111 protein-coding genes and 1 other annotated feature (1 of these 112 running past the window's edge) are annotated in these 115,343 nt (G+C 27.8%); of the genes, 10 read left to right on the forward strand and 101 right to left on the reverse strand.

Annotation, left to right across the window (positions count from 1 at the left end; all coding sequences use genetic code 11):
* Positions 1 to 75: 75 nt before the first annotated feature.
* The 58 genes from spoIVA to NG918_RS14590 all read right to left on the reverse strand — a co-directional run bounded on the left by spoIVA (position 76) and on the right by NG918_RS14590 (position 57,635).
* Positions 76 to 1,554 carry a stage IV sporulation protein A gene (spoIVA, locus tag NG918_RS14305; protein ID WP_252212911.1) on the reverse strand — a complete coding sequence of 493 codons (1,479 nt, stop codon included), beginning with the start codon at positions 1,552 to 1,554 and terminating at the stop codon, positions 76 to 78.
* Positions 1,555 to 1,702: 148 nt separating this feature from the next.
* A complete protein-coding gene (locus tag NG918_RS14310) occupies positions 1,703 to 2,695 on the reverse strand; it encodes an NAD(P)H-dependent glycerol-3-phosphate dehydrogenase (RefSeq protein ID WP_252212912.1) in 993 nt (330 codons plus the stop codon).
* Between the two features lie 2 nt (positions 2,696 to 2,697).
* On the reverse strand, positions 2,698 to 4,014 hold the full coding sequence (gene der / locus NG918_RS14315) for a ribosome biogenesis GTPase Der (RefSeq protein ID WP_252212913.1): 1,317 nt from the start codon (positions 4,012 to 4,014) through the stop codon (positions 2,698 to 2,700).
* Positions 4,014 to 5,348 carry a DUF512 domain-containing protein gene (locus NG918_RS14320; RefSeq protein ID WP_252212915.1) on the reverse strand — a complete coding sequence of 445 codons (1,335 nt, stop codon included), beginning with the start codon at positions 5,346 to 5,348 and terminating at the stop codon, positions 4,014 to 4,016. Before NG918_RS14320 ends, der begins: the two co-directional genes overlap by 1 nt.
* A 194-nt stretch (positions 5,349 to 5,542) precedes the next feature.
* Positions 5,543 to 6,199 (reverse strand): phosphate signaling complex protein PhoU, encoded by a 657-nt coding sequence (gene phoU, locus NG918_RS14325; protein WP_252212917.1) that lies wholly within the window; start codon positions 6,197 to 6,199, stop codon positions 5,543 to 5,545.
* Between the two features lie 18 nt (positions 6,200 to 6,217).
* Positions 6,218 to 6,967 carry a phosphate ABC transporter ATP-binding protein PstB gene (pstB, locus tag NG918_RS14330; protein ID WP_252212918.1) on the reverse strand — a complete coding sequence of 250 codons (750 nt, stop codon included), beginning with the start codon at positions 6,965 to 6,967 and terminating at the stop codon, positions 6,218 to 6,220.
* 13 nt (positions 6,968 to 6,980) lie between these two features.
* Entirely contained in the window at positions 6,981 to 7,865 is an 885-nt protein-coding gene (gene pstA / locus NG918_RS14335; RefSeq protein ID WP_252212920.1) for a phosphate ABC transporter permease PstA, read from the reverse strand.
* Entirely contained in the window at positions 7,865 to 8,755 is an 891-nt protein-coding gene (gene pstC, locus NG918_RS14340; protein WP_252212921.1) for a phosphate ABC transporter permease subunit PstC, read from the reverse strand. The genes pstA and pstC overlap by 1 nt, the downstream gene beginning before the upstream one ends.
* Before the next feature lie 22 nt (positions 8,756 to 8,777).
* Positions 8,778 to 9,668: a phosphate ABC transporter substrate-binding protein gene (locus tag NG918_RS14345; protein ID WP_252212923.1), complete on the reverse strand. Its 891-nt coding sequence runs from the start codon at positions 9,666 to 9,668 to the stop codon at positions 8,778 to 8,780.
* Positions 9,669 to 9,990: 322 nt separating this feature from the next.
* Positions 9,991 to 11,685, reverse strand: coding sequence for a HAMP domain-containing sensor histidine kinase (locus tag NG918_RS14350; protein WP_252212924.1), 1,695 nt, complete (start codon positions 11,683 to 11,685; stop codon positions 9,991 to 9,993).
* Positions 11,685 to 12,389, reverse strand: a complete 705-nt coding sequence (locus NG918_RS14355; protein ID WP_252212925.1) for a winged helix-turn-helix domain-containing protein — start codon at positions 12,387 to 12,389, stop codon at positions 11,685 to 11,687. Before NG918_RS14355 ends, NG918_RS14350 begins: the two co-directional genes overlap by 1 nt.
* Positions 12,390 to 12,400: 11 nt before the next feature.
* Positions 12,401 to 13,093 carry a peptidoglycan editing factor PgeF gene (gene pgeF / locus NG918_RS14360; RefSeq protein ID WP_252213067.1) on the reverse strand — a complete coding sequence of 231 codons (693 nt, stop codon included), beginning with the start codon at positions 13,091 to 13,093 and terminating at the stop codon, positions 12,401 to 12,403.
* 228 nt (positions 13,094 to 13,321) lie between these two features.
* Positions 13,322 to 13,774 carry a transcriptional regulator NrdR gene (nrdR, locus tag NG918_RS14365; RefSeq protein WP_252212927.1) on the reverse strand — a complete coding sequence of 151 codons (453 nt, stop codon included), beginning with the start codon at positions 13,772 to 13,774 and terminating at the stop codon, positions 13,322 to 13,324.
* 69 nt (positions 13,775 to 13,843) lie between these two features.
* On the reverse strand, positions 13,844 to 14,116 hold the full coding sequence (locus NG918_RS14370; RefSeq protein ID WP_012424744.1) for a YlmC/YmxH family sporulation protein: 273 nt from the start codon (positions 14,114 to 14,116) through the stop codon (positions 13,844 to 13,846).
* Between the two features lie 303 nt (positions 14,117 to 14,419).
* A complete protein-coding gene (sigG, locus tag NG918_RS14375) occupies positions 14,420 to 15,193 on the reverse strand; it encodes an RNA polymerase sporulation sigma factor SigG (RefSeq protein WP_012425713.1) in 774 nt (257 codons plus the stop codon).
* An 81-nt stretch (positions 15,194 to 15,274) separates the two neighbouring features.
* Positions 15,275 to 15,982: an RNA polymerase sporulation sigma factor SigE gene (sigE, locus tag NG918_RS14380; protein WP_252212928.1), complete on the reverse strand. Its 708-nt coding sequence runs from the start codon at positions 15,980 to 15,982 to the stop codon at positions 15,275 to 15,277.
* 12 nt (positions 15,983 to 15,994) lie between these two features.
* Entirely contained in the window at positions 15,995 to 16,795 is an 801-nt protein-coding gene (locus NG918_RS14385; RefSeq protein WP_252212930.1) for a sigma-E processing peptidase SpoIIGA, read from the reverse strand.
* A gap of 300 nt (positions 16,796 to 17,095) precedes the next feature.
* The gene (gene ftsZ / locus NG918_RS14390) at positions 17,096 to 18,238 is read right to left on the reverse strand and encodes a cell division protein FtsZ (protein ID WP_252212932.1); all 1,143 of its coding nucleotides are present in this window, start codon (positions 18,236 to 18,238) and stop codon (positions 17,096 to 17,098) included.
* 13 nt (positions 18,239 to 18,251) lie between these two features.
* Positions 18,252 to 19,505, reverse strand: a complete 1,254-nt coding sequence (locus NG918_RS14395; protein ID WP_252226763.1) for a cell division protein FtsA — start codon at positions 19,503 to 19,505, stop codon at positions 18,252 to 18,254.
* 93 nt (positions 19,506 to 19,598) lie between these two features.
* On the reverse strand, positions 19,599 to 20,630 hold the full coding sequence (locus NG918_RS14400; RefSeq protein ID WP_252212936.1) for a type IV pilus twitching motility protein PilT: 1,032 nt from the start codon (positions 20,628 to 20,630) through the stop codon (positions 19,599 to 19,601).
* Positions 20,631 to 20,795: 165 nt separating this feature from the next.
* The gene (gene sigK / locus NG918_RS14405) at positions 20,796 to 21,494 is read right to left on the reverse strand and encodes an RNA polymerase sporulation sigma factor SigK (protein ID WP_252212938.1); all 699 of its coding nucleotides are present in this window, start codon (positions 21,492 to 21,494) and stop codon (positions 20,796 to 20,798) included.
* A gap of 82 nt (positions 21,495 to 21,576) precedes the next feature.
* Entirely contained in the window at positions 21,577 to 23,091 is a 1,515-nt protein-coding gene (locus NG918_RS14410) for a penicillin-binding transpeptidase domain-containing protein (RefSeq protein ID WP_252213069.1), read from the reverse strand.
* A gap of 169 nt (positions 23,092 to 23,260) precedes the next feature.
* A complete protein-coding gene (locus NG918_RS14415) occupies positions 23,261 to 24,496 on the reverse strand; it encodes a peptidase U32 family protein (RefSeq protein WP_252212940.1) in 1,236 nt (411 codons plus the stop codon).
* Positions 24,497 to 24,502: 6 nt separating this feature from the next.
* Entirely contained in the window at positions 24,503 to 25,147 is a 645-nt protein-coding gene (locus tag NG918_RS14420; RefSeq protein WP_252212942.1) for an O-methyltransferase, read from the reverse strand.
* A gap of 19 nt (positions 25,148 to 25,166) precedes the next feature.
* Positions 25,167 to 26,195, reverse strand: a complete 1,029-nt coding sequence (gene mltG / locus NG918_RS14425) for an endolytic transglycosylase MltG (RefSeq protein ID WP_252212944.1) — start codon at positions 26,193 to 26,195, stop codon at positions 25,167 to 25,169.
* 96 nt (positions 26,196 to 26,291) lie between these two features.
* Positions 26,292 to 28,118, reverse strand: coding sequence for a translational GTPase TypA (typA, locus tag NG918_RS14430; RefSeq protein WP_252212946.1), 1,827 nt, complete (start codon positions 28,116 to 28,118; stop codon positions 26,292 to 26,294).
* Positions 28,119 to 28,313: 195 nt separating this feature from the next.
* Positions 28,314 to 29,981: a ribonuclease J gene (locus NG918_RS14435; RefSeq protein ID WP_252212948.1), complete on the reverse strand. Its 1,668-nt coding sequence runs from the start codon at positions 29,979 to 29,981 to the stop codon at positions 28,314 to 28,316.
* A gap of 64 nt (positions 29,982 to 30,045) precedes the next feature.
* Positions 30,046 to 30,510 (reverse strand): Fur family transcriptional regulator, encoded by a 465-nt coding sequence (locus NG918_RS14440; protein WP_252212950.1) that lies wholly within the window; start codon positions 30,508 to 30,510, stop codon positions 30,046 to 30,048.
* Positions 30,511 to 30,553: 43 nt separating this feature from the next.
* Positions 30,554 to 30,820, reverse strand: a complete 267-nt coding sequence (locus NG918_RS14445; protein WP_252212952.1) for a DUF1292 domain-containing protein — start codon at positions 30,818 to 30,820, stop codon at positions 30,554 to 30,556.
* A 209-nt stretch (positions 30,821 to 31,029) separates the two neighbouring features.
* Entirely contained in the window at positions 31,030 to 31,443 is a 414-nt protein-coding gene (gene ruvX / locus NG918_RS14450; protein ID WP_003373859.1) for a Holliday junction resolvase RuvX, read from the reverse strand.
* Between the two features lie 49 nt (positions 31,444 to 31,492).
* Entirely contained in the window at positions 31,493 to 31,750 is a 258-nt protein-coding gene (locus NG918_RS14455) for an IreB family regulatory phosphoprotein (protein WP_003372947.1), read from the reverse strand.
* Positions 31,751 to 31,942: 192 nt separating this feature from the next.
* Positions 31,943 to 34,582, reverse strand: a complete 2,640-nt coding sequence (gene alaS / locus NG918_RS14460) for an alanine--tRNA ligase (protein ID WP_252226767.1) — start codon at positions 34,580 to 34,582, stop codon at positions 31,943 to 31,945.
* A 105-nt stretch (positions 34,583 to 34,687) separates the two neighbouring features.
* Positions 34,688 to 34,869 (reverse strand) — a binding site (T-box leader).
* An 84-nt stretch (positions 34,870 to 34,953) separates the two neighbouring features.
* Entirely contained in the window at positions 34,954 to 35,985 is a 1,032-nt protein-coding gene (locus NG918_RS14465; RefSeq protein WP_252212955.1) for an AI-2E family transporter, read from the reverse strand.
* On the reverse strand, positions 35,963 to 36,463 hold the full coding sequence (locus NG918_RS14470; RefSeq protein ID WP_252212957.1) for a PRC-barrel domain-containing protein: 501 nt from the start codon (positions 36,461 to 36,463) through the stop codon (positions 35,963 to 35,965). Before NG918_RS14470 ends, NG918_RS14465 begins: the two co-directional genes overlap by 23 nt.
* Before the next feature lie 287 nt (positions 36,464 to 36,750).
* A complete protein-coding gene (gene mnmA, locus NG918_RS14475; protein ID WP_252212959.1) occupies positions 36,751 to 37,836 on the reverse strand; it encodes a tRNA 2-thiouridine(34) synthase MnmA in 1,086 nt (361 codons plus the stop codon).
* Complete coding sequence (gene nifU, locus NG918_RS14480; RefSeq protein ID WP_252212961.1) at positions 37,837 to 38,274, reverse strand: Fe-S cluster assembly scaffold protein NifU; 438 nt, start codon at positions 38,272 to 38,274, stop codon at positions 37,837 to 37,839.
* 1 nt (position 38,275) lies between these two features.
* Complete coding sequence (gene nifS, locus NG918_RS14485; protein WP_252212963.1) at positions 38,276 to 39,457, reverse strand: cysteine desulfurase NifS; 1,182 nt, start codon at positions 39,455 to 39,457, stop codon at positions 38,276 to 38,278.
* Positions 39,458 to 39,460: 3 nt separating this feature from the next.
* Positions 39,461 to 39,904 carry an RrF2 family transcriptional regulator gene (locus tag NG918_RS14490; protein ID WP_252212965.1) on the reverse strand — a complete coding sequence of 148 codons (444 nt, stop codon included), beginning with the start codon at positions 39,902 to 39,904 and terminating at the stop codon, positions 39,461 to 39,463.
* A gap of 36 nt (positions 39,905 to 39,940) precedes the next feature.
* Entirely contained in the window at positions 39,941 to 41,227 is a 1,287-nt protein-coding gene (locus NG918_RS14495) for a replication-associated recombination protein A (RefSeq protein ID WP_252212966.1), read from the reverse strand.
* A 176-nt stretch (positions 41,228 to 41,403) separates the two neighbouring features.
* On the reverse strand, positions 41,404 to 41,853 hold the full coding sequence (locus NG918_RS14500) for an MOSC domain-containing protein (RefSeq protein ID WP_252226770.1): 450 nt from the start codon (positions 41,851 to 41,853) through the stop codon (positions 41,404 to 41,406).
* 2 nt (positions 41,854 to 41,855) lie between these two features.
* Positions 41,856 to 42,836 carry a GTP 3',8-cyclase MoaA gene (gene moaA, locus NG918_RS14505; RefSeq protein WP_252212970.1) on the reverse strand — a complete coding sequence of 327 codons (981 nt, stop codon included), beginning with the start codon at positions 42,834 to 42,836 and terminating at the stop codon, positions 41,856 to 41,858.
* Positions 42,837 to 42,896: 60 nt separating this feature from the next.
* Positions 42,897 to 43,376 carry a cyclic pyranopterin monophosphate synthase MoaC gene (gene moaC, locus NG918_RS14510; protein WP_035791073.1) on the reverse strand — a complete coding sequence of 160 codons (480 nt, stop codon included), beginning with the start codon at positions 43,374 to 43,376 and terminating at the stop codon, positions 42,897 to 42,899.
* A gap of 13 nt (positions 43,377 to 43,389) precedes the next feature.
* A complete protein-coding gene (locus NG918_RS14515; RefSeq protein WP_252226772.1) occupies positions 43,390 to 44,412 on the reverse strand; it encodes a molybdopterin-binding protein in 1,023 nt (340 codons plus the stop codon).
* Between the two features lie 605 nt (positions 44,413 to 45,017).
* The gene (locus tag NG918_RS14520; RefSeq protein WP_252212973.1) at positions 45,018 to 45,818 is read right to left on the reverse strand and encodes an SDR family NAD(P)-dependent oxidoreductase; all 801 of its coding nucleotides are present in this window, start codon (positions 45,816 to 45,818) and stop codon (positions 45,018 to 45,020) included.
* Between the two features lie 469 nt (positions 45,819 to 46,287).
* Positions 46,288 to 46,701 carry a HutP family protein gene (locus NG918_RS14525; protein ID WP_252212974.1) on the reverse strand — a complete coding sequence of 138 codons (414 nt, stop codon included), beginning with the start codon at positions 46,699 to 46,701 and terminating at the stop codon, positions 46,288 to 46,290.
* Between the two features lie 33 nt (positions 46,702 to 46,734).
* Positions 46,735 to 47,676 (reverse strand): DUF4003 family protein, encoded by a 942-nt coding sequence (locus NG918_RS14530; RefSeq protein ID WP_252226774.1) that lies wholly within the window; start codon positions 47,674 to 47,676, stop codon positions 46,735 to 46,737.
* A 181-nt stretch (positions 47,677 to 47,857) separates the two neighbouring features.
* Positions 47,858 to 48,682: an acetyl-CoA carboxylase carboxyltransferase subunit alpha gene (locus tag NG918_RS14535; RefSeq protein ID WP_252212976.1), complete on the reverse strand. Its 825-nt coding sequence runs from the start codon at positions 48,680 to 48,682 to the stop codon at positions 47,858 to 47,860.
* Positions 48,675 to 49,550, reverse strand: a complete 876-nt coding sequence (gene accD, locus NG918_RS14540) for an acetyl-CoA carboxylase, carboxyltransferase subunit beta (protein ID WP_252226776.1) — start codon at positions 49,548 to 49,550, stop codon at positions 48,675 to 48,677. The genes NG918_RS14535 and accD overlap by 8 nt, the downstream gene beginning before the upstream one ends.
* The gene (locus NG918_RS14545) at positions 49,543 to 50,895 is read right to left on the reverse strand and encodes an acetyl-CoA carboxylase biotin carboxylase subunit (protein ID WP_012449815.1); all 1,353 of its coding nucleotides are present in this window, start codon (positions 50,893 to 50,895) and stop codon (positions 49,543 to 49,545) included. Before NG918_RS14545 ends, accD begins: the two co-directional genes overlap by 8 nt.
* 9 nt (positions 50,896 to 50,904) lie before the next feature.
* A complete protein-coding gene (gene fabZ, locus NG918_RS14550; RefSeq protein WP_003370298.1) occupies positions 50,905 to 51,333 on the reverse strand; it encodes a 3-hydroxyacyl-ACP dehydratase FabZ in 429 nt (142 codons plus the stop codon).
* A gap of 5 nt (positions 51,334 to 51,338) precedes the next feature.
* Positions 51,339 to 51,836: an acetyl-CoA carboxylase biotin carboxyl carrier protein gene (gene accB, locus NG918_RS14555; protein ID WP_252226777.1), complete on the reverse strand. Its 498-nt coding sequence runs from the start codon at positions 51,834 to 51,836 to the stop codon at positions 51,339 to 51,341.
* Between the two features lie 11 nt (positions 51,837 to 51,847).
* Entirely contained in the window at positions 51,848 to 53,089 is a 1,242-nt protein-coding gene (gene fabF / locus NG918_RS14560; RefSeq protein WP_252226778.1) for a beta-ketoacyl-ACP synthase II, read from the reverse strand.
* 17 nt (positions 53,090 to 53,106) lie between these two features.
* A complete protein-coding gene (gene fabG / locus NG918_RS14565; RefSeq protein ID WP_252212983.1) occupies positions 53,107 to 53,847 on the reverse strand; it encodes a 3-oxoacyl-[acyl-carrier-protein] reductase in 741 nt (246 codons plus the stop codon).
* Between the two features lie 20 nt (positions 53,848 to 53,867).
* Entirely contained in the window at positions 53,868 to 54,809 is a 942-nt protein-coding gene (fabD, locus tag NG918_RS14570; RefSeq protein WP_252226779.1) for an ACP S-malonyltransferase, read from the reverse strand.
* Positions 54,802 to 55,743: an enoyl-[acyl-carrier-protein] reductase FabK gene (gene fabK / locus NG918_RS14575; RefSeq protein WP_252212986.1), complete on the reverse strand. Its 942-nt coding sequence runs from the start codon at positions 55,741 to 55,743 to the stop codon at positions 54,802 to 54,804. Before fabK ends, fabD begins: the two co-directional genes overlap by 8 nt.
* A gap of 108 nt (positions 55,744 to 55,851) precedes the next feature.
* Positions 55,852 to 56,076 (reverse strand): acyl carrier protein, encoded by a 225-nt coding sequence (locus tag NG918_RS14580; protein WP_252212987.1) that lies wholly within the window; start codon positions 56,074 to 56,076, stop codon positions 55,852 to 55,854.
* 126 nt (positions 56,077 to 56,202) lie between these two features.
* Positions 56,203 to 57,171, reverse strand: coding sequence for a beta-ketoacyl-ACP synthase III (locus NG918_RS14585; RefSeq protein ID WP_252212988.1), 969 nt, complete (start codon positions 57,169 to 57,171; stop codon positions 56,203 to 56,205).
* A gap of 14 nt (positions 57,172 to 57,185) precedes the next feature.
* Positions 57,186 to 57,635, reverse strand: coding sequence for a MarR family winged helix-turn-helix transcriptional regulator (locus NG918_RS14590; RefSeq protein ID WP_252212989.1), 450 nt, complete (start codon positions 57,633 to 57,635; stop codon positions 57,186 to 57,188).
* Positions 57,636 to 57,881: 246 nt separating this feature from the next.
* Between NG918_RS14590 and NG918_RS14595 the strand changes: the two genes are divergently transcribed.
* Positions 57,882 to 58,532: a hypothetical protein gene (locus NG918_RS14595; protein ID WP_252212991.1), complete on the forward strand. Its 651-nt coding sequence runs from the start codon at positions 57,882 to 57,884 to the stop codon at positions 58,530 to 58,532.
* 107 nt (positions 58,533 to 58,639) lie between these two features.
* Here the strand turns inward: NG918_RS14595 and NG918_RS14600 are convergent, their stop codons facing one another.
* The 5 genes from NG918_RS14600 to NG918_RS14620 form a co-directional block, all read right to left on the reverse strand.
* The gene (locus NG918_RS14600) at positions 58,640 to 59,143 is read right to left on the reverse strand and encodes a flavin reductase (protein WP_252212993.1); all 504 of its coding nucleotides are present in this window, start codon (positions 59,141 to 59,143) and stop codon (positions 58,640 to 58,642) included.
* A 192-nt stretch (positions 59,144 to 59,335) separates the two neighbouring features.
* Positions 59,336 to 60,259: a tetratricopeptide repeat protein gene (locus NG918_RS14605; protein ID WP_252212995.1), complete on the reverse strand. Its 924-nt coding sequence runs from the start codon at positions 60,257 to 60,259 to the stop codon at positions 59,336 to 59,338.
* A 150-nt stretch (positions 60,260 to 60,409) separates the two neighbouring features.
* Entirely contained in the window at positions 60,410 to 60,832 is a 423-nt protein-coding gene (locus NG918_RS14610) for a TVP38/TMEM64 family protein (protein WP_252212997.1), read from the reverse strand.
* Positions 60,759 to 61,094, reverse strand: a complete 336-nt coding sequence (locus tag NG918_RS14615) for a MarR family winged helix-turn-helix transcriptional regulator (RefSeq protein WP_252212999.1) — start codon at positions 61,092 to 61,094, stop codon at positions 60,759 to 60,761. Before NG918_RS14615 ends, NG918_RS14610 begins: the two co-directional genes overlap by 74 nt.
* Complete coding sequence (locus NG918_RS14620; protein WP_252213001.1) at positions 61,063 to 61,665, reverse strand: acyl-CoA thioesterase/BAAT N-terminal domain-containing protein; 603 nt, start codon at positions 61,663 to 61,665, stop codon at positions 61,063 to 61,065. Before NG918_RS14620 ends, NG918_RS14615 begins: the two co-directional genes overlap by 32 nt.
* 183 nt (positions 61,666 to 61,848) lie before the next feature.
* Between NG918_RS14620 and NG918_RS14625 the strand changes: the two genes are divergently transcribed.
* The 4 genes from NG918_RS14625 (at position 61,849) to NG918_RS14640 (ending at position 64,260) form a co-directional block, all read left to right on the forward strand.
* Positions 61,849 to 62,211 carry a DUF2089 domain-containing protein gene (locus NG918_RS14625; protein WP_090093900.1) on the forward strand — a complete coding sequence of 121 codons (363 nt, stop codon included), beginning with the start codon at positions 61,849 to 61,851 and terminating at the stop codon, positions 62,209 to 62,211.
* A 91-nt stretch (positions 62,212 to 62,302) separates the two neighbouring features.
* Positions 62,303 to 62,692 carry an SHOCT-like domain-containing protein gene (locus NG918_RS14630; protein ID WP_252213003.1) on the forward strand — a complete coding sequence of 130 codons (390 nt, stop codon included), beginning with the start codon at positions 62,303 to 62,305 and terminating at the stop codon, positions 62,690 to 62,692.
* 12 nt (positions 62,693 to 62,704) lie between these two features.
* Positions 62,705 to 62,956 (forward strand): hypothetical protein, encoded by a 252-nt coding sequence (locus tag NG918_RS14635; protein ID WP_252213005.1) that lies wholly within the window; start codon positions 62,705 to 62,707, stop codon positions 62,954 to 62,956.
* A 38-nt stretch (positions 62,957 to 62,994) separates the two neighbouring features.
* Positions 62,995 to 64,260 (forward strand): MFS transporter, encoded by a 1,266-nt coding sequence (locus tag NG918_RS14640; RefSeq protein WP_252226783.1) that lies wholly within the window; start codon positions 62,995 to 62,997, stop codon positions 64,258 to 64,260.
* Positions 64,261 to 64,384: 124 nt separating this feature from the next.
* On the opposite strand, the gene NG918_RS14645 is transcribed toward NG918_RS14640, so the two are convergent.
* The 20 genes from NG918_RS14645 to NG918_RS14735 form a co-directional block, all read right to left on the reverse strand.
* A complete protein-coding gene (locus NG918_RS14645; protein WP_252213071.1) occupies positions 64,385 to 65,944 on the reverse strand; it encodes an AAA family ATPase in 1,560 nt (519 codons plus the stop codon).
* 180 nt (positions 65,945 to 66,124) lie between these two features.
* Positions 66,125 to 67,153 carry a sensor histidine kinase gene (locus tag NG918_RS14650; protein ID WP_252213009.1) on the reverse strand — a complete coding sequence of 343 codons (1,029 nt, stop codon included), beginning with the start codon at positions 67,151 to 67,153 and terminating at the stop codon, positions 66,125 to 66,127.
* Positions 67,146 to 67,832: a response regulator transcription factor gene (locus tag NG918_RS14655; RefSeq protein WP_252213011.1), complete on the reverse strand. Its 687-nt coding sequence runs from the start codon at positions 67,830 to 67,832 to the stop codon at positions 67,146 to 67,148. The genes NG918_RS14650 and NG918_RS14655 overlap by 8 nt, the downstream gene beginning before the upstream one ends.
* A gap of 44 nt (positions 67,833 to 67,876) precedes the next feature.
* Complete coding sequence (locus tag NG918_RS14660; RefSeq protein ID WP_252226786.1) at positions 67,877 to 69,925, reverse strand: FtsX-like permease family protein; 2,049 nt, start codon at positions 69,923 to 69,925, stop codon at positions 67,877 to 67,879.
* Positions 69,915 to 70,691: an ABC transporter ATP-binding protein gene (locus NG918_RS14665; protein WP_252226788.1), complete on the reverse strand. Its 777-nt coding sequence runs from the start codon at positions 70,689 to 70,691 to the stop codon at positions 69,915 to 69,917. Before NG918_RS14665 ends, NG918_RS14660 begins: the two co-directional genes overlap by 11 nt.
* Positions 70,692 to 70,995: 304 nt before the next feature.
* Positions 70,996 to 72,513 carry a GxxExxY protein gene (locus NG918_RS14670; protein WP_252213017.1) on the reverse strand — a complete coding sequence of 506 codons (1,518 nt, stop codon included), beginning with the start codon at positions 72,511 to 72,513 and terminating at the stop codon, positions 70,996 to 70,998.
* 128 nt (positions 72,514 to 72,641) lie between these two features.
* Positions 72,642 to 73,712, reverse strand: coding sequence for a DUF4179 domain-containing protein (locus NG918_RS14675; RefSeq protein WP_252213018.1), 1,071 nt, complete (start codon positions 73,710 to 73,712; stop codon positions 72,642 to 72,644).
* Entirely contained in the window at positions 73,705 to 74,271 is a 567-nt protein-coding gene (locus tag NG918_RS14680; RefSeq protein WP_252213019.1) for a sigma-70 family RNA polymerase sigma factor, read from the reverse strand. The genes NG918_RS14675 and NG918_RS14680 overlap by 8 nt, the downstream gene beginning before the upstream one ends.
* Positions 74,272 to 74,548: 277 nt before the next feature.
* A complete protein-coding gene (locus tag NG918_RS14685; RefSeq protein WP_252213020.1) occupies positions 74,549 to 74,971 on the reverse strand; it encodes a MarR family winged helix-turn-helix transcriptional regulator in 423 nt (140 codons plus the stop codon).
* A gap of 215 nt (positions 74,972 to 75,186) precedes the next feature.
* Positions 75,187 to 76,116 (reverse strand): 2-dehydropantoate 2-reductase, encoded by a 930-nt coding sequence (locus NG918_RS14690; protein ID WP_252213021.1) that lies wholly within the window; start codon positions 76,114 to 76,116, stop codon positions 75,187 to 75,189.
* A gap of 35 nt (positions 76,117 to 76,151) precedes the next feature.
* Entirely contained in the window at positions 76,152 to 77,198 is a 1,047-nt protein-coding gene (locus NG918_RS14695; RefSeq protein WP_252213022.1) for a PTS sugar transporter subunit IIC, read from the reverse strand.
* Positions 77,199 to 77,681: 483 nt separating this feature from the next.
* The gene (gene uhpT / locus NG918_RS14700; RefSeq protein ID WP_252213023.1) at positions 77,682 to 79,100 is read right to left on the reverse strand and encodes a hexose-6-phosphate:phosphate antiporter UhpT; all 1,419 of its coding nucleotides are present in this window, start codon (positions 79,098 to 79,100) and stop codon (positions 77,682 to 77,684) included.
* A 226-nt stretch (positions 79,101 to 79,326) separates the two neighbouring features.
* Positions 79,327 to 80,376 (reverse strand): ABC transporter substrate-binding protein, encoded by a 1,050-nt coding sequence (locus NG918_RS14705; protein ID WP_252213025.1) that lies wholly within the window; start codon positions 80,374 to 80,376, stop codon positions 79,327 to 79,329.
* 31 nt (positions 80,377 to 80,407) lie between these two features.
* Complete coding sequence (locus tag NG918_RS14710; protein WP_252213027.1) at positions 80,408 to 81,241, reverse strand: DUF3919 family protein; 834 nt, start codon at positions 81,239 to 81,241, stop codon at positions 80,408 to 80,410.
* Positions 81,242 to 81,331: 90 nt separating this feature from the next.
* The gene (locus NG918_RS14715; RefSeq protein WP_252213029.1) at positions 81,332 to 82,753 is read right to left on the reverse strand and encodes a sensor histidine kinase; all 1,422 of its coding nucleotides are present in this window, start codon (positions 82,751 to 82,753) and stop codon (positions 81,332 to 81,334) included.
* Between the two features lie 35 nt (positions 82,754 to 82,788).
* Complete coding sequence (locus NG918_RS14720) at positions 82,789 to 83,478, reverse strand: response regulator transcription factor (RefSeq protein WP_252213031.1); 690 nt, start codon at positions 83,476 to 83,478, stop codon at positions 82,789 to 82,791.
* A 177-nt stretch (positions 83,479 to 83,655) separates the two neighbouring features.
* Complete coding sequence (locus NG918_RS17115) at positions 83,656 to 83,730, reverse strand: zinc-ribbon domain containing protein (protein ID WP_350339621.1); 75 nt, start codon at positions 83,728 to 83,730, stop codon at positions 83,656 to 83,658.
* Between the two features lie 90 nt (positions 83,731 to 83,820).
* On the reverse strand, positions 83,821 to 84,615 hold the full coding sequence (locus NG918_RS14725) for a hypothetical protein (protein ID WP_252213033.1): 795 nt from the start codon (positions 84,613 to 84,615) through the stop codon (positions 83,821 to 83,823).
* A 16-nt stretch (positions 84,616 to 84,631) separates the two neighbouring features.
* Complete coding sequence (locus tag NG918_RS14730) at positions 84,632 to 85,621, reverse strand: anti sigma factor C-terminal domain-containing protein (RefSeq protein ID WP_252213034.1); 990 nt, start codon at positions 85,619 to 85,621, stop codon at positions 84,632 to 84,634.
* A complete protein-coding gene (locus tag NG918_RS14735; RefSeq protein ID WP_252213035.1) occupies positions 85,605 to 86,120 on the reverse strand; it encodes an RNA polymerase sigma factor in 516 nt (171 codons plus the stop codon). The genes NG918_RS14730 and NG918_RS14735 overlap by 17 nt, the downstream gene beginning before the upstream one ends.
* 300 nt (positions 86,121 to 86,420) lie before the next feature.
* Between NG918_RS14735 and NG918_RS14740 the strand changes: the two genes are divergently transcribed.
* Positions 86,421 to 87,770, forward strand: coding sequence for a DUF4317 domain-containing protein (locus NG918_RS14740; protein WP_252213036.1), 1,350 nt, complete (start codon positions 86,421 to 86,423; stop codon positions 87,768 to 87,770).
* Positions 87,771 to 87,919: 149 nt separating this feature from the next.
* Here the strand turns inward: NG918_RS14740 and NG918_RS14745 are convergent, their stop codons facing one another.
* From NG918_RS14745 to NG918_RS14755, 3 genes are all read right to left on the reverse strand, one after another.
* Positions 87,920 to 88,741, reverse strand: a complete 822-nt coding sequence (locus NG918_RS14745; RefSeq protein WP_252213037.1) for a hypothetical protein — start codon at positions 88,739 to 88,741, stop codon at positions 87,920 to 87,922.
* A 134-nt stretch (positions 88,742 to 88,875) separates the two neighbouring features.
* The gene (locus NG918_RS17120; RefSeq protein WP_252213038.1) at positions 88,876 to 89,790 is read right to left on the reverse strand and encodes an AEC family transporter; all 915 of its coding nucleotides are present in this window, start codon (positions 89,788 to 89,790) and stop codon (positions 88,876 to 88,878) included.
* Between the two features lie 24 nt (positions 89,791 to 89,814).
* Positions 89,815 to 90,393 carry a TetR/AcrR family transcriptional regulator gene (locus tag NG918_RS14755; RefSeq protein WP_252213039.1) on the reverse strand — a complete coding sequence of 193 codons (579 nt, stop codon included), beginning with the start codon at positions 90,391 to 90,393 and terminating at the stop codon, positions 89,815 to 89,817.
* A gap of 135 nt (positions 90,394 to 90,528) precedes the next feature.
* Between NG918_RS14755 and NG918_RS14760 the strand changes: the two genes are divergently transcribed.
* A complete protein-coding gene (locus NG918_RS14760; RefSeq protein WP_252226795.1) occupies positions 90,529 to 91,371 on the forward strand; it encodes a DegV family protein in 843 nt (280 codons plus the stop codon).
* 226 nt (positions 91,372 to 91,597) lie between these two features.
* Here NG918_RS14760 and NG918_RS14765 read toward each other — a convergent pair whose 3' ends face one another.
* On the reverse strand, positions 91,598 to 92,494 hold the full coding sequence (locus NG918_RS14765; RefSeq protein WP_252213041.1) for a LysR family transcriptional regulator: 897 nt from the start codon (positions 92,492 to 92,494) through the stop codon (positions 91,598 to 91,600).
* Positions 92,495 to 92,627: 133 nt separating this feature from the next.
* Between NG918_RS14765 and NG918_RS14770 the strand changes: the two genes are divergently transcribed.
* A complete protein-coding gene (locus NG918_RS14770) occupies positions 92,628 to 93,245 on the forward strand; it encodes a histidine phosphatase family protein (protein WP_252226797.1) in 618 nt (205 codons plus the stop codon).
* Between the two features lie 234 nt (positions 93,246 to 93,479).
* Here the strand turns inward: NG918_RS14770 and sstT are convergent, their stop codons facing one another.
* From sstT to NG918_RS14795, 5 genes are all read right to left on the reverse strand, one after another.
* A complete protein-coding gene (gene sstT / locus NG918_RS14775) occupies positions 93,480 to 94,694 on the reverse strand; it encodes a serine/threonine transporter SstT (protein ID WP_252226799.1) in 1,215 nt (404 codons plus the stop codon).
* Positions 94,695 to 94,926: 232 nt separating this feature from the next.
* Positions 94,927 to 96,366 carry an FAD-dependent oxidoreductase gene (locus NG918_RS14780; RefSeq protein ID WP_252226801.1) on the reverse strand — a complete coding sequence of 480 codons (1,440 nt, stop codon included), beginning with the start codon at positions 96,364 to 96,366 and terminating at the stop codon, positions 94,927 to 94,929.
* Positions 96,367 to 96,659: 293 nt separating this feature from the next.
* The gene (locus NG918_RS14785; protein WP_252226804.1) at positions 96,660 to 98,075 is read right to left on the reverse strand and encodes an acetate--CoA ligase family protein; all 1,416 of its coding nucleotides are present in this window, start codon (positions 98,073 to 98,075) and stop codon (positions 96,660 to 96,662) included.
* The gene (locus NG918_RS14790) at positions 98,076 to 99,290 is read right to left on the reverse strand and encodes an AsnC family transcriptional regulator (protein WP_012423588.1); all 1,215 of its coding nucleotides are present in this window, start codon (positions 99,288 to 99,290) and stop codon (positions 98,076 to 98,078) included. It abuts the gene before it with no gap.
* Between the two features lie 679 nt (positions 99,291 to 99,969).
* Positions 99,970 to 101,151: an SAM-dependent methyltransferase gene (locus NG918_RS14795; protein ID WP_252226805.1), complete on the reverse strand. Its 1,182-nt coding sequence runs from the start codon at positions 101,149 to 101,151 to the stop codon at positions 99,970 to 99,972.
* 423 nt (positions 101,152 to 101,574) lie between these two features.
* Between NG918_RS14795 and NG918_RS14800 the strand changes: the two genes are divergently transcribed.
* On the forward strand, positions 101,575 to 102,048 hold the full coding sequence (locus NG918_RS14800; protein ID WP_252226806.1) for a hypothetical protein: 474 nt from the start codon (positions 101,575 to 101,577) through the stop codon (positions 102,046 to 102,048).
* Between the two features lie 242 nt (positions 102,049 to 102,290).
* A complete protein-coding gene (locus NG918_RS14805; protein ID WP_252226808.1) occupies positions 102,291 to 102,731 on the forward strand; it encodes a hypothetical protein in 441 nt (146 codons plus the stop codon).
* Between the two features lie 97 nt (positions 102,732 to 102,828).
* Here NG918_RS14805 and purD read toward each other — a convergent pair whose 3' ends face one another.
* The 9 genes from purD to NG918_RS14850 all read right to left on the reverse strand — a co-directional run.
* Entirely contained in the window at positions 102,829 to 104,079 is a 1,251-nt protein-coding gene (gene purD / locus NG918_RS14810; protein ID WP_252226810.1) for a phosphoribosylamine--glycine ligase, read from the reverse strand.
* A gap of 187 nt (positions 104,080 to 104,266) precedes the next feature.
* Positions 104,267 to 105,772, reverse strand: coding sequence for a bifunctional phosphoribosylaminoimidazolecarboxamide formyltransferase/IMP cyclohydrolase (gene purH, locus NG918_RS14815; protein WP_252226812.1), 1,506 nt, complete (start codon positions 105,770 to 105,772; stop codon positions 104,267 to 104,269).
* A 234-nt stretch (positions 105,773 to 106,006) separates the two neighbouring features.
* Positions 106,007 to 106,621, reverse strand: coding sequence for a phosphoribosylglycinamide formyltransferase (purN, locus tag NG918_RS14820; RefSeq protein ID WP_252226819.1), 615 nt, complete (start codon positions 106,619 to 106,621; stop codon positions 106,007 to 106,009).
* On the reverse strand, positions 106,609 to 107,610 hold the full coding sequence (gene purM / locus NG918_RS14825; RefSeq protein WP_252216909.1) for a phosphoribosylformylglycinamidine cyclo-ligase: 1,002 nt from the start codon (positions 107,608 to 107,610) through the stop codon (positions 106,609 to 106,611). The genes purN and purM overlap by 13 nt, the downstream gene beginning before the upstream one ends.
* 8 nt (positions 107,611 to 107,618) lie before the next feature.
* Positions 107,619 to 109,046, reverse strand: a complete 1,428-nt coding sequence (gene purF / locus NG918_RS14830) for an amidophosphoribosyltransferase (protein WP_252226821.1) — start codon at positions 109,044 to 109,046, stop codon at positions 107,619 to 107,621.
* Between the two features lie 66 nt (positions 109,047 to 109,112).
* Positions 109,113 to 109,820 carry a phosphoribosylaminoimidazolesuccinocarboxamide synthase gene (gene purC, locus NG918_RS14835; RefSeq protein WP_252226823.1) on the reverse strand — a complete coding sequence of 236 codons (708 nt, stop codon included), beginning with the start codon at positions 109,818 to 109,820 and terminating at the stop codon, positions 109,113 to 109,115.
* On the reverse strand, positions 109,820 to 110,299 hold the full coding sequence (gene purE, locus NG918_RS14840) for a 5-(carboxyamino)imidazole ribonucleotide mutase (RefSeq protein WP_252226825.1): 480 nt from the start codon (positions 110,297 to 110,299) through the stop codon (positions 109,820 to 109,822). The genes purC and purE overlap by 1 nt, the downstream gene beginning before the upstream one ends.
* 266 nt (positions 110,300 to 110,565) lie before the next feature.
* Positions 110,566 to 114,312: a phosphoribosylformylglycinamidine synthase gene (locus NG918_RS14845; protein WP_252226827.1), complete on the reverse strand. Its 3,747-nt coding sequence runs from the start codon at positions 114,310 to 114,312 to the stop codon at positions 110,566 to 110,568.
* Positions 114,313 to 114,864: 552 nt separating this feature from the next.
* Positions 114,865 to 115,343: the final stretch of a chloride channel protein gene (locus NG918_RS14850; RefSeq protein WP_252216920.1), read on the reverse strand. The gene runs 778 nt beyond the window's last position; 479 of the gene's 1,257 nt are visible here — the last part of the coding sequence; its start codon lies beyond the right edge, outside the window; its stop codon occupies positions 114,865 to 114,867.

Raw genomic sequence — 115,343 nt, forward strand, 5'->3', positions numbered from 1 at the left:
AATTCCTAAAGAATTAAAAAGGAGTTCAAAGACTCTTTCTCTTTAAACTCCTTTTAAATTATTAATCCCTTAAAGTTAAAGAATTATACAAATCAAACCGCCATTACCTTCATTAATAATTTTTTGAAGTGTCTTTTGAATTTTAACTTGTACATCTTCTGGCATCTTATATAATTTGTTTTGAAGTCCTTCTTTAACTAGTACTTCTAAAGATTTTCCAAACATGTTGCTTTGCCATAGTTGTGCTGGGTCTGTTTCAAATTGTTCTAGTAACCCCTTTACAAGTTCTTCTGATTCCTTTTCAGATCCCATTATTGGGCTAATCTCTGTCTTTATGTCACACTTTATAAAATGTAAGCTTGGAGCACTTGCTTTTAATTTAACACCAAATTTACTTCCTTGTTTTACAATCTCTGGTTCCTCGAATTTCATTTCTGATAGTTGTGGTGCTACCAATCCATAACCAGCTTCCCTAACATCCTCCAAGGCATCTTTAACCTTATCATACTCTAATTTTGCATAAGTTAAATCTTTTATTATACTTAAAAGATCACTTTCTGAATTTACTTCTAAATCACATATTTCACTAAGTATTTTATAAAATATACCATCTTTAGGTTTCATAAGTATATTTGCTGTTCCATTGCCTAAATCAACTTCTTTAATAGATGTTGTGCCCATAAATTCTTTTTCTTCAAAACTATTTAATATATGTTTAACATCTCTAACTTTTGAAATTTCATTACTCATAGTTAAAATGACATCGAAGAAGTTCTTTTTCAACCAATGATTACAGTCTAATTTTTCTAACCATTCTGGCATATCTATATTAACTTCTTTTACTGGGAATTCTCTAAGTACATACTCAAATAAGTCTTCTATATCTTCTTCATCCATATTGTATATATCCATTACTTTTACTGCTACATTATATTTTGCTTCTAATTCATTTTTTAATGCTTTTGTTTCTTGAGAATTGGGTTTATTAGTATTAAGTACAACCACAAATGGTTTATTTATTGATTGAAGCTCATATATAACTCTTTCTTCTGCCTCCATATAATCTTCTCTTGGTATTCCTGTAATACTTCCATCTGTTGTAATTACAAGTCCTATGGTTGAATGATCACTGATAACCTTTCTAGTGCCTATTTCTGCTGCATCTTCAAAAGGAATTTCATACTCATACCATGGTGTATGTACCATCTTACTTTCTTCACCTTCTAAATATCCCAATGCACTTTTTACAATATATCCTACACAATCTACCATTCTAACTTTAAATTTTGTTTCATCTCCTAAATTTATCTCTACCGCCTCATTTGGTACGAATTTAGGTTCTGTTGTGTGAATACTTTTACCTGAACCACTTTGTGGTAACTCATCTTTCGCTCTTTCTTTCTTATAAGTATTATCAATCTTTGGTATTACCATAAGGTCCATAAACCTTTTTATAAAAGTTGATTTACCAGTTCTTACCGGTCCAACTACTCCTACATATATGTCCCCTTGGGTTCTTTCAGCTATATCTTTGTATATGTTAAAGCTGTCCACATTATTCCCTCCTTATTCTTTTTACCAATATATATATATTCTTAAAAAACTAAAAATATACAGATTAAATAAAATTTTAAATAGAAAAGTCCTAAAAAGACTTTATTAACACAGTTATATGGTTAAAAAATTCTTTTTAGGACTAATATTAAAATATTTCACTTTTCTTTTCGCGAAGCATAAGTTCTTCAATCCCTAATTTAGGATCCTTTTTCTCAAATAAAACTTTATACAAAATGTCAGTTATAGGCATAGATACTCCTATTTTTTCTTTCAATTCATAAAAGGCTTTACAAGCTTTTACACCCTCAACTACCATTCCTATTTCTTCAATTGCTTTATCTGCATTCATACCACTTCCAATTAATAAACCTGCTTTTCTGTTCCTAGAATGATTAGAAGTACATGTTACTATCAAATCTCCCATTCCAGTCAAACCATAAAAAGTTTCTTCTCTTCCACCAAGAGCTAAACCTATTCTAGAAATTTCTTTCATTCCTCTGGTCATTAATGCAGCTTTAGTGTTATCTCCATAACCTAAACCATCTAAAATTCCAGCAGCTAGTGCAATTATGTTTTTAACAGCACCTCCAACTTCTACTCCTATCAAATCTTCATTTGTATATACCCTAAAGAAAGAGGTCATAAATAAATTTTGAACTTCACTAGCAGAATTCATATTTTCTGAAGAAACTACAAGTGTTGTTGGCAGTTTCAATACTACTTCTTCAGCATGACTAGGTCCCGATAAAACAACAATTGGATTATTTAACTCTTCCTTAATAACGGCAGATAATCTTTTATCAGTATGTTCTTCGATTCCTTTGGCAATTGAAATTATAATAGTTTCTTGTTTTATTTTATTTTTTAACTGTTTGCAAATACTGCGTATTGTATGAGATGGTATTGCTAAAACAATATATTCAGCATTTTCAGTTGCTTTTTCTAAATTATCAAATGCTTTAATATTACTAGGAATTTCTAAATTTTTTATATATTTATCATTTCTTCTATTAATATTTATGTCATCAACAACTTTTTTATCTCTATTGTATATACTTACAGTATTCCCCTTCTCCGCAAGCAGTATAGCTAAAGCTGTTCCAAAACTTCCTCCACCTATAAAACTTACTTTATTCATTACTATTCCTTCCTTTGTCTATACTCGATTTGTATACCAGTACCTTTAAAATCAAAACTATTTCTTAATTGATTTTCTAAATATCTTTCATAAGAAAAATGTGAAGCACTAGCATCGTTAACGAAAAATACAAACTTAGGTGGTTTAGTAGCAACTTGAGTTGCATAATATATCTTCATTCTCTTAAGGCTAACTATTGGTGGTTCTTTCATTAGTATCGCCTTACTTATTACATCATTTAATATTCCTGTAGATACTCTCTTGTTATAATTGTTATAACATTTTTTAGCTAATTCTAAAATTTTATGAGTTCTTTGTCCTGTTAATGCTGAAATAAATAGATATTCAGCATATGGCATAAATTTCAAACTACCTTGTAAGTCTTTTTTAAACTTCTCCATAGTTTTGTCATCTTTCTCAACAAGATCCCATTTATTTACAAGAACTATAATAGCTTTATTTAACTCATGAGCATAACCTATTATTTTTTCATCTTGTTCTGTTACACCATCTTGAGCATCTATCATAAGTATACATACATCTGCTTTTTCTATTGATGCATATGTTCTTATAACACTATATCTTTCTATTTCTTCTTTAACTTTGCTTTTTCTTCTAAGTCCAGCTGTATCGATTAAAATGAATTTTCCTTGTTCTGTTTCTAAATAACTATCTATAGCATCTCTAGTTGTTCCTGCTATATCAGAAACAATAAGTCTTTCTTCTCCTAACAACTTATTTATCAATGATGATTTTCCTACATTAGGCTTTCCAATCATAGCTATTCTGATATATTCATCCTCTTCAGCATCAGCATCAAATCTATCAAAATGTTCTACTACTCTATCAAGCATATCACCAAGACCTAATGCTTGTGATGCTGATATTGTTATAGGATCACCAATTCCTAAGTTATAAAATTCCCAACTGTTTTCTTCATATTTTAAAGAATCAATTTTATTTACTACTAATACTACTGGCTTTTTACTTTTTCTTAACATATTAGCTACTTCTTGATCCGCAGCAGTTAAACCTTCTTTACCATCAACTATAAATACTATTACATCAGCAGTTTCTATAGCAATATTCGCTTGTCTTCTCATTTGTTTCATTATTATATCGTCATTTGTAGGTTCTATACCACCAGTATCTATCATAGTAAAGTTATAATTTAACCATTCAGCCTCAGCATAAACTCTATCTCTTGTCACTCCCGGTGTATCTTGTACTATGGAAATTCTCTTCCCTGCTAATTTATTAAATAATGTTGACTTACCAACATTTGGTCTTCCTACTATTGCAACTATCGGTTTTCCCATTAAAATTCCTCCTTATATTCGTTTAATATACTAATTAAATTTTCTCCTGTGTAATCTGTTACTATAACTTTTACATCTAATGCCTCTTCAATATCTCTAATTTTCAAATCATCTAGCATAATTTGTTCACTAGAGTCAGCTAATTCATATCCTTTTCTAAACATACAATCAGCCATTAATAAATATTTCGTATTTATTTTTCCTTTTAATTGATTTATTATATCAGTTCCAGTTAAAAGTCCTGTTATAGTTATTGTTTCTCCAAAATAATTGTTTATTACTTTGTATACATCTAATTTTATATTAGGATTTTTTTTCAAAATCTTATCTCTAGCTTTTATAATTTCTTCATAAGCTAAAGCACCTGTTGCGATTGAAAAACTCCCCTTAGAATTTTTATCTAGATCATTTAATGTTTCATCTATAACATCATTAAAGTATCTTACAACCCCTACGCCATCTTCTAGTTGTTCATATCCTCTATAGAAGTCATTACCTGGAACTTCCTTGCCTGAAACTATATAAAATTCATCTGATAGCCTTACAAAAGGTTCATTTACTTCTTTCATAAATTTATCTTGAAGTTCTTTAACCATTTCGATTTCTTTTGCAGATTGCTCCTTAGTAAATGTCTTTACATGTTGAAGTTTTTCTCTAAATTTAGTTATTCCTATTGGAACAACAGCCACACTAGCTACAAATGGATGAAGCTTATATAAATCTTCTATAGTTCTCTTTAATTCATCTCCACTATTTATGCCTGGTATACATACTATTTGAGCATTTATTGTAATTCCTGAATCTGTTAATCTTTTTAATCTCTCTAATATATTTCCTGCAAATCTATTATTCAACATTTTAACCCTAAGTTCTGGGTTTGTTGTATGTACTGATACATTAATTGGACTTATGTGATATTTTATTATTCTATCAATATCTTCTTCCTTCATATTAGTTAATGTAACAAAGTTTCCTTGAAGAAAAGATAATCTAGAATCATCATCTTTAAAATATAAAGTATCTCTCATTCCAGGTGGTAATTGATCTATAAAACAAAAAATGCATTTATTACTACATCTTTTTGCTTTATCCATTATGCCACCGCCAAATTCAAGACCTATATCTTCTCCGTATTCTTTTTCTATTTCTATTTCCCAAATTTCGCCATTTGTTTTTTCTATTTCTAAAACTATTTCTTCATCTGCTGATAAAAATTTATAATCCATAATATCGCCTATTGGAGTTTGATTAATAGATATTAGACTATCATTTATTTCTATTCCAACTTCTTCAGCAATACTGTATTCTTCTACTTTTGTTATAATATTTTTCATTTTTTCACTCCTAATTATAACATCCCATCTTCATTATAGTACGTTTAATTATATAATAACTAACTAGTTATTGCAAACACTATATTTAAAACCATTTTTTATTCATTTTTCCCTAAAATAAACTTTAAGTTTAAACCTTTTTTTTATAAGTAAAGGCTAGGAATAATTTACTTCCTAGCCTCTACTTTATTCTTTTATTCATTTAAATCCACATAAGTTCCGTTCTTTGAAAAAATTGTCCATTCACATATATTAGTAACATGATCTGCAATTCTTTCTAAATACTTTATTACAAATAATAGTTGTGTTCCTTGATTAATTAAATTCTCATTCTTTTTAATTTCATTTATGCAAACACCAAATAATCTTTTATATAAATCATCTATTGCATCATCCATTTTACATATTTTATATGCAAATTTAACATCATCCCTTATATATGAATCTATTGCTAATCCAATCATTTCTCTAACTCTTATTTCCATATCCCACAATTCACTAATATTTTCTTTAAATACTACTCTATCTAATCTTTTAGTTATTTTGCATATATCCACTGCATGATCTGCCATTCTTTCTAGATCTGTTACTATTTTTGATGCTGTAAACACTCTTCTTAAATCTGTTGCAAGTGGTTGCTCCATTGCAATAAATTTTATACAATCTTCTTCTATTATTTTTTGCAACTCATCTACTTTATCATCGTATTTTATAACCTTATCTGCCATATCTGAATCATGATTTTTCAATGAAACCATACTATCATGTATTTGTTTTTCTACTAAACTTGTCATTTTTAATAATTGTCTATTAATTTCTTTAACTCTAGCATCTTGAGATTCTCTTGTCATTAATCCTCACCCTTTCATTTAACCAAATCTACCAGTTATATAGTCTTCTGTTCTTTTATCTCTAGGATTATAGAATATATCCTCAGTTTTTCCAAATTCTATAACTTCTCCACTTAAAAAGAAAGCTGTTTTATCTGCTATTCTTCCTGCTTGTTGCATATTATGAGTTACTATAACTACTGTATAATCTTTTTTTAGTTGCTCTATTAATTCTTCTGTTTTATTCGTTGAAATTGGATCTAAAGCCGATGTTGGTTCATCCATTAAAATAACTTCTGGAGATACTGCTAAAGTTCTTGCAATGCATAATCTTTGTTGTTGCCCTCCAGAAAGTCCCATTGCACTTTTTTTTAATCTATCCTTTGTTTCATCCCAAAGCGCTGCACCTTTTAAACTATTTTCAACAATTTCATCTAATATTTTTTTATCTTTAGTTCCATGAATTCTTGGGCCATATGCTATATTATCATAAATAGACATAGGAAATGGATTAGGTCTTTGAAATACCATCCCAACTCTTTTCCTTAAATATATCTCATCATAATCTTTATATATATCTTTATCTTCAAATAAAACCTCTCCAGTTATTCTAACTATTTCAATCAAATCATTCATTCTATTTAAAGTTCTTAAAAAAGTTGATTTACCACATCCCGATGGTCCTATTAATGCTGTAACTTCATTTTTATTTATATTCATATTTATATCTTTTAACGCTTGATTTTCAGCATAATATAAATTTAAATTCTTAGTTTTTATAATACTCATTCCTTATACTCCCCTACTTTCCACCATAAGATTTCATTAATCTATTTCCTATTAACCTTGCTAAAATATTAAATAAAAGAACTGCTATAATTAATACTGCTGCTGTCCCATTAGCAATTTGAGCTGCATCTACTACTATTCCTTCAGAATTTAATTTCCAAATATGAACAGCCAAAGTTTCTGCTGGTCTAAAAAGAGAAAATGCCGATTTATTTCCAACCAAACTTATTTGATTAAAATTTAAAGCTCCTGAACTTAATCCTGCTGTATACAGGAAAGCTGCTGCCTCTCCAAAAATTCTACCTGCTGATAATATTATTCCAGTTAAAATCTCGCTCATGGCTGTTGGCACTGTAAGTTTAGATATTGTTTGCCACTTACTTGCACCAAGTCCTAATGAAGCTTCCTTTACCTTCTTGCTAGCTGCTTTTATTGCATTTTCTGAAATTCTAGTCATAGATGGTATATTTAATATACTGACTGATATAGCTCCAGCGAGTATTGAATATCCCCAACCTGCCATATTAACAAACACTAATAGTCCAAACATACCTATAACTATAGATGGTAATGAAGAAATTGTTTCAAGAGACATTCTTATTATGTTTAAAAACTTTCCTTCTTTTGCATACTCAGCTAAGTATATTCCTGCACCTATTCCTATTGGTACTGTTATTATTAATGAAACAATAAGCATATAAAATGAATTAAATAATTGTGGTCCTATTCCTCCACCAGCTCCTGTTAATTTAGGTTTTCCAAATAAGAAAGAAGGTTTTATCATATTTCCACCTTTATATAATATATAAGCAATAAATGCACCTAACAAACCTACTATAAATATGCTTATTATATAAAACACTACAGTGGCCATTTTATCAACTTTTTTAGCATCCATTATACTGCACTCCTTTTTTCTATCTTTCTAACTATTACTATAAAAATAAATGAAATAACAAGTAATATTAATGCTAATGTCCATAATGCGTCATTCCACATTGTTCCACCTACTGTATTAGCCATATCCATTGTTATAATACTAGTTAATGTAGACATCGAAGAAAGAAGTCCTTCTGGCAATTTAACAGTATTACCAATTACCATTTGTACTGCAAGTGCTTCTCCAAACGCTCTTGCTATACCCAATACCACACCTGTCAAAATTCCTGATTTCGCTCCTGGTACTATTACTCTGCTTATTGTCTGCCATCTTGTCGCTCCTAATCCATAAGAAGCTTCTATATGATCATTAGGTATATTTTTTATTGCATCTATAGCTAAAGTAGCAATTGTAGGTAATATCATTAATGATAAAACTAATATTCCTGATAAAAGTGAGAATCCCATTCCTCCAACATTGTTTTTTATAAATGGTACCAATACTGATATTCCAACCCACCCATAAACAACTGATGGTATTCCAACTAATATTTCTAATGATGGTTTTATTACATTATTACCAAACTTACTAGAAATAATGTTAGTAAAAATAGCTAGTGCAACTGCAATAGGAGCACTTAAAATTACAGCTCCTATTGATACACATGTAGAACCTAAGATGAATGCTAAAGCTCCAAAGGAAGGCTGCTCTTGATTTGGCTTCCAATCATTTTTAAATAAAAATTCAGTTATGCTATATCCATTTTGGGTAAATGATTTAATTCCTTTTGAAGCTATAAATAATAATATCAAGCCTGTAATTACTATTATTAGTATTCCACATAGAGTTGCAAAGCCCTGACCCAAATATTCATTTTTAAGCCTTTCCTTAAAACTTCTCTTTTTCATCTTTTAATCATCCTTTAAATTATTATTTTTCTTTTATTTCAGCTCCTGAAATAAATCCTAAACTTTCTATGCTTTCCTTATTATCTTCACTTGTTATAAAATTTATAAATTCTTGACTTAATCCTTCTGCTTCACCTTTTGTATACATATGACCCCATGACCAAAAAGAATAACTTCCGTCTTTTATATTTTCATTATGTGCAGATACTCCATCAATACTCGTAACTTGTAATATTTCTTTAGCATCAGCTGTATTCATATAAGAAAGAGCTAAATAACTTATTGCTCCATCATTTTGTTTCATCGCAGTAAGAACTGCACCATTTGAATCTTGAACTGCCCCTAAAGAATCATTTTCTAATGACTTATTTCCATCTAATATTTTATTTTCAAATGTACCTCTTGTTCCAGATCCTGATTTTCTATGAATTAAGAATATTTCTTTATCTGGGCCTCCAACGTCCTTCCAATTTGTTATTTTTCCTGAAAATATTCCTTTTAATTGTTCTTTACTTAAATTTGTAACTCCTAATGATTTATTTACAACAATTCCAAAACCTTGACCTATAACTTTATGATCTACTAATTCTTTAGATTGCGCTTCATCTAATTTTTCTTCTGCAAATATATCTGAATTTCCAATATCAACTGTCCCTTCTAATACTTGAGTAAGACCTGTTCCTGAACCACCTGCTTGCGCACTTACTGCAGCATTAGGATTTATTTCATTAAATTTTTCAATTGATTGCTCCATTAATGGTAATAATGCCGATGATCCGCTTACCGTTATTGATCCACTTATTCCATTTCCTGCCTCACTTGCACTATCTTCAGATCCACATCCGACCATGCTTCCTCCAATCATAGTTATTAATAATGCGCTGACTATAAGTTTTAAAGTATTTTTTTTCATATAAAATTCCTCCATCAACTTTTTTTACATTAATTAATTCTTTTATACTTATAATATAACCAGTAAGTTAAGCTATTATTAGATTAAAGTTAACTTTTATTAGGACTACGTTAAATGAATTTAACATTGGAAAATATCAATACCTTACTACAGCATATCCTAAAATTTAAATTAATTTTATAAAATCTATGCAAAATAAAATAAGCTGAAAATTTTACTTTTCAGCTTATTTTAATAATTGGCTATGTTTTAAATATGTGTTTATCTATGCAATATGTAAAGTGACGTATATCAACACAACACTAAAACATACTCTAATAATTTATATATATTTTATCCTCACTTTAAATGTGCTACCTTCACCTAATGTACTTTTAACATTTATATCTCCATTAAATGTTTTAACTATATGTTTTACAATAGCTAGTCCTAATCCTGTTCCACCCTTTTTTCGTGATTTATCCACTCTATAAAATCTTTCAAATATTCTTGGCAAGTCTTCTTTAGGTATACCTATTCCATTATCACTAACTTCTAAATAATAATATCCTCGTTTACTATAACTTATCACTTTAACATTTGAGCCATTCTCTGAATATTTTATAGCATTTTCAACTAAATTTAATGTTAGCTGATAAAATTTGTCCTTATCTCCTAATATAAGTTCTTGATTATCATCATAAAATTCCAAATTTATTTCTTTATTATTAGCAAGTTTTCTTATCATATTTACAACATCTTCTATTATAGTTTTAGGTAAAAATTCATCATTTTGAATTGATATATTACTCTCAATACTAGAAAGTACTAAAATATCATTTATTAATCTTGATAATCTTTCTGATTCCTTGTCTATTATATTTAAAAATTTTTCTCTAGTTTCATCATCTTCTACATATCTTAATGTTTCTGCAAAACCTTTAATAGATGTTAATGGTGTTTTTAACTCATGAGACACATTTGCAACAAATTGAGTTCTCATAAGTTCAAGTTTTTTTATATCAGTTATATCCTGTATCGTTATAACTTTACCTATCATCTCTATTCCGTTTATTATATTTGATTTTTTTATCTTTAAATCACGTTCTATTGGATGAAGTATTTTTATTTCTTTATCTATTTCATAATCCTCTTCTAAAAAAGTATTTATATCATAATCTGAAATATACTCAATTATGGATTCACCTAAAATATTTTTCTTTATACCAAATATTCTTTCTGCATAAGGATTAATAGATATTACAATATTATTATTATCTACTGCAATAACACCACTTTCCATACTTCTTAAAATAGATTCTATTCTAGTTTGTTTGTCAACTATCTCATGCATTTTCATTTGAAGCTGATCTGCCATATTATTAAAACTTTCTCCTAAATTTCCAAGTTCATCTTTACTATTTATTTTAGCTCTTATTTTATAATCTCCATTAGCCATCTTGTGAGTCACTGATTCTAAATCTTTAATTGGCTCAATAATCATCTTTATCAATTTTAAACATAATGATATAGAAAAAAACATTACAACAGTTATTATCCCTATACAATATTTTATATTTTTATTTTGGAACGTTTTTACCATATTAACAGGAACTGAACTTACCACCATTAAATTATTATTTAATTTTGTAGCATAATATATTAAATTAATATTACCATCTTCACTATACTTAGTTGATGATCCTTCTCCACTTTCTATAGCTTGTTGAAATTCTTTATTATTCTTATAATTATTTTCTAATTCATTTTCCATATCATATAATACAATTCCATTTGTATCAAGTAATGTAAATCTAACTGGTGCATTGTTTATTTTTATTTCTCTAAAATCTTGTTTATTGATATTATTTAATGAATCTAAGTTATCTAATTGACCAATAAGTAAGTTAAAATTTCTAAGTTCATTTTTCGTATCTCTAATTTGTTGAAAATTACTTAACAACACAAAAAAAGAAGTTACTATTATAAGAGCAAAAAAAACTGTCATCATTGATGATATTAATATTTTCTTTTTCATTATTTATCAATTGGGTTAAACCTGTAACCTACTCCTCTAATGGTTTCTATAAATTTAGGATTTTTATCGTCTTCTTCTATCTTCTTTCTTAGATATCTTATATGTACATCTACTGTTCTAGTTTCCCCTATGTACTCATATCCCCATATTTTATCTAATAACGTTTCTCTTTGAAGAATTTTCCCTCTATTTTTTATTAATATTTTTAAGAGGTCAAATTCCTTTAAAGTCAATTCAATTTTTTGATTATTAATAAACACCTCATGTCTATCAAAATCTATTTTAAGGCCTTGAGACTCATATGAATTATTTTCAATGTCTGCCCCTGGATAAGTTCTTCTAAGAACAGCTTTAACTCGTGCTAATAATTCTCTTACAGAAAAAGGTTTAGTTATATAATCATCTGCACCTAATTCTAAACCTAAGATTTTATCAATTTCCTCTCCTTTTGCTGTCAATATTATTATTGATGTATTTTGAGTTTCTTTATCTTTTTTTACTTCTTTACAAACATCAAAACCATCTAATCCTGGTAACATTAAATCCAATAATATTAATTTAGGTTTTTCTATCTTTGCTATTTCAAGGGCATCTATACCATTATTGCAACAAAAGACCTTGTACCCTGCATTAATTAAATTAAACTTTAGTAATTCTATTATGTGTTCCTCATCATCCACTATCAATATTTTTTCATCAGACATAACTATTCTCCTTACTCTAAAATTATAAAAGTAAACATTCTACCATAATCCCCATTTGATTTTCTATATGAATGTAATTTAATTTTTTCACTACAATATGTACATAATTCTAAAGTATTTATATTCTCTTCTTTAACTCCTGAATTTCTTAAATCATTTAATATACATTCTTCTAAATTTAAATTATTTTTATTGAATAAATCCAACTCTTTAATTTCTTTCTTTTTTTTTAAAAACTTTTCTTTTAATTCCGCTGATACTTCATAACAACAACTTCTTATATGAGGTCCTATATAAGCTTTAATATTTTTAGGATTACACTTAAACTCATTCTTCATTTTTTCTATTGTTTTTAAAGTAATAGAATTAAATGTTCCTCTCCATCCACTATGAATTGCTGCTGATACCTTTTTAATCTCATCCACCAATATAACAGGAACACAATCCGCAGTAAAAACTCCAATAATAACATTTTTATTATCTGTTATTATTGCATCCCCTTCTTCATTTTTAATATCATTATTATTATAAATTAATATATTATCACTATGTACTTGTTTTAAATATACCACTTCGCTAACATTAAATTTATATTTCAGTGATTCTAATTGATTAATTCCTTCATCAGTATTCCTATTAAAACTCCTATTAAGTTCTGCATTTGAAAATACTATTTTGGCAGTATTGTCTAATTTTATTGTCATAAAATCTTCTATATTTTCTATTTCTTTTAATTCTAATTTTTTCAGAATTATCCCCCCAAATTTATACATTAATTTTATCATTTATAAGTTTTATATTAATTGTATTAACTAACTTTTAACGTCTCTATAACATATATATAACATACTATTATATATATTAATATATAAAAAGGATTTGAAAGTTAAATCTAACATATTCAAAATCCTTTTTAAATAACTATTTTAATTTTAATTAACTACGAGATTCTTAATTTCTTCTAAGAAAGTATTTATATCCTTAAATTGTCTATAGACCGATGCAAATCTAACATATGATATTTCATCAACTTGTTTAAGTTTATCCATAACCATTTCACCTATATCTTTAGATGCAACTTCAGTAACCATTCTATTAGAAATTGATTTTTCTATTTCATAAGCTATATCTTCTATTTGTTTTCTTGAAACAGGTCTTTTTTGACAAGCAATAATAAGACCATTAATAATTTTTTCTTTATTAAAGTTTTCCCTAGTTAAATCTTTTTTAACAACTAAAACAGGAAAATCCTCTATTTTCTCATACGTAGTATATCTCTTATTACAATTTAAGCACTCTCTTCGTCTTCTAATTGTAGTATTATCATCTGTTGCTCTGGAATCAACAACTTTGCTTTCTTCAAAATTACAAAATGGACATTTCACTTTAATCACCTCTTTTACTTTAGTAAAAAGTATTTATAAATTTATTATATATAGTTTTTGTTCTGATTACTACCCATTATTAGAATCATACTCTGGAATATTATTTGATTTAACTAATATAACATCAACTCCAACTTTTACTATATCATTCCACTTAATTTCTATTTCATCATCTTTTAAAAACCACGATTTCATAGTTGTACTTGGTAAAATTAATGAAGTTATTTTATTTTCATCACAATCAACTTTAAAATCTTTTATAAAACCAAGTTTACGCCCTGTAGATATATCTATTATTTCCATAGATCTCATGGCATTAAGTGAATACATTTCTGCTTCCATAGTTATCCCCCTACCTATAAAAAATACTTTTATACATTAACACTGATTTGTAATACTCTTTCTTGTATAACACTAAATACAACATTTGCCTGCTAATGAATTCTAATTTATAAGTTTCAAATGAGTATTTAAATACATAAATTTTGTATTTAATTTGCTTTAAATACAAAGCAAACAGCAAATGAAACTAAAAAATTTATTTATTCTATATATTTATATGTATGATAACTTTACTTAATTACTTATATAATAAAAACTGATATTTGTTAAATATCAGTTTTTATTATACCATATGGATTAATTTTAAACATGTTTTCTCATATGCTTTAAAGCTGTTTTTTCCAGCCTAGACACTTGTGCTTGAGAAATGCCAATTTCATCTGCAACTTCCATTTGCGTTCTTCCCCTAAAAAATCTTAAATTTAAAATCAATTTTTCTCTATCTGTTAGCTTTTTCATAGCTTCCTTTATGGATATATTTTCAAGCCAACTTTCATCTGTATTTTTCGAATCACTTATTTGATCCATAACAAATATTGCATCTCCACCATCATGATAGATTGGTTCAAATAAAGATACCGGATCTTGTATTGCATCTAACGCAAATACAACTTCTTCTCTTGGTAGTTCTAGTTCTTTTGCAATTTGAGATATTGTTGGCTCTTTATTATTGTCCTTTATAAATTTATCTCTTACTATTAATGCCTTATATGCAATATCTCTTAATGATCTACTAACTCTTATAGAATTATTGTCTCTTAAATATCTTCTAATTTCTCCTATTATCATAGGTACTGCATAGGTTGAAAACTTAACATTTTGTGATAAATCAAAATTATCTATTGATTTCATCAAACCAATACATCCTACTTGAAATAAATCATCAACGTTTTCTCCTCTATTATTAAATCTTTGAATAACACTAAGTACTAATCTTAGGTTGCCTTTTATAAAGGTTTCTCTAGCACTTAAATCTCCTTTTTTTAATGCTAAAAGAAGTTGTTTCTTTTCTTTTTCTTTAAGCATTGGAAGTTTAGAAGTATTTACTCCACATATTTCCACCTTATTAATAATCATAAGTACCAACCCTTTCGGAAGTAATAATCTGCTGCATTAAAGATTATCTCCGATAGATAATACTTTTATACTAAAGACAAGCTAAATCATTTTGCTTATTTCTTTTTTTAGTCTTCTAATTATTTTTTTTTCTAATCTTGAAATGTAAGATTGAGATATTCCAAGCATATCCGCAACTTCCTTTTGAGTTTTTTCTCGTGTCCCATTTAGCCCAAATCTAAGTCTTACAATTTCTTTTTCTCTATCATTTAAAATTTTAAGTGCCATTAACAATAATTGCTTGTCAACTTCATCTTCAATTAAATTGTATACCTCATCATTTTCAGTACCTAAAATATCTGATAACAATAATTCATTTCCATCCCAATCTATATTTAAAGGTTCGTAAAATGAAATTTCTGCTTTTATTTTACTATTTCTCCTTAAATACATTAGAATTTCATTTTCTATACATCTAGATGCATATGTTGCTAATTTAATCTTTTTTTCTGGATTAAAAGTATTTACTGCTTTTATTAATCCAATAGTTCCTACTGAAATTAAATCTTCTACATGAACACCTGTATTTTCAAACTTTCTTGCTATATAAACAACTAGTCTTAAATTTCTTTCTATTAAGATACTTCTTATACTTTCGTCTCCATGCATAAGATTATTCACTAAGGTTTCTTCTTCATCTTTTGATAATGGTGGTGGAAGTGCATCGCTACCACCTACATAATATAGCTTTCTTCTAAATAATTTAAATCTAGATAATAACTTATTTAAAAATAAAATCATTCTTCTCATAATACACCCCTTTTATATTACTCCTCTTGATAACAATGCATTAAAATCATTTTCTTTACTTAACTTCTCATTACAAGGACATATGATAGCGTCCACTTCATTATAAAATTTTTCACCTTTTATTTTTATAGATTCTACCTTTATTCCTTTTAAATTACCTCCATACCCAATTGCACTATAAGGTATGTAATAGACATCCTTACAATTAAAATCAATTGTACTTATAAGATCCTTTTCTATTAAAATACATGGAAGATTGCTAACAGGCTCTCTTAGTTCATTACCAGTATCTAAGAAACCTTTTATATCATACATATTGTCAGATACCTTAAACTGTATACTAAACTTAAAATTATTCACCATTAATTTGTTTTTAATATATTCTATTAATCTATTACAAAACATATATATTATCATTCCACCTAATAGCAAATACTTCATTGAGTACTTGCTTATTTCAAAACTTTCTCCTAACAAATATTCATTTTGATTTAGTGAAAATAAAAAACATAATCCACTTAATGTAAATGTTAATAATAAAAATACACACATTGCTTTAATTGTATTAATAAAACCTTTTTTACCATAGCTTATCCTAATCATTATATATAAGATTATTATTCTACAAGGAAATGAAGTTAACACATTCAATTCAGGAAATAATAGTACAATCGTATACAATGCTCCTATAAATCCTGAACATATTAATAGAATATCTTTAACTTTATACTTTAGTATTTTCATTGTTAGTATCATAAGAAATAAATTAATTATAAAATTTTCTAAAATTAAAATATCTATATATACCTCCATACGAATCCCCCTATTGAGTTTTATTATAGACTTATATTAATTAAAAATTTGTCACAATAGCATACGATATTGCCATTTTTAGAACATAACTTTTTACATATATTTACATTTAGTTTTTAATAATCAATAATACTTTTATATTTAATCAATTACTATCTTTAATTGTATAACATAGATAAATTACTTTATAAAAAGTAATAACATGTATTAAAACAATAAAATTTGTATAAAGAAAAAAGCATGCAAGATTAATTAATCTCGCATGCTTTTCTTATATATAAATTCATAAAATACTAAGTATTAATGCTTTTTAGTTCTTCTTAAGAAAACAGGTATATCTAATAGATCATCATCATCAAAATTACTTTCTTGTTTAGGTTGTTCCACTGTCGCTGCAACTTCTGGTGTAGGAGCCTTAGGCTGTGGTACCTCTTCTCTTTGAGTTTGAGTAACCTTATTTATCACTTCTGAAGGAGCAATATTATTGTTAGGAACTTCAAATCCTGTAGCTATAACAGTAATTCTAATCTCCTCATTAAGTGTTTCATCAATTACTGCACCAACGATTATATTAGCATCAGGATCTACTGCTTCACGCACAACATCAGCTGCATCGTAAACTTCTAATGCACCTAAATCAACTCCACCTGTGAAGTTTATTATAACATCTGTTGCACCTTCAATTGATGTTTCTAATAATGGAGATGAAATTGCTTGATGAACTGCATCTTGAGTTCTATTATCTCCACTTCCAAAACCGACCCCCATATGAGCTAATCCTTTATTAAGCATAACTGCCTTTATATCTGCAAAGTCCGCATTAATTACACCAGTAATAGTAATTAGGTCAGAAATTGCCTGTACACCTTGTCTTAACACATCATCAGCTAATTTAAATGAATCTAATAATGTAGTCTTCTTATCTGCCATTCTAAGTAGTCTTTCATTTGGAATAATAACCAATGTATCTACTTTTTGTTTTAATGTTTCTATACCCATTTCTGCATGTCTCATTCTTCTCTTACCTTCAAATGGGAAAGGCTTTGTAACTACACCTACAGTTAATATTTCCATAGACTTAGCTATTTCTGCAACTATCGGAGCAGCACCAGTTCCAGTTCCGCCACCCATTCCTGCAGTTATAAATACCATATTAGCACCTTTTATTGCAGCTGAAATTTCTTCTTTACTTTCTTCTGCTGCTTTTTTCCCTATTTCAGGGTTAGCTCCAGCACCTAAGCCTTTTGTTAACTTTTCTCCAATTTGAATTTTTTGATCTGCATGTGAAAGCATTAATGCTTGTTTATCTGTATTAATTGCTATAAATTCTACATTTTTTAACCCTTCAACTATCATTCGATTTACAGCATTACTACCGCCACCTCCGCAGCCTATTACTTTTATATTAGTTAATTCTTGAATATCCCCATCAAAATCTAACAAAATAACTCCTCCTTTAGAAAATTCCCTCTAAAAAATCTCTGACTTTCTTTAAAACACTCTTACTTGCTTTGTTTTCTATTTTTTCTTCTTCATTTTTACTTATAACAATATCATTAACCTTCTGTGAATTTTTATACTCATATGAAATTAAATCTAAATTATCATAAACTTCCTTGACCACAGCTAAAGATGTTATATTCTCAGGATTTTTTATCCCTAAGTCATCTTTTGTTATAACTGTAGCTGGAATTTTCAAAATATCATTAACGAAATTGCTTATATTCTCAAAATAATTTAATCCACTACCATATAGAATTATACTACAAATTCTATCATAATGACCAGTGTTTTTTAACTCTCTATTAATATAATTTAGTATTTCTTCAATTCTAGCATTAATAACTTCATAAAATAATGATTTTGATATCTTTAATGTTCCAACTTCTATTTCGTCCGCTATTTTATTATCTTTATACAAAGTTTCATAATTACTAGAATAAATTATTTTTATATTCTCAGCTTCCGAAAATGAAAGCTCTCCACAAATTGCCAAATCTTTAGAAATATTACTTCCGCCTAAAGGTATACTACCAATGTATTTAGGAATTCCATTACTAAATATAGCCATATCTATATTGCCTGCACCTATATCTACTAAAACTTTATCTCCTACATCATCCTCAGTTAAAAATATCTGTTTACCACACAATATATTTAACTTTATATTAGATAGATTGTAATTAGTGCCTTTAAAAATCTCATAATATTTAGTAATTTCATCTTTTAATCCTATTATTAAAGTTAAATTTATATCTAATTTATTACCTCGCCAATTTAATATATCTCTATGTAAAACTTTTCCATCCAAGATATAAAAATTAATCAACGTATCAATTAGAATTTCATTGTCACTAATAGAAGTAGCGTTTCTAGCCTTTTTTAATGCTTCATTTATATCTTCTTTTTTAGCGATCCCCTCTATTAATGAAATAGAAACAGTGACTTCAGTTATTCTAATATTTCTTGTTGATATCCCTGCTGAAATATTTTTTATCTTCCTACCACTTTTATCTTCTAAATCTTTTAAAAGAGTTTTTAAAACTTCTCGACACTTGTCAACATCTTTAATTATTCCTTTTTCAATTCCTTTAGATTTACAATACTTAACACCAAGTATTTGCATATCCTCTTCATCTTTTTTTGCTGCAAGAGAAGCTGATAGCTTCTTACTTCCAAAGTCTATTGATGCAATTATTTCTTCTTGCATTATTTTATTTCTTACCTCCTTGCAGAAAAGTATACTGTTTCCTATTTATATTCAACATAACAATTAAAATTCCTTTTTATTACTTTGTTAATTTTAATTATTGTTTGATTTCCATTTTATATACTCTTCTTTAACTATTATATTTTCATTAACCAATCTTTTCAAATCCATATCAATAGTTTGCATTCCATACTTAGACCCCATTTGAATAAAACTATTGATCTGCTCATAATTTCCCTCTCTTATTAAATTCTTTATACTAGTAGTGCATGTCATAATTTCTAGTGCTGCAGTTCTTCCAACACCTGTAGCATTAGGTAATAAAATTTGTGATACAACTCCTCTCAACAACGAAGAAAGTTGTACTTTAATTTCATTTTGTTCTTTATTATCAAAAGAGTTAATTATTCTATAAATACTATTAGCAGCTCCCATTGTATGAAGTGTTGAAAATACCAAATGACCTGTTTGAGCTGCTCTTAATGCCACTTCTATTGTTTCAGTATCTCTCATTTCTCCAATTAATATAACATCTGGATCTTGCCTTAATGCAGCTCTTAGTCCCATAACATAGCTCTTAGTATCTTGACCAACTTCTCTTTGATTTATTATTGATTTATTATTATCATAGATATACTCAATAGGATCTTCTAATGTAATTATATGTTTCTCTTTTGTGTTATTAATTTCATTTATCATGGCCGCGAGTGTTGTACTTTTACCTGATCCTGTAGGACCTGTTACTAATACTAATCCATCATTCAGTTTTGTAAAATCTTTTAGTATTTGTGCATTTGTTATATCACTAATTTTAGGTATACGTTGTTTTATCACTCTTAAACAAATAGAATAATTCCCTTTACACTTATATGCATTACCTCTAAAATTCCCCATACCTTCAGGTTGATACTTAAAATCAATATCCCCTTCTTCTAAAAATTCTTCAAATCTTTCTGGTGCTAGTTCTCTAATGTATTGAGCTACTGTTTCATGATTAATTACTAAGTTACTAGCACTTTTTAAATTACCATCTATTCTAATCATTGGAGGTAACCCAGAAGAAATATGAATATCAGAAACATTATTTAAATCAATGCTTTTTATCATTTTGTCGATATTTGACATACTCATCCCCCATTAAATATTAAAATATATTTTTAAAAAATAAAACCTTTTTTAATTTATTCTAAAAATAATCTTCCTATAATAAGATTATCATATTTTTCAATATAATTAATAGTTTTTTATATTAAAATAAGGTGCGCTTTTTAGCTACACCTTATTTTGACTTTAAATTTTACCAAATAATTCTTTTTTTAGTTTTTTTAAAGCTTTTTTTTCTATTCTAGATACATAAGAACGAGAAATTCCTAACATCCCTGCTATCTCCCTTTGAGTTTTTCTGTTTCCATCTATCAATCCATATCTCATTATAAGTATTGTACTTTCTCTTTTAGTTAAAGAATCTTTAATTTTTTTATATAGGTCTTTGATCTGTAGGTTATTCTCTACTTTTTCTAAAACCGAATCACTATCACTACTTAATATATCGATAAGACAAATTTCATTTCCTTCCTTATCTACTCCAATAGGATCTTGCAGATATACTTCACTTTTTTGTTTTTTATTATTTCTAAACAACATTAAGATTTCATTTTCTATGCACCTAGAGGCATAAGTAGCAAGTCTAGTACCCTTACTAGAATCAAACGAATCAATCGCTTTAATTAATCCAACAGTTCCAATAGAGATTAATTCATCTACATCTTTATTAGGAAAAGAATATTTCTTTACTATATGTGCTACCAATCTTAAGTTTCTTTCAACTAAAACACCCTTGGCTGTCTTATCTCCATCTTTAAGTCTTTTTAAGTATTCTTCCTCTTCACTTTCATTAAGCGGGTTGGGAAATGTATTTCCGCTACTTATATATCCTGTTAAAAATAGAGAATTACATATCAATTCTATGAAACCATTTAATACAAACACCTTTTTCCTCCATAACAGTGCTTGATACTATAATATGTTTAGAAATTAAAAAAGTTGCTTATTCATTTCTATTTTATTATATTTATTTATTATTTAATGTTTTAACTATATCTTTAAATATGGGAGCAGCCGTGTCTCCTCCACCAAGTTCCACATTAGTTGCTAAATTTTGTAGTTCTATATTCGGTATAAATACTACCATAGTATATGTTTTGTTATTAAATTTAAAATACCCTGAAAACCATCCATGTGTATTTCCATCACTAGCTGTAGCTGAACCTGTTTTTCCGCCTATATCTAAATCTGCTATATATGCTTTTATTCCTGTACCTCTTACTACAACCTCTTTCATTCCATCTTTAACAAGTCTTGATGTTATTTCACTATAAATTTTTTTCTCATCACTTTTAAATTCTTTTACTACATTATCATTTTTATCTAAAATACTTTCTACAATATACGGCTTTACATATATTCCATTGTTCACTACAGTATTTACAGCCCCTAACATTTGAACTGGCGAAACATTCATACATTGACCTATTGATATATTGTTCATTCCTGCATCTTCTTTAGGTTTTATTCCACAAGTTTCATTTTTATTTTCTCCTTCTAAGTTTAAAACTCTATTATACAAACCTTGTTCTTTAGAATATTCCATCAACTTATCATATCCTACTAAAGAACCAATTTTAGCAAATATATCATTACAAGATCTTACTAATGAATTTTTGACTGTTAATCTTCCATGACCTTCCCTACATATATTTCCACTACAATTGAATGTATCATTTACATTTACCAAACCCATTTCTAATGCAGAGGCCAATGTAATTATTTTATATATTGATCCTGGTTCATACCCAATTTCTTGGATACCCAAGTTTATATTAGCTTCACTTTCATCTTTTTGTACTAAAGCTCTTATCTTTCCAGTATCACTTTCTATGATACTTACTCCAACATTTTTTAAATACTTATATTCTTCTTTTTCAAGTATACTTCTTATTTTATCTTCCATATCTTTATCAATAGTTAATTTCAAATTATTATTATCATCATTTATATTAACTACTTCTTTAGCATATACAGACTTATTATCTAAATAAAAATTTTTTTTAGGCAAATCATTATTTTTTAGGTATCCTTGAAGATTTTCTTGCAAAGATCCTTCAACTTGATTTTCATCTAATATATTAGCTAAAAAGCTACTAACACTCCATGCTTTTTTTGTATCTACTTCATCAAAGATATATGTGTAAATTCCTTTTATATTTTGAAGTTTATTTATTTTATTATAAGTTTCTTCTGAAATATTATAATAAATCTTTCCTTGTGATTTCATTATTTCTGCATAATTAAAATCAGGATTTTCAGATTTCATTATAAAATTTAAAGCCATTAAATCCTCTAGTGTCTCCTCATAATTATTCAAACTAAAAGGCTTAATATCAACAACTAAAACATATTTTTTATTATACTTCATCAAATCTTTTCCATTAGTATCTAAAATCATGTATTTTATATTACTTATATTTTCCATTTGATGATTTTGATAAGATACCTGTACTTTTTCTGATGGATGTACCTGTAACATATACAATCTCATACTCAACACTATTATTAGTGTAATAAAAAAAGCCAGAATCTTTAGCAATCTCTTCTTTATGCTATATTTATCAGTAAAAATAAAAAACACCTCTCTTCAGCTTAAATTTTAGCCTTAGATAAGGTGTTTTATTCAAAAATAAAATATTTTATTTATTTTATAATGAAAGTACTTTATTAGATTTTACTAACATATCATTTTTTTGTAATGGTTTTTCAACTTTCACTTTAAATATCATATGTGCTCTATTGGCAACATCAGTTTTAACATTTTTTTCTGCATCAAACATATCTAAAAGTTTAACTTTAAAATATGGTGTATGCGGTCTTAATATCTCTACTTCATCATTTTCAAATACTCTATTTTTTTGTAGTATTGTAGCTATTTTAGTTTCAGGATCATATTCTTTAACCATACCTACAATATCATAGTCTCTTACATAAGATGATTCTTCATAATTTTGTTCACCCATTCTACCTAAGAAGAAACCAGTATGATATTTTCTATGGCTTATTTTATTTAATGTATCCATCCACTCTTCTTTAAATTTATAATTTTCTGGATCTTCCCAATAAGCATCTAGTGCCTCTCTATATGCTTTTACAACAGAAGCTACATAAAATTCACTTTTCATTCTACCTTCTATTTTAAATGAGTATATTCCACTTTGTACAAGTTCTGGTATATAATTAATCATACATAAATCTTTAGAGTTCATTATATATGTACCATTTTCATCTTCAACTACTGGATAATATTCACCTGGTCTTGTTTCTTCCATAAGATGATATTTATATCTACATGCATTTGAACATACTCCTTTATTAGAATCTCTTCCAAGCATATAATTAGATATTAAACATCTTCCTGAATACGCTATACACATTGAACCATGCACAAATGCTTCTATATCACAATCCTCTGGAATATTAGATGTTATTGTTTTTATTTCATTAAAAGTTAATTCCCTTGCTAATACAACTCTCTTTACTCCTAAATCATGCCAAAACTTAGTTGCTACCCAGTTAACAGTATTTGCTTGAGTACTTAAATGTAGTTCAAGATCTGGAGCAGCTTCTTTTGCTATAGCAATTAATGATGGATCTGCTACAATAATTGCATCCACACCTAAATCATATAAGCTTTTAATATATTCTCCTGCACCCTTTAAATCCTGATTTCTTGCGAAAACATTTAAAGTAACATATACTTTTTTACCTCTTTCGTGACAATACTTTATTCCTTCTGCCATTTCTTCATTAGTAAAATTATTTGAAAACGCCCTTAAATTTAGTTTTCCTCCACCTAAATATACAGCATCTGCTCCAAAATCTATTGCAATTTTTAATTTTTCTAAATTTCCAGCTGGTGCTAAAATTTCTGGTTTTCTCATTTTAAATTACCTCCTTTTTGTCACTGCAATACCATCTCCCATAGGTATTACTGTTGTTATTAGCTTTTCATCACTAGTAACCATGTCTAAATATGTTCTCATTCTTTTAACTATAGTTATCTTTCTTCTTTTAACAAGCTCATTAGAAGCTACCATACCTCTAAATAAAACATTATCAGCTATAATAATCCCATCTTGTTTTAACAATCTTAAACAATGTGGAAGAAAATGATTATAGTGACCTTTACCTGCATCCATAAATATTAAATCAAAAGGTTCTTCTAATTTTTCTAAAACTTCAAGACAATCGCCTTGTTCTATTTTTATCTTATCTTCTAAATTAAACTTTTTCAAATTTAATTTAGCAAATTCTATCATTTTTTCATCTCTCTCAATTGTTATAATTTCTGGATTAGTTTTTGCAGCTTCATACATTAATATAGATGAAAAACCTATAGCTGTACCAAGTTCTAAAATTCTAAGTGGTTTTTTCATATTTACCATAAACTCTAAAAATACCCCTGTTTCTTTTTGAACTATAGGAACAGCATTTTCTTTTGCAAAATCTTCTATTTCTTTTAATATTCCTTTTCTATCAGGAATTAAACCTCTTATATAATCTTCCATATAATCATATGTAATTTTACTCATTTAAATCCTCCATACTAAACTAATATCCCAATTCTTCTTTTTTCTTTAAAAAATCATCATAACTATCAGTAAAATAATGATATCCATCTTCTTTTAATATATAAAACAAATAATTTGTTTCTTTAGGAAATAATGTAGCTCTTATAGATGCCTTACCTGGATTTGCTATTGGTCCTATTGGTAAGCCAACATATTTATATGTATTATATAAGGAGTTAACTTCCAAATGCTTATTTAATACTACATCTACATGATAACCAAGTCCATATATTACTGTGGCATCTAATTGCAATTTCATATTGTCTTTTAATCTATTATAAACAACAGAAGAAATTAAATCTCTATCATAATCATATCTAGCTTCTTTTTCTATCATTGACGCAATAGTTATTAATTTTTCAATTTCATTGTCTTTTATGTCAATTCCATCTTCATTTTCAATTTCTACTAATACTTCTAAAAATCTATTAAACATTAAGTCAACTACTGATTCTGCATTAGAACCATTTTTAATAAAATATGTATCTGGATATAAGAACCCCTCTAAATTGTATCTCTTATTAGAATCTTCTTTTATAAAACTTGGTAATTTATAACTCTTTATTGCATTTATAAAATCTTCTTTCGAACAAATTCCTTCTTCTTCAATTTTAGAAGATATTTGATCTATTGTATATCCTTCTGGAATTACTAATTTCTTAACATTTTTATTGTCTTCTTGATTGTTTAATGTATTTATTAATTGTGACAAATTAACATTAGAGTTAACTTCATATATCCCCTCTTGAAGATTCATGTCTTTTTTATTAAACATTAAATTAAGTTTTATAAAATACTTATTAGATAATTTATTTTCTCTATTTAACCTATCCAATATTGAATAAATTCCTTCGCCATGTCTAACTTCTATAGAAATTACATCTTCATTTCCCTTTAGAGGTTTTGATATACTCTTTTTATATGAAAATAATAATATAGCACATAAAACTATTAAAAAAAGACTTAAAGTTAATATGATGTTCTTTTTAAAGGATTTAAGCTTCTTCATAAAGTTCCTCCGTAATATATAATAAAGTAAATAGTCATAAGACCATTTACTTTATTATAATATCTTTTTATATTATTTTAAACATAAGAACTTATATTATTTTTTACTTCTGCTTACTAATTTCTTTCTTTCAGAACTACCTAATACAGTTTTTCTCATTCTTATATTCTTTGGTGTAACTTCTACTAATTCATCATCATTTATGAATTCTAAACATTGTTCAAGCTTCATTTCTAATGGTGGAATTAATTTTACTGCTTCATCAGCACCTGAAGATCTTGTATTAGTAAGTTTTTTACCTTTACAGATATTAATATCTATATCCTCTGCTCTAGATGATACACCTACAACCATTCCTTCATATACTGGAAGACCTGATGTTATAAATAATTGTCCTCTTTCTTGAGCATTAAATAATCCATAAGCAATAGATTCTCCATCTCCAAATGAAACTATAGATCCTCTACTTCTAGTTGGAATTTCACCTTTATATCTATCATAGCTATGGAATACATGGTTCATTATACCATTTCCCTTAGTATCAGTCATAAATTCATTTCTGAATCCAATTAATCCTCTTGCTGGAACTATAAATTCTAATCTTGTATATCCGTTAACAGCTGATGTCATATTAACCATTTCAGCTTTTCTTGGTCCTAATTTTTCCATAACTGGTCCCATGAATTCTTCTGGAACATCAATTGTTAAATATTCCATCGGTTCTTCTTTATGACCATTTTCTTCTTTAAATATAACACTTGCTTTTGAAACTTGGAATTCATAACCTTCTCTTCTCATTGTTTCAATAAGTACTGAAAGATGAAGTTCTCCTCTACCTGAAACTTCAAAGCAATCTGGTGTAAGTTCTGTTACTCTTAAACTTACGTTCGTTTCTAATTCTTTAAATAATCTATCTCTTAAATGTCTTGATGTAACGAATTCTCCTTCTTTTCCTGCAAAAGGTGAATTGTTTACCATAAAGTTCATGCTAAGAGTTGGCTCATCTATATTTACAAATGGTAAAGCTTCTGGATTTTGAGAATCTGCAATAGTTTCTCCTATGTTTGCATCAGTAACACCACTTACTGCAACTATATCTCCAAGTGCTGCTTCATCTGCTTCTATTCTTTTTAATCCATCATAAGTAAATACACTTGTTATCTTATAATTTGCTGTACTTCCATCAATTTTTACTAAGGCAACTGTTTGGTTTTTCTTCACTTTTCCTCTGTGAATCTTACCTATAGCAATTTTACCAACATATTCGTTTGTATCTAATGTAGTAACTAACATTTGTAATGGTTCGTCTATGTAACCTTCTGGTGCTTGAACATGTTCTATTATCTTTTCAAATAAAGGAATCATGTCATTGTTAGTATCCTCAACATTATTTCTAGCAAAACCTTCTCTAGCTGATGCATATATGATTGGGAAGTCTAATTGTTCATCATTTGCTCCTAATTCTAAGAATAAATCAAAAACTTCATCTATAACTTCTTCTGGTCTTGCATCTGGTTTATCTATTTTATTTATTACAACTATTGGTTTTAATCCTAATTCTAAAGCTTTCTTTAAAACGAACTTAGTTTGAGGCATAGGACCTTCATATGAATCTACTACTAATAAAACCGAATCAACCATTTTCAATACACGTTCAACTTCTCCACCGAAATCCGCATGTCCTGGAGTATCTACTATATTTATCTTAATATCCTTATATTGTACTGCTGTATTTTTTGAAAGAATAGTGATTCCTCTTTCTTTTTCTAAATCATTTGAATCCATTACTCTTTCTTGTACTTTTTCATTACTTCTAAAAACATGGCTTTGCTTTAATAGGGCATCTACTAAAGTTGTCTTACCATGGTCAACGTGAGCAATAATTGCTATATTTCTTATATCTTCTCTCTTTATTAGTTCCATGTAAATTCCTCCAAAAATAATTATTTAATGTATGGACAGTTTAATTTTTACTCTATGTAAACCTATAACTTTTTTTCTCCAAAAGAAAATTGGATACAAAAAAGTATCCAATCTTCTATAACCACTGTTTTTTATTTTAAACTGTTATTCTACAAAAGTCAACTCAATTATACACGATACTCTTTACCAATAATTTTAAATTTCCATAATTATTGGTAAAATCATTGGTTTTCTTTTTGTTTTTTCATAAAGAAGTTCTCTTAATTCATCTCTCATTCTAGATTTCAATGTAGCCCAATCAGTAATATTCTTTTCTTCACAATCTTTTAAAACTTTTCTAACAAGTTCTTTTGCTTGATCCATAAGACCTTCTGATTCTCTTACATATACAAATCCTCTTGAAATTATATCTGGACCTGCAATTACATTAGCAGTATGTCTTTCCATTGTAACTACAACAGTCAATATACCATCTTGTGATAGATGTTTTCTATCTCTTAATACTATATTTCCAACATCTCCTACCCCTAATCCATCTACAAATACTTGCCCAGCTGAAACAGTACAGCTTTTCTTAATGCTCTTTCTTGTAACTTCTATTACATCACCATTTTCAGGTATTAAAAGATTTTTTTCTGAAAGTCCAAGACTTATAGCCAATTCTCCATGTTGCTTTAAGTGTCTATATTCTCCATGTACTGGAATAAAGAATCTTGGTTTTACTAGTCTTTGCATTAATTTTAATTCTTCTTGGCAAGCATGACCAGAAACATGTACTTTTTCTAAAGACTCATATATTACTTCAGCACCTTTTTTAAATAACTGATTAATAACTTTAGAAACTAGTTTTTCATTACCTGGAATTGGCGTTGCTGAAATAATTACAGTATCACCTTCAATTATATTTATCTTTTTATGTTCAGATGCTGCCATTCTAGCTAATGCTGACATTGGCTCTCCTTGGCTTCCTGTTGTTATTATAACAATTTTTTCATTTGGATATTTTGATATTTGATCTACAGATACAAATACATCTTTTTCTATAGTTAAATATCCTAATTCTATTGCAACTTGAACTATATTTTCCATACTTCTTCCAGATACCGCAACTTTTTTGCCATAAATTTGTGCTGCTGTTATGATTTGTTGAATTCTATGAACATTTGATGCAAATGTAGCAACTATAATTCTGCCTTTCGCATTATCAAAAAGCCTAATAAAACTCTCACCCACTGTTTTTTCTGACATTGTATAACCTGGTCTTTCAACATTTGTTGAATCTGCTAACATTGCTAAAACGCCTTTTTTACCTAATTCTGCAAATCTTGCAAAATCCATTATTTCTCCATCAATTGGAGTATAATCGATTTTAAAATCCCCCGTATGAAGTACCGCTCCAAGTGGTGTATGAACTGCAATTGCTACTGAATCTGCAATTGAGTGATTGGTTTTTATAAATTCTACTGAAACATTATTTAACTTTATCGTATCTCTTGGCTTTATTGTAACTAATTCTGTAGTTGAAAGTAAACCGTGCTCTTTCAATTTTGTTTCAACGATTCCAAGAGTAAGTTTAGTACCATAAATAGGAACATTAAGTTGTTTTAAAACGTAAGGTAATGCACCTATGTGGTCCTCATGCCCGTGTGTTAAAAATATTCCTCTAACTCTATCTTTGTTTTTAATAAGGTATGAAACATCCGGAATAACAATATCAATCCCAAACATATCGTCATCTGGGAATTTAAGTCCACAGTCAATTACTACGATATCTTCTTTATATTCAATGGCTGTGATGTTCTTACCGATTTCATTTATACCACCTAAAGGAATAATTTTAACCTTAGCTCTTTCGTTTTTCATGTTTCCCCTCCTTCTTCTTTTAATATTTTATAATTAAAGACTTCTTAATTTATAAGAAATTCTTTTATTCATTTTTATTTTTTTCTTGACACTCTTCACATAATCCATAAAATTTAACACTATGATCAGATATTTTAAATTTGTATTGTGTCTCTATTTGTGTTTCCAAATCCTCTAATAAATCATCTTCAACTTCTAAGACTTTATTACATATATTACATACAAGATGATGATGTCTATGAGTTTCATTAGAGTGAACTAACTCGTATCTACTACAACCGTCATTCAATTCTAATCTGCATATTATACCTAATTCCTCTAAAAGAATAATAGTTCTATATACAGTTGCTAATCCTATTTCAGGACAACTTTTTTTAACTTCATCATATATTTCTTCTGCTGTTAAATGCTTTCCTTCTGTCTCAATAATGGCATTAACAATAGATCTTCTTTGCGCAGTTAATTTATACCCTTTTCTTTTTAAGTCTTCTTTCAAGGCATTCATATCTATTGAAGTTGATTGCTCCATAATAACACCTCACTTTATAAAATATAAGTTAATTTATAAAATTTTACTCTTGTTCTGACATAACAAGATTATATGCTTCTTCAACTAAATCAAATTCTTTTTCATCTTCTATTGAAACAAGAGTTTCATTGCCATCTTCATCAGATATAACTTTTAATACAAATGCTTCATCACATTCATCATTTTCTGCCGGAGTCACTACAACATATTCCCCATTTATTTCGTCTATTTGGAAATAAGTTATCACCTTAAATTTAATTTGTTCTCCTTGTTCATCTAATAATTCTATATATTCTACGTCTTTTTGCATTTTAAATGCTCCTTCCATAACTCTTATATTTTCTGTTCACATAACTAATATAAACAATACTCTTAATTCTATAAGTTCAAGATTTATTACTCTTTTAAAGTATATTAATTATATGCTTAAAGATATCCATTCTCAATTTTCATATTTTAATCATAACTCTATATGAAACCAAGAACTTTGTCTATATTAATCTGTTATAAATTTCAATATTATTTAGATATTCTATCTAAATATCCTTGAAGTATGTATGTTGATGCCACCTTATCAACTATCTTTTTTCTCTTACTTCTTGAAAGATCTGCTTCAAGCATAGCTTTATGAGCTGCAACTGTTGTTAAACGTTCATCCCAAAATTCTACTTTTATATTTAAAGCTTCTTCTACTAGTTTGCCCATTTCCATAGCTATTTCTCCTGATGGTCCTATTGTTCCATTCATGTTTTTAGGAAGTCCTATAACTATAGTTTCTACTTTATATTCATCACAAATTTTTCTTAATTCTTCCATGTCTTTTTCTTTATTTGCTCTTCTTATTGTAGTTATACCTTGTGCTGTAAAGCCTAGTGGATCAGATATAGCTACTCCTATAGTTTTTTTTCCTAAGTCTAAACCTAATATTCTCAAATTAAAGCACCTCTTAAAAAATAAGAGCGCCCGCTAATACGGGCACTCTTTACTTTATCTCTAAATAAGATTTTATAACTTCTTCAAGTATTTCATCTCTTTCAAGCTTTCTTACTAAAGCTCTTGCTCCGTTGTAATTCGTAATGTAAGTAGGGTCTCCTGAAATTAAATATCCAACTAGTTGATTTATAGGATTATAACCCTTTTGTTGTAGTGAATCATAAACCTCTGTTAATATTGCTTTTGTTAAAGCTTCCTTAGTCTTGTTTAAATCAAATTGCATTGTATGTTCAATATTTTTACTCATAAGATTGCTGCTCTTGCAGCTCACCCCCTTACAATATATCAAAAAGAAACTATTTCCATATATAGCATCACCATAATTATTATAAATTATTCATTTATTCACATATTAATGAAATATGATTCTTAATGACAAATTTATATTATATACAGTATTCTTATATATTATTATAACCTATATTTATTAAAAAGTATACTACTTTACTAAAGTTTCAACTATTTTATAAACAGAATCAAGTGCTTCACTTATTTTTTCTGGTAATTTACCTCCAGCTTGGGCCATATCTGGTCTTCCACCACCGCCTCCGCCAAGGATCGTTGCTGCTTCTTTAATTACTTTACCACAATGAGCTCCTTTTGATACTGCTTCTTTATCAGCCATAGCACATATTACAACTTTTCCATCTATTGAACTTGTAAGTAAAGTTAATGAATTATTAACTTTATCTCTAACTTTTTCACAAAGTCCTCTTAATGCTTCTCCATCAACATCTTTTAATCCATAAGTAACTACGTTTATACCTTTAACATCTTTAGCTGAGTTAATTATATCATTAATTTCCATTGAAGCAAATTTAGATTTTAAGTTAGTAATTTCTTTTTCTTTTTCTTTCATTTCTTTAGATTGTTGATCTAATTTACTTGTAATTTCTTTTTCTGAACATTTTAATTTTCCTGAAATTTGTTTTAATAATTCAGCTTTTTCATTTACTAATTTATATGCTTCCATTCCAGTTACAGCTTCTATTCTTCTTGTTCCAGCTGCTATTCCATTTTCAGATATTATTTTAAATAATCCAATTTTACCTGTATTATCTATATGAGTTCCCCCACATAATTCTTTAGAATATTCTCCAGCACATACTACTCTTACTTTTTCAGCATATTTATCATCAAATATACCTACAGCTCCTGAATTTTTAGCTTCTTGTAAGTCCATTTCTGTAGTATTAACAGGTGTAACACTCATTATAGCTTCATTTACTAATTGTTCCACCTTTAATAATTCTTCTTCTTTTACACCTTCAAAATGAGAGAAGTCAAATCTTAATCTATCAGCACTAACATATGAACCTGCTTGATGAACATGAGAACCTAATACTTTAACTAATGCTGCATCTAAAAGATGTGTAGCTGTATGATTTCTCTTTATATTTTCTCTTCTAGCATTATCAACTTCTAATGTTACTTTATCTCCAACTTTAAGTTCTCCGCTTATAGCTTCAACAAAATGAATTATCTTGCCACCGATATTTTTCTTAGTATCTAAAACTTTGCCCTTAAAGTTTTCATTGTGTATTATACCTGTATCTCCTATTTGGCCACCCATTTCAGCATAGAAAGGAGTAACATCTGTAACTACAACAGCATTATTACCTTCTGTTATTGAATCTGTAAAATCTTCTCCATTAACTAAAGTTTTAACTTCAGCAATTAAGCTATCATTTTCATATCCATCAAAAGTAGTTTCAATTTCACCTGAGATTATATCTAATGTTTTTACATCTGTTCCCATATAATTAGAAGTTTTTCTTGCACTTCTAGCTCTTTCTCTTTGTTCCTTCATTTCTTCATGGAAACCGTCCTCATCAAGAGATAAGCCTTCATCTTCTAATATTTCTTTTGTAAGTTCCATTGGGAATCCAAAGGTGTCATATAATTTAAATCCATCAGCACCTTTTAAAACTTTTTCATTGTTTTCTTTTAATTCGCTTATAAGATTATTTAGTATTTCCATACCAGAATCTAAAGTTTCTCTAAACTTATCTTCTTCTATTTTTATAACCTTTTTAATATACTCTTTTTTCGCTTCTAAATCTGGATACGCACTACTACAATCTCTAATAACTACATCACATAAGTTACAAAGGAATGCATCTTTAATACCAAGAGTTTTTCCATGTCTTGCAGCTCTTCTAAGTAATCTTCTTAAAACATATCCTCTTCCTTCATTTGATGGCATAATGTCATCTGAAATCATGAAAGTTATTGATCTAATATGATCAGTTATAATTCTTAAAGACACATCAATTTTATTGTCTTCTCCATATTTAACACTTGCAAGATTTCCAACTTCTTTTAATATATTTTCTAATGTATCAATTTCAAATATGCTATTTTTGTTTTGCATTACAACTGCAAGTCTTTCAAGACCCATTCCAGTATCTATATTAGTACTAGCTAATTTTTCATAATTACCTTTCCCATCACCATCAAATTGAGTGAATACAAGATTCCAAACTTCTATAATCTTATCTGCATCACTAAGTTCTACAAACTCTTCTGAATTCGTTGGTACTTCATCAGTTCTGCTAAAATGAATTTCTGTACAAGGACCGCAAGGACCTGCGCCATGTTCCCAAAAATTATCTTCTTTACCTAATCTAAATATATGAGATTTGTCTACATCAGTAAGAGTAGTCCAATATTCATATGCTTCATCATCATCTAAATATATAGTTACATACAATTTTTCTTTAGGTAATTTTAAAATACCAGTTAAAAATTCCCAAGCCCATGGAATAATTTCTTTCTTAAAGTAATCTCCAAATGAAAAATTTCCAAGCATTTCAAAGAATGTACCATGTCTGCTTGTTATTCCTACATTATCAATATCACCTGTTCTAACACATTTTTGACAAGTAGTAATTCTCTTCTTAGGTGGTTCTTGTAAACCAGTAAAATACGGCTTTAATGGAGCCATACCAGCATTTATTAACAATAAGCTTTTATCATTTTGTGGAACTAAAGAAAAACTTTCTAATTTTAAATGATCCTTACTTTCAAAAAATTTTAAATATGCATCTCTTAAATCATTTGTCTTTGTAAATTTCATAACTTTTCCTCCATAAATATGTATTTGTCTTTTTGATTTTATTAGATTTTCAAACTTAAAACATATGTATAATTTCATATACAAAAAAAGCTCTCTCCCTTATAACAAAGGGACGAAAGCTATTATTTCCGCGGTACCACCCTAATTATGCATTAATAAATATTAATACATCACTTAGTAATTTATAGCTCCTAGGCAGCTTCGAAATATATAGTAAGAAGTTTGCACCATCCACTTCCTCTCTTAATATCCATATAAAATCTACTAATCCTAATCATCGCTTAATATTTTATTATTTCATCAAAAATTATATTTCATATATATAATTATGTCAATATATAACTAAACTTCATTACTTAATGTGATAAAAATCAAAACAAATAATAATTTATATCATCATATAGAACTTTTATTATTACTCCTATTGGCACAGCTAAAAGCATTCCTACAAAACCACCAAACTTATCTCCTATTAATAATAATATAATAATTATTACAGGATGCATATCAGTACTATCAGCAGTTATCTTAGGCGATAATATGTTTCCTTCTATTTGTTGAATAATAAATACACCAATAGTTACCCATAAAGCTTTAATAGGTGAATCTAGTAACGCTACTAATACAGCAGGCACCCCTCCAAAAATAGGACCAAAATAAGGTATTATATTTAATATTGCATTTAATATTGAAATCCATATAGGAAATTTAACTTTAAATACCATAAGTAATATAAATGTTAAAAAACCAATTATAAGAGACAGAAAAACTTGCCCTGTAATATACCTTCCTAAAACTTTATCTATATCATTTAAAATTTTTTTAGTTACTTCTCTTTTTTCTGTTGGTAATATAAATAATAATTTATTATATATTTTATCTCCATCACATAAAAAATAATATACTACCACAGGTATAACAGCGCAAGAAACTATATTTTCCACAATTAATACAATGTTATTAAATAAAGATTTAGATAAATTTAAAAATAAAGCATTTCCCTTTTCAATTAATTCATTATAAATAGATTTTAATATTGGAAAATTATCCACTCTAAATTTAACATATATATCTTCTAAAAAATTTGCAATATTATCAAATATAACTCCTATATTAGATATTTCCTTAAAAAGTTCAGGAATTATAAGCGTTATACAAGAAATAAACATTCCCAGTATAATTAGTATTATTAATCCAGATGCAACCTTCTTTTTAATTTTAAATTTATTTTGAAATAAATCTCTAATAGGTACTATAATATATGCTAATATAAAAGAAATCATAATCATATTTACGATACTCTTTATAGAATTGTTAAATACGTAGCTTAATATAAAAATTATTAATAGTAATGTAAGTAATAGAACTACTAACTTACTTTTATACTTTTTTATCAAATTCATATTTAGTCATATTGTGAGGAATGGATTTAAAGGAAATATTCTCTTTTCCTGTATATAGTATATAATCATCACCTAGTATACACTCATTTAGTAACAGTACTTCTTTACCCTTTAAAATCTTATCAATAAATCCAGAAGTTATTATCATAGCTTTAATAGTATAATTGTTCCTATCTATTAACAAGTCTTCAACTGCGCCTTTCAATTTACTATGTGTATCCATAACATCTAAGTCTTTTATATCTTTAAATTTTAATCCATTTCCACTTTTCAATTCTTTAGCTACTATATCATCACCAATATCTATAACATCATTAATAGATATATAATTTTTTTTAGAAAAAAAAGTTGTATTCGAAATTTCAAAGCCCTCTAATTTTTTTTCATAAAAATTTATATAAATATCTTTTACACTCCCTATTTTTTTACCATCCAAATTATATATTTTCTTTAAATAAAAATCTTTAGTTCTAATCATATTTCACTTTTACTACTCCTTAAATATATTAGATTGTATTTTAGCAGAATATTGATATATGTATAAGCAAAATAGACGAGTAATTAAACTTTACCTATTGTATATATCAACACACATTTAATCCAGAGCCATATATTAAAATTTCATCTTCATAATCCCTATTATATCCATAAGCAATAATTTAATTCTTACTATGATTTAAATATGNNCATATTTAAATCATAGTAAGTAAAAAAGCAATGATACTATGAAAATTTCTAGTATCATTGCTTAAAGAATCTTATTTTTTAAATAATAGCCTCTATTACTCCACCACCAATAACTATATTTCCGTTATAGAAAACAACTGATTGGCCCTTTGTTATAGCTCTTTGTTTTTCATTAAATACAACTTTAACTCTACCATCTTTCAATGGTACTATAGTAGCTTTAGCCTGTTTTGCAGAATATCTTATCTTAGCTTCAACTTCTATTTCTTTTTCTAATTTATCAAAAGTAATAAAATTCAAATCTCCCGCTATTAATTCTGTTTTAAAAATATCTTCTTCTGCTCCTATTACTACTTCATTTGTTCTAGGATTTATATCAGTAACAAACACAGGTCTACCAACTGAAAGACCTAGACCTTTTCTTTGACCAATTGTATAATATACAATACCTTTATGTTTTCCAAGTATGTTTCCACTTTTATCAACAAAGTTTCCACTCTTTACAGCACCAGGTTTAGCATTTAATATATATTTACCATGATCATTATCTGAAATAAAACATATTTCTTCACTGTCTTTTTTATTATGAACAGCTAATCCTATTTCTTTTGCTATTTCTCTTATTCTGTCTTTAGTATACTCACCACAAGGCATAAGTGTATGTGCTAACTGATCTTGAGTAAAGTTATATAAAGCATATGTTTGATCTTTTCTGTCATCATCAGATCTTATCAACATATATCTATCATCTTTTTTCTCAATTTTAGCATAATGACCTGTTGCTATATAGTCTACCCCTATTCCTTGTGCTTTTCTTAAAAGTTCATCAAACTTTAAATGCTTATTACATTCAATGCATGGATTAGGAGTTCTTCCATCTATGTACTCTTGAATAAATGGTTCAATAACCTTTTTTTTGAAAGAATCTCTAAAGTTTAAAACATAAAAAGGTATATCTAACTTATCACATACTCTTCTTGCATCTTCAACAGCTGAAAGTGAACAACAACCGCCTTCTCTTTCTTCAGCTTCTTTATCTTCTTGCCAAATTTGCATTGTAGCACCAATTACTTCATAGCCTTGTTCTTTTAATAAATATGCAGCGACGGAGCTATCAACTCCGCCACTCATACCTACTAAGACTTTTTTCTTAGTTAAACTCATCTATTCTTCTCCATGAACCATGTTATGTAATTCATCATGATCATGTTCTTTCATTGGTTTTACGTCTAATCCATGAGAAGCTCTATAATCATTTATAGCTTTATGAATAGCTTCTTCTGCTAATACTGAGCAATGCATCTTTACTGGTGGAAGACCATCTAATGCTTCCGCTACTGCTTTATTACTTAATTCCCATGCTTCATCTAAAGTCTTACCTTTTATCATTTCAGTTGCCATTGATGATGATGCTATTGCTGATCCACATCCAAAAGTTTTGAATTTTACATCCTTTATGATATCACCCTCAACTTTTAAATATATTTTCATTATATCTCCACACTTAGCATTTCCAACTTCACCTACGCCATTTGCGTCTTCAATTTCTCCAACGTTTCTTGGATTTCTAAAGTGATCCATTACTTTATCTGTATATATCATATTAATTTTCTCCCTTCTTTAAAAAGTCTTCCCATAATGGTGACATATTTCTTAATCTTTGAATGATAGGTGGTAATGTTTCTATAACATAGTCTATATCTTCTATGTTAGATCCATCCCCTAGTGTTAATCTTAACGATCCATGTGCTTCTTCATGTGGTAATCCAATTGCTAATAATACATGTGATGGATCTAATGATCCTGATGTACAAGCACTTCCACTTGACGCACATATTCCTTCAAAATCTAAAGATAGAAGAATTGATTCACCTTCTATAAATCTAAATCTTACATTTACATTACCAGGTAATCTCTTTTCTCCTCTTGGACCATTTAGATGTGAATATGGTATTTCAAGTAGTCCATCTATTAATCTATCTCTTAATTCACTCATTGTCTTAATATGTTCTTCTAAATTTGCTGTAGCCAATTCAATAGCTTTACCAAGACCTACTATAGATGCTATATTCTCTGTTCCAGCTCTTCTTGTTCTTTCTTGACCACCACCATGAATCAAGTTTTCAATCCTTATTCCTTTTTTAATATATAAAACACCGATACCTTTAGGTCCATAAATTTTATGGCCTGCTAATGATAACATATCTATATTCATTTCTTTTACATCAATGGGAGCATTTCCAATTGCTTGAACAGCATCAGTATGGAAATAAACATTTCTTTCTTTACATATATCCCCAATTTGTTTAATTGGTTGAATTGTTCCAATTTCATTGTTTGCAAACATTATTGAAACTAATATAGTTTTATCTGTTATAGCATTTTTTAAATCTTCTAAATTAATAAAACCTTCTTTATCAACATCTAAGTAAGTAACATCAAACCCATTCTTTTCCAAATACTGACATGTATGAAGAACAGCATGATGTTCTACCTTTGTTGTTATTATATGATTACCTTTATTTTTATGAGCAGAAGCAATACCTTTTATTGCCCAGTTATCAGCTTCTGATCCACCACCTGTGAAATACACTTCATTAGCTTCACAATTTAATGCTTTTGCAACCTTTGCTCTTGCTTCATCTATAGCCATTTTAGTTGTTCTTGATATTCCATAAAAAGAAGATGGATTACCAAAATTTTTCGTAAAATATGGTAACATTTCTTCTAGCACTTCAGGCTTTACATAAGTTGTAGCCGCATAATCCATATATACGTTTCTCATTGTTTATTCACTCCTATCGACAATTTCAATTAAAGTTCTCTTTGTTTCATAATCATCTATTATATCTTTTAAAGTAATTGAATTCATAACATCATCTATACTATCTTTTATCTTTTGCCACAATAACTTTGTTGCACAACTATCAACGTTAGAACACTCTACCCCATCAATACAATCAGCTATTTCAACAGGTCCTTCTAGAACATGCATAATATCACCTACTGTTATTTCTGAAGGTGGCTTACATAAAACATATCCGCCTTGAGCACCTCTTACACTTCTAATTATATTAGCTTTTCTAAGTGGACTAAATAGTTGTTCTAAATAATACTCTGAAAGATTTTGTCTTTTAGATATAGTCTTTATTGATGTCGGGGGACCTCCATAGTTAAAAGCCAAATCAACCATAGCTCTAACTCCATATCTTCCTTTTGTAGAAAGTTTCATATATTCACCCTCTCTAATCACTTATCAATAATTCATTTATATCTTATCAAAATACTCGGCTTTTGTCAATTCATTAGAATTATTTTTTATAGATGACCAATATTTCCGTGCATTTTCTTCATATTTGTTATTTTGTTCAATATAATATCGTTTTTTCTTTAATTCTACTGGTAAATACTCTTGTTTTATATAATGATTTGGATAATCATGAGGATACTTATATCCTCCAACACCAAGACTTTCTGCACCAGCATAATGACCATCTTTTAAATGTTTAGGAACATCTCCAAAATTTATACTTTCCAAATCACTCATTGCAGAATTTATTGCTAGATAAGAACTATTAGATTTAGGTAACGTTGCTAAGTATATTACTAGTTCAGCTAAAACTATTCTAGCTTCTGGGAATCCTACTTTCATAGCTAAATCTAATCCTGAATTAACAACAGTAAGTGCATTGGGATGTGCAAGACCTATGTCTTCAGCTACTATGACAGAAATTCGTCTTATAATAGCTGCTATATTTCCTCCTTTTATAAGTCTTGCTAAATAATGAATTGCTGCATCGGGATCACTACCCCGTATGCTTTTTTGAAGTGCACTTAATAAATTGTAAAATTCATCTCCACTATTATCAGCTCTCATATTAGATTGTCCAAGCTTTTCAATATAGTCTACAGAAATTTCCTTGTGTAAAGTCATTTGTGAATTTACAGCTAATTCTAATATATTATAAGCTTTTCTATAGTCTCCTTGAGATATTTCAGCTATATACTTTAAAGCTTCATTTGAATATTCCACTTCTATACCTTCATTTATTAGTTTATCTAAAGATTTCTCTAATCCTACTATTATATCTGGTATTTTTAATGGTTCAAAAGCAAAAATATTGCACCTACTTATTATTGCTTTATGTATTACAAAATAAGGATTTTCAGTTGTGCTTGCTATTAATGTTATTCTTCCATCTTCTATAAATTCCAATAATGATTGTTGCTGCTTTTTATTAAAATGTTGTAATTCATCTATATAAAGAACTACACCTGCATAGTTTAACAAATTATCTAACTCACTGGTTATATTTTGTATATCTTTTACTGATGCTGTTGTTGCGTTTAATTTATAAAACTTCTTATCCACATATTTAGCCATTATATTTGCTAAAGTAGTCTTCCCTGTTCCTGGTGGTCCATAAAATATGCAGTTACATATTTTTTTACTTTTTATCAAATTATATAATGGAGTATTTTCACCTAATATATGTCTCTGTCCAACAAAATCTTCAATTTTACTCGGTCGCATCAAATCAGCTAAAGGACTCATAAATTCACCTCTTTGATATAATCAAAAATTCTTTTTATATATTTATATCTAAATCTTTAATTACAATTATATTCATCAAATAATATTATATCAAAAAAGAAAAATAAAAAAGCATTAAATAAACAAAATAATTAAAATTAAATGTTTATTTAATGCTTTTTATTCAATATTTATTTTCATACATTTTCTACTATACTAGATGCAATCTCAATTTCATCCCCAATTTTCATTTGCCCACCTTCTATTACTTTTGCAAACACTCCATTAGTAGGCATAATGCATTCACCCATTTTTTTATAAATTTCACAATGAGCATGACACTCTTTTCCTATTTGAGTTATTTCTAATTTAATGTTTCCACAAGTTAATAGGCTCCCTATTGGTAAATCTTTTAAATTAAATCCTTGTACTATAACATTTTCACCAAATGCACCATCATTTACTTCTGCACCTTTAGCTTTAAAATCTTCTATTTTTTCATATGATAATAAACTCACTTGTCTATGCCATTTTCCCGCATGAGCATCATTTTCTATTCCAAAATCCTTAACAAGATTTGCCTTTTCTATTCTTTTTTTCTGTGTACCTCTTTTTTCACTAATACAAATTGCCATTATTTTACCCATAATTATCCTCCTATTTGTACCATTTTTCTTTCTTCTAAATTATCTTCTCTTTTAAATTCTAAAAAGTTATGATGTTTAGGTTTATTATAAATAGCTTTTTTAATCATTAAAATAAATTCTTCTTCATCTATTCCGTTTCTTAAAGCTTTCTTTAAATCCAAGGTATAATTATATTGTAAACATAATTTTAATATCCCGTCTGATGTCATTCTAATTCTATTACATTTTTTACAAAATCTATGACTTAATGCACTAATAAATCCGATCTTTCCTTTAAAATTATTTAATGTGTAATATTTAGCCGGACCATTTCCACTCTTTCCAAAATGGTTCTTCATAGTTCCATACTTTTTTTCTATGATATTCTTAATTTTCTCTTGAAAAACAACTTCATTCATATCACCTAATCCAATTGGCATCATTTCTATAAATCTAACATCAATTCTTTCATCTTTTGCAAATCTAGCAATAGATAAAATTTCATCTTCATTAAAATCTTTCATAATCAAACAATTTATTTTAACTGAAGGAATATTACTATTAACGGCTTTTTCTATTGATTTTAAAACATTACTTATACCATCTTTTCTAGTAATATCTTCATATTTTTTTCTATCCAAAGTATCTAAACTAATATTAATTCCATCTAATCCTGCTGATTCTAAATCATCTAAATAATCATGTAACAGTATCCCATTACTTGTAAGAGTAACATTTTCAATTCCTTTTATAGTCTTTATATCTCTTATAAGATCAACTATATCTTTTCTTACAAGAGGTTCTCCCCCTGTAATTTTTATATTATGAATCCCTAACTTAACCATACTTTTACATATAGTAATTATTTCATCAAAAGTTAATATTTCATCATGCTGTAAATATTCCACCCCATCTTTTGGCATACAATATTTGCAACGCAAATTACATCTATCTGTAACAGAAATCCTAAGATAATCAATTGTTCTATTATACTGATCTTTCATTATGTTTCTCCTCTCTATTAGAGTCTTTGGAATAAAATCTAAAAATCAATATTTATACAGTTATTCATTAATGAAATCTCCACTTTTTCCACCTATTTTTCTTCTTAAATGAATATTACCTATTTCCATAGCCTTATCTATAGCCTTACACATATCATATATAGTTAAAAGAGTGGTTGATACAGCTGTTAACGCTTCCATTTCAACACCAGTATTTCCTGTTACTTTTACTTTAGACGTAACTTCAACTTCTAAAGTTTTAGGTAAAAGCTCAAAATCAATAGTGCAATTTGTTATCATTAAAGGATGACATAAAGGTATTAACTCTGAGGTTTTTTTTGCAGCCATAATTCCAGCTACTCTTGCCACACCCAAAACATCACCTTTTTTTGCTGTTCCTTGTTCAATAGCTAAAAATGTGTCTCTATTTACTCTTATTTTTCCTGATGCAATGGCAATACGTTCAGTTGCATTTTTATTACCCACATCTACCATAATTGCATTGCCTTCATTATCAAAATGATTAAATTTATTTTCCATAATCAATATCCCCCTATATCTTTCCAAATCCACAATTAGGGTATGTGCACTTTTCACACGAAAGACATAGTCCACCGTGACCCAATGATGCTAAATCATCCTTAGATATTTTTTCATCAGCCATAATCCTCGGTAAAACTAAATCAAAAATAGTTTGTTTTGCATACATAACACAACCTGGTAATCCCAAAATAGGAATATTGTCATTATAATAAGACATTAAAAACATTGCTCCTGGTAAAACTGGTGCACCATAAGATATTATTTTAGCTCCTGTTGATTTAATTGCACTTGGTGTTAAATCATCTGGGTCTACACTCATTCCACCAGTACAAATAACCATATCTGCGCCCTTATCAATATACTCTCTAATTGCATTAGTTATATTATCTGTATCATCGTTTACAATAGTTTGTCCTATTATTTCAACATCAAATTTTGATAATTTTTCTTTTATTACAGGAGAAAATGTATCTTTAATTCTTCCATAATAAACTTCATTTCCAGTAGTTACGATTCCCACCTTTTTCTTTACAAATTTCTTAAGTTCTATAATAGGTATGCTCTCTCCTAGTTTCTTTGCACTTTCTAATTTCTTTCCATCAATAATTAAAGGAATTACTCTCATTCCTGCTAATTTATCGCCTTCTTTTACTATAGTGTTATTATGTCTAGTTGCAATTATAATTTCATCAAGCATATTTATTTTTTTTAGCTTGTCAATATCTATTTTTAATAACCCTTCACAGCTAGCAATCAATTCTATTTTTCCTTCTTTAACTTCGCTGTTAGTCATATTGTCATTTTTACATATTTTAAGTAATACTTCTGCAGCTTCATTCTCGTGAAAAAATCCTTTTTTCTTTTCCCATACATATAAGTGATCTTTTCCTAAAGATAATAATACTGGTATATCTTCTTTTGTAACTATATGACCTTTTCTAAACGCAGTTCCTTTTTTTACATCTTTTATGATTTGAGTAATATCATGACAAAGAACATGTCCTACTGAGTTTTTTGTATCAATAAGTTTCATCAGGCTTTCGCTCCTTTTATTGTAGTATTTTATTAAATTTTCATATTTATCTTTCGCATAAGCATCTAATATACAGCTATAGTCATATTTCCTATTTATATTATACATTATATACTATTTTTACCTGTAAATACAAATTCATTTATATCTACATTATTTTATTTCTATATATAAAATCACTTAACTTTATCTAATAATTTTATAAGCAAATTTTATACCACTTTTTTATATAAAAACTTAATTTATTTATCTTTAATCTACTTGAATTCTTGAAAATCTTATCATTTTTAAATACATTATATTCATTGTTTATTTAGAGCAAAATCTCCTAGGCGACTTTAGCCCAGCGATTTTTTTAGCCATATACCCTTTCTAAACGTAGTGCAAGAATAATTGCCCGTCAAAAGAATAAAAATAATTGTTTATTAAAATGATAATATATTATCATTTTGATAAATCTCTATTCTACAAGATTATTAATTGGATATGTATAAAAAACGGCACTAATTATCAAATTGATAATTAGTGCCGTTTCTTATAATTTATAACTTAATAAATCAAATTATATTTCTACTTATTAAACAAATAAACTTTCTATCACTTAATTAATTTAATTCAGCATCGATCATACTTAATATTAATCTATCCATTCCACTTTCAATAATATATCCACCATCAACTCGCATTGTATCTCCTGTTATAAAACTTGCTCTTGGACTACAATAAAATGCTGTAGCATAAGCAATATCTTCTGGCTCTCCTATTCTAGCAACTGGTGTTTCACTCACGATCTTATCCTTAGCTACTTGCAATAATTGAGAGCTCATAGAAGTATTAATAGATCCTGGTTGAATTGAGTTAACTGTTATTCCATAGCGTCCAAATTCTTTAGCTAAACTTTGTGCCATAGCAACTAGTCCTTCTTTAGCTAAACAATAATGTGCATTTCCTGTAACTCCATGATAAGCTCCAAGTGATGACATTATTACAATTCTTCCATATTTTCTTTCTTTCATTTTTTCTCCACACGCTTTTACACAATAGATAGCTCCATAAACATGTGTATTTATAATAGCTTCTATATCTTCCATTGGCATTTTAGTAAGGTAATTTAACGGTGTTGAGTTTCCTGCGTTACAAACTAATATGTCTATTTGACCATGTTTCTCATAAATACTTTTGATAGCATCATCTACAGACTTTTTATTAGATACATCTACTTTATATGATTCAGCATATCCACCTTTTGCTACAATAGCGTCCTTTGTTTCTTCGTTTTTTTCTTCATTTCTAGCTAAAATCATAACTTTAGCGCCTCTTCCAGCTAGTTCTTCGCTAATAGCTCTACCTATGCCTGTGTTTCCCCCTGTAACAATAGCAACTTGATTAATTAATTCTTTGTTCATACTTTCCATCTTCCTTTTCTATGACTTATATTATTATAAAAATTTATAGTTATTATTAATTTAACTTAACTATTATCATCTACATTGATTAATATACCAAAAAAGTAATGTTTATACAAATTTCAATGTTTTCTTTTATTTTAGAACAAAAAAATTATAAACATGATATTAACTACTATGTGCTTATGTTTTAAAATTTGGCTCTGTTTTAAATGTGTGTTGATATATACAATAGGTAAAGTGGCATTGTAATTGGATTTTGAGAATTCTCAATGAGTATTGGGCTATACTCATTTTAGCATTCCTAAGTTCAATTACTCCGCTCACTTTGCTTATGCATATATCAACACTCCGCTAAAACAAAGCCTAAAATTTAAATTATTTTTCACAACACACTTTTTTAATCTCTATAATAAAAAAGATAGATATTAAAATAATTCTTGTTATCTTAATATCTATCATCATCTTTTTATACTGGTATAGCTCTATGCCCTATTCCTATAACAACTTCATCTAAATGAAGTAAACCAATACTTAAGAATATGCATACAGAAATATGTTCCCCGCCTCTAGCTATTCCAATTTTTCCACCTACATTTTGTGCATTAGCTCTATTAGAAACTTGAATTATAGCATCTCTAGTAGCTCCTATTACTGCACCTTCATGTAAATGTTCTTCTCTTATAAGGCCATTTCTTTTGGATGCAACCAGTGCACTTTCTAATATCTTTGATATTGATGAATTAATATTTCCACCTATATTTACTGCTGTAACTTTTATACCTTCTTTGTTATATATCTTTTTTAAATCTTCTTCCTCAAATCTATCACATATAGCCATTTTAGTTGCTATTTTAGCAACCTTTGTGCTATTACTCTCCATAAGATTATTCTCCTTTAATATTAATTTTTATTGTTATATTAACAATAACGTTAAGTATTCTATTAACTTCTTAACTATATTTATTTCATTTTCAGTAAATAAATCCTCATCATCTTCTGAAATGATTTCAATATATTCATATAATACTAGTGTAATAGATACTAGTACAATCTGATCCTTTTTTATAAATCTTTTTTCACATAAATCATCATATACTTCACTAATATTATCAATAAATTCATTATTATTTTCAATTATTAATGAAGATAAACCCAGTAATAAATAATGCTCTTCTTTTATTTCCATTTTAGTATTATTTAAATGTGATTTTATTTCTATAACATTATTTATATAACTAGTATAATCCATTTCATCTAAATTTATCATTGCAAGTGCAATAAAAAAAGCTTCTTTTTTATCAAATTTTTTTCTGAGTAATTTAAAATATATCTTTAGATACTTTCTAACTAATTGATTATATTCCCTAGAAAACATTGATAAATTTATAAAGCATATATTCATTAATTTAAATTCATCTATACCCTGTACTTTGCTCTTTATTTCAGTTTTTGCCTTTAACATATTATTTAATATATTATCATATTCTTTTTTATGAAATCTTAAAGTAATAATAAACGATAAAAGTTCTAAGTACTTGTCCTTTTTAAAACCTTTATTTACCAAATTATCGTATATTATAATTGTGTCTTTAACTATCTTTTCATATTGAAAATTTGAACATAAAAAAGCAGACATTGCTTTTTTAACGTTTCCATTAAATACATTATTTAGTTCACTTTTACTTATGTATTTTCTAATACTTTTTAATTCACTTTTATCTACTTCATTTTTATTTATTATATAAAGTAAACTTTCTAATATTTTAACTTTATTATTATCAAATATTAATGTTCTGCTTATATCTTTATAATAGTCTTTAAATATATCTACCTTACTTTTCAGATCAACATCCATAATCATCATCCTCTTAAAAAAAATTAACTTTAATATTATATTATTTCTAAATAGTATATATTGTCAATGACTCATATTTAACTTTCTTAGCTTAAAAAATATATTAAAATATCTATAATCAAAAAAGCTCAAAAGATTGCAATCTTTTGAGCTTATATTAAAAATCACTATATATTATAAATTACTCTAAAGTTCCTATTTTTCTAAATTTATCATAACGTTCATTTATCATTTGATTTGTTTCAATGTTTTTCATTTCATTTATTGCATTCATAAGTTCTTTTTTTATGAGCGTTACTTGTTTTGGTGGATTTTTATGTGCTCCACCTCTTGGCTCTTTTATTACCTTATCTATAATACCAAACTCATTTAAATCTTGTGCTGTTATTTTCATAACATTTGCAGCTTCTTTTACTCTCTTGCTATCTTTCCATAATATAGATGCAAATCCTTCTGGTGAAAGTATTGAATAAACTGCGTTTTCTAACATAAGTATTTTATCTGCCACTGTTAATGCTAATGCTCCTCCACTTCCCCCTTCTCCAATAACTATAGAAATTATGGGGGTTTTCAATCTACTAAGTTCGAACAAATTATTTGCAATAGCACTACCTTGCCCTCTTTCTTCTGCCCCGACTCCACAAAAGGCTCCTGGAGTATCTATAAAACAAATAACAGGTCTATTAAATTTTTCTGCTTGTTTCATAAGTCTTAATGCTTTTCTATAGCCTTCTGGATTGGGCATTCCAAAATTTCTTTCTATATTTTCATTTGTATTAGCTCCCTTTGTTATTGCTATTACCGTAACGCTAATATCTTCAAATGATGCTATTCCACCAATTACAGCTTTGTCATCACCAAATAATCTATCTCCATGAAACTCTATAAAATCTTTAAAAATATTATCTATATAATATTTTCCTGTAGGTCTATCTTTATGCCTAGCTATTTCAACTTTTTCCCAAGGGCTTGATACTACTATTGATTTTATAAACTCTTTATTCATACTTATTCACTCCATGTAAAATAAGAATCTTATATAAATAAGCTCTCATATTTTTTCTTTCTACAATACTATCTATGAATCCTTTTTCAAGAAGAAATTCTGATTTTTGAAATGACTCTGGAAGAGTTTCATTTATTGTATTTTCTATAACTCTTCTACCTGCAAATCCAACTAAAGTATTTGGCTCACTTAATATAATATCGCCTTCCATAGCAAAACTTGCTGTTACTCCTCCAGTAGTTGGATCAGTTAATATTGTTATATATAATAGCCCCTTTTCATCATGCCTTGCAAGAGCAGCACTTATTTTTGCCATTTGCATAAGCGAAAAAATACCTTCTTGCATTCTTGCTCCACCTGAAGCTGTAAAAATCAAAATAGGAAGATTATTTTCTGTAGCATATTCTACTATTCTAGTAATTTTTTCTCCGACAACAGTCCCCATGCTTCCCATCATAAAGAAACTATCCATTATTGCACAAGCTACTTCCAAATCATTTATTCTACCTACTCCAGTAACTACTGCTTCTTTACTTCCAGTATTGCTTTGAGATTGATTTATTTTCTCTTCATAATCTTCAAAGTCAATAGGATTATTTGTTTTTAATGATTTCCACATTTCTTTAAAAGTATCTTTATCAAATAATTGTTTTATTCTTTCCTTAGGTGATATTCTAAAGTGTTGATTACACTTATTACATACATATTTGTTATTTTCTAAATCTTCATAGTAAATCATACTATTACAATTACTGCATTTAGTCCACATTCCAGATGGAATATTAGGCTTTTCTTCTACTACTTTACTTTTATATGCTGATGGATTAACCGTTGCATATTTACTTTTTTTAAATAAATCTTTAAGCATTATTCTTCACCATCTTTTCTGATAAAAATGACGTATCATAATTTCCATCTAAAAACTCTTGCATTTCAAGTATAGAAAATTGAAAATCAATATTAGTTTTTACTCCACCTACTGCAAATTCACCTAAAGCTCTTTTCATTTTTACAATAGCTTCTTCTCTAGTTTTTCCAAAAGTTATAAGCTTTGCAATCATAGAATCATAAAAATAAGGTATATTATATCCACAATATATAGCAGAGTCTACTCTAACTCCCATTCCGCCTGGAACGCATAACTCTGATACTTCTCCAGGACATGGTCTAAAATCATTCTCTGGATCTTCTGCATTAATTCTACATTCAATAGCATGACCAGATATCTTTATATCTTCTTGCTTTAATAATAACTTTTCTCCTGATGCTATCTTTAATTGCTCTTTAACTAAATCAACACCTGTAATCATTTCTGTAATTGGATGCTCTACTTGTATCCTTGTGTTCATTTCCATAAAGTAAAAGTTATTATCTTTATCAAATAAAAATTCTATAGTTCCTGCATTTTTATAATTAACAGCCTTTGCTGCTTTCTTAGCTATTTCTCCCATAGTATTTCTTATTTCTTCATTTAATATATTAGATGGCGCCTCTTCTAAAACTTTTTGATTCTTTCTTTGAAGGGAGCATTCTCTTTCTCCTAAATGAACAACATTTCCATACTCATCAGCTAAAATTTGAAATTCAATATGTCTAGGTTTTTCAATGAATTTTTCTATATATAATCTGTCATCACCAAAGCAAGCTTTAGATTCAGATTTAGCAGTTTTATATCCTTTTAAGAATTCTTCATCACTTCTGGCAATTCTTATTCCTTTTCCACCACCACCAGCAGCTGCCTTTATCATTATAGGATAACCTATTTTTTTAGCAATACCTAAAGCATGTGTTTCATTCTCTATTTCCCCTTCATATCCAGGTACAACAGGAACATTTGCTTTTTTCATTATTTCTCTAGCTCTTGCTTTATCACCCATAAGTTCAATTGATTCATAATCTGGACCTATGAATTTTATATTACATTCTTTACACATCTTTGCGAACTTAGCATTTTCAGATAAAAATCCAAATCCAGGATGTATTGCATCAGCCCCACTAAGTACACATGCACTTAAAATATTAGCAATATTTAAATAACTATCTTTAGCTATTGCTGGACCTATACAAATCGCTTCATCAGCCAATTGAGTATGAAGTGCTTCTTTATCAATTTCTGAGTAAACAGCAACTGTAAGTATTCCCATTTCTCTACAAGCTCTAATTATTCTAACTGCAATTTCTCCTCTATTTGCAATAAGTACCTTTTTAAACATATCCTTCACCTATCCTATAGCAAAAAGTATTTCAGCTTCACAAACTGTTTTACCATCAACTGAAGCTATTCCTTTACCTATTCCTATTGGTCCCTTAAGTTTTACTATTTCACAATATAAATCTAATCTATCTCCTGGTACAACCTTTGCCTTAAATCTAACCTTATTAGTTCCAGCAAATAATGGAGTTTTTCCTTTAAACTTTTCCATTGATAAAATAGCCACAGCTCCTGCTTGTGCCAAAGCTTCTATTTGTAAAACCCCTGGCATAATTGGTTCTTGTGGATAATGGCCTTGGAAAAATTGTTCATTTGCAGAAACATTCTTATATCCCTTAACAAATAATTTTTCTTCTATATCCATTTCAGTTACTCTATCTATAAGTAAAAATGGGTATCTATGAGGTAAAATTTCTTTTATTTCTTCTATCTTTAACATAAACATTAATCCTCCTTAATTTCAAAGAGTTTTTGTCCAAACTCAACCATATCTCCATCTTTTGCAAAACACTTTACTATTTTTCCATCATAATTACTTTCAATTTCATTCATTAACTTCATTGCTTCAATTATGCAAATTACTTTTCCCTTTTTTACATAATCTCCTTCTTTAGCAAATGACTCGCTATCAGGAGATGGTGATGAATAAAACGTTCCAACCATTGGTGATGTAATTATTACTGTGTCTTCTTCTACAGCTTCTTCTGATGTGTTACTTGATTTATTCTCTGGGAAATTATTCTTTTCTTGTATAGGTTCCTCTTTTGTATGAAGGTTGCTTTCCTTTTTTGTAGTCTCTTCTTCTTTTTCTACATTTCTATTTAAGCTTCTAGTTAAAGACTTATCCATTTTTATATAGCTATCATTTGATTTTAATTCAAAGTAAGCTAAATCCGAAGAATTTATAATATTTATAAGTTCTTTAATATTTTGAAAATCCATAAAATTACCTCCTACTTTTCTTCCCATCTCTTAAATAATAAAGTTGCATTGTGTCCACCAAATCCTAAAGAATTTGTTAAAGCATACTTAAGTTCTTTTTTTCGTCCCTTATTTGGTACATAATCTAAATCTAATTCTTCATCTTTAGTTTCATAACCTATTGTAGGAGGTATAAAACCTTCTTCAAGTGCTTTTAAACACACTATAGACTCAATAGCTCCTGCTGCACCTAATAAATGTCCTGTCATTGATTTTGTAGAAGATATTGGAATGTTATATGCCTCTTCTCCAAAAACTTTTTTAATTGCTGCTGTTTCAAATTTATCATTTAATTGAGTTGAAGTTCCATGAGCATTTATATATGAAACTTCAGTTTTATCTATTTTAGCTTCATTAATTGCTTGACTCATAGCTTCTGCTGCTCCAAAACCTTCTGGATGTGGAGATGTAATGTGGTATGCATCACAAGTTGAACCATATCCTACAATTTCACCTAATATATTTGCTCCTCTTTCTAACGCTGAATCTAAAGATTCAAGTAATAATATTCCTGCACCTTCCCCCATTACAAAGCCACTTCTATTCTTATCAAAAGGAGTTGAAGCTTTAACAGGATCATTTGAAGAATTAAGTGCTTTCATACTATGGAATCCTTCAACACCAATTCTTGTTATTGGAGCTTCTGCACCACCTGCTAACATAAAATCAGCGTATCCATGTTTTATATATCTAAATGCATCTCCAATGTTATTTGTACCAGTTGCACATGCTGTCACTACTGATGTACAAGAACCTTCAAGTCCATATTGAATAGATATGTTTCCAGCAGCTAAATTGATAATTGCCATTGGAACAAAGAATGGTGACATTCTCTTTGATTTACCTGTAACTAATTTAGTACATTCAGTTTCTATAGTTGCAAATCCACCTATTCCCGAACCTACCATAACACCAAATCTTTTTTTATCTACTTTTTCTAAATCTATTTTAGAACTTTTCATAGCTTCCTCTGCTGCTATTAATGCCATTTGAGAAAATCTATCTAGTCTTTTACATTCTTTTTTACCTAAAACTTCTTCTGGATTAAAATCCTTAAGTTCTCCGGCAATCTTAACATTAATTAATTCATTATCTATTAACTTAATAAAATCTATTCCTAATTTACCATCTTTATTGTTTTTCCAAAATGTATCTACATCATTTCCTATTGGAGTTAATGCTCCCATTCCTGTAACAACAACTCTTCTTTCCATAACTCTATACTCCTCCATTACATTACCATTCCACCATCAATATTTATAACTTGACCTGTAACATAGTTTGAGTTTTCACTTGCAAGAAACGCTACAACACCAGCTACATCTTCTGGAGTTCCAAATCTTTTTAATGGTATGTTCTTTTTTGCTTCTTCTTTAACTTTTTCACCTAAAACACTAGTCATATCAGTTTCAATAAATCCTGGTGCAACTGCATTTACATTTATACCCCTTGCGCCAAGTTCTTTAGCTAAAGATTTTGTCATGCCTATAACTCCTGCTTTAGAAGCTGCATAGTTTACTTGCCCTGCATTACCTGCAACACCAACTACTGATGAAATGTTTATTATCTTTCCATGTTTTTGTCTGACCATGACAGGAGTGATTGATTTTAAGCAATTAAAAACTCCTTTTAAATTTACATCTATAACATCATCAAAGTCTTTTTCTTTCATTCTAAGAATAAGGGTATCCTTTGTTATTCCAGCGTTATTTACAATAATATCTATAATTCCGAATTTACTTTTTGCTTCACTTATAATATTTTCTACATCTTCTAACTTACTTATATCACCTTTAACAGTTAAAACTTCTACGCCCATTTTTTCTATTTCAGAAGCTACTATTTTTGCTTCTTCTTCGCTACTTCTATAATTCAATACTATGTTTGCACCAAGAGAGGCTAATTTAAAAGCAATTGCTTTACCTATCCCTCTTGCAGCTCCTGTAATAATTGCACATTTTCCTTTTAGCATTAATAAAAATCCTCCTTAAGCTAAATTTCTTCTAATGTTAATAATAATTTATTTAATGATTCCATATCTTCTATATTTAATACTTTAACGCTTCTATTAATTTTCTTTACAAATCCACTAAGAACCTTACCTGGTCCAACTTCAATAAATGTATTAACTCCATTTTTTATCATATCTTCAATAGTCTTATCAAAAAGTACAGATGATCTTATATGTCTTTTTAATAACTCTTTAAAATCATCTTCTTCATCATAAGGTAACCCTTTCACATTAGAATATACAACTTTATTTAATGAATTTATATTTGTATTCTTTAATGTGTTATAAAATTCTTCACTTGCATTGTTTAATAATGAACTATGGAAAGGTCCACTTACCTTTAAAGGTATTCCTAATCCTCCAAGTTCCTTTGCAATTTTCACTGCTTCATCAATAGCTTTATTTTCCCCAGCTATAACTACTTGTTTTGGACAATTGTAATTTGCTGCTTCTGCAATGCCAAACTCACTTGCTCTTTCTAATAGATTTTCTAATTTTTCATTATCAAGCTTTAAAATAGCTGCCATCTTTCCAAGACCTTTTGGAAGAGAATTTCCCATGATTCTACCTCTCTCTTTTACTAGAAGTAATCCTTCTTCCAAAGAAAGCGCTCCTGAAAAAATTAGTGAAGCATATTCACCAAGACTTAATCCTGCAGTATACTTTGCTTCAATATTATTTACTTCCAAAGCTTTTAATGCTACTAAAGAAGCCACTACTATTGTAGGTTGAGCATTTTCTGTTTGCATTAAAACTTCTTCAGGACCATTAAATAGCATATCTTTTATTGGCATATCTAATATTTTTTCTGCTTTATCAACTATTTCTTTACATTCTGGTATTTTATCATAGAATTCCTTTGCCATACCCACATATTGGGCACCTTGACCTGGAAAAAGGAATGCAATATTTTCACTATTCATGATTTCCTCCAAACAACACAAACCTTTGCTTTGCTTCTTCAAACATCTCTTCAATAATTTCCTTTGATGTTTGTTCTTTATTAATTAAGCCTGCAATTTGTCCAGACATTATAGATCCATTATCCACATCACCATCTACTGCTGCTTTCTTTAAAGTACCTGCTCCTAATTCTTCTAATTTTTCTGGACTTATACCTTCTTTTTCTAACTTAGCATACATTCTTGATAGTTTGTTTTTAAGCACTCTTACTGGATGACCTGTAGATCTACCTGTAACTTCTGTATCTATGTCTTTAGCTTTTAATATCTTATCTTTATAATTTTGATTTACTGTACATTCTCTTGCAACTAAAAATCTAGTTCCAACTTGAACTCCTTCTGCTCCTAACATAAAAGAAGCTGCAATTCCTCTTCCATCACCTATTCCACCTGCTGCTATAACTGGTATGCTTACTGCATCTACAACTTGTGGAATTAATGCCATTGTAGTAAGTTGACCTACATGACCACCTGATTCTGTACCTTCTGCTATAATTGCATCTGCTCCTGCTTTTTCCATTCTCTTAGCAAGGGCTACTGATGCAACAACTGGTATTACCTTTATATTATTTGCTTTCCATCTTTCCATGTACTTACCTGGACTTCCTGCTCCAGTAGTAACAATAGCTATATTTTCCTCACATACTAGTTCCGCTATTTCTTCTGCATTTTCAGACATTAACATTATATTTACACCAAAAGGTTTATCTGTTAATTTTTTAGCTTCTCTGATTTGTTTTCTTACCCATTCTGTTGGTGCTGCTCCTGTTATTATTCCAATTCCACCTGCTTCACTTACCGCTGCTGCTAAAGATGCATCTGCGATCCAAGCCATACCTCCTTGAAATATTGGATACTTTATACCAAGTAGATCACATACTCTATTATTTGCCACAAATAATTCCTCCTAATAGTGTTCTTACAAAAATACTTATATTATATAATTAAATCGGGAATACTTATTTGCATACCCGACTTAACTTGGATGTTAGTATTTTAAATTTTAATTATTCGTCTTATTCTTTACATATTCAACTGCATCTTTTAAGCTCTTTAACTTTTCAACTTCCTCTATTTGAATATCGAATTTTTCTTCTAATTCAATTACAACTTGGAATAAGTCTAAAGAATCTGCTCCTAAATCTTCAAATGTAGTTTCTAAAGTTATTCCATCCTTTTCTACACCTAATTGTTCACATATTATATCTCTAATTTCTTCAAATAACATAATTTTTTCCTCCTTGATGTCTCTTTTTTTATTTATCTTTAAATTAATAGTTAACTATATTTTAAGTATCTGTTTATATATTAATATCTCAACACTTTACTAAAACATAGCCTAATAATTTAATTTTTACCATTCTAGTAATGTAGCTCCATAGCTTAATCCACCACCAAAAGCTACTAAAAGTATCTTATCTCCTTCTTCTAGAAGATTTTTTTCATATAACTCATTTAAAGCTAATGGCACTGAAGCTGAGGATGTATTTCCTGTTTTATCTAAATTTATATAAAACTTATTTATATCTATCTTTAATTTTTTAGCAACATAATCTAATATTCTTATATTAGCTTGATGAGGTACTATGTACTTTATATCATTTAAGCAAACATCTGTACCTTCTAATACACCATCAATTCCTTTAATAATAGCTGAAGTTGCAAATTTAAAAACTTCCCTACCATTCATCTCAACATATTGGTTGCTAATAAAATTTTCTTTAGTAAAAGGAGTGTTAAAATCAAGCGCACCTATAGTCAATGAATCTCCTTTTTTCCCATCTGTTTTCAAATAGGAATTAATTATTCCATTCTTTTCATCTCTTACAAGTACTGCTGCTCCACCACCATCACCAAATAATATACATGTTCCTCTATCATTCCAATTAATAACTTTAGAAAGTGTTTCTGCACCTATAACAAGTGCATTCTTGTAATTTAATGATTTCATTAATGAATTTGCAGTTTCTAATGCAAATACAAAACCTGAGCAGGCAACATTTATATCAAATGCCGCAGCCTTATTAGCATTTAATTCTTTTTGAACTAAACACGCCACAGATGGCATAAACATATCTGGAGTAATAGTTGCTACTATTATTAAATCTAAATCTTCAGAATCAATCTTTGCTCTCTCAAGGGCAACTTTAGCGGCTTTCACAGCAATTTCCGAAGTATTTTCACCTTCTGAAATTCTACGTTCTTTTATACCTGTTCTTTCAACTATCCACTCATCATTAGTATCAACAAATTCACTAATTTTATCATTTGTAACAACGAGTGATGGTAGATATCCCCCTACTCCCCCTATTTTAATATTCATACTTTTCTCCTTAATTATTTCAATTTATATTTTTCTCTTAAAAACTCATTTATCTTATTTAATGCTGAAATTAGCATTGCTTCTTCTTGTTGTGTTAAGCTTTCTATTGAGTTACTAACCATATCATTATGAAATTTTTCATGTAATCTATAAGCTAGTTTTCCTTTTTTAGTTAAAGCAATTAAAACAACTCTTCTATCTTCTTCTATTCTGCTTCTTTCTACATAACCTTTTTTAATAAGTTTATTGATTGCAGTTGTTAATGTTCCAACTGTTATTTTTAAATCTTGAGCTACTTCAGACATAGTTCTTTTTTTATACATTCCAATTGCTTCAATAGTATGAATTTCAGTAATTGAAAGATCTGAAATTACTCCTTCTTTTATTGTTTGTTCTTCTATTTGTAAAATATCATTAAATAATTCTACTAATATCTGATTGACTATCTTTTTTGATTGATTCATCTATTTATTTTCCTCCAGATAAAACATTAAATATTTGACTTAGTAATTTAATTTCTGCAATCAAACATTTTGATAATCAAAATATACTACATTCAAAATAAATTGTCAATTATTTTGAAAATATATTTTCGTTATTTACCATTATTTTCTTCATATCCCCAAACTTTTAATTATTGAATACATATGCTATAATTGTTATGATATTTTAAAGTATTACTTATTTTTTTAAATAGGGAGGAAAGAATAATGGTAAAAAAATTGATTTTAGCTACGGTTCTAATGTTAAGTATAGCTTTAGTAGGTTGTTCTTCAAATTCAGCCACTAATACAAAACCAGAAGACAATACTGTAGTAGAGAATCCAAAGACAGATAATGAGAATGATATCAAAAAGGACAATCCTACTGATACTTCTAAAGATGATAAAAATGATAAGAATAATAAAAAAGAAACTGAGGCATTCTCTATATATACTGAAGATGCAGATAATATGGAAATAAAAGAAATTTCAACTATTGAGCTAAACAAAGATTTAAGTTTAGAAGATAAATTAAAGAAGTTATCAAAGGCTCTTTCTGAAAAAACATTTGATAACTTACCAATAGAAGTAAAATCTATTGATACTGTAGATGGCAAAAAAATTGCTACTATAAACTTAGATGAAAGTGCAGCTAATAAAGGTGTAACTAGCAATGCTGATTTAAAGAAACCTAATTGGGCAGCTAATAAATTACAAGGTTCTACCGGTGGAGAAATATCTGAAAATAGTTTATTAGAAACTTTTCTTCAAGTAAAATATAAAGGTGAGTGGATTGATGGAGTAAAATTCTTATACAAGAACGAACCAATCGAATTTGAACATACACCTAATTTATCACAAATTAATTATAGAAAATAATCATTAAAATAACAATAAAGCTATTACTTAATTGGACAACCCAGTTAAGTAATAGCTTTTTATTGTGAAAATAAAAGACTCTGTTTAATAACATAGATAAATACTTATTATTTAGTATAGCTTTCTAATATTTCAGCAAAATATAATACATGCTTTGATTCACCTTCGCCATAGAATTTATCTTTGATTTCAGGATCAATATTATCTAAATCCATTTCTTGTTTAAACAATATTTTGCACTCATAATATTTATTACATCCATGAACTATAGGACTACTTACACTTTTGCTAGGTATAAATTTTATATTAGCTTCTTTTTCTTTGTCTATCTCTCTACCTGATTTTGTTCCACATATAGTAAGTGCTGATTTCATACTTCCTTCAAATGGTATACTAACTGTATAGTTATCACCAGAATCTAAAAATTCTTTAGTATATCTTGTTTCTCTAACTAGTGCCATAAATATAGGTCGTCTCCAAATATAACCTACACTTCCCCAGCTAATTGTCATAGTATTAGCTTTATTTTCGTCTCCACATGTTAAAAATGCTCCTGTTTTGTAAAGATTATTCATTGAAATCTCTAAACCTTCTGTAAAAGTTTCCTTCATAAGCCTTCGCCCCCACTTTCTTTAATATTTATTTTAGCAAAGTATTCATATATGTATAAGCAAAGCTGACGAGAGTAATTGAACTTAAGAAAACTAAAAATTACAATGCCACTTTACCTATTACATATATGAACACATATTTAAAACACATCATTTTTGCATCACTATATAAAATAATACCATATTATTCTATTAAATGTTGTTTATAAATTCTTTGTATTCCTTTAAATCTCTTATAGGATCAAGTTCTTTATCTTTTTTCATATAATCTAAGAATAAATCATTTAGCTCTATACACTTTTCTACATCTTTTAAAGCCTTTAATAATTCCTTTGTATTAACATAGAAGCAAGCTCTATTGTAATATAAGAATCCTTCTTCTGGATTTATTTCTATTCCTTTATTTATTACATTTATTGCAGTTGTAAAATCATTATCTTCCCTATATATAACAGCTAAATTTAAAAAACTATATGTATATGTAGGATTTGCTTTTATAGACTTTTTATAATAATCTATAGCTTCTTGTTTCTTATGTAATTTATTTGATATTACAGCTTTGTTAAACAATATTCTATAATGTTTAGGATTTATTTCTAGAGCCCTATTTATATATTTTAACGCTTCTTCATTTCTATCTAATTCTTCAAAAATGCAAGCTAAGTTCGCATATCCCCATAAATCATTGTTATTTAATTCAATAGTTTTTTTATAATTTAAAATTGCCTTTTTTTTATCACCTAATTCATCATATATATTGGCTAAAAAGAAATATGCTTTATCATAACTTGAATCTTTTTGTATTGATATTTTGTAATACTCTTTTGCTTTTGACAAATCGCCTAATTCATCATATATAGTTCCTAAACCATAATAAGCTCTGGGTTCATCTTCATCTAAATTAATTATTTCTAAATATTTTTCTTCTGCTTCTTTTCTCAAACCAATTTCATCATATAATAATGCCATATCAAGTAAAAATTCTATATCCGTTTTACCTACATTTAATGCATATGCTTTTTTATAAAATTTTAAAGCTTTTAATAAGTTTCTCTCACTTTTTAAATTTCTAGCCATATTTAAATAATTATCGTACAAATAATTTTTATTTTCCATGTTTATACTTCATCCTTGCTGATTCTTTATAATAACTAATTTAGTATATCACTAAAAAATTCAAAAATAAAATGCTTTCATAACAACATATTTCATTAATTATAAAAGTATTTATTAACATATATAATTGTTTCTACCTATATATATAAATTATTCCTCATTATATTTATAATTTTTGTTCATAAAAATTATGATTAAAATTAATGACAATAGCGTAATTATTAGCCTAGCCCAATTATCTTGTATATTAATAAAGTCGTAGCTTACCAATGCTTCTAATATAATAGAAGGTATTTTCCCTAAAAAAGTTGCTATTGTAAAAGGAATAATATTCATATTACTCACTGAAGCACCTAATGTTACAAATCCAGAAGGCACAAAAGGTAATAATCTTATTAAAAATACTAGATAAGTGCTTTCTTTGCCTTGACTCTTTACTAATTTTTTTAAGTATCTATTATTAACTGAAAATTTTTCTATCTTTTTCTTAAAACCTTTTCTATATAACCAAAATGATATGGCTGCACCTATAGTCTCCCCTATTAATGATAGGAACTTGAACCTTCTCTTCAAATCCATCCATTTCTATACCATCAAAGCGATATAGTTTAACCAATAGCTTCCAAAGAGTTTCTATTTCTTCTTTAGTAAAATCTTTAAAAATATCAGCCATGAAATCAATAGTGCCATCTTTCCCACATTTAATAATGGCATCCATTCCTAAATCAGTCACACATACATTTACAGATCTCTTATCTTTTTTACTAGGTATTATAGATACAAAATCCTTTTTTTCAAGACTTTTAACTAATTGGGTTTTGTTTTGATGTTCCATGTAGAAATATCTCTTTAGAACACGTAATTTCATTATTCTCGATCCATTTAAATATTTTTTCAAAATATTCTAGTGCAACTTTTTCTAATTTGTCTGGTAATCCTTCTGAATCAAAAAATGGAACTATAAGAACATTAAATCCAGTAGATGCAAGCGGTGCTACTAACAGAGCTAATGCTCTTACATCTCCACTTGATCCGCCTACCATTAAAACTGTTTTATTATTAGGTTTTTCTTTATAAAATAACTGCCCATTAAACTCTTCTTCACATATATTCTTTATGATAACATCTTCTGTTTTAAACAATCGCTTTAAATTAATTTCCTTTTTTTCATCAGAAGATTCAAATACCATATTCATAATCATTGGTTCATCAATAGATATATTTTCTGCAATGTTTTTGCCTTCAGTTCTAGACTTTTTCAATGAATAAATTAATCCCATGCTATCATTAGCTTCATAAGTACCTTTTACTGGCTTAGCTAAATCTAAATCCACTTCACCTTTTTCATCAGAAATAAATACTCCGTAAGATGAATATTCTTCTCCCTTGCACCATGGTAATTCCATTTTCCCGTTCTATGAAAAATACCTTAATATATTTTACTTTATTATTAATTCATAACTTAATAATATCAATATAAAACTTTATAATATTAAATAAATTAATATTAATATTAATTTATTTAATTCTAATATTGATTTATTTAATTTAAAGTGATATATTATAAACACAAGAAAGGAAGTGATAATTTGGCATATAAAGTTATTAGTAAATGCCCTGTTTGTTCTTCTAAACTTTTCATTTCAAAACTAAAGTGCTCTAAATGCAGTACTGTAATAGAAAATGATTTTGAAATGTCAAAGTTTGAATATCTCTCAGGAGAACAATTAAAATTTATAGAAGTGTTTTTAAAAAATAGAGGAAATATAAAAGATGTTGAAAAGGAACTTGGCATATCCTATCCAACAGTAAGAGCAAAATTAGATGAAGTTATAACTTCTCTTGGATATAAGGTAGCAAAGGAACCTTCCGTAGATAAGAAGAAAATAGTAGATATGCTAGACAAAGGAGAGATAACTTCAGACCAAGCCATTAAAATGTTAAATGAATAAGGCATATGAAAGAAAATAAAAAGTAGGCTTGACAGATGGACTTATTATTTAATTGATTATGCCTAATATGTTAATTAAAGGAGCGTTTAAAATGAATGAAGAAATGTCAAAAATATTAAAAATGGTACAAGAAGGTAAAATAACTTCTGAAAAAGCAGAACAACTTATAGAAGCACTTAACACTAAGAGCACATCCATTGAAACATTAGGAAATACTTCAAACGATACAGACATCATAAACAAAATGCTTAAAATAAAGGTTACTTCTCATGAGGGAGATGATGTAAATGTAAATCTTCCAATTAAGTTTATAAAAACTATGCTTAAAACTATAGGTAAAATACCAATAGCTGATAACATTAAGGGAATGGAAAATTTAGATTTGAATCTTATTTCCGATGCAATAGACAATAACCTTTCAGGAAAAATAGTAGATGTGAAAAGTGCAAATGGTGATTTAGTAGAAGTTAGTATAGAATAGAGAGGAAATTTTATGAAAATATATATTAAGTCAGGTAAAAGGGGATTTACAGTGCCTGTGCCTAATGCACTTTTAAAATTTGGAATTTCAATTGTAGATACCCCATTTATTCAAAAACATATACCTGAAAAAGATAAAAAATATGTAAATATAATTGATTGGAAAGAACTTTCAAGTTGTATTGACATTTTAAGAGAATACAAAGGTTTAAAAATTGTTGATGTACACTCGAAAGATGGAAGTCACGTTACTATAACTTTATAAATAATAGTAAAAGATCAATTTTAATATAAGGAGATAAAATGAAACTTAAAAAAAATTTATTATTTTATATGTTAGGAAGATTTATATCCTACATTGGAACTGGAATACAACAGATAGCAATACCACTTTATATATTGGATATAACTCATTCTGCAATTATGATGGGAATATTTTCTGCTCTTAATCTGTTACCTAATGTAATCACATTACCCTTTGCAGGCATTTTAGGTGATAGAAAGAATAGAAAAAACATTATGGTAATAACCGATATTGGCAGAGGAATTTTAATGCTCACTTTAGGATTTTTAGCCTTATGGAATAATTTAAATATTTATACACTATTTTTAATACAGATATTTATTTCTATTATGGATAGTATTTTTTCAGCATCATCTACAGCAATTCTTCCAGAACTCATAAAAGAAGAAGAACTTATGAAAGCCATGTCCATGCGAGGCGGCAGTGATGCAATTTCAATGATTATAGGCCCTTGTCTTGGAGGTATAATATATGGAATTTTAGGAATAAAAACAGTATTTTATTTAAATGGTATATCCTTTATAATATCAGCACTTTGTTCATTTCTTATAATTTATAAAAATATAAATAGACAAAGAGAAAGAATAACTTTAAAATTATTTTTTACAGAAAATGCTAGTGTAATTGGCTTTATAAAGAAAAATAAAGCTTTAAATCAACTTTTCCTATTTTGCTTGCTAAGTAATTTTCTTGTTGCACCTTTTTTTGATATAGTATTTCCCTATGTATTAAAAAAATGTGTAGGTTTTAATTCACAGCAGTATGGCTATTTAATTTCATGTTTTACCGTTGGTATACTACTTGGAAATATATCAATAGGTGCTTATTTAAAGAAATTTAGTACAAAAATGGTAATAAAACTTGCAATTTTACTTCAAGCAGCTATGCTTTTTGTACTTACATTTTCCTTATACCCAAATGCTGTAAATTATCTTGGTGGTCATAACTTGAAACTATTTATAATTTTAGCAGCAGTAATACTATTATGTGGATTGTTCAATTCAGGAATAAACACACCTATGAATGTAAATCTTCAAAAAATGGTTCCAAATGAAATGAGAGCAAGGTTCTTTGCTTTATTGGGTGTGTTCTGTCAAGGAGCTGTTCCCTTTGGATCATTAATCTATGGATTTATACTTGGCAAATTTGCTTACCAATATGTACTTCTCATTGTAACAATAATATTTTTTGCTGTCTGCTTCATTTTCATTATGAAAGCCGTTGCAGAAGTTTATGAGCCACGTATATTAAAACCCCAAGCATAGTTTTAGGCACATTCAAAAAATACAGGATATTGGCTCCTACATTGGACTATTATCCTGTATATATAATATTATATTTTTTACAAAAATACAGATAGACTACACTGAGCCTATCTATATTATCATCTTAGATTTTTTCAATTTTACAAGTATGTTCTTTATTCTTTGAATCATAGCATATTGCCACTGCTAATACTTTTTTGCCATCATTCTCGCGTCTTATCTTCTCTACATATTCTTTTTCTCTAATTTGATTTAGTGCTACTTCTGGTAATTCATCCTTTTTGAGTTCAACTATAAAGGCCGTGTCATTCTTTCTTCTAGGATGGAAAGTAAAGTCTGCATAACCCTTTCCTGTTTTTTCTTCTCTTTCTACTCTATAGGTATCTCTAGCAGAAAGATATGCTAAAGTTAAAACACATGAAAGACTGTTCTCATCATTATATTGAAGTATTGGTATTTCTGAGTTATGGATATCATGAAGTATAGCTTCCACAGTTTTTATATCTCCATTAACTGTTGCCTTTAACATTCTTTTTGAATTAGCTATTATCTCTGAAACATATCCAAAAGATTTATCTCTTAAAGCCTTTTCAAACTCCTTCATAAGTTCCTTATTAGGTATTTTTAAATACCCATCATAATATGATAAAAATCCAAGTACTATCATAGCCGAGTATATTTCTTCTTTAGTCCTTGGTACTCCTTGACCTGCCCTAAATTCCTCGTCTATTATAATATCAACTTCCTCACCCGATACCATTTCTATTACATCATCTCTGATTTCTAATGTATTGTATTTAAGATACTCTGCTACCTCATCCATAGCACCAGTATTAGTCCAATAACTTTCATAGTAATTATTTTGTAGTGCTTTCACTACTGATCTTGGATTATATACTTTAACTCCTTTTGCAGTTAAATAACCATTATACCAATTTTCTAATTCTTTAAAACTAATATTTTTATTTTTATTGCAAAGCTTCATAACTTCATCTTCTGTAAATCCAAAATATTCATCAAATGTTCTATCTTTTAAAAATGTAAATTCATCAAACATGTTAAGAGCAGAACCGCTTGAATATTTCTTTATAGGAAGAACTCCTGTCATATATGCAAGAGCTACATAAGGTTGATCCTTTAAGAGATTTCTTAAAAACTCTAAAAAATCATTTTGATTTTCAATAAATAAATTATTATTAAAAATATAATCCCATTCATCAAAAACAAAAATAAACTTTTCTCCAGTATCACTTAACATATCACTTATAGTGAAATATTTTTTACTATCAATTTTTGGAAAAGCATCATTAATATCATTTATTAATGATGTCTTTATCATATCCATATAAGCATCAAAGCTTTTCCCGATTTCTGGTATTTTATTAAAGGATATATTAATTAAATTATATTTATTTAAATGCTCTTCATAATCATAAGATTTGCTTATATTAAGTCTATCAAAAATCTCTTTTGAATCCACAGCCTTCGAATAATAAGCACCTAACATATCAGCAACACTTGATTTACCAAATCGTCTTGGTCTTGTTATGCATATATAACTATTTGCTGTATTAATAAGCTTATTAGTTTTTTCTATTATCATTGATTTATCAACAAAATAATCTATATTTAATAACCTTTTATAATTTTCTAAAGATTTATTAGTATTTAAATATACTGCCATCATATATCCTCCTTTCCCATTACTCATTTTTCTTTGCTACACATAATAACTACAATAATTATAACATAAGCCAATTACATATTTAACATAATTGACTTATTAATTAACCTTTAATCATTATCTATTTATTTGGGTTCTCTACAGGTACGCTTCACCATATCACAAATAAATGAGGTTTTACTATTCTATGATAGGAAATAACAAAGATATTTCAAAACCATCTTTGTATTTTTCTGAAACTTCGATTTTAAATTTTAGGCTATCAGCTACTTGCTTTGCCAAATAAAGTCCCATTCCAGTAGATCGTTTTCTCTGTTCTCCAGTATCTCCTGTAAATCCTTTATCAAATAAAAATGGCAAATCATACGGCTTAACGCCTATTCCATTATCTTTAATTACAAGCATTATATTACCACTTTTATTATCAATCTTAGTAAGTAGTGTTATGAAAGGATTGAATTTTTCTCTATCCATATATTTTATAGAATTACTTAAAACCTGTCTTAACACAAATATTAACCCTTTTTTATCAGAAAGTACCTGTATATTTCCTACTTCATTATTAATAGTAATTTTTTGTTCCTCTATTAAGTTTTTATACTCATCAACAACATCTTTACTGATTTCATCAAGTGATATTTTGGTAAAAATATAATCTAAATGCTCAGATTTCACTCTTGAATAATATAACATTCTTTCGATATCTTCTTGCATTTTAGTTCTTACATATTCTAATCTCTGATAGATTGGAAATAAAATCTCTTCCTTTCTATTATCAAGAACAAACGTCATCAACGCTAATGGTGTTTTTATCTCATGTGCCCATGTTTCTATATACTCTTCATATTCCTTTAGATTTAAATCTTGCTTTTTGATTAGCTCCTTCTTTTTACGAAGCTTTTCTCCAATTAAATGAATAATCTCTTTTTCTCCACCTGAAAGAAAACTAAGACATACTTCTTCTTCATGCAAATCTGGATTTTCTATAAACTCTATAAGTGCTTCTTCTTTTCTTTTATCTATACCATAAACTACAAAACTAATTAAACTATATAATAAAATAGAACCAATTATCATGGTTGGAAAAATATAAGTGAAACCATTAGCATCAATTAACCAAAGAAAAACACCAAACATAACATTAAAAATCATAATTACAACAAGCCATATTTTATATTTTAAAAAGATGCTAACTAACTTTCTAATCATTTTCTTTTTCCTCAATTGCTACAAGATTGTATCCCTTGCCTCTTACTGTTATAATTTCATACTTTATGTTTAAACTTCTAATTGTCTTTTTTAACCTTGTCATATTAACTTGTAGTGCATTTTCATCAATGTACTCTTTAGTGCCCCATATTTTCTCAAACAGCATATCTTTTGTAACAATTTTACCTGCATTTAATAAAAGAAGCTCCATTATTTTCCCTTGATTTTCAGTTAGTACAATGGACTGCTCATTAGCATACATTGTATAAGTTTGCAAATCAAGTTTTACTCCTTTTATTTCAATAAAATGATTTCTATCTTCATATCTACGAAGCAAATTAGAAATTCTAGCTATTAATCTATCTTTGTTACATGGCTTTGTAAGGTATTCATCTGCTCCTAACCCTAAAGCATGTAGTTCATCTCTTAATTGGTCTCGACTAGTGAGCACCAGTATAGGGGCAGTGCTTTTCATCCTAATTGTTTTACATATTTCAAAACCAGTTACGCCTGGTAAATTCAAATCTAACAACACAAGGTCAGGGGATGCCTTTAAGATTTCTTCTGCTGTGTTGATAAAGCTTGTAATACAACAAGTAACGTATGCTTCTTTCTGCAATATAGATACAAGTTCTTCCCTCATAAATAATTCATCCTCAACTATGACAATCTTTTTCATTTGAATCCCCCTTTCTAAGTTTAACTTAATGTAATTTTATATTATTATCTATCTTCTCTTTTCATATTCATCAATGCAACTATTTGCTTATCGCTCATTTGTATTACAGCAATGATATAACAAAATTCTACCACACAAAATACAATAATTATAGGTACTGCAACTATCATTAATGCACCAATTTTTGATTTCATTTCTGAAGTGGCAGTCCCTGAAAGTAATGCCCTAATTCCAAATATACTTCCAATTGCTGCAACCACTACTGGAAAAGAAAAATACCATTTTATCTGTTTTCTAGCCGACTTACATAAATCCTTATAATCACATCCAAGACGAATTATTGTCTGATAGCGTCTTTCTGTCTTTTGCTGTTGCATTAAAAATTGAACTCCTATAACAGTATTGGCAATAATCAAGAAAATAATTGCAAGGTAAATTGTTGTATAGCTAGCTGCCACTGTATAAAACAATTGTCTTCCCATATTTTGTAGGTAGCTTTCATACTTTAGATTTGTCTTATTAAGTAATTCATTTACCTGTCTGATTGCCTGCATTAACCCATTATCTTTCACAAAATCATCTTTTAATGCTGCATTCCAATAAGAACTATGTTCTCCATTTGTAAAACGATTAAATACATCGTCTGAAACAATCAATCCATAACTAATATTTATAGAACGATCAGTGACAATATTATCTTGGCAAAGTTGTTCTACAAGCTCATATCCCTTATTTTCAATTTCTACCTTTACTTTTTCTTTAAGTACACTTCTCAATATTTCTGCTGTATTTCCATATGAAAACTCTAGACCATTATATAACGCTACTTGATTCTCACCAAGCTTGATGGTATCCTTTCCTGCCAATTTTAGAATGTTATTATATCCTGATAAAGAAATCAAATATGGATATGTGAAATGCTGAAGATTATTTAATAAGATATCCTTATCATTAAAATCTTCCTGTTTCTTCACAGCCTCTATTAAATTTTCATAAGAAAAGCTATCTCTATTATCAGAATTACTTAAATGACCTATTTTAACCTCAAATATTTCATTCATATAATCTTGCATTTGTAGCTTATTTAATTCTGCCTTTATCTCTTGCTCTTTTCCTTCAAATGTATAATGTAGCACATTCTGATTTATTGAACTATAGTTAAAACTTACTGAAACACCATAACCAAAGCAGCACAATGCTATCAAAACTAATAGTGATGAAACTGCAAGAGAATTTGATTTAAGAAATACATTCTCCTGTAACTGTCTAAATGTAAATATTTCTAACCCATTTTTATTCTTCATCTTTTTAAGAATAGTTTCAAATAATATTCCAATACCATGAAATAAAAGAAAAGTACCACAAAGCCCTAAAATAACTGTAATTCCCATAACCTTAATAGAAGTCCATGCATCTCCTGCAATAGCCAGTACATAAGAAATAATCAATAATGTAATTCCTAGTAATAGCTTTATTATTGTAAAAACCCTATTGTGAACCTTATGTTTTTTGTCTTGAGATTCTGATAGTAATTGCATTATTTCTTTTTTTGCAATATTTCCACTTAATATTAATAGAGCTGCTAATCTAATAAGAAAATAACCAACCAGCGTCCACAGCACTGCCAAAATAGAAAATGAAAATTTATGTCCTATAATACCAAACCCAACAACTTTGGCTGTAATCATGCTAATCATCTCTGATATAAAAACAGCTATAGGAATTCCAATAGCAAGTGATATGATACTATTCCATACCTCTTCTACCAGAAGCATAAAGAATAATCTTTTACGACGCATACCAAGCATCAAATACATACCAATCTCATGACTTCTTTTTTCCAACTGATACTTTCCTGCAAAGTAAACCAAAAAGAATAAAATAAATAATGAAACTGCATATAGTACAGGCGTTAGTAATAATAGACGATTAACTGCATCACTTTCTATTGTTTTTAAAAATATTATTACATCCTGATTTTCTAATGATAAAATAATATAAAATGCTATTATTGACACAATCAAAGATACAAAAAATAGCCCGTTTTCTTTTCTATTTCGTCTACTATTTTTCTTAACTAAATCAAAGAACATTTGCACTTCCTCCTCCCAATTGTGCCATTACTGAAATGATTCTTTCATAAAAAGCTTCTTGAGATTCTTCTGGAACTCTTTTTCTAAGTTCATGAAAAACCATTCCATCTTGAATAAATAAAATTCGTGAACAGTAACTTGCTACATTAAGATCATGAGTTACCATTAAAATAGTTGCCCTCTGCTTTTGATTTAGTCCAGAAAGTTTTTTCATTAATAATTTTGCATTTTTTGAATCTAATGCGCCAGTAGGCTCATCTGCAAGAACTATTTCTGGATTCATAATTAATGCTCTAGCAGCTGCTACACGCTGTTTTTGTCCACCAGACATTTCTGATGGGAATTTTGTCATTACATCTTCAATCTCTAAATATTTTGCAAGTTCATCAATTCTTTTTTCATCTTCTTTTCCCATCATATTATGAATAGAAACAGGTAACATAATGTTTTCTCTAGCATTCAAGTTATCAATTAACTCAAAATTTTGAAACAGATATCCAATACGATTTCCTCTATAATCAGCCAGTTTCTTTCCTTTAAATCGTCCTATATCTTCACCTTTTAAAAGAATTTTCCCATCTGTTGGACAAGTAGTTGTTGCAATACAATTCAGTAATGTTGTTTTTCCAGACCCACTACTTCCCATAATACCAACAAACTCTCCATCTACAATTTGAAAGCTACTGCCATCTATAGCTTTTGTAACATTATCCTTTTTCCCATAATACTTACGTAAAGATTGTACTTCTAATATTTTCTCAACCATTCTTTATTTCCTCCATTTAATAAAGTGCATTGCACTTTAGATAATAAATTCTAATTTCATAATCACTAAACTAATGCTTTTATTAATCATGTCTTTGAGTTTATTATACAAAACAATAATGGAATACAACACTTACAGTTCATGAAAGGTTTGTATATATGCAAATAAAAACAGCCTTAACCAAGTAATATTAATGTATAAGCCTAAAAACCTCATTTATTTATGACATGATTCACCATCTCTTATTCTAAAATATTAATAAAAAATAGTAGCTTCACTTTCAATTAGTAAGCTACTATTTCTTTTAAACTCTAACTTCAAAAATAGTTTTATCATCTACATAATATTCACTATGAGTATATTCTTTATTTTGATTAAAGTTGAATATTAATAAATATCCCTTATTTAAACCTTCTATTTCAAGATAATTTTTTAATTGATTTAAACCTTTTTTATGTGCAATTTCTCCATGCCAAATTTTTGTTTCTATAATATACTTACATTTATTATATTGAATAACAACGTCCAATCTTCTTTCTTCTGAAATTTGAACTTCTTTATAATCAAATCCAACTCCATTAATTATTGGTTTTATAAATGATAAAAATAAAAGAACTCCTTGTCTTTCTAAAAACTCTATATCTCTAGAACTATAATTCTCTTTCATAAATTGTTGAAATCTTAATAATGCATTCTCCATATCAAGGGTATTATCTTCATTTATAAAGTTATCTTTAAAATTATATTTAGACATTGTTCTAGTATCCGTTTTTGATATCATATAATTGTAAATAACTTCTTTAAGAATTTGATTTGATACGATAGTGTTGTTATTTTTATCTTTTACTAAATATCCAAACATATGACCTAAATCTATAGTCGGATTATTTATATTGTATGTTATTTGTAAACCACTAACTAAGATACTATATAAGCATTCATATAACTTTGAGTTATTTTCAAGATTTTTAATTAAATCATCAAATAATGTATTTTTATCTTCTAATAATAATTTTACCGCTCTTTGTATATCAAATATTGTCCATTCCCTTTTATTTTCTGATAATAAAATTTCATCTATTATTTGACATATTCTTGATACTAAAAATGGGTATCCTGCTGTAAATTTATATATCTCCTTACTAAGAAATTCTATATTTAATGGTAATGCATTTTCAGCAGCATATTCCTTTAGCATAGTTCCTATTTCTATCTCACTAAAACTCATATCTATATTAAAATTCACCGCTATATTCCATGGTGAATTATATCTTATTTCTGAATTATCTCTAACCTTTAATTTTAAATTTTTAATATCATACACACCTGCTAATATAACTGATTTAAAAGTAGTCCCAAGATCCTGTTCTCTACTTAAATATAATGATCTAAGCATACCAAGAAAGCTTAAAAATAATCTATTGCTAGAATTTTTATCAACTTCATCTATGATAAGTATAATTTCATTATCTTTTGTCAAATCCATTATCCTATTTGAAAGTTCTGTTAACGTTGATGCTTTTCTGATATCTATATTAGTAAATCTAGACATATAGTCTACAAAGGTTTCACAAAATCTCTCCTCACTTGCAAAATCTTCTCCTATAAGTTCAAAATCCATTCTTATTACACTATATTTACCACTTAATCTCTTATACAATTCATTTAGTGTTGTTGTTTTTCCAAATTGCCTTGGTCTATTTATAACAAAATAAAATTCTTCCTCTACAAGTTTTTCTATCTCATCTATTTTATTTGATATATCTACCATATAATGCTTTCTAGGAACACATACTCCTGTTGTGTTAAATCTTTTTTTCATAATCTCACTTCCTCTCTTAAAGTTTCTCTATCGCTTAAATAACGTCTGCATTTTAAGACAATTATAACATAAGCTAATGATTCTTTTAATATCATTAGCTTGTTTATTAATATCTAATCATATTATGTTTATTTTATGTTTATTATCTCATCAAATATTAATTCTTTTCCAATCTCTTTATAGGAAGTTTCACTTTGACCTTTTGATTCAGTTATTGTTTCGCCCTTTTCTAATATGGGTTTATTTATTATAACCCTAATATTTTTACTTTCATTAGAAGGTGCTTTAAAAATAATATTTTCAGTTTTATTATCTTCATCTATACTACTATCTGAAAAATTAAGTTCTTCTCTATTTTCATCATAAATCGAAACTTCATAGTCACTCCACTTACCTTTGTTATAAGTTAAACTAAATATCATATCAAAAGGTGTTATTGATAGCGAGTTTAAATTTACACTGTCATTTCCTATGTTATCTAGATTTACAACTCTTTTAATATCTTTATTCACTTTTACAGGTATTTTAAAAGCCCATGTACCAGATTTCACATCACGTTTTTCATCATTTTCTACTGAATCAGTTTGAAATGATATGTATTTAACTTGAAATATAAATTCATCTGGGATAGATATTTTTAGCGATGACAGTTTATACTTTTCCATACCGACGAAAGTATTATCATCAATAAATTTTCCTTCAAGACCAGCAATTCCTGTATTGTCTAGTTGTTTATTAGAGAAATCTACTTTATTATATTCTTCACTTGTTATAAGTTGATTCATTGTTAAAGGTGCCTCTCCCCACGACGTATATTTAAAAGGCTTTTCACTCTCAACAATATATGTTACATATAAAGATTGTCCATCGCATAATATATCCGACAAAGTTACACCTACTCCATTAGAGTATGCTGTTTCATTGACTGATGTAGAGTATTCTGAATAATTACTTGGAAAGTATATATTTTTTTCAATAGCTTGAAATACATTTCCAACAATAGGTATTTTAGCTGCTAATGCTGGATTTGAAAACCCTATAGTTAAAACAATAATTAAGGAAGCTGCTGTAATCCCTAAATTTCTTCTAATAAGTTTTTTTCTTTTAATATTTTTTAAATCTACAGCTCTTTTTACCCCAATATCTATAAAATCATCTATATTATCTGGTATACTAATATTTTCATAGTTCTTATTCATTTAAAAAGTCCTCCTTTAAAATTTTACTTAAATCATTTTTAGCTCTTTTCAAATGACTTTTAACTGTATTTTCTGGTATCTCCATAATATAAGATATATCTCTTAACGATAAATCATTAAAATACTTAAGGATTATTACTGTTTTATAGTTATTTCTCAATTTATCAATTGCTTCATATAAATCAAGTTTTTCCTCAGTAGATATAAACTCTTTTTTAATCAATATATCATTATCATTTAAATAAGTAATTTTTGCATTTTTTCTTATTGTATTTATACATTCATTTATTACTATTTTTGTTATCCATGTTTTAAAAACACTTTCTTTTTTTAGTTTTTTTATATTAATAAATGCCTTATATGTGCTTTCTTGTAATATATCTAAAGCTATCTGTTCATTTTTTACATAACTATAAGCAATTTTATAAAGATATGTTTTATTTTCCTTTATTAAACTTGTAAATGCTTCTGAATCTCCTTTCATGGCCATTTTTACCAAACTATTTTTCATTAGACTTTTATTATAAAATCTATATACTAACGTATTTTCATTAATCATATTATCTCCCTTAACATAATGATTTTTATTTTTACACCCATACCACAAATTCTAAAAGAATACTAAAGTATTAATATATATATATATTAGCTAAGCTTTCTTTATAAATAGACTGTAACTTATTTAAATGCCTTATTACATCTATTAGACAATTAATGATTATAAAAAGTTGCAAAAAATAAAATGCTTTTCTAACAACTTATTTCGTCATTAGAAAAGCATTTATTATAATATATTTTTAATACATTGTCCACATTTGAGTTACTTGTATAACGCTCTACTTAGATTCTAATATCCTTGCAGAATCATTTGTTATCTTGGTTAATAAATTATAGTCTTCTCCTAATATTTCTCTATAACGATTATGTAACTTTAATCTGTACTTTTGTATATCCTCTTGAATTTTTTCTCCGTCATTAGTTAAATATATATGAGATAATTTTCCTTCAGCTCGTCTCTCAACTAAACCATTTATAACCAATTTATCTATAAGTCTCGTTATTGTAGATGGTTTTAAGTGAAGTTCTTTGCTTAATTCCTTTTGTGTTATTCCAGGTTTAAACTTTACGCCAAGAAGTATATATACATATGTAGGAGATAATCCTAGTGGCTTTAACTCGTCTTCAGCTATTTTGGCTGCTATCTTTTTTAATCTAGTTGCAGTGAAAAATAAACACTCACAAAAATTTTGTTCAAGCATTATGCCCTCCGTTCTAATTTTTTATAATTTTATCTATATAAATAATATATTAAAGATAATTTTTAAAATTTGCAACTAAATTAATACCACTATTTTATATAAAAGTATTTCTTTACCCTATATTTTATTATCAAGATCGTTATTTAATTGTATAAATAATATCAAAAAAAGTTGATTACTATTTAAATAATAATCAACTTTTTAAATAACTGTATTTATTTAACAAGTAATTGTTCTTTTGCATGAACCATAGTTGTTAATAAATCATTACATTCTGTATTTATATTAAATTCTTTACCTTTTCTAGATACATATCCATTTATATAATCAATCTCTGTAAGACGATGATTTTGAATTAAATCTTGATGCATTGATGGATAGTGTTCTCCAGCTTGGCTTGGATCATATATTTTTTCTATTCCTTTTGCAACTTCCTCAACATTTAATTCTACTCCATATTTAGCAGCAATATCAGCAAATTCTTTTATAATATTACGAATAAGCTCTGGAGCTTCTTTTAGCTCTCCAAACTCCTTAATATTACAATCTAAAATTGTGCAACAACTATTTAAAGTTCCATTTACACATGCTTTACGCCATATTGAAAATATAACATTTTCACTATAATGAGCTTTTAATCCTGCTTGATTTAATATGTCACAAATCTCTCTTGCTTCTACTTCCATATTAGAATCAATATTTTGTACTTCTAAGCTTCCATCTCCAGTTAATACAACATGTCCAGGACCTGCTAATCCAGCTGTCCATAAAGTTACACCCATAAGTATATTTTTACTATCAACATATTTTTCAATAGTTTCATTATGACCTAATCCATTTAATAGGCATAATACTCTTGTATGTTTTCCTAAAATATTATTTACAGATTTTAACATAGATTCTAATCCCATTGATTTAGTAAATAAAATTACTAAGTCTGGAACTTCTTTAGCATCTTCTGGTAACATTGCTGGTATTTTTACCTTCTTACATTCTCCATTTTCTTCAACTGTTAATCCTTCTTTATTTATAGTATCTACATGATCCTTCCATGCATCTATTAAGAAAACTTCATTTCCAGATTCATGTAACATATATCCATAACGTGAGCCCATAGCTCCTGCTCCAACAATTGCAATTTTCATTTCAATTCACTCTCCTCTTTTGCTTCAATTACAAATTAAATATATTTAAAAATATTTTCATCATATAAATGTATAACTTTTCTACAGAACCAATCAATAACAAATGCACCTACAAAAGGTATAACCACAAATGCTATTAATACTCCAATAATTGATCCCGAACTATTTATAGCCGCTAAAGGACCAACTAATCCAACTAATCCAAATCCAGCACTATTCGGTGTACCTAAGATATTAAACAGATAAGCACCTATTCCACTTAAGATACCATTTGCAATAATAGGTACTGCTATTATTGGATAGGTAACTAAATTCGGCATCATCATTTTCATGGCTCCTAATAACACAGATAAAGTAACTCCACTTTCATTCACTTTTCTTGATCCAATTACTAAAACAGCTGTACAAGCAGTAACCCCAATAGCAGCTGCTCCGGCACCTAGTCCTGTTATTCCTATGGCAATTCCTATTGCTACAGTTGAAATTGGTGAAATAATTAAAACCGAGAATGAAACACTAATTAAAATACACATTAATAATGGTTGTAACACTGCGAAATTATTAATTAAGTTTCCTATTGTTATAGTAATTTGTCTTACATATGGAAGCATAAGCATTCCAATAACACCCACACCAGCTCCAACAATTGGTAATAATAATATTGTTAACGATCCTAATTTATTTCCTATTAATCTAACAACATATACAGCTATACATGCAACTAACATTATGTTTATTAAATCGCCTATACCAACCATTTGTACTCCATGTTCTGTGACTTTATAAGCACCTGAGCCTAAGAATACTGCTGATCCAACAATAACTGATTGCATAGGATTAAGATTAAATTGTAATCCTACTAATACACCTACAATAACTGGCACTATGAATTGCATAATACTTACAGCATTGTAAAGAGTGGCAAATATTGGAGAAACATCTATTAGTCCTTTAAATATTGAACCTAGAATTGCATTTGGAATTAATCCTACAACAATTCCAGTTGCAGTTCCAGCCAAAACTTTATTTAAATAATCTTTAGGTGTTAATTTGTCTTTTTCTACTATATTCTTTTCTATCATATTCATCTTCTTCCTATTTATAAATTTTTTAGTAATTGTTTATTTTTATCATTCCCATTTTATTTTTTATCATTCTAATTTTATTTTTCATTGTTTATTTTTTATCAGTCAATTTTTTAATTTTTAAAGTTATATCTTAGATAAATTACTAGTAATCCATTGAAAGTTATTGTTTTAATTTAAATTTCGTATATAAGTGCTTCATTTGTATGTACAACTAACTTTCGAGAGTAAATATATCATATTTAAAAACAAATTTCAACACATTAAAATTATAAAAGTTAAAAAAATAACAATATATTATATAAATCAACAATTTTAGAGTATTTTTATAGATAAATGTTAAAAATTTCTCAATAAATTTTTGTGTTTAAATAAAAAATCGCAAAAATAAAATGCTTTTCTAACAACTTATTTTGTCATTAGAAAAGCATTTGTTATACAAAATATCTATACTTAATTTATGCAATTATTTTTATACTATTAAGCAGCCAATTCTTCTGCTTCTTTTTCAGACTTATTTAAGCTTCTTATCTTCTTTTCTTCGCCATAAGCAACAACTAATAAAAGACAAATTCCAATTATAAGTGCACCATAGAATATAATAAATACATCATTCCATCCGTGAAGGCACATTCCACCAATATTTACACCTGATGATTTAGGATCAGCTATTTTAGCTAGCATAACTTTAGCTGTAGAATCTCCAAATAAATATCCAAAAGTACCACTTAAACCATTTGCAACAGCAATTGCTTTTTTAGGAGCAAATCCCACAAGAGATACACCTATTAATAATTGTGGTCCAAATATTAATGCACCAAGAGCGCATAGTGAAACATTTACCATTGTAACGCTTGTAGCATATCTATATCCTAAAACTGCAAATCCAGTAAGTATTAAACAGAATACTGCAACTATTGCTCTTCTTCCTTTTAATAAGTCAGATATAAATCCCCAACTAAGACTACCAATAAGTGCACCTGTTTCAAAATAGAATATTGTATTAACTGCATCACCCATTGCAAAATGTAATTGTTCAGTAACGTATAAAGGAGCCCAATTATCTATTCCTATACGAACTATATAAACGAAAACATTTGCTACACATAAGACCCAAATCCATGGATTTTTTAAAACATATTTTTTAAACACTTCAAATTTACTCATGTTATTTAATTCAGCACTATTTTCAGCTTTAACTTCACCAAATATTTCTTCTGCAGAATTCCAACCTAACTCTTCTGGCTCATCTTTTCCTACAAATAACATTGTAAAACCAATAACAGCTGCTATTATTGATGGAACAATAAACATTCCTGCCACATTACCATGGAAAAATTTATTTGCTCCCCATAATGCTAACATTCCTGCTAATGCTCCCCCTATATTATGAGACATATTCCAAAATCCTAAATATCTACCTCTTTTATTAGTAGGGGTCCATCTAGTAATTGTTGAATAAGCACTTGGTCCACCTGGTGCTTGGAAAAATCCACTTAATCCCCATAATATTAATACAGCTCCAGTACATTTATTTCCTGATATTAGTATAAGACCGATTACAAAGACCATTGTTGCAGACATCATAAGTAAAAATGACACTATACGCTTTGCATTTTTACCATCAATAAAATATCCTAACAATGTTTTACCAAGTGCATAAGTTATAGAAAATCCAAAACCTATATATCCAAGTTCAGATGTTGTAAAACCTAATTGTTCTTTTAAAAGTGGTTGTCCAGCTTTAAGATTATTTCTAATTAAATACATAGAAGCATACACAGAAAATACAACTAAGAATGCTTTTAAGAATTCCTTTAACCACATCTTTCTTTGATCTTCAATTGATACTGTAGCCTCTTTTTTATTAATACTAAAAAAACTTGTCAATTTATTCATATCTATCCTCCAAATTACCTTAATATAATAAATACTTCTTAAAAATATTTATCTTTTAATTTTATTTGCATTAAAATTTATCCCCCAAATAATAAATTTTAATGTTTTAAGTTCTAAATACTAGAAATTGAAAGTTGTTTAATTATTAATTTAAAAAGTTAAAGTATTAATTGTCATTACGTTATTTCAAAAAAGTTTAAATTTAAATATTCCCTTATTTATAAATTTACGCTTTAAAACTATTCCACATCTTAATTAACCACTCTCTGTCTTCACTAGCTTTTTTGAAATCATAATTATCATACATATTTACTTCACAATTTTGTTCATAATCATCATCTTTTATGTCTTTTCTTGTAGATTTACCTTGAGAGATATTTATTATCATTTCCTCACTCTCTTTGGTTGTACAAAAGTCTATAAAGTATTTGCCAACGTCTTCATTTGGACCATTTTTTATTTTTGAAATTGCATCTATATTCCAGCCAGTTTTTTTAGGGATATTAGTTATTACATTAAATCCAGAATTTTTAACTAACAATTGATCTGCTATAAAATTTGTACCTATTAAATATTCTCCAGTTGCAACTTTCTGTGCTGGAATATATCCATTAGATGTAAATTGTCCTACATTTGATTTCAATTCTTTTAAAAATTCTATAGCTTTTTCTTTACCCATATTTTGTACAATTGATGCTATAATAGTATATCCTGTTCCTGATATATTAGGATCTGGTATTATAATCTCACCTTTATACATTGGATTAAGTAAATCCTCATACTTTTCTGGCATTTTTAATCCCTTATCTGCAAATTCTTTATCCCATCTATCCTTGTTCACAATAATAGATAAAAAATTAACTTCTAAACCTGTCCAATATCCATCTTTATCTTTATATACATTTTGTATGCTATCGTAATTTTTGCATATATATTTTTCTGAAAGTTGCTCCTTTTTCATTAGATTATGAGCATCACAAGTTCCACCTATAAATATATCTGCTTTAGGATATTTTTTTTCACATCTAATTCGCTCTAATGCCTCTTGCGTAGACATTCTTATATATTCGTATGTACATCCTGTTTTTTCCTTAAACATTTCTAAAAGTGTTCTACCAACTTCATCTCTAGATGCTACATAAACAACTATATGCTTTCCTTCCAGATTTAAATATCCATCTTTATAAATTACTTTTGAACTTTTTTTATTACAAGCAATAAGGTTAAAAGACACACATATGATTACAATAAAGCAAATAAATTTTTTAATATTCATTACTAACTCCCCTCTCTAATGCTGATGATTTTTAAATATTTTTCTCTAATATATCTTCGCATATCCCTTTAAGGTCTCCCTTAAAATATGTGTGTTGTCCATTTTCATCTCCCATATATTGAACAACAAATATTCCGTCCATATATACATCCATATTTACAATATTGCAGCTTTTAACTTTTATTGAAGTATCTTCTTTATCATAAATATAAATTTTTATATGCGATAAAGCTTCCTTCTTTTCCTTTGTTAAAGCTTTAATTCCATCATCACTATCAAGTTTAGTTGAATTACTTATTAAATTTTTTAACTTTTCTTTATCTAAATCATTCAATTCTTTTACTTTATTAGAATCACTAATAACTATTCTATTTCTAGTATTTATGAGATTAGCTATATTAGAAGTTGAATATAAGTAACCTAGCAAATCATTTTTCAATCTATTTATTAATGGTAATTTATTGTTATCATGATACATGCGATTATTTAAAATAAGAACATCGCTTATTTTAAATTTATCTTTCATACCATTTAAATAGTAAACATTTGCATCAATGCTTATATTAGTCCCTTCTGTAATATAGTTTTCCTCTTCCGAAAAATCATTCATAATCTCACCTATGGAATTCCATATCATTTGTATAGAATTCTCATCTTCAAAAACATAACCACCCCATTTGTCATTAGAAATTTCAATTTTTATAGGTATAGACATATTTATCTTATTTACAACATCATCTTTATCACTTATTATTTTGACTCTGTTATATAAAAATCTATAATTTAAACTTGTCATTATAATGCAAATTATAATTATAGTAGTGTATATGCCTATAATCTTAGCCTTTAAGCTAATTTTCTTCACTTATGTTTCCTCCCATATAATAAAAATTTAACATCTCATAAACATTTCACTCATGTTTCGTAAATGTAACATTCATTATTTTTCATAATACTAATTACTTTTAAATATAATTTCTACAGATGTACTTTCTCCTAGGTTACTTTTAATTTTTATATCTCCATCTTGCTTTTTCATTATTTCTTTACATATGCAAAGACCTAATCCATTTCCATTGTTGTTAATAGAATTTAAATTATTCACCCTATAAGTAGGCTCAAAAAGTTTAGGTATATTTTCTTTAGCTATACCTATACCATCATCTATTATATTTAAAATTATTTTTTTATTCTCAACTTGCAATTTTATTTTTATCTTTCTACATTCACTGTATTTTATAGCGTTATCTAATACATTTAAAATAACTTGCTTGGTCTTGTCTCTATCTATTAAAGCTTCAATATCAAATGTATTTTTAATTATTTCTATTTCATATTTTTTTATTCTCGGATTAATAATAACTAAAACTTCTTCTATGACTTCTTTTAAATTATTTTTCTTTTTATCTATCTCAAACTCGCTTTTTCCTAGTTTTGATAAGTCAAGAAGTTCTTCTACTAGCTTTAAAAGCCTTATTCCTTCTTCCTTCATATAAACTAAACTTTCATCTATATCATTTTGATTTTTTAATTTAGGTATAATCTCAGAATATCCTATTATTGCTGTTAATGGAGTCTTAAACTCATGCGTCACATTATCTAAAAAACTCTTTTGTTTTTGTTTTTCCTCTTTTAAACTTTCAACATAATTTTTTATACTCTCAGACATTACATTAAAAGTTTGTGCTAGATCTTCAATTTCATCTCCACTTCTAATTTTTATTCTATTATCATATTCTCCTTTGGTAACTTTTTGAGAAACTATCTTTAATTTTTTTATAGGTCCAACTATTTTTTCTGAAAGAAGCTTACTTAAAAGCCATGATATAAGAATTGATGTACATGCTAATATGCCCATAATTATAAACATATCATTTATAAGTTTTTCGCTACTATCTAAAGGATATATATATCTTACACATCCTAATGTTGTATCTTTTAAATATATAGGACTTGAAAATAATACATAAATGTTTCCATCAATTTTTTTAACAACATAGGCCTTATTTCCCTTTATAGCATTAGTTATATCCTCATCAAAAAAAGTAACGCTATTAGAAACAGAATCAGTCATTATGTCACCATTCTTATCATAAATTTGAATCCTATAATTTAATTTTTTAGATAGATATATATTAATTAGTGGAGCTTTATGCTCAAAATTTCTTTCAATATCGTCCACCTTATCTTTTTCAATGTAATTTGATATGTATACTTGAGTGTTGTAACTCTCCTTTGTTAATAAATCAATATTACTTTTTATTACGTTATTATATAAATTATTTATTATTGTTATATATATAAATATTATTATTGGAATTAATATCCCCATATTCATGAGAATTATCTTAGTTTTTATGTTAAAATTCAGTCGCATTAAAAATGCATCCTCCTAATGTCTTATTTATAAAATTAAATAGTCTCTTCTTTAAATTCTAATTTGTATCCTACTCCATAAACGGTTTTTAATTTATTTGAATACTTGCCCATCTTTTTTCTAACTCTTTGTATTAGAATATCAACTGCTCTTGTATTAACATCGTACTCATCACCCCATACTCTCTCTAAAAGGTTTTCTCTAGTAAAAACTTTATTGTGATTTTCCATCATAAGTAGCAGTGTATCAAACTCTTTATAAGTCATAAAAATTTCTTCTTCCTCTATGAAAACTTTTCTTTCATCTTTTAGAATCTTTAATTTTTCAATCTTTATTTCATTATTATTTTTTGAGCTTGGCTTTTTTGTAATCCTCTTTGTTACTGCTTTTATTCTTAAAATAAGTTCTGCGCTATTAAATGGTTTTATTATATAATCATCTGCACCCAACTGAAGACCTAAAAGTTTATCATTCATTTGACTTTTTGCAGTAAGCATTATAACTGGAACTTCACTATCTATTTCTTGAAATTTCTTTATAACGTCATGTCCACTTATATCTGGTAACATTAAATCTAATATAACAAGTTCTGGTTTTTCAGTTTCAAATTTTGAAATTGCATCTGCTCCAGTCATACTTATAATAGGTTCATATCCTTCTACCTCTAAATTCAATCTAATTAAATTAACTATACTTTTTTCATCATCTACTACTAATATTCTCATAAAATAACCACCTTCAATAATCGTTTAAATAATATTTAATTGATAATTATTTATTTAATTCCATACCAGATTAAAATGTTATCACTTTATTTTACATATTTCAACTTTATTAAATTTAACTCTATAGAAATATACAAAAGGTTGTAGTTTAAACTACAACCTCACAACACTCTAAAATTATTTTCTATTTTGTTCTTTTTTATCTTTTCTACAAGATACACATCTTGTTGGCTCGTTAGTTAATCTATTTATTTTTCACAAGCATAAGCATAAGTTCAAATTCTTTTAAAGTAAGATTAATTATTTATATACTAAACTCTTTTTCTTAAAATAAAAGTAAATTCAAATTTCCCGAGACAAATATAAAACGCCTTTATAACATGATTTATATAATAATCCCACTCCTAATATCATTAATATTAAATTATATAATATTATATTAATTCCATTTTGGGTATTGCTTTCTGTTAAATTGAATAATTTTACCACATTAAAATCAATTACACTATTTAAAAACCACATCTCAAAAAAGATTCCAGTAAGTATTACATAAAATATAGGGAATATATATGCTGTAAGTTTTGTCCCAGTTATTGTTGTAATTCCAAATACAAATGTTGAAAAAGTAACTGAAGATATTAATGTTCCTAAAAGTATTATAATAATATATAATATTTTTGAGCTTTCATACACACCTATAAATCCACTTATTACGAAAGCACCATTTGTCATTCCATCTCTAATATTATTTAATCCATATTTTATAATAAGATATAAAATGCAAATACCATAGCTTATTGCAAATATTATAAAATTTATTAAGACATTTACTATTAATTTAACTTTAAAATAAGTTTTTATATCTATAATTTCCAATAACTTATTTATAAATCCCGATTCTTTATCATTAATTATTGAGGTAGAATAAATTATTCCTGCTATAATCGGTCCTATAAATCCTATATATGAAAATTCACTAAGTCTTATAAAATAATCTACTCCATCTAATTCTTGACATGGAAATTTTATTTCTTCTAAATAAGGTATCATAAATACTGATAAAATTATTAGAATAGAACTGATTGTTCTCCAAGAAAATATATTCTTTTTAAATTCTAATTTTAAATATTTTTTCATATATATATCTCCTTTATTAATATTTATCTGCTACTGCACCTAGTGTAGCTGCTTTAATATAAGTTTTATCTTTTAAGGCTTTTAATGATTTACTATCACCACTTACAACTACTCCTATTATCTTTAAATCTTCTTTATTAATCTCACCTTTTCCATTACTTAAATTATCAAATAATTCTTTATACTCATTACTATAATTGTTGTCTTTTCCTTCATTAATAGCATCTATAAAATTCTTTTCAGGATTATCAATTGAATCTCCTTGGTTGTCTAAAGCTTTTATACCATATACATAGTATTCATTAAATATTAACTTATCTGAAAAATAGTAATCATTTTCAGAAAAAGTATCTACCCAATACCAATTTAAAGTGATATCACTAGGAAGCATATTCTTTACTTCTTCAAGACTATAACTTTTATCAAAAGATAATGATATCTCCATTAATTTATCACTACCTATTTCATCAATATTTTCTAAATCATTTATATAATTTTCATATTTTATTGATGGATGATAAAATTTCATTACCTTTTTTCCTACTTTATTATAAGCTTCATTTGAATCTCTTGATGATTTACTAACTCTATCAAATAAATATTGTCCCATATAACCATAAACTCCATTTATTAAAGGTATATATGTATAAGACTCCTTATAATTTCCATCAATTATAGGCTTATTTTTTAAAAATCTATATCTAACATAGTCTATTTCACCAATCATAATTCTATCATCAATTTGTATACTTCCTATATAAGCATTTGGCATAGCTACATCAAATAAAGTTCTTAAATTATCCTCTTCTTTATTATTCATAACATTCAAAATAGCGGCATTAGATATAAATAATACAAAACTTACTATAATAAACATCATTAAACTTATTATTATAGTCCTTACTATTGAAAATATCTTAGCTCTTTTAACTGCGTTATTAAAATTAGGTTTTTCTTTCATTTCAAACAGTTCTTTTAATTTTTCTTCATCACTCTTTATATCCATACTTGTTCCTCCATAACTTTTTAAATTTTTCTCTTGCTCTAAAAAGATAAGTTTTAACTGTATTTTCGTTTATTCCCAAAAGTTCCGCTATTTCTTTATAAGATAAACCCATGTCATATTTAAAGTACAATAGATTCTTATGAACGTCACTAATAGAATTTAGAATTTCATTAATTTCTTTCTTTCTTTCTAAATCCAATATAAACTCCTCAACTAAATTGTTTTCTACCAATCTTTCTTTAAAAACTTCTTCATCAATACTTAAATAAATATGTCTATTATTTTTTCTGCACAAGTCATAGTATTTATTAATTGCTACCTTAAAAAGCCATGATGAAACTTTATTAGTCTGTATACCATCAATGTATTTTAATGCTGTATAAAAAGTATCTTGTACTATATCTTCAGCATTATCTTTACTACAACCAAGCTTAACTAAATACTTATATATTATAATCATCTTTTTTTGAAACATCTCATTTATTAATTCATTGTTCATCATTTCCTCCTTCCATAAAATAATTTAGTTATCAGCTTAGATTTTGATACTTCTGTTATTATGACGTTTTAACTGCAAATATGTATACATTTATTTTACATTAAATGATAAATATCAATCTGTTAAGTTATTATAAATTGTTTTTTATATATTAAATTCTCAAATAGCAGAATTTAATACTATTGCTCAATCTTCAACTTTAATTTCCTAAAGAATTAAAATTCTTTAATTAATCTAAGAAAAATACTATACTTAATAATGATGATATATTAATTAAAGACTAGATTGAGGGGTTTATATATGAGAAAAAAAGATATACTTGAGTTAAAAAGACGTTTTAAAAAAGATCATTGCACCTTCACTAAAATGTGTGGTTGTTATGTTAATGGAGAAAAGCATATTATTTTAAAATTTAGAGAAACTTTTCTAAATTTAGATGAGGACGAATACTTTAAATATTTAGAAATTGCAAGAAAAGTACTTTCTGGAACTATTGGCAATAATATTTTAGAATTAAACTTTCCCATTAATGAAAATTTTATAAATGAAAAACAAATTTCTCTTATGCAGCTTAAAAACAGTCAATTAAAGGATGATTCTCTTCTTGATGCTTTTTATCAATCTATTATAGATAGCTATGATTACACTGGTAACTTTTTAATACTTATTTTTCATGATGCTTATGATATTATTACTAAAACTACTGATAATGCAAAGCTAGATGAATCTGAAGAAGTATATGAATATTTGCTATGTGCAATATGTCCTGTTTCACTTTCAAAACCAGGTCTTAGATACTTTGAAGAAGAAAATAAAATTAAAGCTAGGCTAAGAGATTGGGTAGTTGATGCTCCAACTAATGGTTTTGTATTTCCTGCTTTTATTGATCGTAGTTCAGATGTTAACTCTATTATGTATTACACAAAAAATGCTAAAGATACACATACTGAATTAATGGAAAATGCCTTAGGTTGTTCCTCAAAACAAACCGCTACTATACAAAAAGAAACTTTTCAAACAATTATTAAGGATTCTATAGGAGCTGATGAAAAAAAATCTGATAAGATCTTTATGGAGATACAAGAAAACCTAAATTCTATGGTAGATGAACATAATTCCATATATGATGATACCGATTGTGATCCTATAACATTAACAAAAAAGGAGATACAAAACCTTTTAATAGAAAGTGGAGTGCCTGAAGAAATTACTAATAAAATTGAAAAATCATATGTAGAAAATTTTGGTGATGACCTTCCTATAGCAGAAAATTTAATTGATTCAAAAATACTTAAGGCAAATGCTCAAATAAAGAAAGAAAAGCATCTTAAAAAACAAGTGGAAATTTTACAAAACAGATTAGAACAAGCTAAACAAGAAACTGCTATAGATAATGAAAACTCTTCTTCTAAAGATATTAATGATGACAACGTAGTTTTAGAAGAAGCTTTAAAAAACAATTTAGAAGAAACTCAGGACACAAATTCAGAATATAATAACTCTGAAACTAACTATGATGTTATACTTCATGTAAAACCTGAAAAAGTACCTCAAATAAAATCACAAATAATCGATGGTCAAAAATGTATAGTTATTCCAATTAATGAGAATGAACAAACTACAGTTAATGGGCTAGATGATTTGATTTAAGTTATCCTGTTGTACTAAAAAACCTAATCTTGGTTATATATCTTACACAAGATTAGGTTTTTCATTAATAAATTTTGCTTTAATTACTATATACTTATCTTTTATGCTACAAATTTAAAAATGATATTTATATGTGATTAATTTGAATATTAAACATCATTATTAGAAATTTGTCTAGGCCATGAAAGTAACGTCTTCCTTGATATTTTCAGTTGTTTTTCATTTGGGAAATTCAAATCACAGAAATAATTATGATAATTAGCAGTCCATACATATTTATCCCATACTATTATATCTTTTTTATGTAATTCTAACATTTCTTCAATTTTTAATTTATGCCTAAGAAGTAACTCTATTTGCACTTTTTCAAACTCATATTCATTATTGCATTCTGTATAATATTTAAATATAGTGTTCAAATAATTTAAAAACCATTGGCCATCACTATCAATAAGTATTTTATTCTGCTGTGGAGCAACATCATAATAATTAATATACTTTTGCAATCTATTGACTGTTTTATAATCTAATACAATTCTTGGATAGCAAGCCAATTCACTTTCTGTATTATGAGCATCTAAAAGAGCTGGTCCAAACACAATATCTTCATTTATATAAAACTCACCTACACTTACACCGCCTCTAACAAAAAGGCCCTCTAAAGATAAGTTGAATTGATATTCTGATACATTGTCTAATATTTCATCTAACTCTTCTTCTCCATCATCTTTTATAGGATACCCAACAATCATATTATCAGTATATATCTTTATTTTACCTTGACTATACTTATTAGGAATTATACATTGTTTGTTCTTATTTATAAGGTAACTAATTTCTTTAAGCAATTTGTTACCATATCCATCCTTACACGAATTTACTATCATTTGCGAAAAACCTAATATATCTATAGCACATACTATAGAATTAACAAGCTTTGGGTTGTCTTGATCATATCTTTGCATATTCATTCCAACACATCCTTAAATATATTACTTATATTTTAACATTTAAAATAAGCTGTTGTGAATATGTTAAATAGAAATATTAGTAACCTCAGTTGCCTAAGTAAATAGATGAATGTCAATAGAACTTGAAGTTTTATTTAAATATGTAAAACTAAAAGCATTGTTGTCATGACTATGATACTTAAAATAATAGAACATGAATTCATAGCACTAGCAAGTCCAATATCACCCTTACATTTTTCAGTGAATGCAATTGAAATTGCTGAAATCGGTGCAAATACTATAAGTGCTAATACTTGACGTACCTCTAATGAAAATGGTAAAAAATTTAGAAATACAAATGCAATTATTCCTGATATTCCAAACCTAATAATAAGATTTCTTAAAATTTTTCCAAGCTGATTTTTATTAAGATTTAATTCTAATCCAATCCCAATCATAAGCATTGCTAAAAATCCATTTGCTGCTCCTACTGTATCACTAAACATTATAATTGATTTTGGAAGTAATATATTAAATGATGATATTATAAGCATAATAATATATGTATTTAAAGGTATTGAAGAAAATATATTTTTTATAAATTTCTTCACAGTAGTTTTTCCATCAGTTTTTGCAACTGCTGATGCCATACTATATGTTCCACCAGTACAAAGGAGTGAGTTACCTGCATCAAATAAACATGTAGCTACTACCCCAATAGGTCCTAAAAAATTCTGTACATATGGCATTGCAAAACATCCTATATTGTATCCTGAAAAATTTATCATATTAAATGCTTTTTCATTATTATCATTTCTCCAAGCAACTAAATAGCCTGTCCCTATCATAATAAAATTACATATTATTCCAATTATAACCAAAAATAAAAGTGTCATGTCCATTTCAAGTTTATTGAAATTGCTTATAACTGCACAAGGCAGTGTAATATTAAGTACTATTTTTGATACAACTTTAAAATCACTTAATTTAAAAAATCCTATTCTTTTTAATAAATATCCTAGAACTATAATTAATATAAATACTCCTGCTTTTATTAATACTGCGCTCACTATACCACTTCTTTCCTTAAAAGTTCATTTTTCTTTCATACTTTCTGTATTTAATCCTTTAATATGATAAAAATTCAAAATAATATTTGTCATTTCTTTAGGAGTTTTTTCTGCATCATCCTCAATCCATCTTTTTAGTACAAACCATAATCCCCCTGCTGTAAAATGATTAAAATAACTATTTTCTGATACAAAAGTTAATTTTTTTAATTCTTCATTTGTTGCCATTGAATTTAAATATTTTAAATGTAAATCAAGCAATATTAAATATACATTATTATCTATTAGCTTTTTTAAAAACTCTTTATTTTTATACCAATATTCAAAATATGTAATAAGTAAATCATTTAATGTTACTTCCTTTTTAGCTGAAATTATTTTTATGAACTCATTGTACAATCCATCAACGTGATATTCTAATATAGCTTCCTTTGTTGCAAAATTTCTATAAATTGTTTGCCTTGCTAAATCCACATTTTCTGCGATTTCTTTTAAAGTAATCTGATTATAAGGTTTTTTTTCCATTAATTCAATTAATGAATTTACAATCCATTTTTTTGATCTTAAAGTTATAGGATTAACTTTTTCTTTAAATTGACTCATTTGTAACCTCCATTCTTATTTGTACCATTTATTACATATTATTGACTTCATACTTTACAATATTATATGATGAATACATAAGTGTTACAAGTGTACCTTTTGTAACATGAATAACATTTTTGTGAGGTGAACTCTATGAATAAAATAGCTGTTGTTGTAGATAGTACTGCTGTAATTGATAAAAAATTATTTGAAAATAATAACAATTTATATTCACTACCACTACAACTAATAATTGATGATAACTCTTTTAAGGACGGAATAGATATAACTCCAAGCGAATTCTGTTCTAAAATGAATGAATGTATCCATCTTCCAACTACTTCACAGCCCTCTATTGGAGATGTTTTTAAACTTTTTGAAGAAATAGTAGATAAATATGATTACATTATATATATTACAATTAGTTCTAAATTAAGTGGTACATTTCAAACTGGAATAGTAGCTAAAAATCAAATTTCAAATGATAAAATAATTGTTTTTGATTCTCTTTATACATCAACTATTCAAAAACAGATGACAATCACAACGTTAGAATTAATTAAAAATGGAAGTTCTATTGAAGATATTTTTAAAAACCTGGAGTATATAAGAGCAAATTCAAAAATTTATTTAGTTGTAGATAATTTATCTCATTTACACAGAACTGGAAGAATATCTTTGTCTGCTGCATCTTTTGGGAAGTTACTAAATATAAAGCCAATCTTATCTTTTGAAGAAGGTAAAATAGTATTAAAAAACAAAGTAAGAACCATGAATAAAGTATATAATAATTTAATTGAATTAATAAAAAATGAAAATTTAACTTTGAATTCAAAAATTATTATTGCTCATGCAGATGGTTACGATTCTGCATTAAAATTAAAAGAAAAAGTATTAGAAATATATCCTAAACATACAATATTGATTGAGGAATTGTCACCTGTAATAAGTGTACATACGGGCGCTAGAAGTTTTGGAATATCATGGATATACTAATATCATGTTAATTTTGATATTAGAAAAAAGTTGTCTAAAATTTTAATTTTGGACAACCTTTTATTTATTAGACAATCCAATTATTCTATTGCAAAAAGAATCCTTAAGTTCTATCTTTATAAGTGACCTTTTTTCATCATTATTCCACCAATAATCAGAAATAAAAGCAACTCCAAATCCATAAATAATCCCTTACGCTTTATAATTCATATCAGCATTATAGCCCTTAATCCGATAAAGAATCTGCTTTAATAATAGACATAAAATTCTTAACTAAAGATGAGATTTCTTCATTCTTACGTACACAAATAACAATTTCATTTTTAAGATTGATATGATCTACATAAATTCTTGATAATTTTCCCATATTAACAAATTCTTTAACTGCTATTGAAGAACAAAAACTCACGCCATAACCAGATGTAGAAGCCATAAGTGTTTCATGCAATCCATTAAATTCAATTGCTATTTTAGGTAGTCCAATACCATAGGTATAGCAAAGAGATTCCAAAAGTACTCTTGCATGGCTTCCTTTTTCCCTCATTATAAATGGTTCCAACATAATATCAGCTAAACTAACTTTTTTATTGGCATATTTGTGATTAGGAGAAGCTACAAACCATAAATCATCATCCTTTATTTTGGTAACATTAATTTTATCTATATACTTCATTGCGCCACCTCCTAAAATTGCCACATCTACCTGATATGAAATAAGATAATTAATAGCATCTTCAGTATTCATAGTGTTAATTTCAATATTTATATCTTCATTTTCTTGTTTTAAACTGGCTACCCACATAGGTATCAAAAAATTAGTTGAAAGATAATTACCTGTTATTTTCAAAGTACCATTTTTCCCTTGTTTATAATTTTTTATTAATGTCTCTATTCTATCTTCTATTTTAAAAATCAAGCCGGCTTCTTTTGCCAATTGCTCACCTATTTCACTTAAACAAATACCTCTACCTTGCGGCAAAAATAATGTTATCTCATTTTCTTTTTCAAATTTTTTGATCTGTGATGTAATTGCTGGTTGACTAATTTTTAGTTGCTCCGATGCAACTGTTACGCTTCCTGTTTTAGCCACTGTATAAAATAATCTTAATCCATGTAAATTCATATTTTGTCTCCATTCATACATTTTATTTATGAATCATATAATAACATATATTATACATATAAGTATTTTCCCGTTATACTCTTATTATAAATTATTGTCGGCATTACTTATAATAAATATTTAGGAGGAAAATATGGGACAAACTATTATATATTTTATTAGACATGGTCAAACAGAGTGGAATCTAGAAACACGAATGCAAGGACATAGAGATTCTCCTCTAACAAAACTCGGTATGACTCAAGCCCAAAAATTACATGATAGACTTGTTAAAGAAAAAATCGATTTAATATACTCTAGTGAAAGCAAACGTGCTTATGATACAGCTAAAATTATCAAAGGTAATCGAAATATCCCTATTCATACAAAAAAGGAACTGAGAGAAATTCATATGGGCGAATGGGAGGGCATGAAACAGATAGATATCATTAATAAATATTCTCAACCTTGGAGTGACTTTTGGAATAACCCTATACTATATGTTCCAACTGGGGAAGGTGAATCCTATGAAAAATTAAAAAATAGAGTTATACCTACAATTGAAAATATTATTAATTTAAATCAAGGTAAAAATGTGGCCATTGTAACACATCGAATTACTTTAAAAGTTATCATGTCATATTTTAAGAATCAAAATATATGTGATATTGGTAATAATTCAGATATAGAACCAGCTAGTCTTTCCAAGATATGTATTGATGATGGGATATCTAAAATATTATTGTATGGCGATATATCTCATTATAAATAATAAAAAATATAAGCTAGACTAAAATAACCAACGACAACACTTGCATTAGTATTGTGAACTGCCCCTGTCAAGTAGACAGGGGGCAGTTCATCGTGGTTGGTTTCATTGTTGATGTCAGGCATATAAAATTATTAAACTATTTATAATAACCTAACATAAAAAACTCTCACCTGTATATTTAATACAAGTAAGAGTTCTACTAAAATAAACTTTTATTAGTTGACTAAACTATTATTATGATTTTAACTTATGTTTTTGTACAAAGTCAGCTACTGCAGTGTAAAGTACATCTGTTGAAGAATTAAGTGCAGTTTCACAAGAATCTTGTATAACTCCAATTATAAATCCAACACCAACTACCTGCATAGCAATATCATTTGGAATACCAAATAAACTACAAGCAAGTGGTACTAATAATAATGATCCTCCTGCTACTCCTGAAGTTCCACATGCACTGACAGCTGATAATAAAGTAAGTATTATAGTAGTTCCAATATCTACTGTTATACCTAGAGTATTAGTTGCAGCAAGTGCTAATACTGATATAGTTATAGCAGCGCCTCCCATATTTATAGTTGCTCCAAGCGGTATAGAAATTGAATATGTATCTTCGTTTAGTCCAAGCTCCTTACATAATTTCATATTTACAGGTATATTAGCCGCTGAACTACGAGTGAAAAATGCTGTAATCCCACTATCTTTTAAGCATTTAATAACAAGGGGATATGGATTTTTACGTATTGCTATAAAAGTTATTATTGGGTTTATCACTAAAGCAAAAAATGCCATACATCCAACTAATACTAATATCAATTGTCCGTATTTAAGTAATGATTCTATCCCTTGCTTAGATATGCTATCAAATACAAGTCCCATTATTCCAAATGGAGCTAAATTAATTATCCATCTTACTACTTGTGATATAGCATCTGAAATATTTACTATAACTTCCTTAGAACCTTCATTAGCATTTTTTAGAGCAAGACCTAAAATTACTGCCCAAAATAATATTCCTATATAATTAGCATTAGAAAGTGCATTAACTGGATTAGATACTATACTCATTAATAAATTATTTAATACTTCTCCTACTCCACTTGGTGGTGTTAAGTTTTCTACACTTGTTGTAAGAACTAATTTAACAGGGAATAGAAAACTACCAATAACTCCAACTACTCCTGCTGAAAGTGTTCCTAAAAGATATAATAATATAACTGACTTCATATTAGTCTTTTTACCTTCTTTATACTGAGAAAGTGCAGCCATTACTAAGAAAAATACTAATAATGGAGCTATTGCCTTTAATGCACCTACAAATAATGATCCCAATATTGATATTGGCGCCCCTAAATTTGGAATTGTTAATGCAATTATTATTCCTAATATTAGACCTAATATTATTCTTTTAACTAAACTTATATTATTCCATTTCTCTATTAATCTTTTCATTTTGCCCCCTTATATTTGTCATATTGTTAAAAAACATAATAAAACAATATCATAATATTGTTTTTTCCGCAATAAAAATAATATCATAATGTTGTTTTTTCACAATAAAAATAATATTAACTAAATATTTTAATCATTCTTATACTTTCCCATTTACAACATAATTAACAATTTTTCAATTTCAAGTCTCTATGCTATTTTTTATACTATGCTAACTTATGATTATGCTTATTTAATCATCTACAAGTCCTTTAGTTGCAGGACTTCCTAATAATCGTCCTTTATAATCAAATCTTGATCCATGACATGGACAATCCCATGTTAATTCATCTGCATTCCAATGAAGTTGGCATCCTAAGTGAGCACATTTTGTTGATACAATAAATTCTTTTCCTTCATTATTTTTGTAAACTCCGACCTTATCTCCATTATATTCAACAATTCCAGCATGCCCATTTTTAATATGTTCTATAGTGCTGCTTGGAATATATATTTTTTGTGCAATAAAGTTCTTAGCTGTTTCGCTTATATCTTTAGCAATATTATTTATTGATAATGATAAATCAAATCTTTTGGGAGAAAATATTTCTGAAAAATCATTTTCTTTTCCTAATATCATATCTGATATTATCATAGCTGACACCATAGAACTTGTCATTCCCCATTTATTAAATCCTGTGGCAACATATATATTAGGGGTTTCATCAGAATATTTGCCTATGTAAGGTATTCCATCCACAGTCATACAATCTTGAGCTGACCAATGATACTTTTCTTTTGAATTTGGGTATAATTCTTTTGCAACTTTTCTTAACTCATCATAGCTTCCACCATTTTCATTTTCTCCTGTTCTCTGTTTTATACCTCCTAATAATAGTAAGCCTTTATATGTTCTAAAAGAATATCCACCTTTATCAACATCTATGTACATACCATCAATATCATTCACATTTTCTAATGCTATAACATAGGATCTTTCTTGATGCATTTTCATAAAATAATATCCAGGTACATTTATTATTGGATAATGTGTTGCTACCACTATATTATTTGCAGTTATATTTCCTCTATTTGTAATTACCAAATTTTCTTTAATTTCCAATGCCCTAGTATTTTCATAGATAATTAAATCATTTGAAATATTTTTTAAAAATTTAAGTGGATTAAACTGTGCCTGATTATTAAATTTAATAGCTCCTTTAATCTCAAAAGGAATATTAGCTTTTTCTACAAACTCTGAGTTAATCCCTAACCTGTTAGACGCTTCTACTTCTTCTTTAAGATTATCTATTTCATTTAGAGAATATACATATGCTGGCTTCTCTTCAAAGTCACATTCTATTTTTCTTTCTTCGATAATTTCTTTATACTTTTTTATAGCAAATTCATTTGCCATTGCGTATTGCCTAGCATTTTCTTCTCCAAATTCAGATATTAATTTATGGTAAATTAAATCATGTTGAGATGTTATCTTTGCAGTAGTATTTTTTGTATTTCCGCTTGCTATTTCATCTGCATCAATTAAAACTACATCTTTACCATTTTGCTTTAACATATATGCTGTTAATATTCCTGATATTCCTGCTCCAATAATTAAAATATCAGTTTTTATATTTTTATTTAAAACTTCTCTTCTTCTAAATTTACAACTTTCACTCCATACCGATTTCATAAAATCACCTCATTTTTAATATTCCATTTTAAAAAAAATATATACAATTATGTATTTTAATGAATATACCTAAAAGTTCATAAAATATATTATAAATCAAAAAAATAGTAGCCTCACATGAAACTACTATTTCTTATCTAACAATAATTTTACTATTTCTAACTAAAATTATTCTTTCAACTTCATTTATTAATATGGGCCTATACTCATTTTAGTATTCNNATTCCTAAGTTCAATTGCTCAGTTCACTTTGCTTATGCATATATTAACACTCTACAAAAACAGAGCCTAAATTAAATATCCCCTTTAATTTTTCCATATTTCCATAATGCCAACATAGCATTTACTGATTGTTCTGCTGTTGTATATGCTGGTATTCCATGATCTCTTAATTTCATTATTGCTCTATGACATTCTTCTCCACCTTGACATTCCATAATAAATGGTTTATTTAAATGCTTATATGTCTCATGAAGTTCTATTACAATATCAACTACGGCATCAACATCTGTTACTGCTGTTGGACAAATTGAGCCTAAAACACCATGAACATTTGGATCCCTCATAGCTTGTGTAAATGCACCTTTATATTGTATTGGAGATGCTGTTCCTGAAATATCTACTGGATTTAATGGTGATCCAAACATAGGCATATAAGCTTTAATTCTTTCTCCAAGCCCTGGTGATATTTCCTTTAATTCTTTAAGTGGCATCCCACATCTTTCAAAGTGGTCACAACTTAATAATCCTGATCCTCCCCCATTAGTTATCATAACAACGTTTTCACCTTTTAATGAAGGTTGACTTCCAAGTGCTAAAGACATATCTAAAAATTCTTGCCATGTTGTTGCCCTTATTGCGCCTGCTTCTTCAAATATTTTATCATAATATGCATCATCAGTTCCTTCGTTTTCAGATGCAGTATGTGCAAAAGCTGCTTTAACTCCTATCTTAGATCCACCAACTTTTATTGTAACTATTGGTTTTTTATGATTAAACTTCTTACATACATCTATAAATGCTTCTGGACTATCTAATCCTTCAATATATACTGATAAACATTTAGTATTTTCATCTATTCCTGCATAACTTATAAATTCACAAAAATCTACATCAGCTTTATTACCAAGACCAACAAAGAAGCTCATTCCAAAGTGGTCACTTTGAGAGGTTCCAAGCGCTGCTAAAAGGTTAGCACCTGATTGTGAAATCATAGCCACTGGCCCCTTGATTGGTAAGTAAGGTATGAATCCACAATTAAAATTCAAATAAGGACTTCCCATTCCAACAAGATTTGGACCTATCAATGGAAGTTCATTATCTCTACAATATTGAGTTAATTCATTTTGAAGCTCCCCTCTTCCAATTTCCTTAAATGCACTAGTTGCTATAACAACTATTTTAACTTTCTTCTCAACACATTGTTTAAGTATAATTTTTACAATATGGGCTGGAACTGCTATAAAAACTAAATCTATTTCATCTGGAATATCAATTACTCTCTTATAAGCTTTTAAGTTACATACATAATCAGCTCTAGGATTTACTGGATATATTTTGCCTTTATATCCCCAATTATTTAGTCCTTGAATTACCTTATATCCAACTTTAGTATCATATCTACTAGCACCTACAACAGCTATTGATTTAGGATTCAACGCATACTTTAAGTTATTAACTACATAATCACGAGCAAATTCAACCTTCATTTATTTTCCCTCCCTTACACTATTACAGCATCTTACTGTATTATACTGTGTTCTATCTTGAAGGAAATCATCTGTAAATACACATTCTTCCCAATATCCATTTTCATCATCTAAACGACATACCCATCTTCTATATTGCCTTTTAGTATCAGCTTCCTTAATTTCTTCAATCTCTCCATAACCATCTAATATATCTCTTATTTTATCTAAATCAGTTAATTCATTATAAGCAGTAACCATTATGTCATATAAAGAATCGCTAAATTCTAATACATTATTTAATTCTGGTATTTCTGATAATTCATCAACAATTTCAGCCTTTCTAGCACTAGGTATTATTTGGAATAATCTTATCAAGTACATCTTCATGCTTAAACCTAAAGCTCTAAAATTTAAATAAATCATTGGAAGTATTATTCTTTTCTCATCAACTATTTTAATTAAATCTTTTTTCATAGTTTCACTATCTAATCCTGATAACTGTGCTAAAACATCATAATCTAACATATCACCAATTGATTCTGTACTATTTATAGCATCTATTATTGCAAAATCTATTTCATCTATTTTATCTTGAACTTCAAATAATTTTTTTATCTGATCTTTTCCCCATACATGTTTTCTATACCCATCACCTTTAACATCCCACATATTCACATTTGATTCTCTTACATCTCTTCTTATAGGACATAAATGTACGTAGTCAACATATTCATTTTCTTTCCATGGAGCTATTACATCACTTAATAAATTATCCAAAACTCTCATATGATTTCCATTAAAGAAGTCAAATTCACCATCTGTTTCATAACCTGTACATATGTCATCTTTGTCTTGGAACCATTTAGAAAGAACTGCTTTTTGTTCCTTAGTAGTGCCTTCTTTTAGTTTAACTACCCAATAATAAAGCCCCCAACCATAAACTTGAGTAGCTGGATTCATAACAAACATAATCAAATGCTCATCATACATTCTTCTAATTCTCTTTTTTATTTCTTCTTTCTCTACTTTAGTTACTTCTGAAATATAATTTAAATTAAAAACTTCAGGATATATTTGATAGCATGACTTAGCAATATTATAAGCACTCATTTCTGCACTATCTAAAGGTACAGTGCCATTTTCAGTAAATCCAATTCCTCTAGGTCTAAAAAAGTAATTATCCATCCAACCTTGTCTCTCTTCAGTGCCCAATTCATAATTTTTATCTGACATACCTTCAACTCCTTAAATTTTTATATTAATAAGCTATTGTTTTATATTTAGAACACGCTAATAAAACTGAACCATACTCATTTTAGAATCACTAAGTTCAATTACTCAATATGTCTTATTTATTAATATATAAAAATCATCATAAAGCATTACTTATTAATAATTTATATTATTTTTAATATTTTTTAGAAATATTAACTACATTACATACATATTACTAATAAAAAAAAGTATGCAGTTCTTTCGAAATGATTTTCAAATCATTTCGAAAGAACTCATTTTTAGTTGTTTCTTAATTTATGCATTATATTTTGCATCAATTTATGGAAATAATATTAATATGCATAAAAAAGGAATTCAATTCTTATTTAGATTGAATTCCTTTTTTTCATTTACCAATGTGTATCAAAATTGTTTTGATGCAACTCTTTCAATATTCATTATATTAAAAGTACAATTATCAATTTAAAAACATAATTTTAAACTAATTAGACTTTTCTATTGCTTTCTCCGTAATAATTCCCCTTTGTTCTTTATATTCTTCTGAACTCACATCTCCGAGATTGGTATAGTTTAACTCAAAGCTTTTCAGAAAACCACGGACCAAACATATAGTATTCTTAAATATAAAAATATTAATATCTAAAATATAATTTTAAGATATTAATATTTTTCTAAGTTATTCGGTATATAAATATTTTCTTGTCATTGGTAATTCATTATTTAATCCTTTTGTAAATAAAAATTGATGTAAATCTATTACTCCATAATTAAATGAAGCTGCACAAGAATTTAAATATAATCTCCACATTCTAATAAATTTATCATCAAATCCCATTTCCTTAATTTTATCTAAATTATCTTCAAAACTTTTAGCCCAACATTCTAATGTTTTACCATAATGTAATCTTAAACTTTCTAAATCTACTAAATGTAAATCTTCTTCTGCCATATTATAAACTAGCTCTCTAATTGATGGTATGTATCCTCCTGGAAATATGTATTTTTTTATCCATTGATTTGCTTCGCCTTCAGTTTGATCAGTTATACAGTGAAGTAAAGATACCCCGTTTTCTTCTAATAAATTATTTATAGTTTCCATATAAACAGGTATGTTTTTTCTACCAACATGCTCTAGCATACCTACACTACAAATCCTATTAAATTTTTCACCTGTTTTTAATAATTCTCTATAATCCATCAATCTAACTTCTACTTGATTTTCAAGATTATTTTCTTTTATTCTTTCATTTACTTTGGAAAATTGTTCTTCACTTAAAGTTATTCCAAGCGCCTTAACACCATATTTTTTTGCAGCAGTTATTATAAGTTCTCCCCAACCACAACCTATATCTAATAATTTCTCTCCTGGATGTAAATTTAATTTTCTTAATATATGATCAACCTTATTTAATTGTGCTTCATATAGGGAATCTTTAGAAGATTTAAAATAAGCACAAGAATAACTCATGGTTTTGTCTAACCATAATTTATAAAAATCATTACCTAAATCATAATGATATTTTATGTCTTCTTTACTATTTTTTATAGAATTTGGCTTAACTTTATATAATTTTTCAAATAATGATGACTTATTTAAAAAACTATTTTTATTCTTATAAGCAGATTCTATAATTTCTTGAATATTTCCTTTGAAATCTATAATATTATTCATATATGCTTCACCAAAAGTTAAGAAAGGATCTTTTAAAATATTACTTTTTGGTAAACGTTCATTTATTATTATTTTGAACTTTATATCTCCTTCACCAAATTTTTTAGTGGTTCCATCCCAAAACTGTACTTCAAATGTGTCTGAGAATATACATTCTAAAAATTTCTTCAAAAATAACTTTTCCATATTTAATCTCCTATAAGCAATTTTGCAAAGGCTAGCCAAAACATTTATTTACATACTTATAGTAATTGCTTAGTATTAAATGGTCAATTACCATTTTAGGTATTATAATTAAGTAATTTAATGTAAATAAAAAATAATATTAGCTACGCACTGGTCTGACCAGTGTGTAGTTAAAAATAAGGTTTGCTTTAATTATTTTATCTTTAATAGTAATATAGTTTAATAATTTATATTATTTTTAATATTTTTAGAAATATTAACTACATTACATACATACATACATACATACTACTAATACAAAAAAATATGCAGTCGATTTTTTCATTTTATCTCTGCTAATTATTTAAATATTACATAAATGTAAATTTATATGTTTTTTGTACGAATATATAATTATGATTTAATCACAAAAGGAGAATTTTTATGTACAAAATTTATAATAATAATTATCATAAAAAACTTAATATAACTGACAATGATCTTGTTAAACAAACAATATTAAATAGAATTCCAAATGAAACTAATAGTAAAAATTTAGCATCTAGTGATAATATAGAAATAAATGAGAAAAGTGAAAATGTAATTAATACTAAAAAAGCCTATGATGCGTTTAAAGATGCTTGTTCTGAATTTGGATATGTGGAAACTTTAGGTGGAAATGGTTCAGATATGAGTTTATATTATAATACATTACTTTGCGTTATAGAAAATGAAGGAATTGATGTTCCTTCTTTCATTCCTGATGGAACTAATAATCGTAATTTCTTGCCCTTTATAGATAAAATAAAACAGTATGCTAAAGATTTAAGTTTAACTAACCCTAACTTCTTACCTGATTGCTTTTCCGAATTCTGTGATTTATTTAAAGAAAAGCTTATTCAATATGATTGCAAATAATAAGTATTGACACTAAAAATAAAGGTTACAACAAAATCCTGTTGTAACCTTTTCTTAATCATTATGAACGTTTAAATAAACTTTCTATAATTAATCCGTCTCAAACTACATCACTACTCATAATTAATGTTTTCTAAATGTATATTATAAACCCCAATCAATGTTTATTTATTACTATTAAGTTTTTTTATTTCCTTTTCGATTATATATTTATAAATTACTTTGTATTAAAGGAGATTATTATGGAAATAAATAATAATTTAAACTACAAAAATATAATTAATTCTGATTTTTATAAAAATGATTTATATGCTTCAGATAATAAAAGTACTGTTAATGCTATTACTGATTCAATTGAAATTAATGAAACTAATTTTGATATTATTAACACCAAAAAAGCTCATGATGCTTTCAAAGAGGCTAATCAAGGAGAATTTGGTGATAATTCCTTTTTATATGCCATAATAAAAGATGCGATGAAAGATGATGGCATAGATGTACCAGATTTTACCCCCAATAATACAACTGCCTTTCTTCCATTCATAGATAAAATGAAAGAATATGCTAAAAATTTAATGACTGATCCAAATTTTCATGAAGTAGGTGGAAGTCCTCTTACAGATGAATTTTTAGATTTTTGTGATTTATATAAAGAAAAACTTATTCAATATGATTGCAAATAACAACTATTGGCACTAAAAATAAAGGTTACAACAAAATTCTGTTGTAACCTTTTCTTAATCATTATGAACGTTTAAATAAACTTTCTATAATTAATATTTACTTATAAATTCCTATATCTTTTCTACAATAAGCCCCTTTAAATGTAACTTTATTAATATTTAAATAAGCTTCTTTTCTAGCTTCTTCAACATTTTCTCCACAACCAATGACTGATAAAACTCTGCCACCACTTGTCTTTAAGATTCCATCTTGGTATTTTGCTCCGGCTAAGAATACCTTATCCTTAACTTTTTCATCTATATTTATTTCATACCCTTTATTGAATTTATTAGGATATCCATTAGACGCTAAAACTACATTTATACATACCCCTTTATTCCACTTAATCTGAGCTTTATCTAATTCTTCATTTAATGCTGCTTCAATTACTTCTAAAAGATCACTTTCCATTAAATAAAGAACTGATTGAGTTTCTGGATCACCCATTCTAACATTGTATTCTAAAAGATATGTTCCTTTTTTAGTTATCATAAGACCAAAGAATATAATCCCCTTAAAGTCAAAGCCTTCTTCTTTTATTCCAACTAATGTTTTATTCATTATGTTTTCTTTAAAATCTAATAAAACTTCTTCTGTCACATAAGGATTAGGCGCTAAAACTCCCATTCCACCAGTATTAGGTCCTTTTCCACCATCAAATATTTGCTTATGATCTTTAGCTGATAAAAATGGAATTATAGTTTTCCCATCAGTTATTGAAAGTATAGAAGCTTCAACACCTTCTAAAAATTCTTCAATAACAATCTTTTGCCCTGCACCATTAAATGCATCATCAACCATACACGTATTAACAGCACCTATTGCTTCTTCTTTATTTTCACAGATTATAACACCTTTTCCTGCCGCAAGACCATCTGCTTTTACAACAGTTGGATAAGTACAGTTTTCTAAATATTCCAATGCTTTATGGGCACTTGTGAATGTAGCGTATTCTGCTGTTTTTACACCATATTTTTTCATAAAATCTTTTGAAAAGCTTTTGCTACCTTCAAGCATTGCTCCATCTTTCGCTGGCCCAAAAATCTTTAAGTTTTCTTTCTTAAATTCATCAACTATTCCTTTAGTCAATGGATCTTCTGGTCCAACTATTGTTATATCAATAGATTCTTTTTTAGCAAAAGCTATTAATTCATCTATATCAGTTATATTTATATTTTCACATTTATCATGAGTTGCAGTACCACCATTACCTGGTGCTACAAATATTTTTTCAACCTTTTGACTCTTTCCAAGCTTCCAAGCTAAAGCATGCTCTCTTCCACCCGATCCAATTAAAAGTAGTTTCATAAAAAATCCCTCCGATTTTTTAGTTGATAGTTGAAAGTTCAGAATAAAACTCAAAGAGAAAGTTCGAAAAACTAAATATAAAATTTATATTCTTACTTTTCTCTATGAGATTTCTTTAATAATATTTTAAGATATTGCCTATAAATATAATCCCAACCTCTCAACTCTCAATTCTCAACTATCTAAATTAGTGTTTAAAGTGTCTAAATCCTGTAAACACCATTGCTATTCCATGTTCATTGCAAGCATCTATAGACTCTTGATCTCTCATAGAACCACCTGGTTGAATTATTGCTTTAATTCCACCTTCAGCTGCTTTGTCAACAACATCTCTGAATGGGAAGAATGCATCTGAAGCTAATATTGTAGCTCCTTTACCTCTTCTTAATGCATCTTCTGTTGGCCAAATTCTATTTACTTGACCTCCTCCAATACCTAATGCAATTCCATTATGTGCAACAACAATTGCATTAGATTTAACATATTTAACTACCTTCATTCCAAATAATAAGTCTTCCATTTCTTCATCACTTGGTTTCTTTTCAGTTACTACTTTAATTTCATCAATAAGTTTATTATCTTCATCTTGCACTAATATTGCTCCATCAACTGTTACCATGCACTTCTCAGCCTTTGGAGTATTGTGGAACTTAAGTACCCTTAAATTCTTCTTAGTTTTTAATACTTCTAAAGCATCCTCATCATAATCAGGTGCTGCTATAACCTCTAAGAATATTTTCACCATTTCTTCTGCTGTTTTCTTATCCACTTTTCTATTAAATCCAATAATTCCACCAAATATTGAAGTTGGATCTACTTCATATGCTTTCATATAAGCTTCATAAGAATTTTCACCAGTTGCTACCCCACATGGTGTATTATGTTTTAATGCACAGCATGCTGGCTTTTCAAATTCATTGGCACATTTCCATGCTATATCAACATCTTTAAAATTATTGTATGATAGTTCCTTACCATTTAAAGTTTCAAAAGTATTCATAGCTCCATGAACCATTGTTGATGAATAAACAGCAGCACTTTGGTGAGAGTTTTCACCATATCTTAAGTTTTGCATTTTCTTATATGAAACTGAAAGATACTCAGGATATTCTTCTTCATCAGCTAACATAAAGTTTGCAATAGCACCATCATATGCACTCATAAGATTAAATACTTTACCTGCTAAATTTTTCTTTGTCTTTAAAGATACTTCTCCATGATTTTCTATCTCATTTTTAACAACTTCATAATCATCTATGTTTGAAATTACAGTTACATCTTGAAAGTTTTTAGCTGCAGCTCTAAGCATTGTAGGACCACCAATATCTATAAATTCAACTTTTTCTTCGAAAGTTAAATCTTCTTTCACTTTTTCAAAGAAAGGATAAAGATTAACTACAACATAATCTATTGTATGAATTTCTCTTTCTTCTAATACTTTCATATGTTCTTTATTGTCTCTTATTGCAAGGATACCAGCATGAACTAAAGGATGTAATGTTTTAACTCTACCATCTAGCATTTCTGGAAAATTAGTAACTTCATTAATTTCAATTACATCAATACCATTTTCTTTTAAGTATTTGTAAGTACCACCAGTTGATACTATCTCAACATTTTTAGAAACTAAAAACTTGGCGAAATCTAAAACTCCATCTTTATTAAAAACACTTATTAAAGCTCTCTTTTTCATGAAAAGACCTCCCTCTTCAGTTGCAATTGACAGTTGATAATTAATTAAAAAGTTTGAGTATCCAAATGTAAAATTTTGACTCATACTTTTCTTGCAGAATTTTTTTAATTATATTTATCTTAACTATCAACTCATAATTATAACTGTAACAGATTTATTTTTTATTTATTATAGAACTCATATATTCTTAGAAATTACGTAGTAATTTCGTCTTTCATTGAAAATTGTCCATTGTCACTTGTCAATTACCTTTGTTCTACCATTAACAATTTCAACTTTACCTTCACTAATTAACTTAATTGCTTTTGGCAATAATATATGTTCTTTTTCTAATATTCTCTTTTGAATACTTTCAGAATCATCTTCAAAATAAACTGGTACAATATCTTGAAGTAATATTGCACCTCCATCAACTTCAGAATTTACAAAATGAACTGTGCATCCTGAAAATTTAACTCCACTTTTTATAACTGCCTCATGAACTTTTAACCCATACATTCCGGGTCCACAAAAAGCTGGAATTAACGATGGATGAATATTAATTATTTTGTTATTAAATTCTTTTAATATATCTCCATCTAATATTGATAAATATCCTGCAAGAACAATCAAATCAACTTTTCCTTTAGTTAATTCTAAAATTTTCTCTGAAGATTTATCCTTATAATCTTTTTTGCTTACAACATAAGTAGGTATATTATGATTTTTAGCTCTTTCTAATGAATATATTCCATCTTTACTTCCAATGACCATTTCTATGCTACATTCTATTTCTTTATTTTTCACTGAATCTATTATAGATTGAAGGTCTGTTCCACCACCTGAAACTAAAACTGCTATTTTAAACAAACACCTTCACCTCCAGATGTTACATGACCTATTTCATAAGCTTTTTCGCCCATTGCGATTAAATCTTTTATTATAGGCTCAACATCCTCTTCATTTACTGCAAGAACAAATCCAATACCCATATTAAAAGTATTATACATATGCTCTTTGTCTACACCTTTTTCAATGATTCTTTCAAATATATTTGGAAGCGGATATGAATTTTTATTAATTACAGCAGTTAATTCTCTACCATTAAACATTCTTGGAACATTTTCAATAAATCCTCCACCAGTTACATGTGCCATACCTTTAATATCAAAGTTTTCAAGTAAACTAAGTATGGGCTTAACATAAATCTTAGTTGGAGTAATTAATGTTTTCCAAACTTCCTCACCATTAAAATCTTCATTTAAATCTGTGAAAATCTTTCTTACTAATGAGTACCCATTAGAGTGTATTCCAGAAGATGCAATTCCAATTAGTTTATCTCCTTCTTTAATATTGCTACCATTTATTATCTTATCTTTATCAACTATTCCTACTGCAAAACCTGCCATATCATATTCGCCTTCATCATAAAATCCTGGCATTTCTGCTGTTTCTCCACCAATTAAAGCACAATCAGATTGAATACATCCATCTGAAATTCCCTTAACTAAATCAGAAGCCACTTCTGCTTCAAGTCTTCCACAAGCAATATAATCTAAGAAAAATAATGGCTTTGCTCCATGACATAAAATATCATTTACACACATAGCAACACAGTCAATTCCAACAGTATCATATTTTTTATTTTTAAATGCTATTTCTAATTTTGTTCCAACACCATCTGTTCCTGAAACTAGCACTGGTTTTTCATATCCTGATGGAAGTTCAACCATACCTGCAAAACTTCCAAGACCATTTAATACATATTCACTCATAGTCTTAGCTGCATATTCTTTTATTAACTTTACTGATCTATAACCTTCTTCTATATTAACTCCTGCTTCTTTGTAAGTAATCATATTTAATCCTACCTTTCAAACTGATTTGGTGTTTCAATTGGTGTAGCTACTGGATAAATTCCATTAAAGCATCCCATACAAAATCCTTCTTTACCTTTGCAACTTTCTTTTACACCATCTTCACTTAAGTATCCTAAGTAATCAGCTCCAATAATATCTCTTATTTCTTCTACTGAATTATTAGCTGCAATAAGTTCACTTCGATATGGTGTATCTATACCAAAATGACATGGATATTTAACGCTTGGTGATGCTATTAAAAAGCTTATTTCCTTAACTCCAGCATGCTTAAGTGATTCTATCAAATACTTCGAAGTTGTTCCTCTTACAATAGAATCATCAATTAAAATTACCCTTTTGCCTTCAATATTTACTTTTAGTGGATTTAATTTAACAGCAACTGCTCTTTCCCTAATTTCTTGAGAAGGTGATATAAATGTTCTTCCTACATATCTATTTTTAATAAATCCTGTATCATAAGGAATTCCTGAAGCTTTAGCATATCCTATAGCCGCCGGAATTCCTGAATCTGGAACTGCAATTACTAAATCAGCATCTATGGGATGTTCTTTATATAATTGTTCTCCTGCTCTAACTCTTGAAGTATGAACCTCTAGTCCATCAATTTTAGAATCAGGTCTTGCAAAATAAATATATTCAAAAGCACAAGTTTGACATACTGTATTTTCAGAATATTTATAAGAATGAATTCCTTCTTCATCTATAATAACAATTTCCCCAGGTTCAATATCTCTTACAAGTTCAGCACCTATTGCATCTAAAGCACAACTTTCTGATGTTAATACGTATCCTTCATCAATCTTTCCAAGTGAAAGTGGTCTGATTCCATGAGGATCTCTAGCCCCTATTAATTTATCTGTTGACATAATTGTTAATGCAAATGACCCTCTTATAGCAGATATTGCATCAACTACAGCCTTTGTAAGACCTTTTTTTGCACTTCTTGCTATAAGACAAGCTATTACTTCAGAGTCACTTGATGTATGAAAAATTTGCCCAGCATCCTCAAGTAATTCTCTTATAACATCATCATTAACTAAATTTCCATTATGAGCCATTGCAATTGAGCCTATTTTAGAAGTAGTAAGTATTGGTTGAGCATTTTCTATTCCTTTTCCACCAGCTGTTGAATATCTTACATGTCCTATAGCTATATGACCTTTTAACTTTTCTAAATCTTCATGTTTAAATGCATCTGTAATTAATCCTAGCCCCTTATGCATTTCTATTTTTTCTCCATCAGCTACTGCAATTCCTGCACTTTCTTGACCTCTATGTTGAAGTGCATAAAGACCATAATAAGTCATGGAAGCAACATCTAGTGGCTTATTAGTATAAACTCCAAAAACACCACATTCATCTTTAAATTTATCCAAGCTCGGATCCATAATTAATTCAAACTCTGAATTCGTCATCTACATATTCCTTTCTTAACTTAATTAATGGATAATTGACAGTTCATCGCCATTGTTCATTAACTATTATTTAGATATTCTCTTTAAGATTTCAATATAAGCATCTTCTACATTACCTAAATCTCTTCTAAATCTATCTTTATCTAATTTTTCTCCTGTAGTTGCATCCCAAAATCTACATGTATCAGGTGAAATTTCATCTGCTAAAACAATAGTTCCATCTGTGCATTTGCCAAATTCTATCTTAAAATCAATTAAGTTAATATTTTCTTTTGCAAATGCTTCTTTTAATATGTTATTAATTTTAGCTGTCATCTCTAAAATGGTGTCTATTTCTTCAAAAGTTGCAGCTCCAATTGCCACTGCATGATAACTATTAATTAATGGATCTCCTAATTCATCATCTTTATAAGAAAATTCAAATACTGTAGTCTTAAGAGGTGTTCCTTCTTCAATGCCTAATCTTTTAGCCATGCTACCAGCTGCAACATTTCTTACGATCACTTCTAGTGGAACTATTTCAACCTTTTTACATAATTGTTCTCTATCATTTAATTTCTTAATGAAGTGAGTTTTAATTCCTTGTTTTTCTAATTGTTCAAATAAGATTGAAGTAATTTTATTATTCATTACACCTTTATCTGCAATTTGACCTTTCTTTTCTCCATTAAATGCTGTTGCATCATCTTTATAGTAAATTACTACTTCATCTGCCTTATCTGTTGCATATATTTGTTTTGCTTTTCCTTCATATAACATCTCTAATTTTTCCATTATAGTTCTACCCCTTCCCCATTTTCATCTATAAAATTCTTTTTCATATGATTTCTAAATTCAATTAATTTCTCTTTTAAATCCTCATCTTTTAAAGCTAACATTTGTAATGCTAGCATTCCTGCATTATAACTATTATTTATTCCAACAGTTGCAACTGGAATTGACTTTGGCATTTGCACTATTGAAAGTAATGCATCTAATCCATTAAGCGCTGCATTTATAGGAACTCCGATTACCGGTAGTATTGTTTTTGATGCAATAACTCCTGGCAAATGTGCTGCAAGTCCTGCACCAGCAATTATTACTTCACAGCCTTTACTTTCAACCATTTTTATAGTTTCTTCTAATTTTTCTGGAACTCTATGTGCTGAAAGGATATATGCTTTATAATCAACATTAAATTCCTTTAATGCATTAGCAGCTCCTTTCATAACTTCTGTATCTGATTTACTTCCAAAAAATATTGCTACCTTCATAGTTAATCCTCCTAATTCTTAAATTCTTAAATTCTTAAATTCTTAAATTCTTAAATTCTTAAATTCTTAAATTCTTAAATTCTTAAATTCTTAAATTCTTAAATTCTTAAATTCTTAAATTCTTAAATTCTTAAATTCTTAAATTCTGGGCATTTTATAATCTTCATTAACTCAATGCTCAAAATATTTTTAATTTACATTTATTAGTGCCAAATTTATATCCTTTTCTAAGTAAATGATTCAACTAAAATATTTAACTTTCGTTCTTATTTAAAATAATTAACTCCTGATTTAAATATCTTTTGATCAAAGTTTCCTGGAATATTTTTATATAAATCTTCACCTATTCTTTCTGAATGAGCCATTTTACCAAGCACTCTTCCATCAAGGCTTGTTATTCCTTCAATTCCATACATAGAACCATTTGGATTGTATGGCATATTAAGTGCCACATCGCCTTGAAGATCCACATATTGAGTTGCTACTTGACCATTAGCTATTAATTCTTTTATTAAACTTTCTGGTGCAACAAATCTTCCTTCTCCATGTGAAATTGCTATTGAATGTATATCTCCTACCTTTACTTCATTAAACCAAGGTGATTTGTTTGAAACTATCTTTGTTCTAACTATTGAAGACATATGTCTATTTATATTGTTGTAAGTTAATGTAGGCATATCTTCTTTTATATCAATAATTTCTCCATAAGGTACCAATCCTAACTTAATTAAAGCTTGGAAGCCATTACAAATACCTAATGCTAATCCGTCTCTATTCTTTAATAATTCCATTACTGATTCTTTAATCTTCTCATTTCTAAATACAGTTGCTATAAACTTACCTGATCCATCTGGTTCATCTCCTGCTGAAAAACCTCCTGGAATCATAATTATTTGAGATTTATCTATTTCAGATTTAAGTCTTTCTATGGATTCTACTAATGCTTCTTTTGTAATGTTTCTAAATATTACTTCTGATACTTTAGCACCCTCTTTTTCAAAAGCTCTTCTACAGTCATATTCACAATTATTTCCTGGGAAAACTGGAATTACGACTCTTGGTTTAGCTAATTTAATAGCTGGGGCTGAAACTTCTTTTTTATCATATAAAACAGTTTCTACCTTTCCTGAAATATCTTCAGTTTTTATCTTAAATATACTACTTAATTTTTCTTCATATATTTCCTCCAAATTTTTAATATCTAGTTCTAAGTCATATTCTCTAGATATTAACACTGAACCTTCTATTGTTTTTCCTACTTCTTTATATAAACATTCTTTAAATTCCTTAAATATATCCATGTCTGATTTAACTTCTAATAATAAGCTTCCATAATTAAGTCCAAATAATTCATCCTTAGTTAAATTATTAAATTCAGCACTTATTCTATTCCCCAGTGACATCTTAGTTAAACATTCAGAAACCCCTCCAAATTTAACTGCAGATGCTGAAATAACTTTCTCTTCGCCTATTAATTTATAAAGAACCTCTAAATTCTTTTTAAACTTATTCATATCTATAGTGCCATCTTCTAACTTTTCAGTTTTAAGTAACACTAATTTTGAATTTGCACACTTAAATTCTGGAGATATTATTTTACTAGCTTTTTCAACCCCAACAGCAAATGAAACTAATGTTGGAGGTACATCTAAATCTCCAAAGCTTCCTGACATTGAATCTTTTCCTCCAATTGCTGCAATTCCAAGTTGCATTTGTGCTTCATAAGCTCCAAGCAGTGCTGAAAATGGTTTACCCCATCTTGTTTTATCTTTACCTAATTTCTCAAAATACTCTTGAAAAGTTAATTTAGCTTTTTTATAATCTCCACCCATAGCTGAAAGTTTTGTTATTGATTCTATTACTGAGTAATATGCCATATGATATTGACTCCAAGTACCTAAGTATGGATTAAATCCAAATGTCATTATTGTTGCATCTTTACTTTCTCCACCAAGAACTGGAATTTTAGCTGCCATTCCTTCAGCTGGTGTATTTGCATATTTACCGCCAAAAGGCATAATTACTGTTCCTGCTCCAATAGTTGAGTCAAATCTCTCAACTAATCCTTTTTGAGATGTTATATTTAAATCTTTTAAGTTATTTATCCATGTATCTTTTACATTAACATCTGAAATTTCATATGGATACTCAGTTGGTCCACTAACTTTAACAGATACTTTTTGACTTGCCCCATTTGTATCTAAAAAGCTTCTATCTAAATCTACTATTTTTTTACCTCTCCAGAATAATCTAAGCTTATCAGTATCTGTAACATGTGCTACTAATGTTGCTTCTAAATTTTCTTCATTTGAAAGTTTAATAAATTCATCTGCATTTTCTTTTGTTACAACTACAGCCATTCTTTCTTGTGATTCTGAAACTGCAAGTTCTGTTCCATCTAATCCTTCATACTTCTTTGTAACTTTATCTAAATCTATATCTAATCCTCTGCATAATTCTCCAATAGCAACTGATACTCCACCAGCTCCAAAGTCATTACATCTTTTAATCATCTTAGCTACTTTTGAATTTCTAAATAATCTTTGAATTTTTCTTTCAGTGGGAGCATTCCCCTTTTGAACTTCTGCTCCACATTCACTAAGTGAATCTACTGTATGTTCTTTTGATGACCCTGTTGCTCCACCAACTCCATCTCTACCTGTTCTTCCACCAAGTAAGATAATTACATCACCTAACTTTGGTTCTTCACGAACAACATTTTCTTTTGGTGCAGCTGCAATAACTGCTCCAACTTCCATTCTCTTTGCTGCATAATTAGGATGATAAATTTCTTGAACTTGCCCAGTTGCAAGACCTATTTGATTACCATAAGAACTATATCCGTGAGCTGCTCCTAAAGTAATAGTTCTTTGAGGAAGTTTTCCTTTTAAAGTTTTTTCAATTGGAAGTGTTGGATCTGCTGCACCTGTAACTCTCATAGCTTGATACACGTATGTTCTACCTGATAATGGATCTCTTATTGCTCCACCTAAACAAGTTGCCGCTCCACCAAAAGGTTCAATCTCAGTGGGATGGTTATGAGTTTCATTTTTAAACATAACTAGATAATCTTCTAATCCCTTATCAGTTTCAACTTTTACATTAATAGAACATGCATTTATTTCTTCTGATATATCTAAATCATCAAGTTTTCCTCTTTTTCTAAGTTCTTTCATTGCTATAACTGCAATGTCCATAAGAGTTTTATTTTTTTCTTTTTCTCCATACACGTATTCTCTTGATTTTATATAATTTTCATAACTTTTCTTAATTGGTGAAGTATATTTATTATCTTCAAACTCTATATTTTCTAATATTGTAGAAAAGGTAGTATGTCTACAGTGATCTGACCAATAAGTGTCTATAACCCTCATTTCAGTGATTGATGGATCTCTATTTTCTTTTTTAAAATAGTCTTTTATCATAACAAGATCTTCAATACTCATGGCAAGACCATAATCTGAATGAAATTCTTGTAACTCTTCTAAATTTTTATCTATGAATCCATTTAATATAAGAACATCTTTAGGTATGTTTGAAGTTGATGTAATGTCTTTACTATTTATATCCACTTCTCTTGAATCGACTGGGTTTATATAATATAATTTTATTTTATAAATTTCTTCCTTCGTAATATTTCCCTTTAACATAATTATCTTAGCTGATTTTATATAAGCTTTATCTTCTTCAGTCAATAATGATATACATTCTGAAGCCGAATCTGCTCTCTGATCATATTGTCCTGGTAAAAATTCTACTGCGAATGCTATTTCATCTTCATTAATAGGCAATTCTGATTCATACACATTATCAACTGTTAATTCTGAAAAAATAGTATGTAGTGCTTTTTTATAGTACTCTTCACTTATATCTGAAATAATATATTTATTTATAAGCCTTACACTTTCTAGATTAGTTACTCCTAAATTTTCTTTAAAATCTCTTAATAAGCCTTGAGCTTCTACATCAAATCCGCTTTTCTTTTCAACGAATATACTCTTAATATTTAACATTAAAAATTCCTCCAAAATATTAATTTGAGATTTATAATTTTATTAATTGTTATAATTACGAATATTTTTAATTAAGTTAAGTTTAACTTTCGTGTCATTAATTAAAGATTACCATTTAAAATTATCAATGTCAACTTTTATTGTGTAAAATCAACTCATATTTTTGTTTTTAAGAATATTATTAAAAAAAGAGATTGTTTTTTAATAAATTAGCCTCTTTTTTACGTATATTTTAGCTTTTTATAACACGAACATTTGTTAATCGATTTCTTTTCCAGTAGAACTTCTCCACATTTCATACCAATCTTCTTGAGTTAACTTCATCTTTAATGAATCTACTGACCGTTGCCAAAACCTTTATTCCACACTTAGTTATTATTTCAATATCATATCTTAATGACTTCTTTAAATTCATAGCATTCTCTTGTAACTATTTATATATATATATATATATCTGCTATATCAAAAGAAATAATTCAAAGTTCAATGCATTATTGCGTAAATTTTATAATTTTTCATAAAAAAAAAAAAAAATGCTGAGTAACATTTTTATCACTCAGCACTTCTATTTATAAATTCAGCTTTAAGTTTTGAATAAACTATTTTTTGGCTACTATAAAGACTAAAATACCCTGATAACATATAGCTAACACCACAAGCAACTGCAAATAAAATAAGGGCACCAGAACCAAAAAGTTCTATACTTAATATCACAGAAGTAATAAGAGTATTAACTACGCCACAAAATAATGCTACGAGTCCAATTGCAGCTCCAAATCCTGGATCTAAACCAATTAATTTTCCTACTACACATCCAAATGTGGCACCAATAAAGAATGTAGGGACAATTTCTCCACCTTTGTACCCAACACTTATAGTAATAGCCGTAAAAATAATCTTTAAAATAAATGCTTCTGGTTTTGCCTGTCCATTAATTGCATTAGCTATAATATCCATTCCCGCTCCATTATAATCTCTACATCCAACAATAAATGTAAGTGCAACTATAGCTAAGCCACCACAAACTATTC

This window comes from Clostridium sp. ZBS2 (assembly GCF_023845855.1).
Lineage (GTDB): Bacteria > Bacillota > Clostridia > Clostridiales > Clostridiaceae > Clostridium > Clostridium aquiflavi.

What these genes read in the sequence shown, in the direction of transcription:
- NG918_RS14420 (WP_252212942.1), bottom strand. Translation starts at nt 25,147, where the DNA reads ATGAGTAAAATTACATATGATTATATGGAAGATTATATAAGAGGTTTA.
- pgeF (WP_252213067.1), bottom strand. Translation starts at nt 13,093, where the DNA reads ATGACAATAAAATTAGACAATACTGCCAAAATAGTATTTTCAAATGCA.
- NG918_RS14585 (WP_252212988.1), bottom strand. Translation starts at nt 57,171, where the DNA reads ATGAATATTAAAATAGGGGGAGTAGGGGGATATCTACCATCACTCGTT.
- NG918_RS14465 (WP_252212955.1), bottom strand. Translation starts at nt 35,985, where the DNA reads ATGAATTTGATAAAAAAGTATAAAAGTAAGTTAGTAGTTCTATTACTT.
- NG918_RS14415 (WP_252212940.1), bottom strand. Translation starts at nt 24,496, where the DNA reads ATGAGAAAACCAGAAATTTTAGCACCAGCTGGAAATTTAGAAAAATTA.
- NG918_RS14400 (WP_252212936.1), bottom strand. Translation starts at nt 20,630, where the DNA reads ATGTCAAATATCGACAAAATGATAAAAAGCATTGATTTAAATAATGTT.
- NG918_RS14790 (WP_012423588.1), bottom strand. Translation starts at nt 99,290, where the DNA reads ATGTCAGATAAAAATTATGAATTGGGCACTGAAGAGAGACAAGGTTGG.
- NG918_RS14580 (WP_252212987.1), bottom strand. Translation starts at nt 56,076, where the DNA reads ATGTTATTTGAAGAAATTAGAGATATAATATGTGAACAATTAGGTGTA.
- NG918_RS14500 (WP_252226770.1), bottom strand. Translation starts at nt 41,853, where the DNA reads ATGGGTAAAATAATGGCAATTTGTATTAGTGAAAAAAGAGGTACACAG.
- NG918_RS14765 (WP_252213041.1), bottom strand. Translation starts at nt 92,494, where the DNA reads ATGAATTTACATGGATTAAGATTATTTTATACAGTGGCTAAAACAGGA.
- NG918_RS14440 (WP_252212950.1), bottom strand. Translation starts at nt 30,510, where the DNA reads ATGGAGCAATCAACTTCAATAGATATGAATGCCTTGAAAGAAGACTTA.
- NG918_RS14780 (WP_252226801.1), bottom strand. Translation starts at nt 96,366, where the DNA reads ATGAAATCGGTATGGAGTGAAAGTTGTAAATTTAGAAGAAGAGAAGTT.
- NG918_RS14320 (WP_252212915.1), bottom strand. Translation starts at nt 5,348, where the DNA reads ATGAAAAATATTATAACAAAAGTAGAAGAATACAGTATTGCTGAAGAA.
- NG918_RS14595 (WP_252212991.1), top strand. Translation starts at nt 57,882, where the DNA reads ATGGTAAAAAAATTGATTTTAGCTACGGTTCTAATGTTAAGTATAGCT.
- NG918_RS14745 (WP_252213037.1), bottom strand. Translation starts at nt 88,741, where the DNA reads ATGAATATGCAAAGATATGATCAAGACAACCCAAAGCTTGTTAATTCT.
- NG918_RS14445 (WP_252212952.1), bottom strand. Translation starts at nt 30,820, where the DNA reads ATGCAAAAAGACGTAGAATATATAGAATTATTAGATGAACAAGGAGAA.
- NG918_RS14545 (WP_012449815.1), bottom strand. Translation starts at nt 50,895, where the DNA reads ATGTTTAAAAAGGTACTTATTGCAAATAGAGGAGAAATTGCAGTTAGA.
- NG918_RS14690 (WP_252213021.1), bottom strand. Translation starts at nt 76,116, where the DNA reads ATGAAAATTGCAATTGTTGGAGCAGGAGCTATGGGCTCACGTTATGGA.
- NG918_RS14520 (WP_252212973.1), bottom strand. Translation starts at nt 45,818, where the DNA reads ATGAACAAAGAATTAATTAATCAAGTTGCTATTGTTACAGGGGGAAAC.
- NG918_RS14630 (WP_252213003.1), top strand. Translation starts at nt 62,303, where the DNA reads ATGAATGAAGAAATGTCAAAAATATTAAAAATGGTACAAGAAGGTAAA.
- NG918_RS14535 (WP_252212976.1), bottom strand. Translation starts at nt 48,682, where the DNA reads ATGAATAAAGAGTTTATAAAATCAATAGTAGTATCAAGCCCTTGGGAA.
- NG918_RS14660 (WP_252226786.1), bottom strand. Translation starts at nt 69,925, where the DNA reads ATGTTCTTTGATTTAGTTAAGAAAAATAGTAGACGAAATAGAAAAGAA.
- NG918_RS14715 (WP_252213029.1), bottom strand. Translation starts at nt 82,753, where the DNA reads ATGCGACTGAATTTTAACATAAAAACTAAGATAATTCTCATGAATATG.
- sigE (WP_252212928.1), bottom strand. Translation starts at nt 15,982, where the DNA reads ATGAGAAGAATGATTTTATTTTTAAATAAGTTATTATCTAGATTTAAA.
- NG918_RS14615 (WP_252212999.1), bottom strand. Translation starts at nt 61,094, where the DNA reads ATGGAACATCAAAACAAAACCCAATTAGTTAAAAGTCTTGAAAAAAAG.
- NG918_RS14395 (WP_252226763.1), bottom strand. Translation starts at nt 19,505, where the DNA reads ATGCAAGAAGAAATAATTGCATCAATAGACTTTGGAAGTAAGAAGCTA.
- nifS (WP_252212963.1), bottom strand. Translation starts at nt 39,457, where the DNA reads ATGAGAAACGTATATATGGATTATGCGGCTACAACTTATGTAAAGCCT.
- accD (WP_252226776.1), bottom strand. Translation starts at nt 49,550, where the DNA reads ATGCTTAAAGATTTATTTAAAAAAAGTAAATATGCAACGGTTAATCCA.
- NG918_RS14355 (WP_252212925.1), bottom strand. Translation starts at nt 12,389, where the DNA reads ATGTCTGATGAAAAAATATTGATAGTGGATGATGAGGAACACATAATA.
- NG918_RS14645 (WP_252213071.1), bottom strand. Translation starts at nt 65,944, where the DNA reads ATGGCAGTATATTTAAATACTAATAAATCTTTAGAAAATTATAAAAGG.
- pstB (WP_252212918.1), bottom strand. Translation starts at nt 6,967, where the DNA reads ATGAGTATTATAAAAACTAAGAATTTAAATTTATATTATGCTGAAAAT.
- NG918_RS14385 (WP_252212930.1), bottom strand. Translation starts at nt 16,795, where the DNA reads ATGGAGGTATATATAGATATTTTAATTTTAGAAAATTTTATAATTAAT.
- NG918_RS14600 (WP_252212993.1), bottom strand. Translation starts at nt 59,143, where the DNA reads ATGAAGGAAACTTTTACAGAAGGTTTAGAGATTTCAATGAATAATCTT.
- NG918_RS14705 (WP_252213025.1), bottom strand. Translation starts at nt 80,376, where the DNA reads ATGAATATTAAAAAATTTATTTGCTTTATTGTAATCATATGTGTGTCT.
- NG918_RS14310 (WP_252212912.1), bottom strand. Translation starts at nt 2,695, where the DNA reads ATGAATAAAGTAAGTTTTATAGGTGGAGGAAGTTTTGGAACAGCTTTA.
- NG918_RS14490 (WP_252212965.1), bottom strand. Translation starts at nt 39,904, where the DNA reads ATGAAACTTTCTACAAAAGGAAGATATGGAGTTAGAGCTATGGTTGAT.
- NG918_RS14605 (WP_252212995.1), bottom strand. Translation starts at nt 60,259, where the DNA reads ATGGAAAATAAAAATTATTTGTACGATAATTATTTAAATATGGCTAGA.
- moaA (WP_252212970.1), bottom strand. Translation starts at nt 42,836, where the DNA reads ATGAAAGATCAGTATAATAGAACAATTGATTATCTTAGGATTTCTGTT.
- alaS (WP_252226767.1), bottom strand. Translation starts at nt 34,582, where the DNA reads ATGAAATTTACAAAGACAAATGATTTAAGAGATGCATATTTAAAATTT.
- NG918_RS14740 (WP_252213036.1), top strand. Translation starts at nt 86,421, where the DNA reads ATGAGAAAAAAAGATATACTTGAGTTAAAAAGACGTTTTAAAAAAGAT.
- typA (WP_252212946.1), bottom strand. Translation starts at nt 28,118, where the DNA reads ATGGAACTAATAAAGAGAGAAGATATAAGAAATATAGCAATTATTGCT.
- purH (WP_252226812.1), bottom strand. Translation starts at nt 105,772, where the DNA reads ATGAAAAAGAGAGCTTTAATAAGTGTTTTTAATAAAGATGGAGTTTTA.
- purC (WP_252226823.1), bottom strand. Translation starts at nt 109,820, where the DNA reads ATGGAAAAATTAGAGATGTTATATGAAGGAAAAGCAAAACAAATATAT.
- NG918_RS14515 (WP_252226772.1), bottom strand. Translation starts at nt 44,412, where the DNA reads ATGAAACTTATTGATACAAAAAACTCAGTAGGACATGTTCTTTGTCAT.
- NG918_RS14650 (WP_252213009.1), bottom strand. Translation starts at nt 67,153, where the DNA reads ATGATTAGAAAGTTAGTTAGCATCTTTTTAAAATATAAAATATGGCTT.
- purE (WP_252226825.1), bottom strand. Translation starts at nt 110,299, where the DNA reads ATGAAGGTAGCAATATTTTTTGGAAGTAAATCAGATACAGAAGTTATG.
- NG918_RS14805 (WP_252226808.1), top strand. Translation starts at nt 102,291, where the DNA reads ATGGAAATAAATAATAATTTAAACTACAAAAATATAATTAATTCTGAT.
- pstA (WP_252212920.1), bottom strand. Translation starts at nt 7,865, where the DNA reads ATGGATGCTAAAAAAGTTGATAAAATGGCCACTGTAGTGTTTTATATA.
- der (WP_252212913.1), bottom strand. Translation starts at nt 4,014, where the DNA reads ATGGGAAAACCGATAGTTGCAATAGTAGGAAGACCAAATGTTGGTAAG.
- fabF (WP_252226778.1), bottom strand. Translation starts at nt 53,089, where the DNA reads ATGGAAAGAAGAGTTGTTGTTACAGGAATGGGAGCATTAACTCCAATA.
- NG918_RS14530 (WP_252226774.1), bottom strand. Translation starts at nt 47,676, where the DNA reads ATGGATGTTGATCTGAAAAGTAAGGTAGATATATTTAAAGACTATTAT.
- sigG (WP_012425713.1), bottom strand. Translation starts at nt 15,193, where the DNA reads ATGATTATTAATAAGGTGGAAATATGTGGAGTAAATACTTCTAAACTT.
- pstC (WP_252212921.1), bottom strand. Translation starts at nt 8,755, where the DNA reads ATGAAAAAGAGAAGTTTTAAGGAAAGGCTTAAAAATGAATATTTGGGT.
- fabD (WP_252226779.1), bottom strand. Translation starts at nt 54,809, where the DNA reads ATGAATAGTGAAAATATTGCATTCCTTTTTCCAGGTCAAGGTGCCCAA.
- NG918_RS14675 (WP_252213018.1), bottom strand. Translation starts at nt 73,712, where the DNA reads ATGAATAAGAACTATGAAAATATTAGTATACCAGATAATATAGATGAT.
- NG918_RS14685 (WP_252213020.1), bottom strand. Translation starts at nt 74,971, where the DNA reads ATGCTTGAACAAAATTTTTGTGAGTGTTTATTTTTCACTGCAACTAGA.
- accB (WP_252226777.1), bottom strand. Translation starts at nt 51,836, where the DNA reads ATGGATTTTCAAAATATTAAAGAACTTATAAATATTATAAATTCTTCG.
- fabZ (WP_003370298.1), bottom strand. Translation starts at nt 51,333, where the DNA reads ATGTTAAAGATAGAAGAAATAAAAGAAATTTTACCTCATAGATACCCA.
- NG918_RS14760 (WP_252226795.1), top strand. Translation starts at nt 90,529, where the DNA reads ATGAATAAAATAGCTGTTGTTGTAGATAGTACTGCTGTAATTGATAAA.
- NG918_RS14665 (WP_252226788.1), bottom strand. Translation starts at nt 70,691, where the DNA reads ATGGTTGAGAAAATATTAGAAGTACAATCTTTACGTAAGTATTATGGG.
- NG918_RS14720 (WP_252213031.1), bottom strand. Translation starts at nt 83,478, where the DNA reads ATGAGAATATTAGTAGTAGATGATGAAAAAAGTATAGTTAATTTAATT.
- NG918_RS14470 (WP_252212957.1), bottom strand. Translation starts at nt 36,463, where the DNA reads ATGATTAGAACTAAAGATTTTTATTTAAAGAAAATATATAATTTGGAT.
- NG918_RS14755 (WP_252213039.1), bottom strand. Translation starts at nt 90,393, where the DNA reads ATGAGTCAATTTAAAGAAAAAGTTAATCCTATAACTTTAAGATCAAAA.
- NG918_RS14725 (WP_252213033.1), bottom strand. Translation starts at nt 84,615, where the DNA reads ATGAAAAAATATTTAAAATTAGAATTTAAAAAGAATATATTTTCTTGG.
- NG918_RS14785 (WP_252226804.1), bottom strand. Translation starts at nt 98,075, where the DNA reads ATGAAGGTTGAATTTGCTCGTGATTATGTAGTTAATAACTTAAAGTAT.
- NG918_RS14590 (WP_252212989.1), bottom strand. Translation starts at nt 57,635, where the DNA reads ATGAATCAATCAAAAAAGATAGTCAATCAGATATTAGTAGAATTATTT.
- sstT (WP_252226799.1), bottom strand. Translation starts at nt 94,694, where the DNA reads ATGAAAAGATTAATAGAGAAATGGAATAATATAAGTTTAGTTAAAAGA.
- mltG (WP_252212944.1), bottom strand. Translation starts at nt 26,195, where the DNA reads ATGAAGAAGCTTAAATCCTTTAAAAAGAACATCATATTAACTTTAAGT.
- purM (WP_252216909.1), bottom strand. Translation starts at nt 107,610, where the DNA reads ATGATTACTTACAAAGAAGCAGGAGTTAATATAGAAGAAGGTTATAGA.
- NG918_RS14350 (WP_252212924.1), bottom strand. Translation starts at nt 11,685, where the DNA reads ATGAAAAAGAAAATATTAATATCATCAATGATGACAGTTTTTTTTGCT.
- phoU (WP_252212917.1), bottom strand. Translation starts at nt 6,199, where the DNA reads ATGACAAGAGAATCTCAAGATGCTAGAGTTAAAGAAATTAATAGACAA.
- NG918_RS14680 (WP_252213019.1), bottom strand. Translation starts at nt 74,271, where the DNA reads ATGATTAATGAAAATACGTTAGTATATAGATTTTATAATAAAAGTCTA.
- NG918_RS14640 (WP_252226783.1), top strand. Translation starts at nt 62,995, where the DNA reads ATGAAACTTAAAAAAAATTTATTATTTTATATGTTAGGAAGATTTATA.
- moaC (WP_035791073.1), bottom strand. Translation starts at nt 43,376, where the DNA reads ATGGAAAATAAATTTAATCATTTTGATAATGAAGGCAATGCAATTATG.
- purF (WP_252226821.1), bottom strand. Translation starts at nt 109,046, where the DNA reads ATGACGAATTCAGAGTTTGAATTAATTATGGATCCGAGCTTGGATAAA.
- NG918_RS14770 (WP_252226797.1), top strand. Translation starts at nt 92,628, where the DNA reads ATGGGACAAACTATTATATATTTTATTAGACATGGTCAAACAGAGTGG.
- NG918_RS14695 (WP_252213022.1), bottom strand. Translation starts at nt 77,198, where the DNA reads ATGATAGAAAAGAATATAGTAGAAAAAGACAAATTAACACCTAAAGAT.
- NG918_RS14495 (WP_252212966.1), bottom strand. Translation starts at nt 41,227, where the DNA reads ATGAGTCCTTTAGCTGATTTGATGCGACCGAGTAAAATTGAAGATTTT.
- purD (WP_252226810.1), bottom strand. Translation starts at nt 104,079, where the DNA reads ATGAAACTACTTTTAATTGGATCGGGTGGAAGAGAGCATGCTTTAGCT.
- nifU (WP_252212961.1), bottom strand. Translation starts at nt 38,274, where the DNA reads ATGATATATACAGATAAAGTAATGGATCACTTTAGAAATCCAAGAAAC.
- NG918_RS14345 (WP_252212923.1), bottom strand. Translation starts at nt 9,668, where the DNA reads ATGAAAAAAAATACTTTAAAACTTATAGTCAGCGCATTATTAATAACT.
- NG918_RS14730 (WP_252213034.1), bottom strand. Translation starts at nt 85,621, where the DNA reads ATGGATATAAAGAGTGATGAAGAAAAATTAAAAGAACTGTTTGAAATG.
- NG918_RS14800 (WP_252226806.1), top strand. Translation starts at nt 101,575, where the DNA reads ATGTACAAAATTTATAATAATAATTATCATAAAAAACTTAATATAACT.
- NG918_RS14670 (WP_252213017.1), bottom strand. Translation starts at nt 72,513, where the DNA reads ATGAAAAAAAGATTTAACACAACAGGAGTATGTGTTCCTAGAAAGCAT.
- NG918_RS14795 (WP_252226805.1), bottom strand. Translation starts at nt 101,151, where the DNA reads ATGGAAAAGTTATTTTTGAAGAAATTTTTAGAATGTATATTCTCAGAC.
- mnmA (WP_252212959.1), bottom strand. Translation starts at nt 37,836, where the DNA reads ATGAGTTTAACTAAGAAAAAAGTCTTAGTAGGTATGAGTGGCGGAGTT.
- NG918_RS14410 (WP_252213069.1), bottom strand. Translation starts at nt 23,091, where the DNA reads ATGTTACAGGTACATCCATCAGAAAAAGTACAGGTATCTTATCAAAAT.
- uhpT (WP_252213023.1), bottom strand. Translation starts at nt 79,100, where the DNA reads ATGAATAAATTGACAAGTTTTTTTAGTATTAATAAAAAAGAGGCTACA.
- fabG (WP_252212983.1), bottom strand. Translation starts at nt 53,847, where the DNA reads ATGCTAAAAGGAAAATGTGCAATTATTACAGGAGCTGCAAGAGGGATA.
- NG918_RS14525 (WP_252212974.1), bottom strand. Translation starts at nt 46,701, where the DNA reads ATGGAGAGTAATAGCACAAAGGTTGCTAAAATAGCAACTAAAATGGCT.
- NG918_RS14735 (WP_252213035.1), bottom strand. Translation starts at nt 86,120, where the DNA reads ATGAACAATGAATTAATAAATGAGATGTTTCAAAAAAAGATGATTATA.
- NG918_RS14635 (WP_252213005.1), top strand. Translation starts at nt 62,705, where the DNA reads ATGAAAATATATATTAAGTCAGGTAAAAGGGGATTTACAGTGCCTGTG.
- NG918_RS14845 (WP_252226827.1), bottom strand. Translation starts at nt 114,312, where the DNA reads ATGTTAAATATTAAGAGTATATTCGTTGAAAAGAAAAGCGGATTTGAT.
- NG918_RS14655 (WP_252213011.1), bottom strand. Translation starts at nt 67,832, where the DNA reads ATGAAAAAGATTGTCATAGTTGAGGATGAATTATTTATGAGGGAAGAA.
- NG918_RS14370 (WP_012424744.1), bottom strand. Translation starts at nt 14,116, where the DNA reads ATGGAAGCAGAAATGTATTCACTTAATGCCATGAGATCTATGGAAATA.
- NG918_RS14455 (WP_003372947.1), bottom strand. Translation starts at nt 31,750, where the DNA reads ATGAGTAAAAATATTGAACATACAATGCAATTTGATTTAAACAAGACT.
- NG918_RS14620 (WP_252213001.1), bottom strand. Translation starts at nt 61,665, where the DNA reads ATGGAATTACCATGGTGCAAGGGAGAAGAATATTCATCTTACGGAGTA.
- NG918_RS14435 (WP_252212948.1), bottom strand. Translation starts at nt 29,981, where the DNA reads ATGAAAAACGAAAGAGCTAAGGTTAAAATTATTCCTTTAGGTGGTATA.